The sequence below is a fragment of the Methylomonas sp. 2BW1-5-20 genome (genome assembly GCF_052474515.1).
The window spans coordinates 1,267,189-1,382,531 of record NZ_CP184127.1 but is presented as its reverse complement, the minus strand read 5'-3'; the positions used below and the strand labels follow the sequence as shown (position 1 = coordinate 1,382,531).

At 51.5% G+C, this 115,343-nt stretch carries 104 protein-coding genes and 2 pseudogenes (2 of these 106 only partly in view); 55 read left to right on the top strand and 51 right to left on the bottom strand.

The window, feature by feature from the left end:
* Both ACH50O_RS06290 and ACH50O_RS06285 read left to right on the top strand, forming a co-directional pair.
* On the top strand, nucleotides 1–20 hold the end of the coding sequence (locus ACH50O_RS06290) for a DUF4435 domain-containing protein (protein ID WP_446811172.1). The gene continues 832 nt to the left of window position 1, outside the view; only the last 20 of its 852 coding nucleotides appear in the window; its start codon lies beyond the left edge, outside the window; its stop codon occupies nucleotides 18–20.
* A 1,633-nt stretch (nucleotides 21–1,653) separates the two neighbouring features.
* Nucleotides 1,654–2,814, top strand: coding sequence for a nucleotidyltransferase domain-containing protein (locus ACH50O_RS06285; RefSeq protein ID WP_446811171.1), 1,161 nt, complete (start codon nucleotides 1,654–1,656; stop codon nucleotides 2,812–2,814).
* Between the two features lie 161 nt (nucleotides 2,815–2,975).
* Here ACH50O_RS06285 and ACH50O_RS06280 read toward each other — a convergent pair whose 3' ends face one another.
* The 4 genes from ACH50O_RS06280 to ACH50O_RS06265 all read right to left on the bottom strand — a co-directional run bounded on the left by ACH50O_RS06280 (nucleotide 2,976) and on the right by ACH50O_RS06265 (nucleotide 6,942).
* The gene (locus tag ACH50O_RS06280) at nucleotides 2,976–3,758 is read right to left on the bottom strand and encodes a WecB/TagA/CpsF family glycosyltransferase (protein WP_446811170.1); all 783 of its coding nucleotides are present in this window, start codon (nucleotides 3,756–3,758) and stop codon (nucleotides 2,976–2,978) included.
* Between the two features lie 10 nt (nucleotides 3,759–3,768).
* Nucleotides 3,769–4,839: a glycosyltransferase family 4 protein gene (locus tag ACH50O_RS06275; protein ID WP_446811169.1), complete on the bottom strand. Its 1,071-nt coding sequence runs from the start codon at nucleotides 4,837–4,839 to the stop codon at nucleotides 3,769–3,771.
* A 200-nt stretch (nucleotides 4,840–5,039) separates the two neighbouring features.
* Nucleotides 5,040–6,377: an O-antigen ligase family protein gene (locus ACH50O_RS06270; protein ID WP_446811168.1), complete on the bottom strand. Its 1,338-nt coding sequence runs from the start codon at nucleotides 6,375–6,377 to the stop codon at nucleotides 5,040–5,042.
* A gap of 79 nt (nucleotides 6,378–6,456) precedes the next feature.
* Complete coding sequence (locus ACH50O_RS06265) at nucleotides 6,457–6,942, bottom strand: lasso peptide biosynthesis B2 protein (RefSeq protein WP_446811167.1); 486 nt, start codon at nucleotides 6,940–6,942, stop codon at nucleotides 6,457–6,459.
* Between the two features lie 557 nt (nucleotides 6,943–7,499).
* Between ACH50O_RS06265 and ACH50O_RS06260 the strand changes: the two genes are divergently transcribed.
* From ACH50O_RS06260 to ACH50O_RS06245, 4 genes are all read left to right on the top strand, one after another.
* Nucleotides 7,500–8,141: a 2OG-Fe(II) oxygenase gene (locus ACH50O_RS06260; RefSeq protein ID WP_446811166.1), complete on the top strand. Its 642-nt coding sequence runs from the start codon at nucleotides 7,500–7,502 to the stop codon at nucleotides 8,139–8,141.
* Nucleotides 8,141–8,977, top strand: a complete 837-nt coding sequence (locus tag ACH50O_RS06255) for a hypothetical protein (RefSeq protein WP_446811165.1) — start codon at nucleotides 8,141–8,143, stop codon at nucleotides 8,975–8,977. The genes ACH50O_RS06260 and ACH50O_RS06255 overlap by 1 nt, the downstream gene beginning before the upstream one ends.
* A 146-nt stretch (nucleotides 8,978–9,123) precedes the next feature.
* On the top strand, nucleotides 9,124–10,281 hold the full coding sequence (locus ACH50O_RS06250) for a sugar-transfer associated ATP-grasp domain-containing protein (protein ID WP_446811164.1): 1,158 nt from the start codon (nucleotides 9,124–9,126) through the stop codon (nucleotides 10,279–10,281).
* Complete coding sequence (locus tag ACH50O_RS06245) at nucleotides 10,272–12,158, top strand: asparagine synthase-related protein (RefSeq protein ID WP_446811163.1); 1,887 nt, start codon at nucleotides 10,272–10,274, stop codon at nucleotides 12,156–12,158. The genes ACH50O_RS06250 and ACH50O_RS06245 overlap by 10 nt, the downstream gene beginning before the upstream one ends.
* 2 nt (nucleotides 12,159–12,160) lie before the next feature.
* On the opposite strand, the gene ACH50O_RS06240 is transcribed toward ACH50O_RS06245, so the two are convergent.
* From ACH50O_RS06240 to ACH50O_RS06220, 5 genes are all read right to left on the bottom strand, one after another.
* Complete coding sequence (locus ACH50O_RS06240) at nucleotides 12,161–12,445, bottom strand: PqqD family peptide modification chaperone (protein ID WP_446811162.1); 285 nt, start codon at nucleotides 12,443–12,445, stop codon at nucleotides 12,161–12,163.
* Nucleotides 12,446–12,519: 74 nt separating this feature from the next.
* Nucleotides 12,520–13,368: a sulfotransferase domain-containing protein gene (locus ACH50O_RS06235; protein ID WP_446811161.1), complete on the bottom strand. Its 849-nt coding sequence runs from the start codon at nucleotides 13,366–13,368 to the stop codon at nucleotides 12,520–12,522.
* Complete coding sequence (locus tag ACH50O_RS06230; protein WP_446811160.1) at nucleotides 13,368–14,309, bottom strand: hypothetical protein; 942 nt, start codon at nucleotides 14,307–14,309, stop codon at nucleotides 13,368–13,370. Before ACH50O_RS06230 ends, ACH50O_RS06235 begins: the two co-directional genes overlap by 1 nt.
* 32 nt (nucleotides 14,310–14,341) lie before the next feature.
* On the bottom strand, nucleotides 14,342–14,503 hold the full coding sequence (locus tag ACH50O_RS06225) for a hypothetical protein (protein ID WP_446811159.1): 162 nt from the start codon (nucleotides 14,501–14,503) through the stop codon (nucleotides 14,342–14,344).
* A gap of 455 nt (nucleotides 14,504–14,958) precedes the next feature.
* Nucleotides 14,959–15,120: a hypothetical protein gene (locus tag ACH50O_RS06220; protein WP_446811158.1), complete on the bottom strand. Its 162-nt coding sequence runs from the start codon at nucleotides 15,118–15,120 to the stop codon at nucleotides 14,959–14,961.
* 386 nt (nucleotides 15,121–15,506) lie between these two features.
* On the opposite strand from ACH50O_RS06220, the gene ACH50O_RS06215 reads away from it, so the two are divergent.
* The 14 genes from ACH50O_RS06215 to ACH50O_RS06150 all read left to right on the top strand — a co-directional run bounded on the left by ACH50O_RS06215 (nucleotide 15,507) and on the right by ACH50O_RS06150 (nucleotide 32,710).
* On the top strand, nucleotides 15,507–17,261 hold the full coding sequence (locus tag ACH50O_RS06215) for an ATP-binding cassette domain-containing protein (RefSeq protein ID WP_446811157.1): 1,755 nt from the start codon (nucleotides 15,507–15,509) through the stop codon (nucleotides 17,259–17,261).
* Nucleotides 17,262–17,265: 4 nt separating this feature from the next.
* Entirely contained in the window at nucleotides 17,266–18,495 is a 1,230-nt protein-coding gene (locus ACH50O_RS06210) for an oligosaccharide flippase family protein (protein WP_446811156.1), read from the top strand.
* Nucleotides 18,496–18,531: 36 nt separating this feature from the next.
* The gene (locus tag ACH50O_RS06205; RefSeq protein WP_446811155.1) at nucleotides 18,532–19,719 is read left to right on the top strand and encodes a hypothetical protein; all 1,188 of its coding nucleotides are present in this window, start codon (nucleotides 18,532–18,534) and stop codon (nucleotides 19,717–19,719) included.
* Nucleotides 19,720–19,747: 28 nt separating this feature from the next.
* Complete coding sequence (locus ACH50O_RS06200; RefSeq protein WP_446811154.1) at nucleotides 19,748–20,890, top strand: glycosyltransferase family 4 protein; 1,143 nt, start codon at nucleotides 19,748–19,750, stop codon at nucleotides 20,888–20,890.
* Between the two features lie 14 nt (nucleotides 20,891–20,904).
* Nucleotides 20,905–22,026, top strand: a complete 1,122-nt coding sequence (locus tag ACH50O_RS06195) for a glycosyltransferase family 4 protein (protein WP_446811153.1) — start codon at nucleotides 20,905–20,907, stop codon at nucleotides 22,024–22,026.
* 86 nt (nucleotides 22,027–22,112) lie between these two features.
* Nucleotides 22,113–22,919, top strand: coding sequence for a UDP-N-acetyl glucosamine 2-epimerase (locus tag ACH50O_RS06190; protein ID WP_446811152.1), 807 nt, complete (start codon nucleotides 22,113–22,115; stop codon nucleotides 22,917–22,919).
* 3 nt (nucleotides 22,920–22,922) lie between these two features.
* Complete coding sequence (locus ACH50O_RS06185; RefSeq protein WP_446811151.1) at nucleotides 22,923–24,221, top strand: O-antigen ligase family protein; 1,299 nt, start codon at nucleotides 22,923–22,925, stop codon at nucleotides 24,219–24,221.
* Between the two features lie 37 nt (nucleotides 24,222–24,258).
* On the top strand, nucleotides 24,259–25,191 hold the full coding sequence (locus ACH50O_RS06180; RefSeq protein WP_446811150.1) for an NAD-dependent epimerase/dehydratase family protein: 933 nt from the start codon (nucleotides 24,259–24,261) through the stop codon (nucleotides 25,189–25,191).
* Between the two features lie 12 nt (nucleotides 25,192–25,203).
* Nucleotides 25,204–26,010 (top strand): class I SAM-dependent methyltransferase, encoded by an 807-nt coding sequence (locus tag ACH50O_RS06175; protein ID WP_446811149.1) that lies wholly within the window; start codon nucleotides 25,204–25,206, stop codon nucleotides 26,008–26,010.
* Between the two features lie 156 nt (nucleotides 26,011–26,166).
* Nucleotides 26,167–27,021: a class I SAM-dependent methyltransferase gene (locus tag ACH50O_RS06170; protein WP_446811148.1), complete on the top strand. Its 855-nt coding sequence runs from the start codon at nucleotides 26,167–26,169 to the stop codon at nucleotides 27,019–27,021.
* The gene (locus ACH50O_RS06165) at nucleotides 26,973–28,520 is read left to right on the top strand and encodes a hypothetical protein (protein WP_446811147.1); all 1,548 of its coding nucleotides are present in this window, start codon (nucleotides 26,973–26,975) and stop codon (nucleotides 28,518–28,520) included. The genes ACH50O_RS06170 and ACH50O_RS06165 overlap by 49 nt, the downstream gene beginning before the upstream one ends.
* Nucleotides 28,508–30,403 (top strand): asparagine synthase (glutamine-hydrolyzing), encoded by a 1,896-nt coding sequence (gene asnB / locus ACH50O_RS06160; RefSeq protein WP_446811146.1) that lies wholly within the window; start codon nucleotides 28,508–28,510, stop codon nucleotides 30,401–30,403. The genes ACH50O_RS06165 and asnB overlap by 13 nt, the downstream gene beginning before the upstream one ends.
* Nucleotides 30,393–31,385, top strand: a complete 993-nt coding sequence (locus ACH50O_RS06155) for a class I SAM-dependent methyltransferase (protein WP_446811145.1) — start codon at nucleotides 30,393–30,395, stop codon at nucleotides 31,383–31,385. The genes asnB and ACH50O_RS06155 overlap by 11 nt, the downstream gene beginning before the upstream one ends.
* Nucleotides 31,385–32,710: a hypothetical protein gene (locus ACH50O_RS06150; RefSeq protein WP_446811144.1), complete on the top strand. Its 1,326-nt coding sequence runs from the start codon at nucleotides 31,385–31,387 to the stop codon at nucleotides 32,708–32,710. Before ACH50O_RS06155 ends, ACH50O_RS06150 begins: the two co-directional genes overlap by 1 nt.
* A gap of 137 nt (nucleotides 32,711–32,847) precedes the next feature.
* Here the strand turns inward: ACH50O_RS06150 and ada are convergent, their stop codons facing one another.
* From ada to ACH50O_RS06130, 4 genes are all read right to left on the bottom strand, one after another.
* Nucleotides 32,848–33,921, bottom strand: coding sequence for a bifunctional DNA-binding transcriptional regulator/O6-methylguanine-DNA methyltransferase Ada (ada, locus tag ACH50O_RS06145; RefSeq protein ID WP_446811143.1), 1,074 nt, complete (start codon nucleotides 33,919–33,921; stop codon nucleotides 32,848–32,850).
* 651 nt (nucleotides 33,922–34,572) lie between these two features.
* Nucleotides 34,573–35,442, bottom strand: coding sequence for an AraC family transcriptional regulator (locus ACH50O_RS06140; protein ID WP_446811142.1), 870 nt, complete (start codon nucleotides 35,440–35,442; stop codon nucleotides 34,573–34,575).
* Nucleotides 35,443–35,499: 57 nt separating this feature from the next.
* Nucleotides 35,500–36,549: an alpha/beta fold hydrolase gene (locus tag ACH50O_RS06135; protein ID WP_446812120.1), complete on the bottom strand. Its 1,050-nt coding sequence runs from the start codon at nucleotides 36,547–36,549 to the stop codon at nucleotides 35,500–35,502.
* 151 nt (nucleotides 36,550–36,700) lie between these two features.
* Nucleotides 36,701–37,291 (bottom strand): FMN-binding negative transcriptional regulator, encoded by a 591-nt coding sequence (locus tag ACH50O_RS06130; RefSeq protein ID WP_446811141.1) that lies wholly within the window; start codon nucleotides 37,289–37,291, stop codon nucleotides 36,701–36,703.
* 171 nt (nucleotides 37,292–37,462) lie between these two features.
* Between ACH50O_RS06130 and ACH50O_RS06125 the strand changes: the two genes are divergently transcribed.
* Nucleotides 37,463–37,606: a hypothetical protein gene (locus tag ACH50O_RS06125; protein ID WP_446811140.1), complete on the top strand. Its 144-nt coding sequence runs from the start codon at nucleotides 37,463–37,465 to the stop codon at nucleotides 37,604–37,606.
* Between the two features lie 100 nt (nucleotides 37,607–37,706).
* On the opposite strand, the gene ACH50O_RS06120 is transcribed toward ACH50O_RS06125, so the two are convergent.
* The 7 genes from ACH50O_RS06120 to ACH50O_RS06090 all read right to left on the bottom strand — a co-directional run bounded on the left by ACH50O_RS06120 (nucleotide 37,707) and on the right by ACH50O_RS06090 (nucleotide 40,702).
* On the bottom strand, nucleotides 37,707–38,390 hold the full coding sequence (locus tag ACH50O_RS06120) for an HAD family hydrolase (RefSeq protein WP_446811139.1): 684 nt from the start codon (nucleotides 38,388–38,390) through the stop codon (nucleotides 37,707–37,709).
* A gap of 117 nt (nucleotides 38,391–38,507) precedes the next feature.
* On the bottom strand, nucleotides 38,508–38,774 hold the full coding sequence (locus tag ACH50O_RS06115) for a hypothetical protein (protein ID WP_446811138.1): 267 nt from the start codon (nucleotides 38,772–38,774) through the stop codon (nucleotides 38,508–38,510).
* 36 nt (nucleotides 38,775–38,810) lie between these two features.
* Nucleotides 38,811–39,068 (bottom strand): hypothetical protein, encoded by a 258-nt coding sequence (locus tag ACH50O_RS06110; RefSeq protein WP_446811137.1) that lies wholly within the window; start codon nucleotides 39,066–39,068, stop codon nucleotides 38,811–38,813.
* A gap of 126 nt (nucleotides 39,069–39,194) precedes the next feature.
* The gene (locus ACH50O_RS06105; RefSeq protein ID WP_446811136.1) at nucleotides 39,195–39,335 is read right to left on the bottom strand and encodes a hypothetical protein; all 141 of its coding nucleotides are present in this window, start codon (nucleotides 39,333–39,335) and stop codon (nucleotides 39,195–39,197) included.
* A 332-nt stretch (nucleotides 39,336–39,667) separates the two neighbouring features.
* A complete protein-coding gene (locus ACH50O_RS06100) occupies nucleotides 39,668–40,102 on the bottom strand; it encodes a GNAT family N-acetyltransferase (protein WP_446811135.1) in 435 nt (144 codons plus the stop codon).
* A gap of 92 nt (nucleotides 40,103–40,194) precedes the next feature.
* Nucleotides 40,195–40,350: a hypothetical protein gene (locus ACH50O_RS06095; protein WP_446811134.1), complete on the bottom strand. Its 156-nt coding sequence runs from the start codon at nucleotides 40,348–40,350 to the stop codon at nucleotides 40,195–40,197.
* Nucleotides 40,351–40,417: 67 nt separating this feature from the next.
* A complete protein-coding gene (locus ACH50O_RS06090; RefSeq protein WP_446811133.1) occupies nucleotides 40,418–40,702 on the bottom strand; it encodes an NADPH-dependent FMN reductase in 285 nt (94 codons plus the stop codon).
* A gap of 217 nt (nucleotides 40,703–40,919) precedes the next feature.
* Here ACH50O_RS06090 and ACH50O_RS06085 point away from each other — a divergent pair, with 217 nt between their 5' ends.
* The 6 genes and pseudogenes from ACH50O_RS06085 to ACH50O_RS06060 all read left to right on the top strand — a co-directional run bounded on the left by ACH50O_RS06085 (nucleotide 40,920) and on the right by ACH50O_RS06060 (nucleotide 47,998).
* A complete protein-coding gene (locus ACH50O_RS06085) occupies nucleotides 40,920–41,072 on the top strand; it encodes a hypothetical protein (protein WP_446811132.1) in 153 nt (50 codons plus the stop codon).
* Between the two features lie 172 nt (nucleotides 41,073–41,244).
* The gene (locus tag ACH50O_RS06080; protein ID WP_446811131.1) at nucleotides 41,245–41,661 is read left to right on the top strand and encodes a winged helix-turn-helix transcriptional regulator; all 417 of its coding nucleotides are present in this window, start codon (nucleotides 41,245–41,247) and stop codon (nucleotides 41,659–41,661) included.
* A gap of 172 nt (nucleotides 41,662–41,833) precedes the next feature.
* Nucleotides 41,834–44,378: pseudogene (gene mutS, locus ACH50O_RS06075) on the top strand (DNA mismatch repair protein MutS).
* A gap of 165 nt (nucleotides 44,379–44,543) precedes the next feature.
* The gene (locus tag ACH50O_RS06070) at nucleotides 44,544–46,820 is read left to right on the top strand and encodes a CHASE2 domain-containing protein (protein ID WP_446811130.1); all 2,277 of its coding nucleotides are present in this window, start codon (nucleotides 44,544–44,546) and stop codon (nucleotides 46,818–46,820) included.
* A 123-nt stretch (nucleotides 46,821–46,943) separates the two neighbouring features.
* Nucleotides 46,944–47,393: a FecR family protein gene (locus ACH50O_RS06065; RefSeq protein ID WP_446811129.1), complete on the top strand. Its 450-nt coding sequence runs from the start codon at nucleotides 46,944–46,946 to the stop codon at nucleotides 47,391–47,393.
* A 14-nt stretch (nucleotides 47,394–47,407) separates the two neighbouring features.
* A complete protein-coding gene (locus ACH50O_RS06060; protein WP_446811128.1) occupies nucleotides 47,408–47,998 on the top strand; it encodes an OmpA family protein in 591 nt (196 codons plus the stop codon).
* A gap of 48 nt (nucleotides 47,999–48,046) precedes the next feature.
* Here the strand turns inward: ACH50O_RS06060 and ACH50O_RS06055 are convergent, their stop codons facing one another.
* From ACH50O_RS06055 to rpsB, 9 genes are all read right to left on the bottom strand, one after another.
* Nucleotides 48,047–48,757 (bottom strand): DsbC family protein, encoded by a 711-nt coding sequence (locus tag ACH50O_RS06055; RefSeq protein ID WP_446811127.1) that lies wholly within the window; start codon nucleotides 48,755–48,757, stop codon nucleotides 48,047–48,049.
* 63 nt (nucleotides 48,758–48,820) lie between these two features.
* Nucleotides 48,821–50,185, bottom strand: a complete 1,365-nt coding sequence (gene rseP, locus ACH50O_RS06050; RefSeq protein ID WP_446811126.1) for an RIP metalloprotease RseP — start codon at nucleotides 50,183–50,185, stop codon at nucleotides 48,821–48,823.
* Between the two features lie 3 nt (nucleotides 50,186–50,188).
* A complete protein-coding gene (ispC, locus tag ACH50O_RS06045; RefSeq protein WP_446811125.1) occupies nucleotides 50,189–51,373 on the bottom strand; it encodes a 1-deoxy-D-xylulose-5-phosphate reductoisomerase in 1,185 nt (394 codons plus the stop codon).
* On the bottom strand, nucleotides 51,370–52,293 hold the full coding sequence (locus ACH50O_RS06040; RefSeq protein WP_446811124.1) for a phosphatidate cytidylyltransferase: 924 nt from the start codon (nucleotides 52,291–52,293) through the stop codon (nucleotides 51,370–51,372). The genes ispC and ACH50O_RS06040 overlap by 4 nt, the downstream gene beginning before the upstream one ends.
* 38 nt (nucleotides 52,294–52,331) lie before the next feature.
* On the bottom strand, nucleotides 52,332–53,096 hold the full coding sequence (locus tag ACH50O_RS06035; RefSeq protein ID WP_446811123.1) for an isoprenyl transferase: 765 nt from the start codon (nucleotides 53,094–53,096) through the stop codon (nucleotides 52,332–52,334).
* A gap of 12 nt (nucleotides 53,097–53,108) precedes the next feature.
* A complete protein-coding gene (gene frr / locus ACH50O_RS06030; protein WP_446811122.1) occupies nucleotides 53,109–53,666 on the bottom strand; it encodes a ribosome recycling factor in 558 nt (185 codons plus the stop codon).
* A 4-nt stretch (nucleotides 53,667–53,670) separates the two neighbouring features.
* A complete protein-coding gene (pyrH, locus tag ACH50O_RS06025; protein WP_446811121.1) occupies nucleotides 53,671–54,390 on the bottom strand; it encodes a UMP kinase in 720 nt (239 codons plus the stop codon).
* An 85-nt stretch (nucleotides 54,391–54,475) separates the two neighbouring features.
* Nucleotides 54,476–55,354: a translation elongation factor Ts gene (tsf, locus tag ACH50O_RS06020; RefSeq protein ID WP_446811120.1), complete on the bottom strand. Its 879-nt coding sequence runs from the start codon at nucleotides 55,352–55,354 to the stop codon at nucleotides 54,476–54,478.
* A gap of 122 nt (nucleotides 55,355–55,476) precedes the next feature.
* A complete protein-coding gene (gene rpsB / locus ACH50O_RS06015; RefSeq protein WP_446811119.1) occupies nucleotides 55,477–56,220 on the bottom strand; it encodes a 30S ribosomal protein S2 in 744 nt (247 codons plus the stop codon).
* Between the two features lie 283 nt (nucleotides 56,221–56,503).
* On the opposite strand from rpsB, the gene map reads away from it, so the two are divergent.
* Entirely contained in the window at nucleotides 56,504–57,268 is a 765-nt protein-coding gene (gene map, locus ACH50O_RS06010; protein ID WP_446811118.1) for a type I methionyl aminopeptidase, read from the top strand.
* Entirely contained in the window at nucleotides 57,265–59,910 is a 2,646-nt protein-coding gene (gene glnD / locus ACH50O_RS06005) for a [protein-PII] uridylyltransferase (protein ID WP_446811117.1), read from the top strand. Before map ends, glnD begins: the two co-directional genes overlap by 4 nt.
* Nucleotides 59,911–59,924: 14 nt before the next feature.
* Here glnD and ACH50O_RS06000 read toward each other — a convergent pair whose 3' ends face one another.
* Nucleotides 59,925–61,145 carry an FAD-dependent monooxygenase gene (locus tag ACH50O_RS06000; protein ID WP_446811116.1) on the bottom strand — a complete coding sequence of 407 codons (1,221 nt, stop codon included), beginning with the start codon at nucleotides 61,143–61,145 and terminating at the stop codon, nucleotides 59,925–59,927.
* 252 nt (nucleotides 61,146–61,397) lie between these two features.
* Between ACH50O_RS06000 and ACH50O_RS05995 the strand changes: the two genes are divergently transcribed.
* Nucleotides 61,398–66,932 carry a glutamate synthase-related protein gene (locus tag ACH50O_RS05995; protein WP_446811115.1) on the top strand — a complete coding sequence of 1,845 codons (5,535 nt, stop codon included), beginning with the start codon at nucleotides 61,398–61,400 and terminating at the stop codon, nucleotides 66,930–66,932.
* Nucleotides 66,933–67,032: 100 nt separating this feature from the next.
* On the top strand, nucleotides 67,033–68,772 hold the full coding sequence (locus ACH50O_RS05990; protein ID WP_446811114.1) for a sulfite reductase subunit alpha: 1,740 nt from the start codon (nucleotides 67,033–67,035) through the stop codon (nucleotides 68,770–68,772).
* 74 nt (nucleotides 68,773–68,846) lie between these two features.
* Here the strand turns inward: ACH50O_RS05990 and ACH50O_RS05985 are convergent, their stop codons facing one another.
* From ACH50O_RS05985 to ACH50O_RS05965, 5 genes are all read right to left on the bottom strand, one after another.
* Nucleotides 68,847–69,275 carry an Hsp20/alpha crystallin family protein gene (locus ACH50O_RS05985; RefSeq protein WP_446811113.1) on the bottom strand — a complete coding sequence of 143 codons (429 nt, stop codon included), beginning with the start codon at nucleotides 69,273–69,275 and terminating at the stop codon, nucleotides 68,847–68,849.
* Between the two features lie 122 nt (nucleotides 69,276–69,397).
* On the bottom strand, nucleotides 69,398–69,898 hold the full coding sequence (locus ACH50O_RS05980; protein ID WP_446811112.1) for a TPM domain-containing protein: 501 nt from the start codon (nucleotides 69,896–69,898) through the stop codon (nucleotides 69,398–69,400).
* Between the two features lie 3 nt (nucleotides 69,899–69,901).
* Nucleotides 69,902–70,750 carry a TPM domain-containing protein gene (locus ACH50O_RS05975; RefSeq protein ID WP_446811111.1) on the bottom strand — a complete coding sequence of 283 codons (849 nt, stop codon included), beginning with the start codon at nucleotides 70,748–70,750 and terminating at the stop codon, nucleotides 69,902–69,904.
* Between the two features lies 1 nt (nucleotide 70,751).
* Nucleotides 70,752–71,342 (bottom strand): LemA family protein, encoded by a 591-nt coding sequence (locus ACH50O_RS05970; RefSeq protein WP_446811110.1) that lies wholly within the window; start codon nucleotides 71,340–71,342, stop codon nucleotides 70,752–70,754.
* An 88-nt stretch (nucleotides 71,343–71,430) separates the two neighbouring features.
* Nucleotides 71,431–72,033, bottom strand: a complete 603-nt coding sequence (locus ACH50O_RS05965; protein ID WP_446811109.1) for a DUF938 domain-containing protein — start codon at nucleotides 72,031–72,033, stop codon at nucleotides 71,431–71,433.
* Nucleotides 72,034–72,083: 50 nt separating this feature from the next.
* Between ACH50O_RS05965 and ACH50O_RS05960 the strand changes: the two genes are divergently transcribed.
* The gene (locus tag ACH50O_RS05960; protein WP_446811108.1) at nucleotides 72,084–73,220 is read left to right on the top strand and encodes a GNAT family N-acetyltransferase; all 1,137 of its coding nucleotides are present in this window, start codon (nucleotides 72,084–72,086) and stop codon (nucleotides 73,218–73,220) included.
* A gap of 13 nt (nucleotides 73,221–73,233) precedes the next feature.
* Here ACH50O_RS05960 and ACH50O_RS05955 read toward each other — a convergent pair whose 3' ends face one another.
* The 4 genes from ACH50O_RS05955 to ACH50O_RS05940 form a co-directional block, all read right to left on the bottom strand.
* Nucleotides 73,234–73,446: a TraR/DksA C4-type zinc finger protein gene (locus tag ACH50O_RS05955; RefSeq protein WP_036274010.1), complete on the bottom strand. Its 213-nt coding sequence runs from the start codon at nucleotides 73,444–73,446 to the stop codon at nucleotides 73,234–73,236.
* Nucleotides 73,447–73,473: 27 nt separating this feature from the next.
* Nucleotides 73,474–75,093 (bottom strand): putative bifunctional diguanylate cyclase/phosphodiesterase, encoded by a 1,620-nt coding sequence (locus ACH50O_RS05950; RefSeq protein WP_446811107.1) that lies wholly within the window; start codon nucleotides 75,091–75,093, stop codon nucleotides 73,474–73,476.
* Nucleotides 75,094–75,283: 190 nt separating this feature from the next.
* Nucleotides 75,284–77,380: an excinuclease ABC subunit UvrB gene (uvrB, locus tag ACH50O_RS05945; protein WP_446811106.1), complete on the bottom strand. Its 2,097-nt coding sequence runs from the start codon at nucleotides 77,378–77,380 to the stop codon at nucleotides 75,284–75,286.
* 32 nt (nucleotides 77,381–77,412) lie between these two features.
* Complete coding sequence (locus ACH50O_RS05940) at nucleotides 77,413–78,585, bottom strand: ABC transporter substrate-binding protein (RefSeq protein WP_446811105.1); 1,173 nt, start codon at nucleotides 78,583–78,585, stop codon at nucleotides 77,413–77,415.
* Nucleotides 78,586–78,777: 192 nt separating this feature from the next.
* Here ACH50O_RS05940 and ACH50O_RS05935 point away from each other — a divergent pair, with 192 nt between their 5' ends.
* The 6 genes and pseudogenes from ACH50O_RS05935 (at nucleotide 78,778) to ACH50O_RS05910 (ending at nucleotide 84,501) form a co-directional block, all read left to right on the top strand.
* Entirely contained in the window at nucleotides 78,778–79,167 is a 390-nt protein-coding gene (locus ACH50O_RS05935; protein ID WP_446811104.1) for a PilZ domain-containing protein, read from the top strand.
* Between the two features lie 12 nt (nucleotides 79,168–79,179).
* A complete protein-coding gene (locus ACH50O_RS05930) occupies nucleotides 79,180–80,007 on the top strand; it encodes an MOSC domain-containing protein (RefSeq protein WP_446811103.1) in 828 nt (275 codons plus the stop codon).
* A 161-nt stretch (nucleotides 80,008–80,168) separates the two neighbouring features.
* Nucleotides 80,169–80,722 (top strand): annotated as a pseudogene (locus tag ACH50O_RS05925) (REP-associated tyrosine transposase).
* Nucleotides 80,723–81,049: 327 nt separating this feature from the next.
* Entirely contained in the window at nucleotides 81,050–82,222 is a 1,173-nt protein-coding gene (locus tag ACH50O_RS05920; protein WP_446811102.1) for a hypothetical protein, read from the top strand.
* A gap of 491 nt (nucleotides 82,223–82,713) precedes the next feature.
* The gene (locus tag ACH50O_RS05915; RefSeq protein ID WP_446811101.1) at nucleotides 82,714–83,196 is read left to right on the top strand and encodes a hypothetical protein; all 483 of its coding nucleotides are present in this window, start codon (nucleotides 82,714–82,716) and stop codon (nucleotides 83,194–83,196) included.
* A gap of 414 nt (nucleotides 83,197–83,610) precedes the next feature.
* Nucleotides 83,611–84,501 (top strand): OmpA family protein, encoded by an 891-nt coding sequence (locus ACH50O_RS05910; RefSeq protein WP_446811100.1) that lies wholly within the window; start codon nucleotides 83,611–83,613, stop codon nucleotides 84,499–84,501.
* Nucleotides 84,502–84,613: 112 nt separating this feature from the next.
* On the opposite strand, the gene ACH50O_RS05905 is transcribed toward ACH50O_RS05910, so the two are convergent.
* The 4 genes from ACH50O_RS05905 to ACH50O_RS05890 all read right to left on the bottom strand — a co-directional run bounded on the left by ACH50O_RS05905 (nucleotide 84,614) and on the right by ACH50O_RS05890 (nucleotide 88,362).
* Complete coding sequence (locus tag ACH50O_RS05905; protein ID WP_446811099.1) at nucleotides 84,614–86,449, bottom strand: Hsp70 family protein; 1,836 nt, start codon at nucleotides 86,447–86,449, stop codon at nucleotides 84,614–84,616.
* A complete protein-coding gene (locus ACH50O_RS05900; RefSeq protein ID WP_446811098.1) occupies nucleotides 86,446–87,090 on the bottom strand; it encodes a DUF2760 domain-containing protein in 645 nt (214 codons plus the stop codon). Before ACH50O_RS05900 ends, ACH50O_RS05905 begins: the two co-directional genes overlap by 4 nt.
* A gap of 133 nt (nucleotides 87,091–87,223) precedes the next feature.
* The gene (locus ACH50O_RS05895) at nucleotides 87,224–87,610 is read right to left on the bottom strand and encodes a hypothetical protein (RefSeq protein ID WP_446811097.1); all 387 of its coding nucleotides are present in this window, start codon (nucleotides 87,608–87,610) and stop codon (nucleotides 87,224–87,226) included.
* A gap of 491 nt (nucleotides 87,611–88,101) precedes the next feature.
* Nucleotides 88,102–88,362, bottom strand: coding sequence for a hypothetical protein (locus ACH50O_RS05890; protein ID WP_446811096.1), 261 nt, complete (start codon nucleotides 88,360–88,362; stop codon nucleotides 88,102–88,104).
* 309 nt (nucleotides 88,363–88,671) lie between these two features.
* On the opposite strand from ACH50O_RS05890, the gene ACH50O_RS05885 reads away from it, so the two are divergent.
* The 17 genes from ACH50O_RS05885 to ACH50O_RS05805 all read left to right on the top strand — a co-directional run bounded on the left by ACH50O_RS05885 (nucleotide 88,672) and on the right by ACH50O_RS05805 (nucleotide 108,228).
* On the top strand, nucleotides 88,672–89,607 hold the full coding sequence (locus ACH50O_RS05885; RefSeq protein ID WP_446811095.1) for a hypothetical protein: 936 nt from the start codon (nucleotides 88,672–88,674) through the stop codon (nucleotides 89,605–89,607).
* Entirely contained in the window at nucleotides 89,604–90,695 is a 1,092-nt protein-coding gene (locus ACH50O_RS05880; protein WP_446811094.1) for a flavin monoamine oxidase family protein, read from the top strand. Before ACH50O_RS05885 ends, ACH50O_RS05880 begins: the two co-directional genes overlap by 4 nt.
* 14 nt (nucleotides 90,696–90,709) lie before the next feature.
* Complete coding sequence (locus ACH50O_RS05875; RefSeq protein WP_446811093.1) at nucleotides 90,710–91,171, top strand: amine oxidase; 462 nt, start codon at nucleotides 90,710–90,712, stop codon at nucleotides 91,169–91,171.
* Between the two features lie 27 nt (nucleotides 91,172–91,198).
* Entirely contained in the window at nucleotides 91,199–91,819 is a 621-nt protein-coding gene (locus tag ACH50O_RS05870; protein WP_446811092.1) for a glutathione S-transferase family protein, read from the top strand.
* 221 nt (nucleotides 91,820–92,040) lie between these two features.
* Nucleotides 92,041–92,844 carry a spermine synthase gene (locus tag ACH50O_RS05865; protein WP_446811091.1) on the top strand — a complete coding sequence of 268 codons (804 nt, stop codon included), beginning with the start codon at nucleotides 92,041–92,043 and terminating at the stop codon, nucleotides 92,842–92,844.
* Entirely contained in the window at nucleotides 92,841–94,952 is a 2,112-nt protein-coding gene (locus ACH50O_RS05860; RefSeq protein ID WP_446811090.1) for a YgiQ family radical SAM protein, read from the top strand. The genes ACH50O_RS05865 and ACH50O_RS05860 overlap by 4 nt, the downstream gene beginning before the upstream one ends.
* A gap of 196 nt (nucleotides 94,953–95,148) precedes the next feature.
* On the top strand, nucleotides 95,149–95,979 hold the full coding sequence (locus ACH50O_RS05855; RefSeq protein ID WP_446811089.1) for an ABC transporter permease: 831 nt from the start codon (nucleotides 95,149–95,151) through the stop codon (nucleotides 95,977–95,979).
* A 19-nt stretch (nucleotides 95,980–95,998) separates the two neighbouring features.
* Entirely contained in the window at nucleotides 95,999–97,336 is a 1,338-nt protein-coding gene (locus ACH50O_RS05850; RefSeq protein WP_446811088.1) for an ABC transporter ATP-binding protein, read from the top strand.
* A complete protein-coding gene (locus ACH50O_RS05845) occupies nucleotides 97,296–98,042 on the top strand; it encodes a class I SAM-dependent methyltransferase (RefSeq protein ID WP_446811087.1) in 747 nt (248 codons plus the stop codon). The genes ACH50O_RS05850 and ACH50O_RS05845 overlap by 41 nt, the downstream gene beginning before the upstream one ends.
* 9 nt (nucleotides 98,043–98,051) lie before the next feature.
* The gene (locus tag ACH50O_RS05840) at nucleotides 98,052–99,920 is read left to right on the top strand and encodes a glycosyltransferase family protein (protein ID WP_446811086.1); all 1,869 of its coding nucleotides are present in this window, start codon (nucleotides 98,052–98,054) and stop codon (nucleotides 99,918–99,920) included.
* Nucleotides 99,921–99,938: 18 nt separating this feature from the next.
* Nucleotides 99,939–100,676 (top strand): class I SAM-dependent methyltransferase, encoded by a 738-nt coding sequence (locus ACH50O_RS05835; protein ID WP_446811085.1) that lies wholly within the window; start codon nucleotides 99,939–99,941, stop codon nucleotides 100,674–100,676.
* A gap of 86 nt (nucleotides 100,677–100,762) precedes the next feature.
* Nucleotides 100,763–102,292, top strand: coding sequence for a glycosyltransferase (locus ACH50O_RS05830; protein ID WP_446811084.1), 1,530 nt, complete (start codon nucleotides 100,763–100,765; stop codon nucleotides 102,290–102,292).
* Between the two features lie 3 nt (nucleotides 102,293–102,295).
* Nucleotides 102,296–103,459, top strand: coding sequence for a glycosyltransferase (locus ACH50O_RS05825; protein WP_446811083.1), 1,164 nt, complete (start codon nucleotides 102,296–102,298; stop codon nucleotides 103,457–103,459).
* A gap of 30 nt (nucleotides 103,460–103,489) precedes the next feature.
* Complete coding sequence (locus ACH50O_RS05820) at nucleotides 103,490–104,767, top strand: glycosyltransferase (protein ID WP_446811082.1); 1,278 nt, start codon at nucleotides 103,490–103,492, stop codon at nucleotides 104,765–104,767.
* Nucleotides 104,754–106,010, top strand: a complete 1,257-nt coding sequence (locus tag ACH50O_RS05815) for a glycosyltransferase family 2 protein (RefSeq protein ID WP_446811081.1) — start codon at nucleotides 104,754–104,756, stop codon at nucleotides 106,008–106,010. The genes ACH50O_RS05820 and ACH50O_RS05815 overlap by 14 nt, the downstream gene beginning before the upstream one ends.
* A gap of 29 nt (nucleotides 106,011–106,039) precedes the next feature.
* Nucleotides 106,040–107,107 (top strand): glycosyltransferase, encoded by a 1,068-nt coding sequence (locus tag ACH50O_RS05810; protein WP_446811080.1) that lies wholly within the window; start codon nucleotides 106,040–106,042, stop codon nucleotides 107,105–107,107.
* Complete coding sequence (locus ACH50O_RS05805) at nucleotides 107,104–108,228, top strand: UDP-galactopyranose/dTDP-fucopyranose mutase family protein (protein ID WP_446811079.1); 1,125 nt, start codon at nucleotides 107,104–107,106, stop codon at nucleotides 108,226–108,228. The genes ACH50O_RS05810 and ACH50O_RS05805 overlap by 4 nt, the downstream gene beginning before the upstream one ends.
* A gap of 7 nt (nucleotides 108,229–108,235) precedes the next feature.
* Here ACH50O_RS05805 and ACH50O_RS05800 read toward each other — a convergent pair whose 3' ends face one another.
* From ACH50O_RS05800 to pgaC, 8 genes are all read right to left on the bottom strand, one after another.
* Nucleotides 108,236–109,477 carry a glycosyltransferase family 4 protein gene (locus ACH50O_RS05800; protein WP_446811078.1) on the bottom strand — a complete coding sequence of 414 codons (1,242 nt, stop codon included), beginning with the start codon at nucleotides 109,475–109,477 and terminating at the stop codon, nucleotides 108,236–108,238.
* Between the two features lie 25 nt (nucleotides 109,478–109,502).
* The gene (locus ACH50O_RS05795; protein ID WP_446811077.1) at nucleotides 109,503–110,630 is read right to left on the bottom strand and encodes a sodium ion-translocating decarboxylase subunit beta; all 1,128 of its coding nucleotides are present in this window, start codon (nucleotides 110,628–110,630) and stop codon (nucleotides 109,503–109,505) included.
* Nucleotides 110,631–110,728: 98 nt separating this feature from the next.
* On the bottom strand, nucleotides 110,729–112,537 hold the full coding sequence (gene oadA / locus ACH50O_RS05790) for a sodium-extruding oxaloacetate decarboxylase subunit alpha (RefSeq protein ID WP_446811076.1): 1,809 nt from the start codon (nucleotides 112,535–112,537) through the stop codon (nucleotides 110,729–110,731).
* Between the two features lie 53 nt (nucleotides 112,538–112,590).
* Nucleotides 112,591–112,830 (bottom strand): OadG family protein, encoded by a 240-nt coding sequence (locus tag ACH50O_RS05785; RefSeq protein WP_446811075.1) that lies wholly within the window; start codon nucleotides 112,828–112,830, stop codon nucleotides 112,591–112,593.
* 206 nt (nucleotides 112,831–113,036) lie between these two features.
* On the bottom strand, nucleotides 113,037–113,507 hold the full coding sequence (locus tag ACH50O_RS05780) for a peroxiredoxin (protein ID WP_446811074.1): 471 nt from the start codon (nucleotides 113,505–113,507) through the stop codon (nucleotides 113,037–113,039).
* Nucleotides 113,508–113,511: 4 nt separating this feature from the next.
* Nucleotides 113,512–114,036 carry a glycine cleavage system protein R gene (locus ACH50O_RS05775; RefSeq protein WP_446811073.1) on the bottom strand — a complete coding sequence of 175 codons (525 nt, stop codon included), beginning with the start codon at nucleotides 114,034–114,036 and terminating at the stop codon, nucleotides 113,512–113,514.
* Nucleotides 114,037–114,117: 81 nt separating this feature from the next.
* Nucleotides 114,118–114,552, bottom strand: a complete 435-nt coding sequence (pgaD, locus tag ACH50O_RS05770; protein ID WP_446811072.1) for a poly-beta-1,6-N-acetyl-D-glucosamine biosynthesis protein PgaD — start codon at nucleotides 114,550–114,552, stop codon at nucleotides 114,118–114,120.
* A protein-coding gene (gene pgaC / locus ACH50O_RS05765) for a poly-beta-1,6-N-acetyl-D-glucosamine synthase (RefSeq protein WP_446811071.1) crosses the window boundary here: on the bottom strand, nucleotides 114,549–115,343 show its 3' portion. Its footprint extends 552 nt past the window's final position; 795 of the gene's 1,347 nt are visible here — the last part of the coding sequence; its start codon lies beyond the right edge, outside the window — the gene reads right to left on this strand; it ends in the stop codon at nucleotides 114,549–114,551. Before pgaC ends, pgaD begins: the two co-directional genes overlap by 4 nt.

The window sequence follows — 115,343 nt, the reverse complement described above, 5'->3', positions numbered from 1 at the left end:
AAAAATTCGTAGCCGCGTAGGACCGTAGGCTGGGTTAAGCAAAGCAATACCCGGTGCAAACACCGCCAAAGCTGGGTTTCATTGTATTCAACCCAGCCTACATTTGGTTTGGAAACAATATCTAACACCAAGCATCCCGTAGCGTGCGGTGAGGCAACGAACCGCACGGAACGCGCAATAGCCAATTCACGACCAGCGATATGTGATAATCCACCCCAAACCGCTCGACAAGTTTCGCCAATCGCTTGTCCAGTGTCCATAGCTTTGCGCCGGATGTGATTAAAACCGAGGCCAGCAACTGCAAATCAATTAACCCACAACCCAAGCCATATAGCGCCTCACGTAGTTCAGCACAACCTAAAGGGTGCAAGCATGTTCTCTTATCTGCTCAGATAAATGGCCTATTGGTGGGCTAACCTTCCAGTCTTACCAATCTGAGATTTTTCTCCTTCCCACGCACCACGAGGGAATGCAGCTCCGGCCGCGCGGCGACTTACCGCAACGCGTCGCCCGAGGATTACCAAACCATCAGGAATTATCGCAACGGTCACCACGCCAAATGCCTCAAGCAGCGTATATAGTGTTAACCCTAAGCCTTATTGCCGCCAGCTTGCTGCTTTGAAACCGCCAAGTCTCAAGAATAACTAGGCTCACAATGCCAATAGCCAAGACGGTAACCCGCAGAGGTAAACTCGCAAAGCTATTTACTAAACCGTTAAAGCAAAAAGCCTGACCCATAAGGCAAATAGCCCTGCATGCAAGCCTCACCATCCAGGCGATTAAGCCAAAATGGCTCGCGGTTCCGGCAAAAAGGCTTGCGGCTGAAGCAAAAGCCTCAGGCGTAAAAGCTCCATCACCTTGCGTTTAAGGCAAAAAGCCTTGTGATTAAAGCAAAATGACTCGCGCGCAAGTAAAAAAGCCAAAGCAGAATAGCTGCAAGCCATAAAGTTGAGGCAAATTGCCTTGCGAGACAGGCTTAGAGTCTAGTAAATGCCTCCAAGACTGAGGCGCCGCCAGAGTTGGTAATCGCGATCCAGTTTACGCGCCGCTTTGGCAAAGTGCAGACATTGCAGCAGACGTTCGGTATTTTGTTGCAGCAACTAATCGATGATTCGGCTGGCGGTAAAGGCTTTGAAGTCGGCAACGTATAACCCGTTACGCCGCCTAGTCGATAAAGTGCAGGTGTTTTCCGGCGTCACTGAGCCATAGACTTTTAACCCGGCGTGTTGACCTTAGTATTACCAATTCTCGAGGACGATTGTGCGGTTTCCGGACTCGAAGCGCATAACATAGAGTGGAGATTACTGTCTGAGCCAACACAAAAACGGATGTTCGAATTATCGAATCTATCGACGCAGGCCGCCCGGCTCTATTGCGAATGTGGGACAAACGCCAACATGCTATTATCGCCGCAGGAGATTTCCATCATACCGCTAAATATCACCCGCCCTTGCCCTGGGAAAGCCATGTTGGAGACCGTAACGCAAATCAGCTCCCATACATAGTAAAGCCCCGCCCATGCCGCTAAACGACAGCCCTCTCGCCAGAGAGCTTATTCTCGAAATTTTGCATATTTCTCCGAAGCCGATGGATTCTTCCCATCTGCTGCGATTAAACGAGTGCGATTGGGATTACCTAATCCGCATCGTTAGAATGCACAGGCTAGGCCCGGCTCTTCATGACGGCATCGTTCGTAAAAACTTACTGCCGGCCATTCCTCCCCAAGTCGTCAACGCAATACGGCAAGCAAAATACCGCCACACCCTACGCAATTTGGCCGTGTGCCGGGAGCTGATTACCGTTACCCGCTTACTTGATGCGGCTGCAATACCTTCGCTGGCGCTAAAAGGGGCCTACCTGGCAAACTTCACTTACGCGGAACCGGGACTCAGGCCAATGAGGGATGTCGATCTGTTAGTTTCCAAAACGCACGCCATTAGGGCATTCGACCTGTTAAAAGCCAACGGCTACCGGCCTAGCTACGAGGGTCTGCCGGAAGCCTATCTTGAAGGCAACAAAATTCATCTGCCGCCGTTAGTGCGGCCCAACGGTATCCCCGTCGAACTCCATCACCGCCTGACTTTCCCCCACCCTAACGGCGAGACGGCGGAATACGAATCGGCTCTCTGGGCCCGAAGCGTGTCGAAACCGCTAGGCAATACCGCCATAGGCTTCCCCTGCGCGGAAGATCTGTTGCTTCATCTTTGCTACCACGCCACGGAAGGCCACCAATTTTCCATCGGTCCTCTCGCTTTACTGGATTTGGCATTACTGATTCAACGCGATCCACTCGACTGGGACGAGATTCTGCAGATGGCTGTTAAGGGTTGGCGGCACTACCTTCTCGCCCCTTTGTACCTGGCAAAACTGCATTTGGGTGCAAATATACCGGAATGGTTCATGGATAAACTGGACCCGGAAAGCGACAAGGGACTGTGGCTGGAGAGTGCGGAATATTTATTGTTTTCGGAACTTGGCGACCACATGCTGTTAAATTCCGACATGCAGAAAATCTTGTGTTCGAAAAATCCGCTTGAACGCATTTCCGCCTTCAATAAAATCGTTTTCCCGACACGCGCCACAATTGCAACCCATTTCCCTATCCGTGCCGACTCCCCTATAGCCTTTCTATACTATCCGCGGCACTGGCAACGACTTGTGAAAAAGAAACTACCGTCCTTACTGGCTAGCCTGATGGAACAACCCCGCGAAATCGAGAAACTGGCCAGCCATAAACAGACATTCAGCCGCTGGCTTGGAGCCGACACCGGCACCGGCACCGGCACCGGCACCGGCAATAATACAGCTCAATAAGCGCCCTCCCCGGCTATTCCACCCAAAACCATCTTCCAAACGATTTTTATATTCAGGCTTAGCAAGCAATTCCGGACGCGATGAATATCGACATCCGCCCGCCGAAAGTCTAGGGATCTAAATCCGCGGAAGATAGTTAAGATGAAAATAAGGGCGGGCCATTACTTATCGCTATTGCCGAAATCTGTCGACAATCCTTTGTTTGCACCCAGCCGCGCGCGAATCAGCAAGCATAAAAAACAGAAATTGGTGCGCGCATAACATTCAAATAACCGCGTGGGTTCCTGGATTAACCGAAACAGCCATTCGAAGCCATAACGCTGCATCCAACCCGGCGCACGCCGCAAGGCACCGGAAACGACGTCGAACGAACCGCCTACCCCCATCCCAACGGACACGTCCAAAGGTCCCCAATATTCTTGCAAAAAACGTTCTTTTTTCGGCGAACTAATGCCTATAAACAGAATTCCGGCTCCCGATTGCCGGATACCGCGCACAACATCCGCCTCTTGCGCTTCGGTGAAATAGCCGTCACGAACCCCGGCGATTTTCAAGCCGGGTACTCGGTCAACCAAGCGCTGAGCAGCAGCCCGCACTATTTCGGGCTTGGCCCCCAACAGATACACACTGCTGTTCATTGCGGCCGCCAAACCACACAAATCGACCATTAAATCGATACCCGCCCGCCTTTGTGGCGGAACCGCGCCCAAAGCCTTAAAACCAAGGCTGATGCCGGCGCCGTCCAAATGCACCAGTTCGGCTTCGCGCAAGGCCGCCATCAGTAACGGATCGCCGCGCGCCTCCACCAGCTTGGCAACGTTTAAGCCTTCGATACGCAAGCGCGTCTCGCCGCCCAAAGCCTTGGCCGCAAGTGCTAAAATTTCGCCGGAGTCGATCAAATCCAGAGGACAATCCAAAAAAGTCGCACGCTCCCACCCCATCATAGCGTGCCTTTCATTGAACGGGTTCCCGATACAGGGCGGCAACTCGATGGGCGGTACACTCCCAAGTGAAATTATCCCGGACAGTGCGTTCGACTGTTTCGGATAGCGGCGTGGCAACTGCCTGTTTTATCCGCTCGGCCATGCGAAGCACATCTCCCAACGGAAACAACACGTCCAAACCCAGTAAATCGAGAACGGCGCGATTACCCGGAATATCGCTGGCAACCACCGGCAAGCCCATCAGCGTCATCTCGATCAACACTGTCGGCATGCCTTCGGCTGCGGAAGGCATGACAAAAACATCGGCGGCGGCGGCCAACCTCGCTACTTCCGCATCCTCGGCAAAACCGTAAAATTGCACACGCTCGCCAACATTAAGCTCATCGGCCAATGCGGCCAGCCGTTCCTGATCCGGACCGCGCCCGACAACGTGCAACACCGCTTCGGCAAGCGTGGTGCAGGTCAGGGCTCTGATGGCATCGTCAATACGCTTGACCGGGTCCAGACGTCCCACGGATAACAACGCCGGGGTTCCGCGCAGTTGGCCGCTGCGAGGGCGGCGGCGACCATCGACCTCGCTGCCGAGCACGCAATTGGGAATTATCGCCGGATGCGCCACGGACAACCGCCGCGCCGTTAAATATTGCAGCCAGTATTCCGATAGCAGAATCACGGCATCGCTGTACCGCAACAGCCAGCGTTCGCCGGTGGTATCCCACAAGCGCTTGCCCAGTGCCTTGAGCACCCCATCATCCTCATCGTAATAGCAATGCGGCGTGTAGATCAGCCGCCGCCCAAGTAAGACCGCCAGTAATGCCGCCAATACGGCATAGGGTTTACGCGCTCCGTGGACGTGGACGATATCGGCCCAGAGGACATGACGCCAAAACTCGCGCCATCCCGCCCGTTCGACCTGATAGGCTCCGCCGCCCGCACGGCAATCGACCACCTTAGCCGCCACCCGCACACTAATCCCGCGCGTTGCCAGTATTTCCGCCAATCCGGCGATATGCCTTGCCACGCCGCCGCCGCCTTTATCCGGCTCGAAATCGTTATACACGTGAAGAACATTACCAACCAATGACAATTCCCTTATTGTAGTTTTTTTGCAAATCGCTCATAGCGGCTCTGGATAAGTTTATCATTGCCCGCTCGCTACGAACGACAGGCTGCTCGAGTATTAGAAATCCACCTTCGCCTGGTTCGCTGCTCAGGCAACGCTGAGCACAACCGCTGCAGGAGTTTCTGAGTCAAGACCACTGCAAGAGTATAACCATAAGATTATCGGTGGCTATCCGCGACAGGCGTTTGCGCATAGTCCGCCGAAAGCGGCCCGGGCACACGGCCGGCAAGGCGCGCGGCGCGCACCAAGCCTCCGGCCATTATCCATGGCGCCGCCATGCCGGATAACGTCAGAATATGCTCGGAAGTTACAAATGTGGTGGCAAAACCCAACAGTAAGCTGACCAATGCCCGCGACAAGCCTTGCCCGACACGGCCTGCCGCCGCGAGCAAGCGAATACAATTAATATAAAACCACAGAAATACCAGTGCGCCCGGCAGCCCCAGCTGGAATGCAATCGAAAATATCGCGCCCTCTCCGCCACCGATTGCCGCTGCCTGACTTTGCGCGGCAATCGCCCCCTGCCGCCCGACGCCATCGCCAAACAGCCACACGCGGGAGAATTCCTTGAGATTTTTCAGCAAGGCATCCCGATGACCGACGGTCGAACTGTCGGCAACGATTAAACTGTCAGAGATCGTCCGATAAGACAACCATAAAGCGGCAACGCCCAGCAAGACCGCCACTGCCCAGCGAATCGCGGGCCGAGTCCGCAGCAAACCACTGTTTGCAGCCAGCACGCCGATTACGCCGATACTCTCCACGATAAAGGCACCGCGCGTACCGGACTGCCAAACACCGAAACTCATCGCTCCCGCCAATAACACCGCTGCAAATCGCCGGCGGCGGACGAGCGCGGCCAGCGTCATTACCGCCACGGTAGCCAGAAACGTTCCCTGCGCTAAGGGTGCGGCCAATATCCCCGCAGCCCGCCGCTCCTTGTCCACGCCCTTGAAAAAATTCCAGGGCAACTTGGTTTCCGGGTCCAGACCAAGCTCGACGCCCTTCACTTCAGACATATATTCCGGCAACCGCATGGTGTCGATCCAAAAATCGGTATGCTCGATATCCCACATACCGAAAACGGTACTAGCTAAACCCAGCAATATCCACATCGCCAGCACGCTGCGTAATTCCTTGCCGAAGCGTAAACAATAATACCCGACCAGAAATAAAAGCATCGGCAACACCAAGGTGCCTGCCGACGATATTGCAATCCGCATTGGAACGGACTTGAGCAAGCCCTCAATGAGGTAAATCGCGACAAAGGCGAAGTAAATGCATATGGGGCGCCGCAAGGACCTGGGGATGCGTACGGTCCAAAGACACAGCAGCGCTACGGCGATAATGGAAACATCCCGTAACACGCGCAGCATCCCGGCCAGCGGCAAACCGTCGCTGTACAGCCAAGCTATCAGCATGTCCAGTACTGGAAACACCGAGGCCAAAACCAGCACGTAACAAAATCTTAGGGAAGTATGCGGTTGTGCAATCACTGTCCATACCCAATTTCACGAAATCCGCTTTTCAGAACAAAAACTCCATAGCGATGAATATCACCAAATACACAGGCCATTAACCAAAAAAATCAATCCGATGGGAAGCGAAGCACGCCAGCACGGTAAATTGGCCGAAACTACCACCTCCGGAGACGCGGACTCGCCCGGCGGTTACCCAGGCGTGGGCATTCAACTCGGCTCCCGAGGCATCATGGCTAACACCGAAAAACAAGGTATAAGGCACGCCGTAAAGGCCGAGCAACACTCTCGCCGCGATAGCCTGCGGAAAACAGTTGGATTTCCATGGCGTATTTCTGGCCGCGGACTGGATTATCCTTGAAATAGCGTGTGCCATAACCTCTTCCCTGGCGTCGAGCACCGGCACCCACGCCACGGTTCCGTAAGGTGCTCCTAGATGCGTCGAAATTAGCCGAAAAGGAATAAGCAGGACCAGTAGCCGACATAATCCCAGCAAAAACCAAGCGGGCAACAGCCAAGCTTTCTCGAATGGCCTCAGCCGCGAAAAACTATTTATTTTACGGGTGATTAAGGATAAAAACATAGAAAATAGGAGGCGCGCGAAAACTCAATATTCCGTCGGTCACTTCATGTGTATCGGTTGCATCGTCACTCTCATCGACGGTTAACTCGGTAATAGATAAACCACTGGGTAAGCTGTTGATACTATCAAAGCTCCGTCTAAAGATTCAGTTTTAAATTCATGCAATAAAGATTACCCGTAGAATCAGCTAATCGCCGTCAATCCTCTACAAGTTGCGTTGGGTTTTTGAGACATCCTTGTTACCTTCGCCGATACATTTCCTGCCCGCGGCACAAAATCATCCCAAACAACATATCCCGAGCGCACGGGAGATTGGAGAAGGAGCAGTAAGTCCCATATAATTATGACAGCGGCGAATTTTGGTGTAAGCGGTGCTTGCGCCAAAATCTGGTTATTAAAAATCGCAGCCTAATCTATTCTTAACCTGTTAAATTTATTTAACTTTCATAGCCAATATCGAAAATATCCAATTATTCAAAGAATGCTTATCTCCCGGCTAACTCACCTATATCGAATATCGTGACGGCTATGACAATAACCGTTAATCCGGACACTAAATGACCGCCTTTCAGCCATCATCTACCTTCGAGAAGCCGGGTCCCTACCGACGCTTTGACAGTTTTATGGGAGAGGCCATGGTGGCCCGTCTGCTGGACTACGCCGCCGCGCGCGAGGGGGATTTCCAGCAAACCGGGGTCGGAAATGGGCAAGTATGCAAGATCAACTCCGAAATTCGTATTTCTCGCGTGCTGCGAGACTTGAGCGATCTAAAGAATGAATTAGAGACCCGCTTCACCGCCATCTTCGATTTTGCAGTCAAAGAATTGGGCATCTCTCGCATCGACTTGGCGCGCCTGGAATTGGAACTGGTCGCTCATGGCAACGGCGCTTTCTACCGTGAGCACATCGATACCATGACCCAAAGGCCCGATGCCAAATCCGATCGCGCTTTAACCGGGGTCTATTACTTCCACCGCCAGCCCAAGGGCTTCGGCGGCGGCGAACTACGCATGCATGCGATCACCAGACCGGAAGCAGGAGGACGCTTCATCGATATTGTCCCGGACAACGACACATTGCTGCTGTTTCCTTCCTGGGTTCCGCACGAGGTAAGACCGGTAACCTGCCCTTCGGGGAATTTCCTCGATAGCCGCTTCGCCATCAATTGTTGGTACCGCAACCGCCGGAAAATTGCGTAATGCCGGTTGCCTCGTCATTTCCCTTTGTCCGCAACAAATTCGTCGATACGGTGATCCGAGAACACGGCCAACGGCTCGAGGTTTCCTCTCACTCGCTTACCCGAGGATTCATCAAAACATCGCTCGTTCAAGACGAGGATACCGGCTTCGAAGCGGCAACCGCCCTGCTAGCCGGCAACGAAAGCATCCTGCCGCAATTGTCGCCCGACGAAGCGATGGCGCTGTGGAGAGCCGGACTCATCGTGCTGCCGAACGAACATACCCCGACTTTCGTGCCCGAGAGCGTTTCCACGCCGCGAGAATTCTACGCCACCAATGGCTACACGCTGATCGACGACTGCATCTCGCCGGCTATGACAGCTGCCCTGGTCGGTCATTATCGCGCCAAACTGGAAGCGGGGGCATTTATGCGCGGCGATACGCAAGCCGACCGCTATAAGGCCCACAACGACCCTGCGGGACGCGTGGTTCAACAGGCGCTATGTTCGGCGGTGGCATACATCGTCGGCTCTCCGATCAAAGCCAGTTACACCTACACATCCTTGTATTGCGGCGGCGCGGATTTGCCGATCCACACCGACCGCTCCCAATGCCAATACACGGTGTCCCTACTGATCGACTATCAACCGATACCAATCGATGGAATATCGCCGTGGCCGATTCAGCTATACCCCGACGCGAATGGTGCGACGGATTGTCATCAGCGCCTTGGCGGCGGGATATTATTTCGCGGCTGCGAAATTCGCCACGGCCGGCCGCGTCTTCCGGCGAACGATACTTGCTGGGTAGTACTATTGCATTACGTCGATGCCGATTTCGGCGGATCGCTCGATTGACTAGTCCCGCCGCTCCGCCCGCTTCGGGACGAAACAGGCCGGAGCCGGGGGCATGGCTCGCCCGGCGTTGGCCATGGGCCGGCAAAATATACCGTCTAAGTACCATGGGCTTTGCATTTATCCCCGGACCACCCACCGGCGAGACAATGGACCGGGTACGGCGCGCGGCGCGGCGCGCCATGTTCGCGGAAAAACCCGCCTGGCAACGCTGGAGCTTGCGCGTATTGATGACATTAGCCTGGCCGGTCGGGGCAGTAACGGAGACGCTGTACTATCTGTCGGTGCTGCCGCCGGACGAAATACCAAGGCGTGCATTGGCTTGGGCGGACCGAGGTGGCGATATGTTAGCCTTAGCTTTTTCCCGTAACGTGCCGCCGCGAGAATACTACACCTATCGCCTGCACCAGCCAGACCGACGAGCCTGGATTACCGCCTGCCTTTACGCGCCTGAAAGTTATCCATTACTGTCGTGGCTCAACCGTCGCAATGGTGCCGACAATAATACCGTCCAGGACAAATCCCGCTTCGCCGACTTATGCCGCCGTCATGAGCTACCCTGCATTGCCACGCTGGCGGTATTCAGGGATGGCTCTCAGCTTTGGCCGGCAACCCCATTCATTCCAGCACTACCGCTGCTGTGGGTGAAGGACTTGAGCGGAAGCCGAGGCGCCGGTGCCGCGCGTTGGCGCTTGGATGCCGGGCATTACCATAACGGCGACAAACAAATGACTTTTTCGCCCGAGGCCTTAGCGAGGCAATGGCTGCCGCGGGATTGCCTGGTTCAACCTTGCCTGGACAACCACCCCGCGCTAGCTGCGCTGTCGGACGGAACATTGGTGGATTTTCGCGTGGTGACCGGTATCCACCGCGACGGCTGGGTGGAAGTAGTCGCCACCCTGGGCCATCTACCATGTGGCGGACCGTCGGGACGCCGTTATATCGTCGGCGCAATTGACCGGAACAACCATTGCTTAATATCGCCGACGCTGAGCGGCTTTCAAATTATCAAAAATCATCCCGATACCGGGGCCGAGATCACCGCACAGCCTGTTCCATTCTGGCCGGCCGCATTAGAGCTGGTTGTTAACGCGCACAAGAAGGTGCCGGAGTTTTCCCGCTTCGTGTTCCTGGGTTGGGATGTGGCGATTACACCCGAGGGACCGCTGCTGATTGAAACCAATTCCGGATGGGGAGCCTTCAATCATCAACGCGGCATCGGCGCGCCGCTGGGGTGGACATGTTTTCCCGATATTGTGGCGGAATATCTGGATTTCTCGGAGCATGGAGATGCCGCATGCGATTGATCTGCGGTTTCCTGAAATTGGACGAAAGTCCCGCTGAAGAACGGCGCCTGGACGCCATGGCGACGGCAATGATCCAACCCGGTTTGCGTCCGCGCATCGCCAAATGCGTGGACGGCCCCATCGCGCTGGCTAGATTGGATTTCACGGCAAACCCCGACCAGTGCAAACCTGCAACCGGCCTGCCGCAAGGTCCAAGCGGCTTGATACTGGCTGCCGATATTCGGCTGGATGCCCCGGACCATTGCGCTGACGATTTCGGCCTGCTTGCCTTGCTGGAACGGGGGAAAAGCGACAGCCTTGAGCGGCTGGACGGCGATTTCGCCTTTGCCGCCTGGGACCCAACGCATCGCACCTTGCTGCTAGCCCGTGACGGCATGGGCGTGCGGCCACTGTTCTTGGCCCACCAGTCCGGCAGCGCATTCGTCTTTGCCTCCCTGCCGCGTGGCCTGCATGCGTCCGGTCTGATTTCCAAGAAATTGGAACAGTCGTTCTTCGTCAACGAATTATTGTTGCGATCGAACCAGCCGCAACACTCGCTGTTCTCCGGCGTGGAACGACTGATACCTGGCGATTGGTTACGGGTCGCCCAAGACGGGAAAAGCGAACAGGGGCAACATTGGCGACTCAATCCGGCGCCTGCGGGGCGGGCTAGGATAAGCGCGGAGGATGCGGCAACAGAGCTGTCCGCGCTGATGTCGGCAGCCGTAAGGCGGCGCCTGCCTGCGACAGGACCCGTAGCCTCCCATCTCAGCGGAGGCATGGATTCCTGTGCCTTAGCCATTCTGGCGGCGCGGGCGCTGCGCCCGCTTGGACGTGATCTGCTGGCCTATTCCTTGCTCCCAACGCCTTTTAACGAACACGTATTTGGCGGCGCGGGCCAATTCATCGCCCCGGTACTGCAGCAAGAGCCGGATATGATGTGGTTTCCGATACAAGCCGAGGATCCCCTGGCCTGCGTTCTGCCGCGGATGGATGAAGACCAACTTTTCCCCGCCGACCCAGGCTTTCCCGAAGTGCGGATTATGGCCGATGCCGCTACGCTCGGCGCGCAAACCTTGATTTCGGGCTGGGGCGGCGACGAAGGAGCCAGCTACAATCACCATGGCGTATTGGCCGAGGCGCTGCTGGCGGGGCACTGGGGCTATTTGACAAGGGAGTTGCGAGCAATGGCAGCTCAGCGGCAAAAGTCGGTGGCGCGGACGGCATGGAGCGAGATAGTACCCTATCTATGGTCGGGACGGCTCCATGCGCGGGTCGGACGGTTAGCGGGACGGGAAGCGTTGCCATCGTTTTCAAAGTTGGCGGTCGGCATGCTGCAACCGCATATAGTGTTCGGACACAACCTGTCCGTTCCCGCCCTACCGCCCGATGCCCGCCGTATCCGCTTCAATCTATTGACCCGCCCCGGCTTGCTTCGAAGAATAGAGCAATGGTCACTACTTAGCGCACGTTACGGGATGAGTACCGCCTTTCCCTTGCTGGATCGCCGGGTGGTGGAGTTTGCGTTGTCGCTACCCAGCGAACTTTTCCTGCGCGATGGCTGGTCGCGGCGGTTGTTCCGCGATGCCATGTCCGGCGTGTTACCCGATGAATTGCGCTGGAAACAGTCCAAGCTCGATCTGATTGGGGTAATGCCGCTTTATGTGGCAAGCCAACGACCGTTATTGTTGCAGCGTTTGGCGGCGTGGCGCAGTTCTCGCCAGATCGGCGAATTTTTCGATCTTGATGAGGTTGAAGCGAGATTACGCTCGCTGCCGCCGGCGGCCGATTTGGCAAGGCTACTGGATGTCGGTATTGGTAAATACGCTGATTTCAGTCAGGCCCATACCCTACTACGCACCTTGCAATTCATCGCTTTCCTGGAACAACACGGATAATGCTAGTTGTCGAGCAGGTCGCGTTCGCGCAAGGCAACCAAGAAGCTTTCCACTTCCCGCCGAGCGGTATCGGCATCCACTTCGTACTCGGCAGTCAACGCCGCCACCAGGCTATCGAGAGTAATCGGCTCGGCCAGCAGTTCCCAAATGCGCGTACCGACATCGTTCAGGTTGAAGTATGTACCTTTTTGCACGCTCATCATCAGTAGCTCGTCACCCACTTTTGCGGATAACGCCTCGTCGCTACGGCGCAAAGTAGTATTCGGTAGGGGATAGGCTTCTGTCATGGTTCGTCCTTCTATTGTTTTGTTTTATACAGTCCCACCATGGTCATTTTTTACATAGGGGAGGAAGAGAGAATTCACAAATAGCCAAATTCCGCCATCACCTCGCCGTGAGCGGCGGCGATAGCGGCTGCTTGTTCGGCTGTCAGCGCATCGGCCCATTCGCCGACGCGGCCGGAGCGGAAAAACGGCGCCGTCGATATAGCTTGCCGTTCGCAGAAACCCTTTTCCGCCTCCTGTTGCTGCAATTCGGTGAAATCGGCAAAGCCCACCGCTTTTTCCACGGCCTCTTGCGATGCCTCTATCTGCAAAAAGTCCAGAATACGGCTGAAAACCGTCGCGGTGTCGGCCCGCAAATCCTCGTAGCGGCAGACGTGAACCGGCACGTCGTACTGGCGGGTCCAGCTCCGCACATGACTGCTCCAATCAAGCAGCGGTTGCGGCAATTGCGCGCGTTCCGTGCCCAACTTGCCGCCCATTCGCGTGTCGGCGGAAAGCAACCTTTCTATTGCAGTATCGATTGAAAAACCGCAGTGAAAAGACAAGGATACCGCGACGTCGCGTGGATCGCGCACAAAATACAGCGCGCGGGCCGCAGCCTTACCCGTTAAGGGGGTGCCGTCATGCAATCGACGGTAAGCGTCATGCAGTTTGACGAATACGTCATTGTTTTCCGCCGCCGCTTGCTCGGCAATAAAGTCAGCCAGCAAAGGGCGCAGTGGATACGTTTCCTCTTTGCTTAAAAGATTCGTATCGATTAGCGTCAGTTCTTCGACATGAAGGCGGTTAACGATATTGCGAGCATTCACCGCAATCCGGTTAATATCCACTGCTTGGTTTTTGCCGGATAGCAGATTGGCCAGCAACAGGCGTACCCAGGTATTGCCCGACTTGGGATAAGAGGCCAACCAGACCACTCCCGCCATCAGGCCGGCGTCTCCATCAGTTTGGTCACCGCGGCCACGGTAGCGGGAAGCTGTTCGAGCCCTAGCGTCCGCTCCAGCAGAAACACCCGCGTTCCTCCCAACAAGGCGGCAATCTGACCGAACAGTTCGGCATCACGCGCCATCCGCTGGGCTAGAACTCCTCTGAAAACCTCTCCTCGCAACAGCGGCGCGGCATCCGTCAAATCCAACCGGGTTATTTTCGGCGGAGCCGGCGGCTCTATCGGCTCTCGCGTGCGCAGCAACAACACTACCGCCAAAGGCATCGGCTGAGGCTCGCCACCCGCTTCATACCCGGATGGCGTGACGTGGAATTTTTGCAATCGCTCCCGGACCGGAGCACCTTGCAGTGGTCCTAGGCCGAGGTGATCGACGGCGTCGGCCCACAGCCGGTGCTGGCGGCCATCGGGCACAACCATCGGCACACCTGCTTCGTCAAACCTGACCGCCGCGATGTCGTCGCCGACGAAGGAGCCGCCGCTCCGGCACAGTGCTGCCGCCAAGGTGGATTTACCGGTCCCGGTCGGGCCGCACAAGCCGATGGCGCGTCCTTCCCATGCAACCGTGGCGGCGTGTAATGCCAGAACGCCGCGCTGGTGCAGGATGGCGGCAAAGCCGGTTGACAGGATGAAGGGTACAACATCTGACTCCGTAACGCCCGGCGCCGGCTGCACCGCTATTTCGCGTCCATCGGCGACTAACATCCTGGCTATCCCTGGGAGATTCAGTAAAAAACGCTGTCCGGCTACCGTCCAGGTCGGGCCGACATAATCGGCTCCGTCAAGAGACTCCGGCACAGTAGCGCGGCATATCTTAATGTCGGGTGAGGAAGTAGCGGGAATAAAGCGCAACATTCCGGGCAACGGCAGAGCAGTCGCCACGGATAAGCCGCAGACTAGATAACTCGGTAATTCCTGTGTCATCGGGAGGAGGCCTTGGCGGCATTTGACGTCACTCAGGATGGCCCTGTGGTTGGATTAGTTTCGCTAGGATTCCCGGCCTTTCCTCCTTCGGTCTGACTCCTGATGCTCTGATCGCGGATTTCCGGCGTAGTCCAGGCTTTCTTGGTGGCGACGGTTTCGGTAGCATGCTGTAGGCTGTTGCTGGAGGTATCCATGGATTTTTCCCGGTAATTGACAGGCCCAGCATGCACTGGTCGGCGAATTTTAACATCGCCCCCCTGGGCTTACAATAAACAGTCAAAACGCCCCGCCCTAGCAGCTGCTAACTTAACGTCAAACCCGCGCCTTACGCTAATTACATCGCCCGGCCTTTCATGCCCGGCCTACCGCCTCGAAAGCGGGCTAAAGTGCGTAACATCTTGGTTACCCTGGCGGATGTTTAGTAAAAAACGCTGTCCGGCTACCGTCCAGGTCGGGCCGACATAATCGGCTCCGTCAAGAGACTCCGGCACAGTGGCGCGGCATATGCTGACGTCTGGCGAGGATGTAGCGGAAAAAGCGCGTAACATTCCGGGCAACGGCAGAGCGGTCGCCACGGATAAGCCGCAGACTAGATAACCCGGTAATTCCTGTATCATCGGGAGGAAGCTTTGGCGGCAGTTCACATCACTCAGGACCCTGGGCCTGTGAATGGAGAAGCTTCGGTAGGATTTAAACTCTTTCCTTCCGTCAAACTCCTGATGCTCTGGTCGCGGATTTCCGGCGTGGTCCAGGCTTTCTTGGTGGTGACGGTTTCGGTAACGTGCTCTAGGCTATTGTTAGAGGTGTCCATGGATTTATCCCGGTAATTGACAGGCCCAGCATGCACTGGCCGGCGAATATTAACATCGCCTCCCTGGGCTTACAATAAACAGCCGAAGCGCGCCACCCTGGCATCTGCCAACCCTACTTCAAACCCGCGCCTTACACGGATTACATCGTCCGATCTTTCATCCCCCGTTTACAGCCTCGCACACTGGCTAAAGTGCGGATACAAATCAGAACTGGGAAAATGTCGGCGATGCCGATTCGCAAGATAGAACTCCGAACATTGCGAACCCGTTATTGTTTGCATGATCGCCATGCGCAGACGACTGAAATCTGCGTATCCCTGTTTAGTTGCGGATCCGGCCCTGGCGCTAACGAACCGACGGATTCCTTCGTGATATTATCCTGCCCATGAATTCGGATCAATCTGACAGCAGCACTGGAGACCAAGGGCTTTTTCGGGCTTATCTACTGGAGTTTTTACTTTTTGACCCGCCGGCAATCCGGCGAGCCGCACTACTCAGCATGGTCACAGCGGCGACGGAAGGTGTCGGATTGCTACTGCTGTTACCGCTGTTAACCTTGGCAGGCGTGTTTGACACGGAAGGCAGCAACAACTTCACAGTGCTTAGCAGTCTTCTCGCCAACCTGCGGCTGAACTGGAATTTCGAGAGCGTGCTGATGATTTTTGTCGCGCTCATTTCCTTGCAGGCGTGGCTCGTTCTGCTCCGGGACCGGGAAACCCGCTCGCTACAATTGCGCTTCACCGACCATTTAAGACAAAGACTTTATGCCGCGATAGCGCAGTCTCGCTGGACTTTTCTGATCGGCCGGCACAGCGGCGAGATTCTCAACGTTCTAAGCTCGGAGATGCAGCGTATTGGCGTGGGTACCTTTTTCCTGCTGCGTTTATTTATCACCTCCTTGCTCGCGCTCGCCTACCTGTTCGTCGCTTTCCGAATGTCGCCGCCTCTTGCCCTACTTGCATTGGGCACAGGTTTGCTGTTGTGGCTGGTGCTGAGGAGTACGGACAGGGCGAGCCGCGAAAGCGGAGTACTTTTAGGACAGGCAAACCACAACCTGTTTACCCGAACTCAAGAATTCCTCTCCGCCTTAAAACTTATCAAAATGCACGGCGAGGAAGCGGGCCACATTCGCCAGTTCAACGACGCGGTCAGCGATGTTAGCCGGCGATTTATCCATTTCCAAAAAAGCTGGACTCGCGGGCAGATGGCATACCGTATCGGCGGCGCTTGCGCGCTTGCCTTGTTTAGTTACGCGGCACTCACCCGGCTGCAACTGCCCCCTGCCCGCTTGTTGGTAATGATTGCCATATTTGCCAAAATGTTGCCTCACCTTTCCGAAATCGCCGGCGGCCGACAACAATTGCTACACATGCTGCCGGCATTCTCGGCCTGGCAAAACCTGTTGGCGGAAAGCAAGGCAAACCGAGATTTTCCGCCGCCCGACAATCAGCCGGCGCCCTTGCGGCGGCAAATTGTCCTCGAGCGCGTGGCTTTCAGCCATCCCCAATCTCACCTTGCGTTGTCGGTGGAGTATTTAGCCATCCCCGCCAACAAAACCACGGCTATCAGCGGCGTTTCCGGTTCCGGCAAAACCACCCTGCTGGATTTGCTGAGCGGATTGATCGCCCCCGACAGCGGCGGCATTTGGATTGACGGCGTCGCGTTAAATCGGCTTAGCGGTTGGCGCAAGAGTATCGCCTATATTCCGCAGGAAACCCTGCTCCAGGACGGCAGCCTCCGCGACAATCTACTCTGGGGAAGCGCCACCCCGACCGATAAGGAAATTGAACTTGCCCTTGAGCGCTCCGCCTTGTCCGGGCTGGTTGCAAAGTTGGCGCTCGGCCTGGATACGCCGATAGGCGAACGCGGCGTTAAGCTTTCCGGCGGCGAAAAACAACGTTTGGCCCTAGCCCGCGCGCTGCTTCGCAAGCCGCAGTTGCTGATTCTGGACGAAGCCACCAGCGCGCTGGACGGCGATAACCATCGCCAAGTGCTGGATACGATCCGCAGCCTACACGGCAATATGACAATATTGATAGTCAGCCACCGCCACCAAGAACTGGCCGGATTGATCGACGGCATGGTGCATGTGACGGCGGGCGAGGTTGGCCCCTGGCGCCCGGTTTCGGGGCCCAACTAAACGCATGATGCTTCGGGCGCATCTCCGACCGGCCTCGGCACAATGGCTTGCCACGCTTTATGCGGCCTTGGTATCGCTGGGCATATCGGTTTTATTGGCGCGCCGCATGGGGCCGGAGGCCTTCGGCACCTATTTCTATATTCTGGGGACAGTCACGCTGTTGGCTACATTGCAAAACGCGGGATTTTCTACCCTGCTTCTGCGGGAAAGAATTTCGGCCACCCCAGCCCTGGCAGCATTGGCGCCGGTCCTGCCCGGACTGGCGCTGGGCCATTTACTGGCCGTTACGTTGGCAATGATGCTAGGCACATGGCTGTTGCTGCCGTTTCCCGAAGCAGTGAGACTTACCTGCGGTATCTTTTGCTTCGGCACAATCAGCTTGTCCTTACAGGTATCGGCTCGCCTTAAGAGTGCCGGCGATTTTTACGGGGAAGCCCGCTGGCAAATTTACGGCAGAACTTTCAGCGCCTTGTCGATCGCCGCCGTCGCAACCTTAACCGTTCCAACCTCAAGTGCCGTGCTGGCGTGCTGGGGCGGCGCATTACTATTGGCATATCTGCTGTGGCCATTCCGGGACAGCAAGGTGCGTCCGCTTTTTCATTTGGAGCCCGCGGTCTACAGGGCATCCCTGGGCTTTCTATGGATCGATCTGACCACCAATATCTACCATAGGATCGACATCGTGATTCTGCATCATTTCCTCGGAGATACGCCGGCGGTCGGTCATTACGCCGTCGCCTACCGTCTGTTTGATGGCATAGTGCTATTGATCGCCCCGATTGCCTCGATCTGCTTTCGGGAGCTACGGTTGGTATGGTTGAAGCCGGCCGCGCTGCGGCAGCTAAGCGGCAAGCTGCTGTTAGCGGCGCTGGGCTGCGGCCTTCTGCTCGCCGGTGGCGGTTATTTTGCGGCTCCAGCGGCAGTGAAACTGTTTTTCGGCGCTTCCTACAGTGGAGCATCCGCCGAACCGGCCGGCTGGCTGTTTCTCGGTTTGGCCTTCATCGTACCGAACGCCGTTCTCACCCAGCTTGCAATCGCGACAAATCGAGAAAGGTGCTATGCTTGGGCAGCTTGTTTTTCGGCGCTCCTGAATATTTTGCTCAATTTCTCCCTAATTCCCGCGCACGGCATAATAGGAGCCGCCTGGGCGACGATCATAACGGAAGCCGGCTTGGGGTTGACGCTTTACCTTGCTATGATCCGGCAACAAAGTTTTGCCGCCCCGCCGGCCTGACTTAAGCAACAAATTATTTGTTCGATTCAATTATTCATGCATACGAATTCTTCCGCTCCTTCCGCAACGCATTACTCGGATGAAATATCCCTGCACGAAGCCGCCTTGAAACTCTGGGCATTCTATCGCGGCTTTTTGGGCGCGCTGTTACCCGTCGCAGTATTCTCGGCCCTAGCGGCCGCAGCCTGGGTTTCGTTTCGGCCCGTTTACGCCATCACGGCCATTCTGGATACGCCACAATTAAGCTTGAACGAATGGCGCACTTTCTCGCCACTGCTGGTAGACAAGGCCGCGGTTGAAGCCTCGCTGTCCGCCCAGGAAGGCCTGAACGACCAGGAACGAGAATCCTTGATGAAAAGCTTTCTGATGCCGACATTTTGGGAATCACGCATTCAGTACAAAACCGCCCTCCGCCGCGACGATATCAAGGAAAATCCCAACGCCGATCCGAAGAAAACGGACACACTGGGCCTGGAAATCTCTATAACGGCAAACGACGAAAAAGCCGCCGCGCAACGTTTCGAGGCCATGGCCGAACACATCCGCCAAACCATGATCCGGCACAGACTGACAAACTATTTGCAAGAGCAAAGGCAAATCGTGGCGCACAAGCACGATGAAACGGCCATCGAACTGATTCAGCAGCAGTTCGCCATCGACCAGAGCAACCAGCGTATCGCCGACATGCAAAAATTGCTCGAGGCTTACCCCGAATTACGCCGCATGGATACGACTACCGTAGTCTCCGTCGAAAGCGGAGGCGGCAAATATCTTTCGCCACTGGCGCAAATCGTGGCGCTTAAGGCAACCATCTCCGAGGCCGAGGCCAGCATGCGCGCCATACGTCGCCAACAGGAAGAAATGGCATTGCGCGGCCGCTTCCTAAGCGAAGTCGGTAGCCCGCCGCCTGTTACGGGCAGCGACTTGGCCGCCTGGCTCTACGAACGAAAAACACATCTGTTTGCGTCAACCGACTCTCAATCCCAGATAGCGCAAGAAGTCTCTCACGACTTGGACTTGCATCTGCAGGACCCGGTGTTGTACGCCGACCTTTGGCGATATAAAACGCTGCCGGCCAGTTTTCATGCTCCCATATTGCTCCGGCGTCCCATGCCGGTGGGCATCATCACATTTCTGGCGGTCTGGTTGTCGCTACCGCCCGTCATGTTAATATTCCGCGCAATCCGCCGGCGAGTCGCCTTGAATTTACCTGCTGCGCTGTAAGATTCCAATCCATCCTAACTAAACTTAAGTGGATATTATTTTATCGACCGATGCCATCAGGCAGCCGCTGACAGGCATAGGGCGTTACACCAGCCAACTGGCTCGGCAACTGGTACAGCACCGGGAAATCGACGAGATTTGGTTTTCGCACGGCGGAACTCTGCTGCGCCGGATCCCCGAAGCGCGGCAGCGGCCTGCCGCCGTCAATTGGTTGCGCGACGGCTTCTCAAAGTACAGCCCGTTGCTCAATGCTTACCGCAAAATCCATTCTTTCGGCAAAGCCGGTTCCATCCGCCACCTTAAAAACGCCCTTTACCACGGAACCAATTACTATCTGCCGAAATTCGCCGGCCGGAGCATCGTTACTATTCACGACATATCGGTGTTCACCCTGCCGGATTGTCACCGGGAGGACAGGGTAAATTTTCTGCGAAAGGAAATGGCCTTGGCGCTTGAGCGCGCCACCGGCGTGATCACGGTTTCGGAGTTTTCCAAGCGAGAAATCATCGCCCAATTCAACTGGCCGGCCGAGCGGATTTACGTGACCCCGTTGGCCGGCGCCGGGATTTTTCATCCGCAACCCGACACGGAACTTACGCCTTTACTCAGGTCAAGCCAACTGCTTCCCGGCAGTTACTGCCTATCCGTGGGTACCATAGAGCCGCGGAAAAACCTCGGTGCCTTACTGGATGCCTACGCATGTTTGCCACTACGCTTACGCCGATTATTCCCGCTGGTGTTATCGGGACACTCGGGCTGGAACAGCCGTGCGCTACTCGACAGAATTCAGCGCGCGGCTCGGGAAGGCTGGCTGCGTTACCTGGGCTTCGTTCCCGACTCGCACTTGCCGGCCTTATTCGCCGGCGCGCGGCTCTTCGTTTTTCCGTCGTTTTATGAAGGTTTTGGTTTGCCGGTGCTGGAAGCCATGTCCTCGGGCGTTCCCGTTATTTGCGCCAATGCCGCGTCGCTCCCCGAAGTGGCCGGTAACGCGGCAGCCATGTTTGCGCCGCATGACACGAACCAACTTGCCTCGTTGATCGCGATGGGTTTGGAAAACGAGGAATGGCGCTCGGCAGCAACGGCAAACGGCCTGCGGCAAGCGGCGCAGTTCAGCTGGGAAAAATGCACGGAACAGACCTTGCTGGCTTATGCCGCCGCCTTGAGTGCCTGAGATTAAGGCCGGCGATGCGTATCCTTCATTTCTTTAAAACGGCGTTCCCGGAAACCATGGGCGGGATCGAACAAGTCATCGATCAGCTTGCCAGAGGCTCCAACAGACTGGGAATCGAAACCGAAGTACTGACCTTGACAGAGGGAACGGATACGCGGCCGATCGACATTCACGGCTATCGCATCCACCGTGTCCGCTGCGATTTCCAGCTCGCATCCACCGGATTTTCCGCCTCGGCATACGGGCGCTTTAGCCAGCTGGCGCGGCAGGCCGATATTATCCACTATCACTTCCCTTGGCCCTTCATGGACCTGTTACATTTTGCCGGCCGCATACAGAAACCCTGCCTGGTCACCTACCACTCCGACATCATCCGTCAAAGATTACTGCTAAGCGTCTATCGCCCGCTGATGAATCGATTTATGCGCGACGTCGACCAAATAGTCGCTACCTCACCCAATTACCTGGCGACCAGTTCGGTGCTGCAGAAATATGCCGCTAAGGTCAGCGTCGTACCAATAGGCCTGGACAAAACCACCTACCCGGCTCCAAACCCGGCGCGTTTGCGTTATTGGCAAGAAAAACTGGGGGAGCGTTTCTTTCTGTTCGTTGGCGTATTGCGCTATTACAAGGGCCTGCACATCCTGCTCGAAGCCGCCAAGGATACCAATATCGCCATCGCCATCGTCGGTGCCGGACCGACGGAAAACGAATTGAAACGCAAAGCCGCTCAGCTCAAGCTGCATCACATCCATTTTTTCGGATATCTGCCGGAAGAAGACAAGGCGGCTCTTTTGGAACTTTGCTACGGCGTGATATTTCCGTCGCATTTGCGTTCGGAAGCCTTCGGCATTTCATTACTGGAAGGTGCGATGTACGGCAAACCCATGATTTCTTGCGAAATCGGCACGGGAACCACCTATATCAACATCGGCGAGGAAACCGGGCTGGTCGTTCCTCCCAGCGATCCCACATCGTTGCGCGACGCGATGCTCTACCTGCTGCGGAATCCGGCCAAGGCCGCCGAAATGGGACGCCGAGCGGAAAACCGGTATCAGCAGTATTTTACGGCGGATAAGATGGTGCATAAATATGCTGCTTTGTACCGCGATTTGTACGCTAAGACATTACACTGATAGACCATGCACAACACTTACGTCTTGGGTACACGCCCCGAATTCATCAAACTTGCGTCGCTGATTCAGGCAGCGTCCGCGAAAGCTTGCCGTTTTCCGTTATCTATGCCAATCAGCACTACGCCGAACGGATGAACCGGGTGTTTTTCAACGAATTGGAACTGCCGAAGCCTGACCACCACCTGGGTATCGGCTCGCTTTCGCGCGGCGAACAAATCGGGCGCATGCTGACCGGCATAGAATGGATATTGCTAATGCGGCGCCCCTCCGCTATTGTCGTGCCGGGAGACACTAACAGCGCGCTGGTGGGCGACTTAACGGCCGATAAACTCTGCATTCCCGCCGTGCGTGTCGAAGCCCGCTTGCGCAGCTACGACCGCATTCACATCGCAGGCAACACCATCGCCGATGCCAGCCAAGGATATGCGGAGCACGCGCAGCAACATTCCGGCATCTTCTATAAAATTGGCTTAAGCAAGGGAGAATACAGCCTACTGACCTATCATCGCCCGTCGAACACCGATGACCTTACCCACTTTGCAGCCTTGATGGACGCGGTCGCCGACATTGAGGAAGTTTCCGGCTTTCCGTTGGTGCTTCCCATACATCCCCGCCTGGGCGAAAACCAACGGCACGCGGCCGCGCGTCACCGCCACATTACCTTGACCGGTCCGGTCGGCTATCTGGATATGCTGGCCTTGCTGCCGAACGCCACCCTGATTCTGACCGACAGCGGCGGCGTCTTGCCTGCCGGCCTGGAAGCGTCCGAACTGCGCTCGGCGGCGCAGGCATTGCTCCGGCGTCCGGTGGCCTGGACCAACCCTTTCGGCGACGGCTTCGCTTACCGGCGCATTCTGGACGGATTGACAGCCACCGCCGACCGCCTGCATTGACGCATGGATTTACGCAGATACTTCATACCGGTCGGCGCACTCATGCCAAATGGCATTGCCGTACTGCTATGCCTGGCTGCATACCTGCTGTTCGGCCTGCAACAAGTTGTCATATCCGACTGGCTGGGCAGCGGCGTATCCCTGGGCGCGACCGCCATTCGCGGCTTTGTAGGCGCCGCATCGGTCTGGCTGTGGCGGCGGCAAGGCATACCGCCGGTACTCCGCCTGCCGTTTCTGGCCATTCTGGCCTGCATCACCGCACTGGCGGCCTCGGTACTGATGTCGGAACATCCCGCTATCGCCGTGAAATTCGCGATAAAATACGGCACCGCGTTACTGCTGCTTTGGGCTTTTCTTAATCTCGCACTGGCTTTTCCCGCTTTCCCCTTGGCCGCTACCCGGGCGGCGTTGCTGGCCCTATGGGGCAACTTGCTGCTGGGCATCGGCGTGCGTGTGGACAATCCGGCCCTAAAGGCATTTTCTCTAGCCTTTCATCCGGAAGCGACCTTTAAATATCTGCCAAGGATCTCGGGGATTTACGAACATCCGGCCATTTTCGGCGCAACAGCGATCATGCTGGCACTATTGACCTTGCAGCTGTATGCTCAAGACCGGTTAACCAAACCGGCATTGTCGTGGACCGTCATCGGTGCCTGTCTGACCTTGTTGCTAACGGAATCCCGCAATGCCTTGGTTCCGCTATTGGCGTTTGCCGGCGGCATGGCGTGGCTGCGGCGGCGGGAACTCCTAGCAGCCGGCGCTTGGCAAATCGCCGGCAGTATCGGTTTGCTTGCCGCCTTTCTGAGCTTCATACTCTGGCGGCGTCATGCCGAATTGACCAGCGCCATTCACGAAAGTCCGCTGACGGCGTTCTCCCTGGGGCGCACCTACATCTGGGCCGGCGCTTTCGAGGCCTGGCGCACTCATCCCTGGTACGGATTGGGCGCCGGAGTCTTCCAGTTTTTGACCCCGGATTACACCGGCGGACGCTTCGACCGCGGCGAATTGCACGCCCATAATCTGCTACTGGCCATCTTGTCCGAAACCGGGTTGACCGGCTTGTCGGCCTACGCCTTGCTGATATACTCGCTATGGATGCCGCTGTATAAAGGCGGCATCGGCAGTAGCGGACGGGATTGGGTTTTACTTTGGCTACTCGCCTTACCCAGCTTCGGGCTTTTCGACTTTTACCTGCCGTTCTACGGCTTTTCGATGCATCTGGCCCTGATCCTAGCCAACCAATATGCCTTGGCCTATCCTAGCCATGAGCACCGAGCGAGCGAAAGGAACAAATCCGAATGAGTCCAACTTTGCTAATACCGCGAAAGGCCGGCTGTTCATGAGCGCATTTTCCCGGGTTTTAGTGACCGGCGGCGCTGGCATGATAGGCCGGCGGGTGCTGACGCAATTGCGCGAACTAGGCGTGGAAGCCGCCGTATTGGATAATCTGTCCGGCGGCCTGCCCATGCCGGAAACCGCCGCATTGGCGGTATGCGGCGACATTCGCGACAGCAGCGCGCTCGATAAGCTTATCCGCAACTTCCGCCCCGTAGCTATTTTACATTTGGCTGCCGTGCACCACATTCCCACCTGCGAAGCTCAACGTGCCTACTGCCTGGATGTCAACGTCACCGGCACCGAAAACGTACTGTGCGCCGCGGAAAACAACGGTATCGGACGGGTTGCCGTCGCCTCCAGCGGCGCAGTCTATGCATGGGAAAACAACGAACTGAGTGAGGACCATAGCCCGCTTTGGCCTTGCGACAATTACGCCCTCGCCAAAACCTGCAACGAATCGCAATTACGTTTCTGGACCCAGCGTACCGGCGGCATCGGCCGAGCGGCGCGTATTTTTAATACTATCGCCCACGACGACCCTAACGCTCATCTGATCCCGGATATCGCCGCCCAACTGCGAAACGACACCGGCGCCGCTATCCTACGTTTGGGCAATCTGACCTCCAAACGCGATTACCTGCACGCTGACGACACCGCCTCGGGCCTGATTGCCCTTTTACGCGACAACCGCCAAACAATCGCTTACGATAGCTTCAATATCTGCTCGGGCATCGAACGCTCGGTCGAAGAATTGGTGCGCGGAATTGCAGCGCTCTTGGGCCGGGAGATTCGCATCGAGAGCGACCCAAGCCGCCAGCGCAAAATCGACCGCCCCAGCCAGCTGGGCAACCCTGAAAAGGCTCGGCGGCAGCTCGGCTGGACGGCTCGCATGGCTTTCGACGAAGCCTTGTCCGCAACCATTTTGCAAAAATAGCGGCCACGGACAATGACAAAACAGACAGCAAAATCAGAACGCTTTCCGCGACACGCCGAGCCTGAGCTGCCATCCCGTCGGGGAATGGCCGACTTGCTTGAACAAACATCAAAGTTCCGCTTTCACACCCTATTGGACATCGGCATGGGAGACGGTTTAGCCTCAAGATATTTCGCCGCTCAAGGCAAACAAGTCACGGCAACCGGATTCGACATAGAGGCCTATCTGTCGTCGCCCATGCCGGACACTGTCAAGCTGGTGCCAAACGCCGACATATGCGACATGTCTTGTTTTGCGGATGGCTCGTTCGACGCCGTATGGTGTTCGCACGTATTGGAACATGTGCAGAATCCCGGATTGGCGCTCGCCGAAATCAGACGCGTGTTAAAACCGCACGGCATGCTCTTTCTCATTGTCCCCGAATACGCGCCAGTCCTGGTCGGAGGCCACGTCAACACCGGTTGGAACTTGGGAACGCTGATGTATAACCTGGTACTATCCGGCTTCAACGTCCGCGAAGGCGAATTCGTCAATCATTGCTGGAATATATGTGGATTTGTCGCGCGCGGCGAGCTACCTGCCGTTAGATTGCGCCGCGACAAGGGTGACCTTGAAATCTTGGCGGGTCATTTTCCGGAAGAAGCGCGAGTGCGCCAACATATGCGCGTAACCATGCTACAAATACGCTGGCGCTGGCATGAATCCATTCGCGCTCGCGCCGAAACAACTTTCCGAAAAGTCTATCTGCACCGGCTTATGCTCAGTTGGACCCCGCCCGCGCTTATAGACGCACTGCGCCGTTTGCGGCCGCGGAACTGATCCGCAGGGCGGCGCGCATGTCTTTCGGCGATAACCTACTCCTTACCTTGCAGCTCAAGCTTCCCAGTGTTTGAACGAATTCGCGCATCGCTGTCCATACGCCGTTATCCGTGGCAGGAACTGTCGTGCGCCGCATGCGGCGATACCCAAGGCGAAGTGCTGCTGGCACGCGACCGGTATTTGTTGCGGGTGAATGTAAAAGTATGCGCGGGTTGCGGGCTGATCTACACCGGCCGCAACCTCAACCGCGCAGCGCTTGATTCCTTTTATCGCGATGAATACAGAAGGTTCTACGAAGATATCGAGGGCATTTCTCCGGCCTATATCCACGACAATCGCGACAAGCTCAAAGCCTGCTATCGCCTGGCGCGCATCCGCGAGCGTGTCGGCACGATAACGGGTGTGGTCGAAATCGGCAGCGGTTTAGGATTTTTCATTCGCGAATGCCGGCAAAGCGGCATCGATAATGTTCTCGGCTTCGAACCCTGCAAACTCTCCGCCGATTACGCGGCCGGCCAATCCGGGCTAGCAGGCAAAATTATCGACACCGATTACCAAAGATATGACGGCAAGCTACCTCAAGCCAACGTATACGCGCTGTTCCATGTGCTGGAACACCTGCCCGATCCGGGCGAATTGCTGAGGTGGATTGGCGGCCGCATCGAAAACGGCTGGCTCGTCATCGAAGTGCCGGATATTGCGCATGGCTGGGAGCGGCTCGGCCTAATCAATTTCCATTTTGGACATCGCCACTATTTTTCTATCGGCTCTCTAGCGCAGCTCTTACAGCGCCATGGCTTCGGCGTTCTTGCGTTCGATGCCGATATTGACGATGGTATTTACCCTGGAAATCTGCGGGTGTTCGCCCGGCGTCTAGACCTGACGGATATAAAATTCGCGGCGCTGCCCGCCGAGGATAACCGGGAAATTTGCCGAAAAGTACGCGGTGTGGCGAAGGCCCCATGGCGCAATGGTTTACCGCGTTGCGCTGCGCGCTTGCTACGTCCATGAAGGATACCGGAATGCTTGCCGCCGACAGCCTCGTTCCCGGCAATATTCCGCCCAAACCGCCCCATGGCGGTCTTGGCGGCCCCGCCCTAGTGGGCGCCATGATCTATATTACCGGCCAGATCTGCAATCTCCTGTTCCAACTGTTGCTGCTCCGCGCATTGGGTTCGCAAACCTATGGCCATGTCGGCCTTGCCCACATCAGTCTTACCGCCCTATTGTTCGTCGGCGACCTCGGCTATAGCCTGTATTTCCTGCGAGAAAAACCGAACACCGCGCATTGGCGCAAGGCCTGGCGCTCGGCGCTCGGCCACCGTCTGCTGGCAACCCTGCTGAGTTTTTCCGCGCTGGCGGTATTCTGGGCAATACGTTACGGCAATACGGACGCAGGATTGCTTTACCTGGCCGCCGCCGCGCCGGCCGCACTACTGGCGTTGCTCAACTTTTCCGCGCCATTGCTGGCTGCCGGGCGTCATAACACCGGTTTTGTCATGCAGCAAATCGCCTGGCCGGCAGCCGCCGCTTGCTTCAGTCTCACTTGGCTGCTGCAAGAACAACCCTTGTCCCCGGTATTATTGGCCGGCAGCTGCGTCAGCATGGGTTATCTAATCCAGGCGGCATCCAATCTTGCGGTAATGCACCGTTTGAGCCGGAAAACGGAAAACGGCGCCCGCTTGAGTACACTGCTGATCCCCAGTCTCAGCCTCGGCAGTTGGGGCATGTTAAAAGCTTCGCTAACGCTCTCCTTGCTGGGTTTTCTCGGCTTGGCCAACGACCGGCTTACGGCCTTCCTGATAGAAGGTACAGCTATAAGCTTTCTGCCGACTTATCTATTGCTGGGACAAATGCTCGGCGGCGCAGCCGGTATTCTTAGCCAGTTCAACCGCTTACTGGTAGCGCACGAAGCCAATGGTCAAGATGCGGTATCTCCAGTGCGCGCGACGGCTCCCCTGGTACTCGCTCCCATGGCCTTGCTAGTCCTTGCCGTCGCGTTAAGCTGCGACAACGGCTGCGGGGAAGTGCCGGCCGCATGGGTACAACTCGGCTTACCGGTTTTGCTGGATTGGACGCTATCCGCTTTGGGTGGCTGCATGGCCGCAGTGCTGATTGGCCGCCGGCAGGAAAAAAAATTGGCGCGGGCCATTATTTTCGGGGTCGCACTCAGCATATTGGCGCAACTTGCCGGCGCCTGGCAGGAATCCGCGGATGCCGTGCTGTGGGCCCGGGTTACCGGGGCAACGTTGAGCTTATCGATCTCAGCACGGCTTGCCGGCATGGCCGTTCCCGTGACATTGCCCTTGTTCGGTCTGACCGTTGCCATGAGTTCAATTTCTCAAGCACATCTACTGCCCTGGCCGGTGCCGGCGGCGGCCAGCCTAATCGTACTGGCGACCGTCATGAGCCGGGATGCCGCATCATTCCGCCGGGTATTCGGCGCGATAGGCGCAGCTGTGCAATCCAAAAGCGGCAAGCCGCAGACAAACAACCGATGTGCGGACTAATCGCCCTGCGCGCCCATACCGCAACTCCCGATCTGTCCCGGCTCGGTCGCGCGGCCCTCGATACTTTGGCGCACAGGGGACCGGACGATGCGGACTGCACCCTCGCGGGCGATAATTCGTCCTGCCCGCCTACCTTCCTTGGCCACCGGCGTCTGTCCATCCTCGACCCGAGCCCGGCCGGACGCCAGCCCATGACCTGCCCCGTCACCGGCAATATCCTGATTTTCAACGGCGAAATCTATAACTTCATCGAATTGCGGCAGGAATTGGAAACGCAAGGCTGCGTTTTCCGCACCGATACGGACACGGAGGTTGTTTTGCATGCTTGGTGCGTCTGGGGTGAAGCCGCCTTCGAACGTTTCAACGGCATGTGGGCGCTCGTCCTGTTGGAGCGTACCAGCGGCAGCCTGATCTGCTGCCGGGACCGCTTGGGGGTTAAGCCCTTGTACTACGCCAGAGATAATAAGGGCGACGGGCAATTGACCATTTTGGCCAGCGAAATTCGCGCGATTGCCGAGGTGATGGGCGCTTACCCACCGCCAGAGCGCAAAGCTGTGTTCGATTTCCTGATGACCGGCGTGTCCGACCACAGTTGCCGCACTTTCTACACCGGCATCTCCGCCGTGCCGCCCGGCTGGATCATGCGTCTGGACCGCAACGGCGATCTGCACTGGCGGCGCTATCACCAATGGCCGGAATGCGACCCGGATAAGCACCTAGACCCGGTGGAACTGCGCGACCTGATCGCCGATGCCGTGCGCTTGCGGCTACGCTCGGACACATCCAGCGTTACGCTACTGTCGGGTGGCCTGGACAGCAGCATCATTACCGCGATGGCCGCCCGGGCCAGCCGGACGGAAACCCGCGCCTGTCATGCCGGCGCCTATACCTACGGCTATCGGGACGGTCAGATGGCCGAACACGATGAAACGCTACAAGCAAAGGCCTTTATCGCCGAATACATGCCGGGCACCCCCCATTTTATCCATCTCGCCGATGCGCAGCTCAGCGAGGCCGAATTGATGGAGCTGGCACACACCCACGACGAACCCGTAGCCACACCATCAATCCTCGCCGGTCATCGCCTATTCCGCGCGATCCGCGACGACGGTTTCAAAGTAGTATTGAGCGGCGAAGGCGCGGACGAGCTTTTCGGCGGCTACACCTCCCGCTACATGAGCCAACTGACACGCGAGCGCCTGCTCGGCGGCGAGATACGGCCCGCGTTGCGTATGCTGCGTAACGGCTCGGCCAAACCGCGGCAGGTCGCCAACCGGTTACTCTGGGATTTACCCGCCCGGGCCGTGCGAGATCTTCTGCGCCACACACGTCCAAGCGCACGCACCATGAGCGCTGGCTTGTGGAATGAAATGGCTCCCGAGTTCGCCGCCATTTATAAGGACCGACACGTCAGCCTGGAACAGCGTCTGCGCCGCGACGTAACCGCCACCAACCTACCAACGATCCTGCGCTTGGCTGATCGCAACAGTATGCGCTTCGGCATCGAGCTGCGTTCACCTTATTTGGACTGGCGCGTGGTTTCCGCCGCGCTGGCAGTACCGGCGATCGAGCGCATGGGAGATCGGCAGGGCAAGGCCGCACTGCGGAGGGCGTTTTCGGGCGAACTGCCCGACGAGGTAATATGGCGCCGCAAAACTCACGGCTTCGGCAATGCCGAACAATTTCAGGTAAACCATATCCGCTTTGACGCGCTATGGGACAGACTACCCGCCTGGACGGGTGACTTGCTTTCGCTGCCGGATCTGCGCCGCGAACTGACGCGCCCCGCTAGCCATACCACCTTATGGTGGGCCGTATCCCTCGCGCTTTGGCTGGCCACGGCCTATGGCGAACAATACGTAACAGCGGACCATGCAGCTTGAATTCGTCCCCGACATCGGCGGTTGCCGCCTGTGCAACGCCACCACCCGGCAACGGGAGTTCTGGCCTGAAACATACCTGGGAGCCGGCCAATCCTTACGCCGCTGCGGACATTGCGCCTTTCTCTACCTGGCCCCGGATTTCACGCCCGCCTCGTTGGAAGATTTTTATGCCCATCATTACCGTAAACTGTTTCTAACCGAGATCATCGGCAAAGACCCGGAATTGTTTTTCAAACAGCGTTTCGAGAACCGTATCGCCGAGCAACGTTTGCGCATCGTAGCGCCGCTGCTGCCGCTAACGGGACGGCTATTTGAAGTCGGCTGCGGTTTCGGCAGTTTTCTGCATACAGTGTCTCAAACCCGCCCCGATGTCACCCTATACGCTTCAGAGTACGATACCGCCCATCGCGGCATCCGCTGCGAGGGAGTGGATGTGCAATGGATACCCCATTTCCAGGCATTTCCCTCGGCCGGTTATTTCGATGTCGTGGCCGCTTTCCATGTATTGGAACATTTACCCCGGCCCGCCGCTTTCGCTCATTGGGCCGTTAACACACTCAAACCCGGCGGCCATCTGATCGTCGAGGTGCCGGACGCCGCTAGCGGCTGGCATACGCGCAAATTCGTGCATTCGGCCCATTTAAGCTATTTCACCGCCCATACCCTGCGGCGAACGTTGCAGAGTGCCGGCCTCGAAATCCTCGATTGCGGCGCGCACCCCTTGGAGGCAGCCTTTGCCGGCAGCTTGCTGGCCGTTGCCCGGTTGCCGCCGACCGGCGCGGTACCGCATCCTATCCCGCCAGCGAGTCCGCAAGAAATCGCCGCCATCGACCGGCACGTCGGCGCCGTGCGTTGGACACCGGCCGATACCTTGAAAGCACGCGCCAAACTCAGCATGGCGAAAGTCGTGGGGCCGGCGAACACCGGTGCATTTCAGCGCTGGCTCGAATATCGCCGCCTGAAAAAACTTTGGGACGCTTGATGGACTTCAGCCGCTTCGAACAAAGCCTGCGTCGGGCCTGGGGTGACGACGCCGCACTGGCCCGCCATGAGATTTATTTCATTTCCCGCCGCAAGCGCGGTTGGCTGCAAATTGCCCACGCAACGGCGGCGCTGTTGCGCGATGCGTGGCTTTGCGCGCGCCTGCCGCGCCACTCCGAATCCCTCTCCGCCACGGTATGCGCGGTCAGTCTGGCGGGTGCCAACGGCTGGGGCAGTATATCCCCGCTACTACCCAGCTTGCAGGCAACGGGCCAAGCCGTTTCGGTTTTGATACACCCGAAATTGCAAGGCACAATTCCCGGTTCGCTACCCGCCGCCCCGGATCGGATGGGATGGCAACTGGCTATCCTGGCCCTATTTAAACAAAGTCGGGCGACTATCCCCGAGGTGTCGCCCTGGACGGTGCGCTGTTGCTTGGCCCGCCGCCAACTCTGGCGGAGCGCCTTGCACAGCACCCTGACCGGCGCCGGCAGCGAGGTCAGGGCGATTTTACTGCACAACGACTTCGATCTGTTTTCCGCAGCCGCAGTGGAAAGCGCCCGGGAAATACCGCCGATTCGCAGCCTGTGCATCCAGCACGGCCTGCCAACGGACGAATTCTTTCCGACACGGGCTGACGTCCAGTTGGTTTGGGGAAATTCCAGCCGCGACGCCTACTTGTCCCACAACACCCCTCTCGATACCCTCGCTATTGGCACTTACCGCGCGAAACCACCGAGAAGCCTTCCCAAGCTCATCCCGGCACCACGGCGTATCCTGTTGATTTCGCAAACACATACGCCGGTTTACGGATGCAGCCTCGAACACGGCTTCCTGCGGCTGGCAATTCAACTTGATGCCTATCTGGATGACCAATCTTTCCGCATCCTATTACATCCGGAAGAAACTCGTCTCGGCCATCCCTATGGAATAGGCAATATGGCTTCCCGATGTCGCGACGCGCCGCATGCTGAGCTAGCTTTCCAAGGGGCACCGCTGTCGCAGCCGGCATTGGTACTTGGCTTTTGCTCGACCGCATTGGCGGAAGCTGCTCAGGCCAGGAACTTCGTCCTGGGCGTTAACTGGGAAGTGCCCGCTAGCAAGGCGGCATTGGCCGTAGGCTCGCCGCCTTTCAAGATTAACGATGCCGAGGCAGCGGTGGAATTGTTCAAACGACTCAGCCAAGACCATGAATTTCGCTCGGAATGGATGCAAAGACAAACACAGTGGATTAACGACATGTTTAAACCATTGCACGGGAACTGGCTACAGGAATGCCTAATGTCCGGCCACAGCATTCAGCCCGGCGAAGAGCAAGGGCCGTGACGGCAGCAGAGACAAATAGGCCGTTTATGCAACCGGTTGGCTTCCACTGATTCTGAAACAGCCAAGATGTCGCGGACGTGAGCCGATAGAATATCCTGCAACCTGAAGTTCGCAGGTAGTGGCATAATTGCCGGTGCTCATGTTTGACGCTCCCATCGCAACAGCTCGGCTTTGCGCTCCACGCCCCAACGATAACCGGACAAACCGCCATCAGAGCGAACTACTCTGTGGCAGGGAATCGCCACCGCCAAGGTATTGGCGGCACAGGCGCCGGCCACCGCGCGCACCGCCTTCGGTGCGCCTATGCGTTGGGCAATATCGGCATAACTCACTTTCTCGCCCACTGGGATTTGCAGTAACGCTTGCCAAACCCGTTGTTGAAATGCTGTACCTCGCATGTCCAGCGGCAAATCCAGGCCAATGGCGGGGGCTTCAACAAAACCGACCACTTTGGCAACCCATTGTTCGAACTCACTATCGCCGCCGATCAGTTCAGCCCGAGGGAAACGGTCTTGTAACTCCCGGGCTAAGCGGTCCGGATCGTCGCCTAACGCAATGGCGCAAATTCCGATGTCGCTGGCCGCCACCAGAATAGCACCCAGTGAGCATTCACCCAGGGCAAAACGAATTCGGCTATTGGTGCCACCGGCACGATAGTCGGATGGCGTCATACCTAACAGCTGCGGCGATTTTTCATAAAACCGGCTATTGGAGTTATAACCGGCATCATAAATGGCGGCGGTTACCGACTGACTTTTTGCCAGTTGAGTCCGAACCCGGTTACTGCGCTGGGCTGCCGCATAGGCTTTAGGTGTCAAGCCAGTGATCGCCTTAAAAAGCCGGTGAAAATGAAAGGTACTTAGTCCGGCAATAGTCGCCAACTCGGTAAGGCTAGGCTCGGTTTCCGCGGCTTCCAGCAAGCGGCAGATTTCGGCAACTTTATCGGCATGCTGTTCGCGCAAGTCAGGTTGATCCGGTTTACAGCGCCGGCAGGGGCGGAATCCAGCCGCTTCAGCTTCGTCTCGACTAAGATGGAACTGCACATTTTCCGGTTTGGCGGTACGAGCCGGACAAGACGGCCGGCAATAGACACCGGTAGTTTTCACTGAATAGAAAAAGCGACCGTCGGCTGCTGGATCGCGGGCAAGCACGGCTTGCCAACGAGGATCGTTCTCCGTGGGCAAAGCGTCAGTTTCAGTCGGGTTCGGCATGTCGGCTCCGGATTTCGTTCACGCCGCTACTTTACCCAATCCTCAGTTCTTGAACACTCCGAGTCTTGCTTTCAAATTCAAATTAGCTTTTGATCGGACTGTCTAGGGCGTTAAGGGAATTTGGAAATAGATATCGACAAATTGCCATCAACGATCCCTAGTGTAAACAGGTACAGCTGGGGACGGTTTACGGCTTCACGACCGTTAAACACTAGTGCAACTTCTCTCCGGCCGGTTCAATATGTCGTTATTAGGTTGCTGCCAAAACACGTTGCCATTCGGCGAACCAATAGGCCCTACTCTGTATTTTTCCCATGGTTACATACCAAGCGCCAGATAAACCGCAAGGCTTCCCCACAGGTTAATCGGGCTGACGAAGCAGTTATATGCATTCCGACTTGCAATAGGCCTTTTACGCTTATCGACCAAGACCTTTATACTGAGCCAGCTCATCGGACATTACGTCCCGCAGAAATAGCCATCCGCACACTCAAGCGTTTCGGGTTATCAATCGGCGTCGAAGTTTTGCCAATTTTAGGGCGAAGGGACGTCCAAATTTCTCCAAGCACCCTAGTCTTCAACCTTTGCCTACGCACTTGTATCATGCGAACGCCAAGTTTTATCGTAGCTCAACTATTCGGGCGCTTTCGTTTATACCAAAGGCAGATAAACATCGGTAACCTGTTCATGTTCTGGCGTTTCAGGCACCCGTTTGATGTAATGGAAAAATAGCGGAAACTCCCGCAATTCCTCACCGCTTTCCGGCAGCCAGTCCCGGTAAAGATAATAAACGCTGTCACTAATGCGGTCAGTCGAACCGATATGACGCACCACGGCGTAACGTCCTCCCGGAATCTGTTTGGTAATAACCCCCTGCGGGTTTTCCGGCACCGGTTGCTTGACCTCGCCGCAAACATCGAATCTGAATGATTCGGCGGGCGTGACCGCCGGGTCGTCATAGGCAATGCCAAATGTCCGGCTACTGGCTACCGGCGACAAACCACTTTGCTTGCGCCAGTCTATGAATTTTCTAACCGTTTCCATGAGCAAGCTGGGCGATCCGCGGTGCTCCAGAGCTGCGACTAGGGTTTCTGAAAAATCGACGGTGGTGACATTCATCTTGTGACTCCTGATGCGTTTGGGTAATTGCATGCGCTCATTCCAAGGCTGCCATGCTGGGTGCTTTCGAAATTGAGAGGGCGTTTGTCCGAAACATTTTTTGAACGCACGGGAGAACGATTCCGCATTGCCGAAACCGGCTTCCAAGCCAATATCGGTAATGCTTAGCAACTCCTGAAACACCAGTTGGTAAGACGCCTTACGTAAACGCAATAACTGAATGTAGCGCGTCGTACTCAGTCCGGTGTAAGCGGAGAACTGCCGTTGAAAGTGAAACCTGGAAAAATTTGCCTGTTTGCTCAGTTCATTGACCGACAGCGGCTCGAAAAGATGTTTGTCTATGTAATCGAAAACCCGATCGATGCGCATCGCATAGGCCGCACTTGCCATTTTTTTGTCCACTTTTAACCCTCCTCAATCGAGCGCTACTGTAACAAGCGTCGAACCATCTCGCCTGACTCAGCGTGCTAAATTGACAAGAGGAATACGTAAAACAAATTCGCTGACGACGCCGACAAATTCGTCGGCTTGGTCCTGCATGATGAAATGTCCGCTGTTCCTGACAATGATATGCCGTGAATTGCTGGACAGACGGGCCAGATCGTCCTGTTCGGCCTGTTGAATTTGGGCAAGCGCCTTTTCAGCTTCGACATCTTTGCCCGATCTCTCCGCTTCGAGCGCGACTATATCGAGGGTTACCAAATTGCCGGCGGTTAGCACCAATAACGGCAGATCGCCTAAATTGCCTGGAGGCGGCGTAGCTGGATCGAGTCCTTCACGCATCACGGCAATTTCATTGACCACCGCATGAGCGGTATCCGTACGGTTCTGTAACGCCGTCATCGCGGCCAGGATTTCCGCCGGCAGCGGAGACGGCCGGCGATCGGCATCGGCAATCCCCAGCAGCCTGACGAGACCAATTCGCGATAACGGCTCGGCCACTGCAATCTGCATGGCTTGTTTGCGGTAGTCCCACGCGGCATAGGGATACTGGTGCATCGGGCTTTGCTCATGCGTCGAATCGACAAGAACGATACCCTGCGTCTGTTCTGGAAACTGGTGATAAAAAGCACGCACGTAGATTCCGCCGCGCGAATGACCGACCAACACAAACGGCGGCGAAATGCCCGCATTGTTCAGTAGCGTATACAGGTTTTTAGCCACGTCTTCCGGCTGGATCGCAGTATATATAGGATCGCTCCAGCCCAGTCCAGGGCGGTCATAAGCGCAAACCCGCATGTTCCGTGCAAGTTTGGCTTTGACCGGATACCAGCTCAACACATTTTCGCCAAGGCCCGCTTCGAGAAGCAGCGTTGGTGAACCTGAGCCCATACAATCAAGATGGAGATTCACGCCATTCACTGAAATCATGCGCCCAGGTGGTGGGAATGCGGCAAGGTCGGCCGCGGTTGTTTCGGCTTGATAAACGGATCCCGACAGCGCTGCAACGCATGCGATTGCCAACCCGAACAGCAAATAGCGCACACGCCGCAAAAATACGAATGTCATGTTAGTCAAACGATTTCGCCGCATGCGGATCGCTGGGTTTACCGTAAAACCGGAGGTAACTGTCGAATAATGGAGTGAGTGCCTCCAGGTCGGACAGTGTTGCCTGGCAAACGTAACATGAGTTTATGACGACTTCTCTCAATGGTTGGACTCAGGATTTGGTTGCATCTGCGACCAAATTTGCCATGGCCGTCTGGGCGGATTCTCGCAAAGCATTGATCACGCTGCTTTGATTTTCCGGCGGCTGGTTTTGGCTGACTTTCCACTTGCCTTGCAGCCGCGACACGCTGATTTCTATGCCGATAATCTGTGTGATCAAGCGTTCGGTAAAATCAGCCGGGGCGTCCGCTACGGACCATGGCTCGGGGAAACCGGCTTCGAATGCCTGCGTCATAGCCTCCAATTGCCGGCGAATCCAAACTGGATCATCAATCACCCGTAGCCTGCCGTAAGCATGCACAGCGGCATAATTCCAGGTGGGCACCACCTTGTCGGTTTGGGGTTTGGTCGCATACCAGGATGGCGAAATATAGGCATTTTCTGCTTGAAACACCGCCAGCACTTCGGTTTGCGGATCGAAGTCCGCCAACAGCGGATTCGAGCGGGCGATATGGCCACGCAAGCTGCCGTAAGGCGAACCGCCCTCCTCTACCCAATGCAACGGAATATGATTAGCGTTCAGACCATTGGCAGATAAGGTGACCAGAGTCGCCAGTGGATAATCGCGTATCAATGTCTGCATGACATCAATTCTGGGTTCGTCGAAATGCTTAGGGATATACATGAGTGATTAATGGATACTTACCATTTAAGTGTTAGACATTGATTTTGTAGTTCAAGCTCACTTCGTCGCCGTGTATGCCCCGGAATCCCCAATTGCAGGCAGGGCGTTCATAAATGCAGGGATGTCCTGATGAGCAATGCCGATCCGCTCCTAGATAGTGTTGAACAGCGGATGGATGAGTTGTTTCTTGATAGCCGTTTCCCGGCCCGTGATCATGCTGATTTGGATAATTGCGTAAGCATCGGTACTACCGCCGGGCGGTTTTCCGATTAGTAAAACTACAAGGCATCGCGAAACGGCGCAATGCGGGTGTTCGCTGAAGGGTTCCGGTCTTTTGGTCTGTATTTGCATTGAACCGTTCACGGTTATCAGGTTATGCATTGACTAACAACTCGCGCGGAAATTGCTCAAAACTATCGATCACCGTCGAGACGCCCTGGCAGGCGAGAAGTTTGTTATGCGTGTCAAGCGGACCAAGACCGACAATATGGCCGATATTGGCGGCATGGGCTGATTGGAAACCGGAAATGGCATCTTCGACAACGACGCATTCGTGCGGTAGTAAACCAATATTGCCCGCCGCCTTAGCATACATATCCGGCGCTGGCTTACCGGGAAGAACACCGTCATCGTAAACAATCCGTTGCAGATCGAACCACTTATCCAAACGCAGGTGCTGGATGAAAAAATCCAGATTGGTTTTTTCGGAAGCTGTCGCGATGGTACGCGGTATATCCTTGCTAAAAACCAAGTCGAGCAGTGCTTCGGCGCCGGGTGACAAGACAAACATTTCTGGATTTTTTAAGCATAAATCTCGGTACATAGACTCTTTGATTTGGATCAGCTCAAGCAGCTCTTGCCCTTGAGGAGTTCGGCCGCTGAGATAGCTCAATATATGGCTATTGGTACGGCCATGCACATGGATTGCAAATTCGTCGTCGCTTAAGGGTGAGCCTCTGAGCCGTAGCGCCGTCGCTTGCCAGGCCTGAACGTGAAGCGGTGCATCCCAAAGCAAAACGCCATTGAAGTCGAAAATAATTCCTTTATATTTCATCATGATAGTGAGTATCGATATAGTTTGAGAGCCTGAGAGACCGGGCTAAATGACTGACTAAGACTTATCGTACCAAGCCAATTTTTAGTAGTGGATATTGCCCTAATTGACGCCATTTTTTTAAAGTGCCCCACCCAGCGATTCCTCGAGCACGATATCGGCATTGAGCCCGTACCAGCCATTGAACCGCTGACGATAGGATTCAAATGGTTCGCGCAGTGCTACACGCGAATCGTTACTCAGAGCGTAGGCCATGCCTTCGATCAGCCACTGCTCTCCGATTAATAACGTCAGGCTACCGAACTGATCGGCCTGCCAATAGTGAATAAGTTCGTGCGCCACGTAGTATGGCTGCCAGCCCCGCGGCGCGATGGCGAAACTGCCCAAGGTGAAGCCAGCCTTGTTAGCCAGCCCGAATGTAGACTAACATTTCGCCTTTTTACAAAAGATTATCTTCGGCTCGCCGATAGACAAGCTCCATTGTCTGGCAAGATAACTTTTCGAGTCCTTAAATAGAGATTCTGCCGCAGCAAGCCGAGATAAATCGTCTACGCATAGGTTTTGTTTGTTGCAATAGACGCCGAATGCTTCCAGAATCAGCACCCGAACCGGTTTGAAAAAAGCCAACGCAGAAATCGGCAACAGCAGCAGAATCACGACAGACCATTTAGTGTATTTCATCAACCTTCCTCCATGGTATCTAATGCAAAGTACCCGTTTGCTTAGCCAACTGTCGTTAAATACTGCCTCATTTTCCGACCGTCCACAGCCGCGAGACCGACCCCGCTGTTGCCCATAAGATCTAACCTAATCAATCAACAGAGCGCCGACACCCAAACTGCGAAACTCAGGAATAACGTAAAATGCTTGAATGACGCCTATATTGCCGCCGGCATATAAGGCATCCCTTTCTGTGATGGTCGAAACAGCCACTGGCATATTAGCCATCTATTAATATCGCTGACGCAACTTGCGCTCGCTGTTTCGCGAAAATCCCATCGTCGATAGATACCGCAACAGTAAACTCCATGCGCTAACCGACGACGCCAACGAACCCGTTTTGAAATGCGAAGCGGCAACATCCCAAAACACCGGGTAGCTCAGCAAAATATGGCTAAACCCCAGCGCCTTGGCCGACTCCAAAGAAGAGTAAGATCACTACAAACTGTAACATGGCATGCCGACGTAAGGTGCTGGCTGTTTTCCGGTGGCTCATCCGCTTACACCGGATAAATCATAACGCTTGATCTCGCCAACGTCTCACACTTTGGTTTTGCCTTTTAGCTCGAAGTATTGCGGTATAGCATGTATCGCTCCGCGACAGTCAACTGCATCGGGACAAACGCCACGCCATTATCTACGATGCCAGGCCCTTGCGGCTGAAAGCCTAGCCGCTTATAAAACGGCACGGCGGGCAGAGAGGAGTTGACAGTGAAGGTTTCCAGCGGACTAGCAGCCAGCGATAATTCGATAGCTCGCAACGCCAATGCTGTGCCGATGCCTTGGTATTGGAAAGCGGTCGCCACAAACAGATGAAAAACATGCTGCCCATCGCGGATGGCAACGACGCCGGCAAGCTTATCGTCAAACAATCCCAGCAGATAAAGGAAATTGGCATTGGAGATGTAACCGCCAATCGCCTGGGCGGAAGTGCTCGAAAAAAAACAACTCGGCGCCTTCGCCGGTTGGGTTAACCGTACAAAAACCGGCAACACTGCGAATCAGCCGGCTGATGTCGTCGGCATCTGTCGGCGCGGCGTGGCGAATGGTCAGCTGCGAATGCATGAATAAGCGGTCGTTTCGAGGTTCATTGGTTTGTAGCGGTAAAGTCCGGCAAGTTGTCGTAAACCTGCTCGACGGTTCGGTGTTCGGTTAGGGCTTTTACCACAGCCAGCAAGGGTTCGGCGCGAATGCCGGGCAAATCTTGTTCCAGAGAATGTTTCTCTAAGTGCCGCGTCAGCATGATGGGCGCGTGAGTTGGCGTTCAATACTGCGACCGGTTTGTAAGCAAAGCCCTCGAATGCCACCAGCTAATCCAGCGCGTTTTTGATGGTGCCGGTGGCACCGTGGGCATATTTCGGGCTGGCGACCAACAAGGCATCCGCCGAAGCCACTTCGTTGTGTAATTGCGCCGCGATGGCCGGAGGCGAGTTTTCCAAACCCGGATTGTATAAAGGCAAGTCGCCAAGTTCGGTAAACAGATAAACTTCAGTCGAGGCCGGTGCCAAACGCTTTACAGTGCCCAGCCCGCTGAACACCGGAAAACAAGCCTGAATGTCGGCGTCGATATCGGCAATGAAAATATCGAGGGTCATGGCATGCTTAGCAATCAAAAAGGTGTCTTTTGGCTTAAAACAAAATATGGGGCAGTTGAAACGCCTACCAACTTTGTTAGATTAGAGGCTGTTTACAATCTTCTAACAACTGTCAATGGTGACAGTGTATAACGCCATTCCGCTTTGCTGGTAAATCAGAATGTCGGCATATTTCCGTTTAGGATAAGCTTTCTAACAGTTTAACGTTGGTAAACCCATGAAAGGCTGGCAAGAAATTCAACTCCAAGCACTGCAAGCCAGTGATAGTGAACATCAGCTTTTACAAATCATTGTTTCGTTGGCTGCGGAATCGGGTTTTGATTACTGCGCCTACGGACTTCGATTGGCACTGCCGCTGATCCGACTATGATACCAGGGGCTGTGTAAATCCGAAGCAAAGACATATTGGTGGCAGTAGAATATGTGGGCGACATATACGATCCCCTGATTGACATTGGTTGCGGAATAAGCCTTGATTGATATACTTGCATTATGCAACCAATTATCCTGCTTCAATTGCAAAACGCAAGTAAATAAGCCAGATGTCCGAATCCAAGCTCGAACATAGATGTCCAATCGATTATGCCCTTGAAGTATTCGGAGACCGATGGACCTTGCTCGTACTCCGCGATCTGATGCTAAGCGGCAAACGGCACTACCGGGAGCTGATGACTTCGAAAGAAGGAATCGCAACTAACATTCTGGCTTCGCGACTGAAGAAAATGGAAGCGGACGGACTCGTTATTCGCAAACATAAGCCCGCAGACAAGCGCCAAGTGTTTTATGAACTAACGGACAAAGCGCTTGATTTGGTGCCTGTACTACTCGAGATTAGTCGCTGGAGTGTAATTTACGACAAACATACGGCAGCCCCACCGGATCTGATGCGTCGCTATCAAGATGAACCGCAGCAACTGATAGCAGATTTGCAGGAAGCGGCACGAGTTCGGCAAACATGATCGTTTTGGCAACAAAAACGAAAATTTGGATGCGGCTATCTACTCCTTTTGCCGAATCAAATTTGATATTGCTATATCCAACAAAAAATATTATTGATGCATCAACTGCTTACAAATGAATAACCCGAATATACAAGGCGCCAAGCAAGACGATAAAACCCAACACACTCCAATGATGCAGCAATTTCTGCGCATCAAGGCGCAACATCCGGATATTTTGCTTTTTTACCGTATGGGGGACTTTTATGAGTTGTTTTTCGACGATGCCAAGAAAGCGGCGCAATTACTCGATATTACGCTGACTGCGCGCGGCCATTCCGGCGGCCAACCCATTCCGATGGCCGGCATTCCTTATCATGCCGCCGAAAACTATATCGCTCGACTGTTGAAACAAGGCGAGTCTATCGCTATATGCGAGCAAATCGGCGACCCTGCCAAGTCCAAGGGGCCAGTGGAGCGCAAGGTGGTGCGTATTGTGACGCCAGGCACCGTCACCGACGAGGCCTTATTGGAAGACCGCAAGGACAATCTGTTAGTGGCATTGGCGGTATTCGACAAATTTTTCGGTTTGGCATCCCTGGACATCGGTAGCGGCAAATTCCTGCTGCAACAACTGGAAACCGAAACACAATTGCTCAGCGAAGTCGAACGTCTGAGTCCAGCCGAACTATTGTATAGCGAAGACCAAGCGCTGCCGGGCGCAATCAAGGAACGTCGAGGACTGTGCAAACGCCCGCCCTGGCATTTCGATTTGGATAGTTGCCGACAATTAATTCTAAAACAATTCAATAGCCACGATTTGCAAGGTTTCGGCTGCGAGCATTTACCGGCGGCGATTTGTGCCGCCGGGTGCCTGCTACAATATGTCCGCGATACCCAGCAAAGCGCCCTCCCGCATATTCAAGGCATTGTCGTCGAACATACAAACGACAGCATCAGCTTGGACGCGGCCAGCCGCCGCAATCTGGAATTGGATAGCCATCCCAGCGGTCAGTTGCAATACACGCTGCTTGGCGTACTGGATAAAACCGCGACCGCCATGGGCAGCCGTTGCCTGCGCCGCTGGCTGCACAGACCGTTACGCGACCAAGCTGCGGTCAACGGCCGTTATGCCTGTATTGCCAGCCTGCTGGAAAACGAACTTTACCAAGTATTACAGACCAGCTTGCGCCGAATTGGCGATATCGAGCGCATCAGCTCGCGGATCGCGCTGAAATCGGCCCGACCACGCGACCTGCTGACGCTGCGCCTCACGCTATCGGTACTGCCGGAGCTCCAATCGCAACTGACCGGCAGCAATAATACGCATTTGGAAACCTTGCGCGGACAGTTGCGCGAACATCCGGAGTTAGTTGATTTGCTGCAACGAGCGATAATTGACAATCCGCCGATGCTGATCCGCGACGGCGGCGTCATCGCGCCGGGCTATCATCCGGAACTCGACGAACTACGCAATCTCAGCCAGAACGCCGACCAGTTTCTACTGGACATGGAACAGCGCGAACGGCAAAGTACCGGCATAGCCACTCTGAAAGTCAATTACAACCGGGTGCATGGCTATTACATCGAAATATCGAATGCTCAAGCCGATAAAGTCCCGTTACATTACACCCGCAAACAAACATTGAAAGGTGCCGAGCGTTACATCACGCCGGAGTTAAAAAGTTTCGAAGATAAAGTACTTAGCGCAAGAGAAAAATCGTTAGCCTTCGAAAAGGCCTTATACGACGAATTATTAATCACGCTAGGCAATGCTTTAGTCGATCTACAAAGCTGCGCTACCGCATTGGCTGAACTGGATGTATTGGTCAATTTCGCGGAAAGGGCTGAAACTTTGAACCTGACGCAACCGTTTTTGACGCAGGAACCCGGTATTCAAATCGTCGGCGGCCGGCATCCGGTAGTCGAACAACTTTCAAGCCGGCCCTTCGTCGCCAACGACTTGGACTTTTCCGGCGATCGGCACATGCTGGTGATTACCGGCCCGAATATGGGCGGTAAATCGACTTATATGCGCCAAGCCGCTCTAATCGTCCTGCTGGCGCATATCGGCTGTTACGTGCCGGCACAATCGTTGCGCTGCGGACCGATAGACAAGATCTTCACTCGCATCGGTGCTTCCGACGATCTCAGCCGGCGGCCGCTCCACCTTCATGGTGGAAATGTCGGAAACGGCCAACATACTGCACAACGCCACCGCCAACAGCCTGATTTTGATGGATGAAATCGGCCGCGGTACCAGCACCTTCGACGGCCTGTCGCTGGCCTGGGCCTGTGCGGATTATCTGGCCCGTCAAACCCAGGCGTTTACGCTTTTTGCCACCCATTATTTCGAACTGACCACGCTTGCCGAAGAACAAAGTAATATCTACAACATCCACCTGGATGCGATGGAGCATGGCGACAAGATCGTATTTTTACACGCGGTTAAGGATGGTCCGGCCAGCCAGAGCTATGGTTTGCAGGTAGCCGCATTGGCGGGCGTGCCGCAATCGGTGATTGCCAACGCCAAGCATAAGCTGACGCAACTCGAAAATACTGCGTATATCGAACAGCAAAACCATAGCGAAGTAAATCAATTCGATTTATTTACCAGTCAGGAATGTCATCCCGCAGTGGTTTTATTGGAGGAACTCGACCCCGACCATATAAGTCCCCGGCAAGCCTTGGATACACTGTACCGGTTAAAGGCTTTGCTAAAGGTAAATAAGCGCTAAAGGTTTGCATATTGGGTAAAGGTTCCTAGGCGCCTTACCTGATCCGTTATTCCTGTTACCCAAAGAACAACGATTTCCCACAGCCGTTCAAAATATTTCTTTATTAATGAATTACCAGGCAAACTACTATACTTTGGACCCACTCCAATTAATCAATAGACGGCCATGGCGAAGCGCCAACTTGAAAAGTCCCTTATCGTATTGCTATTGGCGCTATTGACCGTCGGCCTAAGCTATACGGATGCGCTATGGCGCTTTGATCGCTGGATTTACGACGCCCAACTTAAATTACTGGCGAGTCCGGCGTCGCAAGACATTGTCATTATCGAAGTCGATCAAAAAAGTCTACAGCATCTGGGCCGCTGGCCCTGGTCTCGAGATATCCACGCCCGATTACTCGAAACCCTGCAACCGGCCCACCCCAAAGTTATCGCCCTGGACTTTATCTTCTCCGAACCGGATTTGCAGCACCCGGAGGCGGACGCGCGACTGGCCCGCGCGCTGACATCGGCTACGCCGGTAGTACTCCCCGTCGTTATCGAGCATAACGGTGCTACGGCGGTGGCGACGCTTCCCTTACCGGAGTATGCCAAAAACGCGGTGTTGGGACATGCCAACGTCGATCTGGATCAGGACGGCATCAGCAGAAGCATTTTGTTGCAAGTTGGCTTGAACCACTCGCGCTGGCCGGCGATGCCTTTGGCTATTTATTCTCTGTTACACCCGGAAATACTCACCGATTTGCCGGGTTTGCGCACAAACGAGTCTCAAGGCGAGTTACTTGGCGATTATCGGGTTTGGCTACCGTTTTTCGATACTAACGCGGATTTTGCCAGGGTTTCCTATGCCGATGTATTGAGCGGGGCGATTACCAAACATTTTTTTGCCGATAAATACGTGTTGGTTGGCTTAACGGCCAGCGGGATAGAGCGCGATTTACCGGCACCTTTGGCAATAGGCAACCGGCCGATGACGGGTGTGGATTTCGTCGCGGCAGGTTTGGACGGCTTTCTCAAACAACGTCTTTGGCAACCGCTACCGGGGCTTTGGCAGTTTTTATTTAGCTTAACAATTGCCGGTCTGGCAATTCAGATCAGCACCAGGTTTTCCCCGCGCTGGTTAGCACTTGTCGTATCGATCCTCTCTATCGCATTGTTACTGTTCAGTTTGGTTTTACTGCACACCAGTCACTATTGGTTCGCGCCATCGACAGCGATAGCGGTATTGTTTTGCAGCTATCCCCTACGTAGCTGGCGGCATTTCGAAAAATTAATCCAGTCGTTATTCGCGGAACGAAAACGGGCTTACATTACATTAAACGCGATAGTGGACGGCGTCATTGCCACTAACAACCACGGCGATATCGAGTATATGAATGCCGCGGCGCTCGATATTGTCGGCAGTAAATTACCGAAGACGAGCAGTCGCAATGTCGACGATATTTTTCGGGTCGAATTTGACGGCAAGCCTCATAGAATCGGCGAGCTAATTAAGGAAAGCGTTAATAAACACGGCCTACTAAAATTCAACAGCTGCCAGCTATCAATATTCGACCATCACACGATGAATGCCAATCTGACTATCTCGCCTATTTTTGGCAGTAAAGGCATGTTAATGGGCACGGTGCTGACGATCAACGATATTGGCGAACGGATGATTATGGCAAAAATGCTGTTGCAAAAGTCCGAGGAACAAAGCGTGATGCGGCAACTGATAAATCGTACCGAACAAGTTAGCTTGGCCAAAAGTCAGTTCTTATCGCAGATGAGCCACGAATTGCGTACGCCTCTGAATGCGATCATCGGCTTCGCGCAACTCATGCAAATGGACGATCCCGAGCATCCGCTGGCAGACTCCCATCTCGATTCGGTAAACGAGATACTCAAAGCAGGCCTGCACTTGCTGGGCCTTATCAACGAGTTACTGGATCTGGCAAAAATCGAGTCCGGTAAAATTAGTCTGAATATCGGCCGCATTGCTTTAACGGATCTGCTGAACGATTGCCATACGCTGATTAAGCCATTGGTGCACAACAAAGGGCTGCATTTAGTTATCGACAATCAACTTGCTAATGACATAATGCTGAAAGTGGATCCGAAGCGGGCAAAACAAATTTTATTAAACTTTCTATCCAACGCGGTCAAATACAATCGCCCCAACGGCACAATTAGCTTGAGCTGCATTGAGGCCGGAACCGGCAGAATACGGATCTCGGTCACCGACACCGGAGAAGGCTTAGCGGAACAAGAACAACAATTGCTGTTTCAATCTTTTCAACGCTTGGGGGCGGAACACACCGATATCGAAGGTACCGGTATCGGTCTGGCTATTACCAAGCAATTGGCCGAACTTATGCAGGGTAGCGTTGGGGTAAGCAGTATTCAAGGGGAAGGCAGCACTTTTTGGGTAGAGTTAGCGGTCAACGAACCCAAAGACCATTAACACCGCAAACCGAAGTCCGCGCTTTCCGCCCAACCCTGTCTATACTTATCAGCTAAATTTCAATCCTCTGCGTTGGATTGCGAATTTTGATCTCCCCAAAAACCACCGTTTGTCGAGGCCATCATGAAACATCTTCTCCCGTATTTGGGCGTCGGTTTAGCCGCCCTATGCATATCAAACCCGGTAACAGCCGACGATGCCGTAATCGGTTATATCAAAACCATTAACGAGCAGACGACGATTTCAGAAAGTGCTGGCCCGATTAAAGCCAGCTTGGGATCGCCGATACACGTCGGTAATGTCATAAAAACCGACGAAAACGGCTCTGCCGGTCTAACGCTGAAAGACAATACGATTTTGTCGATAGGTCCAAACACCGAACTAAAGATAGAAGGCTATCAATTCGAACCGCAACAGGACAAACTACAATTAAACGCCAACTTATTGAAAGGGACCCTGCACTATATATCCGGCGTCATCGCAAAACTCAAACCCGAGGCCGTCACTGTCAAAACTCCCACGGGTGTGATTGCGGTAAGAGGCACACGCTTTTTAGTCAAGATTGAAGAATAAGCCGAGTATTCGCCATGAAAACAATTTCTCTACCCAAAACCCTAACATTCGCGATTGCGCTAACTTTATCCGGCTGTGCCAAGTCTTATTTGGTGTTGCTGGAAGACCACGACGGATCCACCGGCAAAGTCACTTTCAACGGCGCAGGCGGTGAAACGCTGGTAGAACAGGCTGGTTACGGTGCGGCCCTGGACAATTCCAAAACGGTCTTCAAGGTCGAACAACAACAGATCAATAAGGACTTTGGTAAAGCCCTGGCCTCCGAGCCCGTATTACCCGAAATATTTTTATTATATTTTGAAACCGGCGGCACCAAGCTGACAGCAGAATCGGCGGCACTAATCCCCAAAATTATCGAAGCCGCCGGCAAACATCCAGCTGCTGATATTTCTGTAATCGGTCATACCGATACGGTAGGCGACGCGGAGAAAAATGAAAAACTGGCTGACGAGCGGGCGTTGCAGGTCAGCAAACTGTTCGACCCCAGCAAGCTGGATGTAAAGGAAGTCTCGGTGACATCTCACGGCGAGAAGAATTTACTGATTAAAACCGCCGATGATGTTTCAGAACCGAGAAATCGTCGGGTTGAGGTGACAATAAGATAAAACGCTTTCGATAGGCCGCCGGTTACGGCACCGGCGGCTTTGTAGGCGTTATTCGTTAGCCAAAACTTTAGCCAGCTGCGGTGCGGGCACGTATCCGGGCAGGATATTGCCTTTTTGGGTGACTATCATCGGCGTACCATTCATACCGAACGCTTCGCCCAAGGCCATATGCTCGTCCACCGGATTTTCGCAGGTTTTTGCATCCAGGTTTTCACCCTTTTTCGCAGCGGTCAAAGCTTTATTCTTATCCGCCGCGCACCATACCGATACGGCCTTCTTGTAGGAATCCGAACCCTTGCCGGCTCTAGGGAAAAACATGTAGCGTATGGTAATACCCTGCGCCATGTATTGATCGATTTCCGAGTGCAGCTTGCGGCAATATCCGCAATCGATGTCGGTAAATATAGACACGACATGCTTGCTGGTTTCGGGTTTGAAGATAATCATTTTCTGCTCGCCGATTTTATCCAGCGAGGCTTTACGCACACTAGCCAATTTGGCTTCGGTAACGTTTTTCTTCGCTTCCACATCGAACAATTGGCCTTGTAACAAATATTTACCATCTTCGGATGCATAAAAAATATTGCCGCCCATCGTCACTTCATATAAGCCTCGGACTTCGGAGGATTTAACGGAATCGACCTGCCCCCCCGGCATAAATTCGCTTAAAGCTTTTTTAATGGCCGCTTCATCGGCAAACGTAACCGGACTAATTAAAGTCGCCGCCGCCAACGCTACAATATATTTAATTTTTTTCATGGTGTTACCAGGGAAGATTTGAAAGGAATGCGGTTGACAATAATGCAGCACTTTTGTTCAGCGTTATTGAAATAATCTGCCTATATCGAGAAACATCGCCAAACCCATCAGCAGCATTAGTAGCAGCATACCGGCCTGCTGAAAATATAATTGTACTTTTTCGGACACAGGACTGCCTTTGATTGCCTCAACCGCGAAAAATAGCAAATGACCGCCGTCCAGAACCGGCACCGGCAACAAATTCAAGACACCTAAACTGACGCTGACCAAACCTAAAAACTTTAAAAAAGCTGTCAGTCCCATATCTGCCGACTGGCCGGCATATTGAGCAATACTGATGGGGCCGCTCAAATTTTCGACGGAGGCCGAGCCGACCAGCATTTTCCCCATCATTTTTAACGTCGTGACCGCATAAAACCAAACCCTTTGTCCCGCCACCGGCAGGGCCTCCCAAGGCGATAGCGAATGTTTGACCAACATCGACTCCAGCAGCTCTTTAGGTGCATCGACCCCGGCACCGATCTTACCGACCGCCTTGCCATCGCTCTGTTGTTCCTTGCGCGGCGTAATGTTTAATGGCAGTTGGGCGCCATTACGTTCCAAAAGTAATTTGATTTCCACATCGGGCCTTGCCTGCACATAATCGACCCAATGTTGCCAATCGACGATCGGACTGCCGTCGGCAGTAAGAATTAAATCCCCACTTTGCAAACCGGCTTGTTTCGCGACGCCATCGTCCATCAGTTTGCCGATGACGGGCTTAATGCTAGGCGCCCAAGGTTTCAAACCTAAGCGTTTATGCAGGGTTTCCGGAGTTTGAGTGTCTTGTTCCGACAAGTGCAGTAAACGAACTTGCTGACTATCGTCAATAGCTTTGGTCAGAACTGCTATTTCCGTTTTGCCGTCAATCGCCAAGGTCAAAAGCCGATCCAAAGCTTCTATCCAGGTAGGCGTCGCCGCATCGTCAATACGCAAAATTTCGTCGCCTTTGACAAAACCAGCCTGTTCGGCCAGAGAGCCGGCTTCAACACCGCCAACCACCGGTTTGACACCAAGTTCACCAATTACCAACACCAGCCAGAATAGAGCGACTGCCAATAATAAATTGAATACCGGTCCGGCCGCCACCACGGCAGTACGGGCGAGCAACGGCTGACGATTAAATGCGTAAGGCAAATCTTCGGGCTTGACCGCTTCTTCACGCTCGTCAACCATTTTCACATAACCGCCCAAAGGAATGGCGGCAATGACAAATTCGGTATCGTTAACGGATTTTCGCCAAGTGGCTAGCGGCTTACCAAAGCCGATGGAAAAACGAATGACTTTGACACCCACCTTGCGTGCCACCCAAAAATGGCCGAATTCATGAAACGCCACCAGCACTGCGATGGCAACAATGAAATAAAACAGGGTATGCAAAGTTTCCATTGCTTAGTGTGCGAGCTGCGCGATCACAGCATGAGCGACTTCCCGGGCTTGGCGGTCGGCTTCCAGGATGTGTTCCAGTGTATCGGCAGTATCCGCGGTGAATTGCGCCATGCTGCGTTCGATGATGCGCGCAATATCGGTAAAGCGTACCCGTTCATTTAAAAATGCTTCCACGGCAATTTCATTGGCCGCGTTCAATACGGTAGGCATGATACCGCCGGCTTTAATAGCCTCGTATGCCAATCTTAAACACGGAAAACGCTGTAGATCCGGTTGTTCGAAATCCATATGTCCCACTTCGAATACATTCAACGGTGTAACACCGGAATCGAAACGTTCCGGCCAGGCCATGGCATAGGCGATCGGCGTGCGCATATCGGGATTGCCCATTTGTGCCAGTACCGAACCATCCACGTAATCGACCATGGAATGGATGATGCTTTGCGGATGAATTACTACTTGAATCGCATCGGGATCCATATTGAACAGCAGACAAGCCTCGATCAACTCCAAGCCTTTATTCATCATGGTTGCCGAATCCACAGAGATTTTTCTGCCCATGTCCCACTTCGGATGAGCGACTGCCTGTTCAGGGGTCACAGTATCCAAATCGGCAAGCGGCGTTTGCCGGAACGGACCGCCAGATGCCGTCAACAGGATACGCCGGGCTTGTTTCGCGGAGTGTCCGGTCGTGTAGCCGCCGGGCATACATTGGAATATTGCGTTATGTTCGCTATCGATAGGCAACAGCGTGGCGCCGTTGTCGGCAACGGCTTGCATGAAGATTTGCCCGGACATCACCAACGCTTCCTTATTGGCCAGCAACACGGTTTTACCGGCTTTTGCCGCCGCCAAGGTCGGCAATAAACCTGCTGCACCGACGATGGCCGCCATGACCGCGTCCACGCTATCCAAGGTTGCTACTTGCGTCAAGGCTTCGACGCCGGCTAATACCTTTAGGTCGGCTATGGGTGATCCCGCGAGTTTAGCTTTGAAGGCTGGAACATTATCCGCGTTAGCCACTACCGCATATTCAGGGCGATGAAGCAAACATTGTTCATACAACGCGTCAATATTACCGTTGGCGGTTAAAGCCACGACCTTGTATTGATCCGGATGGCGGGCAACGACATCGAGAGTGCTGACACCTATCGAACCGGTCGCGCCGAGTATGCAAATACCTTTCATGCGTAAAAAACCCTACCAATCAGTAAAATGCCAGCATAAAAAAACGGGGCCGCAGCGATAATACTATCGACTCTATCTAAGATACCCCCGTGCCCCGGCAACAAGTTACCGCTATCCTTGACGCCTTTTTTGCGTTTTATCAGACTGAAAAACAGATCGCCGTAGATAGAAATTAGTACAGTCATCACCGACAATATCAGCATATCGGTCCAAACCAGCCCGTTCAGAAATCTCAACATACCGGATTGCGCTTCTTCAGATTCCGCGGCCGTCATCCAGCCATAGACTGTAAAACCTATACCGCAAACTGCCGCCGCCGCTAAAGCCCCATACATCCCCTGCACCGTTTTACCTGGGCTGATTTCCGGAGCCAATTTGTCTTTACCCCATGTTTTGCCGGCAAAAAACGCAGAAATATCGGCTGCCCATATCAGCAGCAAGAAATACAGCACCATGCCCGGACCGTAATAAGCTCGCAATTTACTGAGGAACATCCATGCCGCAAGCAAAACTAACCAACCGCTTAATGCTTTAAAACCGGGTTTAAATTCCATATTAAGTAATTGCGGCCCGGCTTTTCGAATTAAAACCATAATCAATACCCAAAAAAACACGGGCGCGATCACAAACCATTCCAAAGCATCGGAATAATCCTTAATTTCAGGCCATTCCATCGCCTCGCTTAATAACTCCAGTAATACGGTCCAATAGGTGACGCCTAGCATCGGCACAATCAATGCCAATACAAAAAATATTTTTCTGGTAAGCGTGCTTACATCAGTCAAAGCCATCCATTCGTAAGCGGCTATTAGCGTAATTACTGCAATGAAAAGAGAGAAATAAAGACTTGGCAGTTGCAACACCGCCGTGATGACCACGGTGGCCAACACCAGCGCGGTTAAGATACGTTTTAGTAACATGTTTTTGATTTTTAATTATTATGGTTATAGAAAAATCCCTAGAGAACTCTGTTATCTATCACTTGTTCGCCGGTATGTCCGAAGCGTCGTTGCCGGCCTTTAAAACTATTGATGGCCTTGTCCAGCGCATCCTGATCGAAATCCGGCCACAGCGCATCGGTAAAATAAAATTCCGTATAAGCCAATTGCCATAACAGAAAGTTACTAATACGTTCCTCGCCCCCCGAACGAATAAATAAATCAGGTTCCGGCAACTCCGCAGTTACCAAATACTGGCTTATTAATTGTTCGGAAATCGCTTGTTCCTCAATACTGCCACTGCGAATATCCGCGACTATTTTCCGTAAGGCTTGGGTAATATCCCAACGCCCGCCGTAATTAGCCGCAATTAGCAAAGTTAAACCGGTATTGTGCTCGGTTTGCGTTTCGGCCGTCGCGATTTTCCCCTGAAGTTTTTCCGGAAACGCACTTTTATCGCCGATGATTTTTAGCCGGATATTATTTTTATCAAGCTTATCGACTTCGGATTGCAATGTGTTCATGAATAGTTCCATCAACAAACTGACTTCATCCTGCGGCCGCCGCCAATTTTCGCTGCTGAATGCAAATAGCGATAAAACTTCGATATTTTGCTTGGCGCAATATTCGACAATTTTTCTGACCGCCTTAACGCCGGCATAATGTCCCATAATCCTCGGCATCAGGCGTTTTTGCGCCCAGCGGCCGTTACCATCCATGATGATGGCAATATGCCGGGGATTGCCGTTATTTATTGCCGGTTTATCGTTATCAGCAGCAGTCATCTCGCCTCTCGATTACATGGAAAGTAAATCGGCTTCTTTTTCTTCAAGATGCTTTTCCACTTCTTTAATGTATTGATCGGTGAGTTTTTGGATCTTCTCTTCACCCTGACGGGCGTCGTCCTCGGAAATCAATTTCTCTTTTAATGCATCCTTGATGGCGGCGTTGGCATCACGGCGAATATTACGAATCGCCACCCGGCCTTGTTCCGCTTCGTTTTTGACGATTTTAACCAGATCACGACGGCGCTCTTCGGTCAATGCCGGCAAAGGCAGCCTGATCACGGTACCTTGCGTGGCCGGATTCAAGCCCAAACCGGAAGACATAATGGCTTTTTCGATGGCCTGGATCATGCTTTTTTCCCAAGGCACTACTTTCAATGTGCGTGCGTCCTCAACGGACACGTTAGCAACCTGCGACAAAGGCGATTCGTTGCCGTAATAAGTCACGCTGATTTGATCCAGCAGGCTGGGATGGGCCCGCCCCGTTCGAATTTTGGTAAACGCTTTTTGCAACGCTTCTATACTTTTCACCATTCGCGTCGCGGCATCTTGTTGAATATCGCTGATCATTCTGTTAGTTCCTCTCGATTAGGGAGCCTATATCTTCGCCGCGCATCAAGCGCATAACCGCTCCCGGCTCAAACACATTCATTACCCGCATGGGCAGGTTATTATCCCGGCACAATACCAGGGCGGTGGTATCCATAACATTTAAGCGTTGATCGATGGCTTCGTCATACGTCAATCGCGGATAAAACTCCGCATCGGCAACTTTATTAGGGTCAGCCGAATAAACGCCCTTAACTTTTGTCGCTTTGATCATTAGGTCGGCGTCGATTTCAATAGCACGCAAGCTGGCGGCGGTGTCGGTGGTAAAAAACGGGTTACCGGTGCCGGCGGCAAAAATCGCCACCCGGCCTTTCTCCAAATGTCTGACCGCGCGCCGACGGATATAGTCTTCGCACACTTGATTAATTTTCAGGGCCGTCATTACCCTAACCGGCTGGCCCAGATATTCCAGTGCATCCTGCATGGCCAACGCGTTAATGACGGTGGCCAGCATGCCCATTTGATCGCCTGTGACTCGGTTCAGTCCTTCCGAAGCCTTCTCGCCGCCGCGTAAAATATTGCCGCCGCCGATCACCAAGCCAACCTGGATACCTGCATCGCATAAGTCTTTCACTTCCTGAGCCAAGCGTTGAACAATCTCGGGATCGATACTGCCGCCCCGCTCGCTTGCCAGTGCTTCGCCGCTCAATTTAAGTAAAATTCTCTGACAAATCAATTGACTCATATTCAAATATCCACCGTAAACATGGGTTTAAAGCAACGAAATTACTATAAATAAACCCGGCGAACCGGGTTTATTCGAAGGGCTTTTAGCCTCTGACCTGCGCCATTACTTCGGCGGCAAAATCTTCTTCTTTTTTCTCGATGCCTTCACCGACTTCGAAACGGGCGAAACGCACCACGGCATTGCCTTTGGAAGTCAACAATTTACCAACCGTAACGCTGTCGTCCTTAATAAAAGGCTGACCCAATAAAGTGACTTCCGCCAGGAATTTATTGATGCGTCCGCCTATCATTTTTTCAACGATCTCGGCAGGCTTACCACTTTCCAGCGCTTGCGCGGCAAAAATTTCTTTTTCCTTGGCAATGACATCGGCGGATACTTGGTCGTCCGATACATATTCAGGTTTGGCGGCGGCCACATGCATAGCCACGTCTTTACCTAACGCCGGATCATTTTTAGCCAATTCGACGATAACACCAATTTTACTACCGTGCAGGTAAGCTGCTTGGCCGCCATCGGTAGTGGTGAATTTAACAAAACGGCGCACGGTAATGTTTTCGCCAATTTTAGCAATCAATGCACGACGGGTATCGTCTACGCTGATACCGGTGCTCAATGTCATTGCTTGTAAGTCTTCGTCGCTATTGACATTAGCGCTCAACAAACTGTTGACAACATCATTGGCAAAACCAATAAAATCATCACCTTTGGCCACGAAATCGGTTTCACAGTTAACGTCAACCATCACTACGGTTTTAGCGTCATCGGAAACTTTAACGCCGATTACGCCTTCAGCAGCAATCCTGCCGGATTTTTTATCGGCTTTTGCCAGACCGGATTTACGCATGTTTTCAATGGCCAGTTCCATGTCGCCATTAGCTTCGACCAGGGCTTTCTTGCACTCCATCATGCCTGAGCCGGTACGCTCACGCAATTCCTTGACCATCGCCGCACTAATACTCATCGTTTTTTCCTCAAATTTTATTAACTAAAAAAACGCCTCACAAAGGAGGCGTTTAAAAGACAGTCTGTTCTGCATACCAGATTCAGCAGCGCTCAACCACATTGGTCGAGCGCGTTTAAAACTTACGCTTCCGCTACGACTTCTTCTACAAAATCGTCGGCTTTGGCTGAAGCATCCATGCGCAATGCTTTGGCTTCCAGCACGGCGGCTGAAGCGCTTTGGCAATACAAAGTCACTGCACGGATAGAATCGTCGTTACCTGGAATGACGTAATCTATTTTTTCGGGCGAATTGTTCGAGTCAACCACGCCGACCACAGGAATACCCAATTTCTTGGCTTCCATAATGGCATTTTTTTCATAACCAACGTCCAGCACAAAAATAGCGTCGGGTGTGCCGCGCATATCTTTGATACCGCCCAGGCTGCGCTCCAATTTTTCAAGCTCGCGCTCCATGCCCAAGGCTTCTTTCTTGCTGAAACGTTGGTACAAAGTGCCATCGGCTTTCATCGCTTCCAGTTCTTTCAAACGGTTGATGGATTTTTTGATGGTTTTGAAGTTGGTCAACATGCCGCCCAACCAACGATGGTTGACGTAGGGCATGCCACAACGTTTTGCTTCTTCGGCTACTACTTTACGCGCCGCTTTTTTGGTACCGACAAACAAAATGGTACCTTTGTTGGCGGTCATTTGGCCGAGATAGTTCATCGCATCGTTAAACAATGGAAGAGTTTGTTCCAAGTCGATGATATGAATTTTGTTACGGGCTCCAAACAAGTATGAAGCCATTTTCGGGTTCCAGTAACGGGTTTGATGTCCAAAGTGAACACCCGCTTCCAGCATTTGACGCATTGACACTGCTGCCATTTACTTCTCCTAAAATTGCCGAATAATTCGGCGTTGGGTTACGCCTCCACTCGCCCCGACCAGTGACCGAAAACCTAAAACAGACTTTCAGCACCCCACCGACCGTGTCGACAAGTGTGAGTATTGGTTACATAGTGAACTTGCCTTTATACCATGATTAGAATTTCACAACAACTTCAAGTCTGATAGACTCCTGCTGAAAGGCTGCTTGAACGCGCGCACCAATTCAACGCAAAAAAACAGACTTCCACCCGCTCGAACCCCAACTATTAGCCACTCTCTGATGACAATTACTATTAAAACCGCTGAAGAAATCGAGAAGATGCGCGTTGCCGGAAAATTGGCCGCCGAAGTATTGGAAATGATTGCCCCGCACGTTACTGCAGGCATCACGACCGAAAACCTTGATCAAATTTGCCACGATTATATTGTCGATGTACAGCATGCCATCCCGGCTCCGTTAAATTATCGTGGATTCCCCAAATCAATCTGCACATCGATCAATCATCAGATTTGCCACGGCATCCCAAGCGATAAAAAGCTAAAGAACGGGGATATCGTCAATATCGATATCACAGTCATCAAAGACGGTTATCACGGCGATACCAGCCAAATGTTTTGCATCGGCGAAGTCAGTCCGCACGCCAAGCGTCTGGTCGAAATCACGCGGCAATGTTTGTTCTTGGGCATCGAAGAAGTTAAGCCCGGCGCGCGATTCGGCGATATCGGCTACGCCATCCAGAAACATGCGGAAGCTAACCGCTACTCAATCGTCAGAGAGTTCTGTGGTCACGGTATCGGCAAAAAATTTCATGAAGAGCCGCATGTCATGCATTTCGGCAAACGCGGCGACGGTGCAATGCTTGAGCCCGGCATGATCTTTACCATTGAACCAATGTTAAATCTGGGCAAACGCCACATGAAAATCCTGCCGGACGGTTGGACGGCCGTCACCAAGGATCGCAGTCTGTCCGCGCAATGGGAACACACCATTTTAGTGACCGACACCGGCTACGAGATATTGACCCTGAGACAGGATGAAAAGTGAGTCACCGGCTATTCACTGAAAGCGATTTTCTAGGCTGTTTCGAAACAGACAATCCGGTTGCCGCATTCAAAAACGCGATAATCGAGGAAAACTGCCATCTTAAAATGCGTTTCAATCCAGATCAGGCCACGGTCGGACTACTGACGGAGAAAGCGCATTTTATTGATAATTTGCTGAGTGCAGGCTGGATACATTTTCTTGAGAGCGCCGCCATCCAACACAGCTTGATAGCAACCGGCGGCTACGGCAGAAGCGAGCTATTCCCGCATTCCGACATCGATATTTTAATATTGCTCAGCACGGCAAATTCTATCGATTACCAACAGCAGTTATCCGGTTTCTGTAATTTTCTGTGGGACATCGGCCTTAAACCCGGCCTAAGCACTCGCAGCATCCCGGATTGCATGCTGTCAGCCCGAGACGACCAGACCGTGTTCACCAGCTTACTGGAAATGCGCCTGATTACCGGCAACACCGAACTGTTCAGCGAATTAAAACAGCAAGTCAATTCTGATGATCTTTGGCCTTCCGAACAGTTTTTTCCGGCCAAAATGGCCGAACAGCAAAAGCGTTACGGCAAGTTTCACGACACGGCTTACAACCTGGAGCCCAATATCAAGGAAGGTCCGGGCGGACTCAGAGACTTGCAAGTAATTAGCTGGGTATTCAAGCGCCACTATAATGCATCGTCTCTCAGAGAACTGATCAAATACGGTTTTCTGCCAAAATCGGAATACGACAACCTGATTACCGCCCGCGACATTCTCTGGCGCCTGCGCTTTGCGTTGCATGATCTCACCAACCGCTGCGAAGATCGCCTGATATTCGATTATCAGCGTGAATTAGCCAGTCAATTCGGCTATGTAGATCGTAACGACCAGCCCGATGTCGAGCAATTCATGCAGTTTTATTTCAAAACAGTCGTAGATATCGAACGCCTGAACGAAATGCTGCTGCAATTGCTTAATGAAAGACTGATCAGCAATAAGGAAAGCTTGACACCCATCCCGATTACCGCAAATTTCTCTTCGATAGACGGTTATTTGGAAGTCAGCAACAAGGACGTATTTCAAAAACAACCGTTGGCTTTGCTGGAAATATTTTTAATCCTGCAACAATCGCCCTCTTTGAAAGGAATTCGCGCCAGCACCATCCGTCTGATTCGTAAGAATCTGTCGTTGATTGATGCCGAATTTCGCACCAACAAACAGGCCAATCGACTGTTTATCGATATTTTACGCCAGCCGCGCGGCATCACTAGCCAGCTTAAACGCATGAATCGCTACGGCATATTGGCCGCTTATTTGCCCGATTTTGCGAATATAGTCGCCAGGATGCAGTACGACTTATTTCATATATATACTGTCGATGAACACACCCTGTTTGTAATCCGCAATTTACGACGCTTCTCACTGGCTAAGCACAATAAGGAATTGCCTTTTTGCAATAATATTTTCCTGCTAATTTCCAAGCCGGACATTTTGTATATCGCCGCACTATTCCACGATATAGCGAAAGGCCGCGGCGGAGACCATTCGACGCTAGGCGAAACCATTGCCTATAACTTTTGCCAACAACACGATCTGCCCAACCACGACACCAAAATCATTACCTGGCTGGTACGACATCATTTGCTAATGTCGATGACCGCACAACGCAAGGACATCAGCGATCCGGACATCATCCATACGTTTGCGCTACAAGTCGGCAGTATCGAACGTTTGAATTATCTGTACCTATTGACGGTAGCGGATATCCGCGCAACAAATCCAAGTTTGTGGAATGCCTGGAAAGACGTGTTACTCAAGGATCTGTACATATCGACTCATCAAGCCCTGCATCGCGGCTTGCAAAACCCGGTGGTTCGTTCAGAACGCATACAGGAAAATAAAAAGGAAGCGGGCGACGAATTGCTGAAATTGGGCGTATCCAATACGGCAATCAAACAATCCTGGCAACATCTCAGCGATGACTATTTTCTACGCTATTCGGCAGACGAGATCGCTTGGCATACCATAGCCATCGCGGCTTGCCAGGAAAGCGAATTGCCGCTGGTGTTGTTGCGTCCACAAACCCAACGCGGCAGTGCGGAAATTTTTGTTTACACTCGTAACGAAGCGCAGATTTTTTCGATTTGTACCGCAACACTCGATCAGTTGGGACTGACCATTCTCGACGCGCGAATCATCACCACGGCCGATCAATACGTGTTGAACAGCTTTCAAGTATTGGAGCAATCCGGAGAGGCGATCAACGATCTTTACCGAGAGGTACACATTTGCACATCCCTAAGGCACGGGTTGATTGCTAAAAAGGTTAAAGCCTCGAAAAACATCCACAAGCAGTCCCGACAGGCTCGGCATTTTCCGATAGAAACCAGCATCACCTTCCTTGATGACCCGTCGCATAAACATACCATAGTGGAACTGGTCACCACCGACCGTGCCGGGCTGCTATCGACCATAGGCCGCGCCTTCACCGAATTAAACATCCAGTTACACGACGCCAAAATCACCACCATCGGCAGCCGCGCCGAAGATATGTTCTATATCACCGACCAAAAATCACTGCCGATTAACGATGAAAACCAAAAGGCCCAATTACACGCGACGATGCTTAGATATTTGAATCTAAAGAGCTAACCGTCAGAGCGGTGTTATCTCGCAGCCAGACGTTCGCCGCGCGCTAATTTAGGCAGCCGTCCCTCCAAGCCCATGGCTGCCTTCATCGCTTTATTGCGCGCCGGCGTAATTCGCTGGGCCAAACCTAAGCCCAAATTTCTTAGCAATTTCAGCGGCAAAATGTCGTTGCTGAACGAACGGTAAAACACATCCATCAAGGTCATCATTTTAAGATTCTCGTTACGCCGCATCGCTTCATAACGCTGTAAAACCGTTAAATCGGCGATGTCCTTGCCCCGCTTACGCGCATCCACCAATATTTCCGCGAGCGCTGCCGCGTCTAGCAGGCCGATATTGACACCTTGACCGGCCAAGGGATTGATCATGTGTGCCGCATCCCCCACCAAGGCAACCCCGTGCTTAACATAACGTTGAGCATGCTGACGCTTGAGCGGAAAACTTGCGACTCCCAAAATTTGTTTCACCTCGCCCAGACAATCAGGAAAAGCGGCTACCAGCTCGGCTTGCAATTGTTCGAAAGGCAAGGCTTGCAAACGCCTCACTTCATCCGGAGACTGATACCAAACGATGGAACCGTAATTACCTGTTAACGGCAAAAATGCTTGCGGACCGCTGGAAACAAAACGCTGCCATGTAATGTCCTGCTGCGGATATGCGGTTTCTATATAGATCACCAAGGCATGCTGATTGTAATCCCAGCTGGTGACCCCTAAGCCAACCGCCTGCCTAACCCGCGACTGACCACCGTCCGCCGCAACGAGCACTTTAGCCTGCAACACCCGGCCGTTAATCAACAGCACTTCAGAGCTATGCCCGTCATAGTTGATTTTAGCGATGGTTTCCGGCATCAACAGCTCCACATTATCGAAGCTCGGCAATGTATCCAGCAAAGCCAACTGCGTCACCCGGTTTTCGACGATATAACCCAATTCAGCATACCGAATATCTTCGCTATTGAAGGTAGTATCTCCTGCGGTTTCCCAAACCCGCATACGCTTAAACGGGCAGCAACGCCGGGACGTAACGCCACTCCAGGCGCCAACCGCTTCCAAAATGTTTTTTGAGGCGATGCTCAACGCGGAAACCCTTAGATCATGGGGCTGTTCGGTGGAAAATGGCTCAGGCAATTGCGCTTCTATCACCGCAACTTTTAACTCACTGCCACCCAGACAGCTTGCCACCGTGGCACCAACCATGCCGCCACCGACTATCACCACATCAAATTCTTCTTTCATATTTCTTCACAAAGATTTAAAACTAAAGGCCGGACGAGAGAACAGCGCCGCCATTGGCTTTACGGAATGACAGAGACAGCGCCACATGGTATGATTACAAAGTTTCGCCAACTGAAATTCCGAAGTTATTTAGGGGTTCTCGCCGCATGGGACGACTCTAACACGCAGCAGGCAGAAAAACCATAAACGGCACTATCGGTAAGGAAAATACCGGGTAGCGCATTTAATCAGTAAGAGAGGATCTGGATAGCAATGATTAAAAACGCCCAGAAAATTAACGCAGTACACATGCTTTACGACGCCGATTTATCCCAGGACAGCTGCGGTGTTGGTTTTATCACCCGCAAGGACAGCAAACAAACCCACGACCTGTTGGTAAAGTCGCATGAAGCCTTGTGTACCATCCCGCATCGCGGCGGCATGAGCGCCGAAGGGATAGGCGACGGCGCGGGCGTTAATATCGATTTGTCTCTGAAGTTTTTCCGCAAGGTCACCGGGAACGCGGATCTGGAACTGGGGCAATTCGGCGTTGCCAACTTCTTCTTCCCGGAAGATCACGCCCATTACGATTCGGAGGCGCAAAAACTGGTCGAAGAACAATTTCTGGAGTTCGATCTGCCGATTATTAAATGGCGGGAAGTGCCGGTTGACAGTTCTGTATTAAATGCGGCGGCGTTGAGAGCACAATTACCGATCAAACAGGTGATTTTTGGTCGTCCAAAAGCCCTGAAAGATGCCAGCCACGACGCTTTTGAAAGACATATTCAGTCTGCGCTGTTAACGATAGAAGCCAATGGCTTTACCCGCCCGGAACTGAAAGGCTTTTATCCGTTGTCGATGAGCTCCCGCACGCAAGTATACAAAGGCCGCCTGAACTCGTTCGAAGTCATCCCTTACTTTGTCGACTTGTACGACGCCGACCACGATATCAGCACGCTATTTTTCCATACCCGTTTTTCCACCAACACCGCACCGGCGACGATGATGGCCCAGCCGTTCCGGTATATGGCACATAACGGCGAGTTAAACACCGACAAGAAAAACCGTCTCAGCGAAAACGCCATTGCCCGGCAAAACAACAAACACGTAGTATTTCCCTGCGGCCAATCTGATTCCGGCCGCCTGGATCAAACCCTGACCCGCCGGATCAACGAAGATCAGCTGGATATCGTCACCGCGATTTTAGCGATGATGCCGCCTGCCTGGGAAAACGATACCACCCTGTCGGAAGACGTACGCGCCATGCTGGAGTATTTCAGCCTATACGAAGAGAAAAACGACGGCCCTGCCGCGTTAATCTTCAATGACGGTATTCGCGTCGGCGCCCGTTTGGACCGCTTGGGCTTACGGCCATTACGCTCGGTGGAAACCGCTGAGTATTTAGCAGTGATGTCCGAAGCCGGCCAGATCGATTTTCCACCGGAAAAAGTGCTGAGACGCGGCCGCATTGAAGCCGGCGGCATGCTGTATTTCGACCATAACACCGGTGAGTCGTACAACAGCCACCAAGTGATGGAGCGTTTGGCCAAGGAAAGAGACTATAAAGCGCTGCTGAAACAAAGCTGCATTCATCTTAGCGAATTACCCAAAGTGGAGCTTGCGGAACTCAGCAACGAGCATGAACTGAATATCGATCAGCGGCATACTGCCTATTCGTTGAACCAGGAAAGCTTTAAATTTTTGCTGGACCCTATCCTGCAGACCGGCTTGGAAAAAGTCTCGGCGATGGGTTACGGCCTGACCCCGAATGCCTTGAGTGCCGCTGAAGGCGGCATGTCACGTTATTTCAGTCAACGCTTTGCGCAGGTTACCAATCCGCCGTTAGACTCCCTGCGCGAAAGCGACGGCATGACCTTGCGCGTAGCGCTGGGCGCCAAACCGACGTTTGCACCGCAGAACAGTAAACAATTGATGATCGGATCGCCAATTCTGCAACGCACCCAGTTGGAACAGATTCGCAGACAAAGTCAGGTAAAAACCGCGACCATCTCAGCGCTATACACTCCGAACTTTGAAAACGCCGCACAAAACGAACTGGCTTTGGAACAAGCCTTGCTGTCTGTCTGCTCGCAAGTTGAACAAGCCGCGCGCAGCAATACCGGCATCATCATTTTGAGCGACGCCAATATCAGCAAAGCCCAAGCTGCTATCCCGGCGCTGCTGACTATTGCCGCAACCAACCAACATCTGGTTAAACATGGCTTGCGCTTTAACAGTTCCCTGATCATGGAAACCGGCCAGGCTGCCAGCCCGCACGACGTCGCCACCATTCTGGGTTTCGGCGCCTCCGCGATCTGCCCGCTCAGCGTGCATAACCGCGTGATCACCGAATACGCAGATCCGGCCGCACAGCAAAAAGCGCTGTACAGTTTTCAAAAAGGCGTCGAAAAATCGCTGATGAAAACCATGGGTAAATTCGGCCTGTGTACAGCGGAAAGCTATATCGGTGGCGAGTTTTTCGAATCCAACTACCTGGATACCGACGAACCGAAACTAAAACCGTATTTCCCGAACATCAATGCCTCGGTGGGCGGGGTGCGCTACAGCGACATCGCCGCCAGCGCAACCGAATGGCACCATAAGGCTTTATCCGTAACCAGCGAAAGCGACATTCCATTTCTTGGATTATTTAAAGAGCGGAATGAAGGCGCCGGTCACACCTTCGGCAATACGGCGGTGCGCGAATACATCAACATGACCGATGAAGCGATTCTCTACATACCGACCTCCACGGACGGAGGAAGTGCGGCAAATGGTCTGGAACCATTGCCGCCTCAGCAGCAAGCTGCCGAGGCCAGCGATACCGCTTATCTGGATTTCGGCTACGAGAAACGCACACCGGCACAAATTGACGCTTTCGGCATCACCCCGGCTTATCGCAGTTTTACCCACAATCTGGCTCAAGAACGCGCCAACCGGCCTGCCGCACTGCGCGATGTAATGGAGTTTCCGGCCGATGTCAGCAACGCTAACAGCAAAACCGATTTTGATCGTTTATTATGCAGCCAGGATTTGTACGGTAACAATAACTACCTGATCCGCGGCCTGCATGTCGAGAAAACCAATGGTGTGGTTTTCAATATTCGGTTTACCGAGAATTCAAGTAAAGCGCGTCTGGAACAACTAGCCGAACATCTGAGAGCTCGGTTTGCCGGTAACGATTTCGGCTTGACGGTCGAAGCCGACAGCTTGAATCTACGGACGAACGACAGCGACAGCCTGATATACAGCTATCTGAGTAACGTACGTCCTGCCCGCTCACGGATAGCGCTCGACAAAGTTCAGCCCGCCCACGAAATTACCCCGACCTTTGCTTCAGGTGCGATGAGTCATGGTGCATTGCTGGCAGAAGCTCACGAAGCCGTAGCGCAAGGCACTAACATTGCCGGAGGCATGAGTAACTCCGGCGAAGGCGGCGAACACTCCAGCCGTTTCGGCACGATCCGTTCCAGCAAAATCAAACAGTTCGCGTCCGGCCGCTTCGGCGTCTGGGCCGGCTATTTGGCCGATCCGAATCTGGAAGAAATCGAAATTAAAATCGGCCAAGGCGCGAAGCCCGGCGAAGGCGGCCAATTACCGGCACCCAAAGTGTCTGTTGAAATCGCCGCGTTGCGTGGCGGCACACCAAAAGTAGAATTGGTCAGTCCGCCGCCGCATCACGATACTTATTCCATCGAAGACTTGGGGCAATTGATTCATGACGCCAAGGCCGCCCGCGTGCGGGTGGTAGTCAAGCTAGTCTCGTCCGAAGGCATAGGCACCATCGCGGTTGGCGTTGCCAAAGCCGGTGCCGATGTGATCAACGTCGCCGGCAACACCGGTGGTACCGGTGCAGCAGCGGTCACCAGTCTGAAAAACACCGGCCGTTCGCCAGAAATCGGCATCGCTGAAGTGCATCAAGCGCTGGCGGCTAACGGTTTACGCGATAAAGTCATTTTACGTTGTAGCGCGGCTCATCAGAACGGTGCCGACGTGGTTAAATCTGCAATTTTGGGTGGCGACTCGTTCGAATTCGGCACGACCGCGTTGATGATGCTGCGCTGCGTGATGGCGAAAAACTGCAACATCCGCTGCCCGGCCGGCCTGACCACTGCCCACGAAGAATTTAAAGGCGACCCACGCGTATTGGCGCAGTTCTTTATGAACCTGGCCCACGAAGTGCGGGAAATTCTGGCTGACCTGGGTTACACCAGCTTGCAGGAAATTCGCGGTAAAACCGAGTTGCTGCATCTGATCGACCACCCCAGCATGGTTGGCCAAATTCACCTGCAAAAACTACTGGCGGAAGTACCGGTCATTAAAATCGAGAAACCGATTTATCTGGAAAAAGATTTCGCGATCGACGATTTGATCTTCGCCCGCGTCAAATCAGCCTTGTTCGAAGAAGGCCAAAAACAGGTGGTCGTCGAAGGCAACGAGTTCAAACTGAACAACCGTAACAAATCGGTCGGCGGACAAACCGCAGTCGATCTGGAGCGCTTGCTTGCTTATGAATTAAGTGAGGAACAAGTCGCTGCGTCGCACATCATCTATACCAACCAGCATGGCCGCCGTTATTTGGCCGACGATTCCATTATCGTCCGCACCCATGGCTCCGCCGGTCAAAGTTATGCCGCGTTCAATAACGACGGCATGCGTATGGAACATACCGGCACCTGCAACGACGGCGTCGGCAAAACCGCTTGCGGCGGCACCATAGTCATCAAATCACCCGGTGGCGGCTCCAAGTTGCCAGGCGAGAACGTGTTGATCGGTAACTTTGCTCTATTCGGTGCGTCCGGCGGCAAAACCTTTATCAATGGCGAAGCCGGCGACCGTTTTGCGGTACGTAACTCCGGCGCGATGGCGGTTGTAGAAGGCGTCGGCGACTTTGCCTGCGAATACATGATTAACGGCGCTGTATTGAATCTGGGCGGTTTTGGTAAAGGCTTCTGCACCGGTATGTCCGGCGGCAATGCCTACCAATACGACCCTGATAATCGCTTACACGATTTGTATGACGACACCTCGGTATCCATACACAGTTTGGCCGATGACAACGACGTAGCAAGCAGCCATGAGCAATTCATTTTGTACATGCTTGAGCAACATGTTGAACATACCGATTCGGAAAAAGCCAAGGCTATTCTCGCTAATTGGCCCAACGAGCGCCAGCACTTCAAATTTGCCTTGCCGCTCTGGCTGAACCGCACACAAACCGCGGAATACCTGAGCAAAGCCTTGGATCGCAAAGCCATGATTGAAGAGCTGTCCGTGGCATTTGCGCAAAAACAAATCGAGCAAATCAAGCAGGCTTACAAAAACAACACACCATTGTTCGACGGTGCTATCCCCGGCTACGGTGAAACCGACACCGATCTGACATTGAAACTGATCAACAGCTATGCGGTGATCGATAAAGCGCAACAAATAGCCCGCGATCAATTGAATAAAGCCGGCCAACCGGCTACCGAAGCCTTAGTCGATAAACATGCCTACAAATTAGTCATGGAACGGCCGCGCAAACTGCAAGACGCGCTGATTAAAAATATCCGCGAAGCTTACAGCCAATACGATGACGGCCAACTGGCGGCGTTGATGGCGGAAAAACGCCTAAACGACTACAAAACCACGCTGATGCTGCGCGACGTGCAAAGCATTTACTCGATAGGCTCCACGGCTTGGATCATCGAACAAGATAGATTCAATCGTGTGGCTTTGGCCGGCCTGCCGTCCATCGATAAAAATCTGGCGAGCTTGGAAAGCCTGTCTATCGTTAAAGACATGCTGGAAAGCGCGTCCGCCTAAGCCAATGGAGGGTGCATGCCACGCACCCTCCTCGCCGCAATTGGCAAGAACCAAATACAGTGACTGGACAGCCTGACACCTGTCCACAGATGGTAATGAAATGAAAGCACCTTTTATCCCTCAAAACGCTCCTTACAGTGACACCCAACGCGCCTGGCTAGGCGGATTTTTCGCCGGCATGCACAGCCACATGCTGCATAGCGCCGGTAGTGTCAATCAAGCCGACGCCCGCACCTTGCATATCCTCTATGGTACCCAGACCGGTAACTCCGAGTCGCTGGCCAACGACGCAGCCAACGCGGCTAAAAAGCATGGTTTGCAACCTGTGGTTAAAAGCATGGATGAAGTTGAGATCGGCCAATTGCCGCAAATGCAGTACTTACTCATCATTACCAGCACATACGGCGAAGGCGCGATGCCGGATAACGCCGAAATGCTCTGGGAAGCAGCCAATAGCGATGCGGCCCCGCGCCTGGACAACGTCAACTATTCGGTATTGGCCTTGGGCGACACCAGCTACGACCTGTTCTGCCAAGCCGGCATAGACTGGGATAACAAATTGGCGGCTTTGGGCGCGAAACGTCTGTTCGACCGTGTCGATTGCGACGTGGACTTCGAAGCGCCGGCGGAAAAATGGTTGAGCGAAGTAATTCCGTTGATGGCGGAAGGCGCCAGCACTGTTGCGGTAGTCGATACCGAAACTCCAACCGCCAAATCGGCCTACAACCGTAAAAACCCCTTCCCGGCTAAATTGCGCGTCAACCGCATCGTCACCGCCCTGGATTCGTCAAAAGAAACCCGGCATTACGAAATTTCGATTACTGGCTCAGGTCTCAGTTACGAAGCCGGCGATGCCTTGTGCGTGATCCCGACCAACTGCCCGGACCTGGTTGCGCAAATCGTTAAAGCCATCGGCTGCACCGGCGAGGAAGACGAGCCGGTCAATGGCGAACTGATGAAGCTATCGGATGCGTTGCGTACGCATTTCGAGATCAAATTACCCGGCAAAGAACTGATTGAAGAAATCGCCAGCCGTTCCGGCGATCAGGAGCTGAATGCCTTACTGCTATCCGGCGACAAGGAAAAACTGTCCGATTATTTGTGGGGCCGCGACATACTCGATCTGTTGTTGCAATTCCCCGGCGTGGAATTTTCCGCAGCCGAATTTCTGCGGCTATTAAAACCGCTACAACATCGCGCGTACTCCATTTCGTCCAGCGGTAAGAAGCACCCGGATAGCGTGCATCTGACAGTTGCCAGCGTGCGTTACGACGCGCACGGTCGCCAACACAAAGGCGTCTGCTCCACCTATCTGGCCGACTTGGTTAATGAAGAAAGCGACGTGCGGATATTTTTTACCCCCAATAACAACTTCCGCGTGCCGGCAGATGACAATCTGCCGATGATCATGGTAGGCCCCGGCACCGGTATCGCACCGTTTCGCGCTTTTCTGCAAGAACGCGAATTCCGTAAAGCCCCGGGCAAAAATTGGCTGTTTTTCGGCGACCGCAACGCTTCCACCGATTTCATCTATCGCGAAGAAATCGAAGCCATGCAAGCTAACGGCCTGCTAACCAAGCTGGATTTGGCTTTCTCGCGCGATCAGGCCGAAAAAATCTACGTGCAAGACCGTATGAAAGAAAACGGCGCCGAACTCTATGCTTGGCTGGAACAAGGCGGCTACTTCTTCGTCTGCGGCGACGCTTACCGAATGGCGAAAGACGTCGATCAAGCCCTGCATGAAGTGATCCGCGAACACGGCAAGAAAACCCTGATAGAGGCGGTCGAGTACATCAACCAACTGAAAAAAGATAAGCGCTACGTTAGGGACGTTTATTGATCTTAAATGCTCACGGGTACACGCTATTGGTGTACCCGTGAAAACGTCTAGAAATACGCGACGCTAAACAGCGTTTAATCGATAGTCATCCGTTGCCCGCTCTTTTTCAGCTTCTTCGCCAAATTTAACGTTAATACACCGTTCTCGTAGCGGGCCTTGCTGGCTTCTTCATCGATATCGGCGGATAGCTGAAAGCTGCGCGATACTTCCCCGAAATAGCGTTCGCTACGCAGCAATTTATCGTCTTTGTTTTCCGAATCCAGCTGGCTAATTTGCGCGCGGATGCTCACCACGTTGCCATCGATATCCACATGGATATTTTCTTTACCGGCACCCGGAATTTCGGCTTGGACGATAAATTCGCCGGGGTTTTCTTTCACATCAACCTTAATCTGCGCCGGCAAACCTTCGCCATGCAGCGGCTTGATGTAATAACCAGGATTAACATCGCGAAACAGTTCGTCAAACAGACCGCGACTAACAAATGGGCTTAAGTTACTCATGTCGATTCTCCTCTTTGTTGCATGTAAAAACCTCATTGGTCCTATAACAATATGGTGTCTTACCGCAAAAATTCAAGAGAACAAAACTTTAAAATTCAGCGCTATCGGATGAAAAATTTAAGTCAGAGGATAATCGGCGCGTTCAATATTTCGTTTGGATTCTCTACTCCCGACACAGGAAAATACTGCTGCAGTTGAACGGTTATTTGTTGAATTCCATCAATCACGCCTGGTTCAAATCGCCCCGCCCTAAATTGCAGTTCCATGTTTTGGCAAATTCGAGCCCAAACCGCTTCGCCGACCCGAGCATGTATACCGCGATCGGCGACGATTTCCACATCGCGGTCAGCCAGCAACAGATATATCAACACGCCGGTGTTGTGTTCAGTATCCCAAACCCGGCATTGCGAAAAAACTTCGAGCGCGCGCTGTCTGGGCGTAACGCCGTGCAGTAACTCGCCGACCTCCAATGCGCTTTCCACGACAAAACGTATTTCACCTAAATGTGATGTTTCGCTACTTCCAATCGCGGCTTCAATAGCTTGCAAGCTAAGCTTCGGGAACGCCAAGCGCACAAGCCAGGGGCCGCTGAAAATATGCTTCAGGCATCTAAACACTTGCATGGTCTACCATCTCCCCGACGCACCGCCGCCGCCAAACCCACCGCCGCCACCGGAAAACCCACCGCCACCGAATCCACCTCCACCAAAGCCGCCGCCACTACCGCCACGAAAACCGCGACCATTGCTTTGAGTCATAAGAAAGGCCACGAACGCCAGCAGCAATGCGAACAGCAATCCACCGCCCAATAACCACACCAGGGCACCCACCAGACCGCCATTAATCAACCCGCCGAGAAATCTGCCCAGCACCGCGCGCAAAATGCCGCCGCCAGCAATCGCCAGCAAAAATAGAAAGGGAAAGTATTGATTTAACCGGCCATCCAAAGCACGTGGAGCGGCAGGTGCCGGCAAAGGTTCGCCTTGAATCAAGCCGATCAGGCTATCTACCCCGGCATTAATGCCTCCCACATAGTCGCCCTGCCGAAAATACGGAATCATGATGTCGTCAATAATACGCTTGGCCAGCACGTCCGGCACTACGCCTTCCAAACCGTAACCCACCTCGATGCGCGTGGCGCGGTCATCCTTGGCCAGCAACATCAGTATGCCATCATCAACACCCTTGCGGCCCAGGTGCCATTGTTCGACCACGCGAATGGAATATTGGGCAATGTCTTCCGGCTGAGTGCTGGCTACGATTAATACCGCGATCTGAGTGCCTTTTTGTTGCTCAAAAGCCTGTAAGCGCTGTTCCAGCGCCGCTTGTTGCTGAACGGTTAAAGTTGCTGTCAGGTCGGTCACTCGACGCTCAAGATTGGGCACCGCTTGTTCGGCAATAACAGCCTTCGCAAACAGGCAAGCGACCAGCAAAACGGCGACTAGCAACCGTGGAAACCCGGCAGCCTCCCCCATTTTATTTACCAAAATCGACCACCGGCGCCGTGGATATGGCTTTTTCGTTTTCCACCGTAAACGATGGCTTGGTCTTATACCCAAACAGCATCGCGGTCAGATTGCTGGGAAAGGAACGCACGGTGATGTTGTATTCCTTGATCGCTGCGATGTAACGATTGCGCGCCACGGTGATACGGTTCTCGGTACCTTCGAGTTGCGCTTGCAGATCGCGAAAATTGGCATCGGCCTTCAGTTGCGGGTAATTCTCCGACACCACCATCAAGCGCGACAGGGCGGAGCTCAATTCGCCCTGTGCCGCCTGAAACTTGGCAAAGGCCTGTTCGTCGTTCACCAATTCCGGCGTGGCTTGAATACTGCCCACTTTAGCGCGGGAAGCCGTCACCGCTTCCAATACTTCCTTCTCATGACCGGCGTAGCCTTTTACCGTGTTCACCAGGTTCGGCACCAAATCCGCGCGGCGTTGATATTGATTCAGCACTTCCGCCCAACCGGCATTAATTTGTTCGTCTTGCGTTTGAAAGGTGTTGTAACCGCAGCCGGGCAGCATCAAGGTCACGATTAAAAGAAAAACCGTTACTATTTTTTGCATCGTCCACTCCGTGAATAGGGAAATGTAGTTAATGACAGGAGCATAACACGTAGCTGCTTACGCAACGTAAAGCGTCAGACAAAGGTCCTTATGCACTCTTCCGCAAAACCAATAGCCGGTTATTGGCGGGCATGGCGTTGTCTACCTGTAACTCCAGACCACTGTTTGCGGCCAAACTCATGATCTCCTCAAAATCCTTGATCCCGCTCACAGCATTCCGTTCTTTCAGCCACAGGTCGAAACGCGCATTGCTTTCGCTGGTATACGCGCCGGCGTAATTGAATGGACCGTAGATACACATCGTCGCCTCGGCACTCAAATAAACCGCCAGTCGCTCGAATAACAGCTTTACTTCGTCGCTACTCATGATATGCAGGGTATTCGCGGTAAACACTGCATCGATTCGTTCGCAAGGCCATAGCGTATCCGCTACATCCAAGCTTAGCGGCGGCAGTAGATTAGCCAGTTGCGCCTCGTCCCGCCATAAATGGATCCCCGCCAGATTCTCCGGCCTATCGGTAGGCTGCCATGACAAATGCGGAAGATTCTCGGCAAAATGGCAGGCATGCTGGCCAGTACCGCTGCCGATTTCCCAAACCGTGGTCGGTTGGTTAAAGACCATTTTGATGATCTGTAAAATCGGCTCCTTGTTGTTCTCGCAAGCCTGGGAAAATGGCTTCTGTATCGTCATGAGCGATGGTTTGATGGTATTTTGATGCTTTAACTCTACTGTGATTAAAAATGGAAGTAAAACAAATCCACAGCATGGCGCATATCGATGCCGCCGATTGGAATCGGCTGTGCGGACCCGACTATCCTTTTTTACGATATGAGTTTTTATCCGCCCTGGAACAAAGCGCAGCGGTTAGCCCGCCGACCGGCTGGGAAGCCGTGCATTTACTGGTCATGGACAATCAAAAATTGCTGGCGGCATTGCCGCTGTATTTAAAAACCCATTCCTGGGGCGAATACGTGTTCGATCAGCAATGGGCCCAAGCTTACCAACAGCATGGACTGGCCTATTACCCGAAATTAGTCAGCGCCATCCCGTTTACCCCCTGCCAGGGACAGCGACTGCTATTCGCACCAGAAACCGATCAAGCGGCGGTCAGCACCTTATTATTCAGCTTTATCCAACAACTTGCCGAGCGAACTAACATTTCCTCCTGGCATTGTTTATTTCCCGAGCATTCCCAGCTTGAGCTGCTGCAACCATTAGGTTTAAGCATCCGCGAGGGTGTGCAGTTTCAGTGGTTTAATCGTAACTACCCGACATTTTCGGATTTTTTACAAACGCTAAGCGCCGACAAACGCAAGATGATCAAGCGCGAACGACGCCGAGTGGATGAACAAGGTATTGAAATGCACCGTATTCCCGGGACTGATGTTACCGATGCCCAATGGCAGGTTTTTTTCCGGTTTTACGCACTGACCTATCTAAAACGCAGTTCTGAACCTTACTTGAATCTAGCGTTTTTTAAGCAAATCGCGCGCACCATGCCCGAGCAGTTGTTGCTGGTTCTGGCGGTTAAAGACGATGCGTACGTCGGCGCAGCCTTGAGCTTTATCGGTGCGGATACTCTATATGGCCGATATTGGGGATGCCAAGCAGAATACAACGCACTACATTTCGAAGCCTGTTATTACCAGGGCTTAGACTATTGCATAGAACACGGCTTGGCCCGTTTCGATTCCGGCGCGCAAGGCGAGCATAAAATCTCCCGTGGCTTCGAGCCGGTGACTACCTATTCCGCACATTGGCTAAAGGATGCCGGCTTTGCCAAGGCCGTTGCGCAATTCGTAGACCGGGAAAAACAGGCGATTCAGCATTACAAGCGAGATGCGGCGAACTATCTGCCGTTTAAGCGCATTCAGTAGCAGTAGAACTGGATCAGCCTTTTTCCAGCTCGGTTTGACACGACAAACAATATTTACAGGCAATCGCCTGACGCCGCGCTTCCGGTATCGGTTCGCCGCATTCCTCGCAATGGGTGGCGGATTCGCCGGTATAGATGGCTTTACGCGTCTCGGCAACGAAAAGCTCGGTCATCTTGTCCATTCTTTCCAAAATGGCGTCGGTACCGCCAGCCCAAGCCGTGGACATTATTGCTGCTCCTGAATATTCATATCTTTAACGATTGGCTTCCAGCCACAGACCAAAATCGTCGAACGAGATCGGCTTGCTAAACAAATAGCCTTGCGCCAGATCGCATTGGTAACTGGCGAGTTTGTCCATGACTTCTTGAGTTTCAACGCCTTCGGCCGTGACCTGTAAACCCAGGTTGTGCGCCAGGTTGATGGTGGCTTTGACGATCACCGCATCGTTCTCGCTTTTTAACAAATCCACGACAAACGATTTGTCGATTTTTAGTTCGGTCAACGGCATGCGTTTTAAGTATGCCAGTGACGAATAGCCGGTGCCAAAGTCGTCGATAGACAATTTATACCCCATTTCGTGCAGACGCTGAATCACTTCCATCGCCCGCTCCGGATCGGTCATGATAGAGCTTTCGGTAATTTCCAGCATCATCCAGCCGGGCTTGATATTCGCTGCCGCGGCGACACCGGCCATCACATCCGGCAGTTCCGGATCGTGTAAATCCTTGGCGGATAGATTTACCGAGATAATCAATTCCCAGCCGCGCTGGCGCCATTCCGCGCACTGCTTGAAAGCTTGTTTCAACACCCAGGATGTCAGATGCTTGATCACCCTGGTTCTTTCCGCCATCGGAACAAATTCGTCCGGTGCGATGAAACCGTGCTTGGGATGCTGCCAACGTACCAAGGCCTCCGCGCCGTAAACCTGTCCGGTTAATACCGACACTTTGGGTTGGTAGTAAATATGTAATTGCTCTTTTTCGATGGCCTGGCGCAATTCGCTCATCAGCGTCAAACGGCGCGGACTGTGATCGTCGTAAGACGGCGCATAAGTGGTGTAGCCTTCGTGCGACTGGCCGGCGACGAATAATGCCACGCCGGCTTTTTGCACCAAAGTATCGACATCGTCGCCATGCTCGGGAAAATTGACGATACCGATGTTACTGTGGATCACCAGACTCAGACGCTCGACTTTAAACGCCGGATCCAGAGCCGCCTGAATGTTCTTCGCCAAGGTCACGCCGGCCGTTTCGTTATCGACCGCGGACAACAACACGCTGAAAATATTGCCGTCGATGCGGGCGACGCTATCGGTGCCCAACACCACGCTTTGCAGGCGCGTGGCTATCTGTTTCAAGATCAGGTCGCTGCTGTTGCGGCCCAGCGTGTCGTAAACTTCCTTAAAATTGGCCACTTCCACCAACAATATCGACAGCATTTTATTCTGATTGCCGGCTGCTAAAATCGCCTGCTCCACCCTATCGTAAAACAACACCCGATTCGGTAAGTCCGTCACCGCATCGTGAGTGGTGGAATAACTGACTTGCTTCTCCAGCGATTCGGCACGGGAACGCAATTCCTGAGTTTGATCGAATATCATCGCCCCGGCTTGATAGGCGATCACCGAGCTGGAATATTGGCCCCAAAATCCGAAAATGAACGGAAGCGCCTCAAGCATCCACAAGCCATAGTTATCGGTTTGCGCTTGGATAACGCCATTCAACGATATTTCGCCGACGTAGTAATAGCTTAATGCCAGCAGCGCACTGACAATACTCGCCAGCGCAATCGCCACACCTTGATAAGTGGTTTTGGAAACTTCGCTTTTCAACACCCGAACGTTATCGTTCAGGATACTCTTGGCGGCAATCATTTTATTTCCCGCGTCCACAACATAATTTCACCGTCGCACCGACCAAAGTTCGTAGATTTGGTTACGGTCTATTCGGCTGACGTTTACCTTGAATCGAGCAGTGTCTGCCAACCTGTGTTTTAAAACCGTTTGTCTCGATAAATCTTGTCAACTATAGCTAGCGGAACGAGTTATTACAAACCCGTTCCAATCAAACCACCATCTCGGCCTGCAACAACTTTATCTGATCCCTAATCCGGGCCGCGTCTTCAAATTCCAGATTTCTGGCATGCTGATACATTTTTTCTTCAAGCTGCTTAAGCGCTTTGGCGGCCTGTTTCGGCGTCATCGCTTTATAGTTGCCGGCCGGTTCCGCGACTTTGGCGCGGGCATTGGAAATGGAACCGCCGGAACCGGGAATGGCCAGTTCCAGAATATCCGTCACCGATTTGAAAATAGTCTTCGGTTGAATATTGTGCTCTTTGTTAAAGGCTATCTGCTTATTGCGGCGGCGTTCGGTTTCGTCCATGGCAAGCTGCATCGAACGAGTGATTTTGTCGCCGTAAAGAATCGCTTTGCCATTAGCATTACGGGCCGCGCGGCCTATGGTTTGCACCAGCGATACCAGCGAACGTAGAAAGCCTTCCTTATCGGCATCCAGAATCGCCACCAACGACACCTCGGGAATGTCCAAACCTTCTCTTAACAAGTTGATGCCGACCAGCACATCGAACACGCCCAGCCGCAAGTCGCGGATAATCTCCACCCGTTCCACCGTTTCGATGTCCGAATGCAAATAACGCACTTTAACGCCATGCTCCATCAAATAATCGGTCAAATCTTCCGACATGCGCTTGGTTAAGGTAGTGACCAGCACCCGCTCCTGGACCGCAGTGCGTTTGGTAATCTCCGATAGCAGATCGTCCACCTGACTCGTCGCCGGCCGCACCTCGACGATGGGATCGACCAAGCCGGTGGGGCGTACCACCTGTTCGACTACCGCGCCGGAATGTTCTTTCTCATACGGGCCGGGGGTGGCGGAGACGTAGATACGCTGACCGCAGATTTGTTCGAACTCTTCGAAACGCAATGGCCTGTTATCCAAGGCGGAAGGCAATCTAAAGCCGTATTCCACCAGGGTTTCCTTACGCGAGCGGTCGCCTTTGTACATGGCGCCGATCTGCGGCACGGTGACATGGCTTTCGTCTATGATCACCAGCGCATCGTTGGGTAGATAATCAAACATGGTCGGCGGCGATTCACCATCCGCACGATTGGACAGATGCCGGGAGTAATTTTCGATGCCCGAGCAATAACCCACCTCCATGATCATTTCGATGTCGAATAGCGTGCGCTGCTCCAAACGTTGCGCTTCCACCAATTTATGATTGTCGCGCAATTGTTCCAGGCGTTCGGCCAATTCGATTTTGATTTTTTCCACCGCGCTGAGTAATTGATCGCGCGGCGTGACGTAGTGGCTTTTCGGATAAAGCGTGAAACGCGCCAAGCGTTGCGTTACTTCACCGGTCAGCGGGTCGAACATCGACAGCCGCTCGATTTCGTCGTCGAACAATTCGATGCGTAAGGCTTGTTCTTCCGATTCGGCCGGAAACACATCGATCACCTCGCCGCGCACCCGGTAGGTAGCCCGGCGCAGTTCGGTATCGTTGCGGGTGTATTGCATTTCCGCCAAGCGGCGCAGGATGTCGCGCTGCTTGATCATATCGCCGCGCACCAGATGCAACACCATCTGGAAGTAAGACTCCGGTTCACCCAAGCCGTAAATCGCCGACACGGTAGCCACCACAATGGTATCTCGCCGCTCCAGCAAGGCTTTGGTGGCCGACAGCCGCATTTGCTCGATATGCTCGTTTAACGACGCATCTTTGTCGATAAAGGTATCTGAGGCTGGAATATAGGCCTCGGGCTGATAGTAGTCGTAATAGGACACAAAATACTCGACGCTGTTGTCCGGAAAGAACTCCTTCATTTCGCCGTACAGCTGTGCCGCCAGCGTCTTGTTGGGCGCCATGATCATCGCCGGCCGCTGAGTTTGCTGGATCACGTTGGCGACGGTAAAAGTCTTACCCGAACCGGTCACGCCCAGCAAGGTTTGATGTAACTCGCCATCATTAATGCCTTCCACCAATTCGGCGATGGCGGTGGGTTGATCGCCGGCCGGTTGATAACGGCTTTGAATCTTGAACGGTTTATGCGCAGGGCCTTTTTTTAGCGGCTTCGCCTCTTCCACGCCAAGAACACCGCTGATCGCTGACTGGCTGATCTCCATACGCCGTTTATCGCTCATTCCTGTCCTCCGTGGTTTTAGACGACACCGGCTTATTTACACGCCGTTTCCGGCTGGTCGTAGCCTAAAGTATCCAATTCGGTTTTGGGATGTAAAAAGCCCTCTACCGGCGCGACAGCAACCAGCGAGCGCGGGGCGGCCAACAATACCGGTTGCCGTAATTGACCGTCCCAGGGACGGAACGATAAGGGCATGCCTTTGTAACCTTGCAATGCAAAAGCCTCGGAGAGCATATAATCCTTGATCGCTTGGGTCTGGTTCGATTTGGTGCGGACACTGGCCTCGCCTATGGCCCGCACGGCCAGATAGGCGGCGTAATCTTCTTCTTCCATCCAGCGGCCCACGGTATCCTTAAATCGGTTTTGCAGTTGCACCGCTCCCCATTGCTCATGGGTTCTATGCCAGGCGGTGGCAATCAAACCTTGGGTGCCGATTACCGGGCGCGGTTTCCAGGTTCTGTAGTCCAAATATTCGCCGAACAAGCCCTGCTCGTCCGCCACCACCAATACATCGTAATCCTCGACTTGCGTAAAAACCGCCACATCGGATTGCGCGGTGCGGCGCGCGTCATAATCGTTGGTCCAGGCTTTTTCCGCCACCAGTTTGATGCCGAAGCGCTTAACCGCGCGTTTGATGGCGGCGGCGTAAAGTTTGTCGGCCGGCGCGGGACCCACCACCAAGAACCAGTTTTGCCAGCGCTTTTTCAACATATATTGCGCCAGCGCATCGGCCCTCATGGCCCGGCTGGGCAATATATGCAAAACCTGATGCCGGCAATCGCCATTGCGCAATTCGTCGTCGCTGGTGGCGGCGTCGAATAACAATTTGTTTTTCGCGGCGGGCAAATCGGCGATTTTATTCAATTGGTCGGCTTGTACGTTCAAAACCACCAAACCAATATCGTCGCCAAGTTGGTTGAATGCCTGCTGCAAATCGCCGCCGACAGGCACTACCACCTTCTTCAATTCGAAATGCTGGCCGGTAAATTGGCCGGTGGTATTGTTATCGGCAACCGCCAGTTCCGCACCGACCTGGCCTTTATTCGGAATAAACGGGTCGAGATTGGAAAGCGCCGGCGGTGCAGGCAACTCTTGGCTGAAATAGCCGATTTTGACCAGCTGTTTTGCCGGTTCGGCCGGTTTAGCGGTCTGAACCGGTTTTGCGGGTGCTGCTTTCTTGGCCGGCGCAGCAATTATGTCGCTCATCGGCAGCGCGGCGATCCAACAAAAGCAAAACGAAATAAACGTACTTTTTTTCATAATTTGGAGCGGCAAGAAACAAAAGCGCCATTTTAACGGATTCAGTTATGGCGGGCTCGGTCAATAATCGTCAAGCTCTATTGAATTTTAGCGGTTTAACATCAATACTTAGCCACCTTTACATTCGCCGCGTTTGCCATGTCAGAGCCAGACTTCTCTTTAGATTTTCTCGATCAAGAGGTTACGATTGATAGCTCATGGTCTAACAAGCGCAGTGCGGTTCGCTATCTGCGCAACGACATCCGCGCCGCCATCAAGATCCATAGCCTATGGTTTCCGCGTTTATTTCCGGTAGCGTTGCGCGACATCAGCAGTCGCGGCGCAGCGGTGTTCAGCGAAAAAAAACTCGGCAAAAATAAGCGCATTTGCCTGTATCTGCTGTTCAACGACAGCGCCCGTTTCGATATTCAAGCCGTCGTGGTGCATTGCGATCACGCAAACGGCCGTTACGGCATCAAGTTCGATAATATCGAACAGTCTTTAGCCGAGCATTTACTGCACACTCAAACCGATCTGTTATTCAGCTAAGCACAAAATAACATGCCAGTACTCAGTCAAATTTATATATATCCGGTTAAATCTCTTGCCGGAATTCGGGTGGATCAGTGGCCGGTAGACAGCAAAGGCTTGCTGTACGATAGAAAATGGATGCTGATCGACAGCGACAGGCAATTCCTCAGCCAGCGCCGCTTACCGAAAATGGCGCTGATCAAAACCCGCATCGAAGGCGAGCGCCTGATCTTGTCCGCCCCCGATCAGCCGGATTTATCCCTGCCCTTGCAAGCGCAAGACGGCGACGAACTCGAAGTCGTAGTCTGGCACGATCATTGTCGGGCCAAAACCTGCGGCGATGCCGCGGACGCCTGGCTAAGCGGTTTTTTGCAAACCGATTGCCGGTTGGTGTATCAAACCGATGACGATGTTCGTAAAGTTGATCCTAACTATGCGTTGGATAGCGATCAAACCGCGTTTTCCGATGGTTTTCCGTTTCTGATCGTGTCGGAAAATTCCCTGAACGCCCTCAACCAAGCGATGCAGCTGGAATTTGACATGGTTCGCTTCCGGCCGAATTTAGTCGTCGCCGACTGCGACAGCTATGCGGAGGACGCTTGGCGGCGGATTACCATCAACGATATCGGCTTTAGATTACCCAAGCCCTGCTCCCGCTGCTCGGTACCCACGATAGATCCATTAACAGCGGAAACCGGCAAGGAACCGTTGACGACATTGAATCGTATGCGTAAATGGCAAAACAAAGTGTATTTCGGGCAAAACGCCTTGCATGACAAACCGGGCTTCTTGTCGGTCGGTCAGCCGGTGAGTATTGAGGAAATCGGCGAGCCGCGGCCACCGGTATCCGCAACTTAAAAATTCCGCCAATCCCACTGCTGGTTTCAAACTCACGGGACGGGGATGACGCTCCGCTTCTCCGCCCTGCGGTCCTATTCCGAGTAGTCTGTTCAAAATTTCAAACTGGCTGTAGGGCGGATAAGCGTAGCGTCATCCGCCAAATTGGCTAAACTTGGGTGATGCCAAACTATCGACGCAATCGCATTCCCGGCGGCACCTATTTTTTCACCGTTAACTTGCTCGAACGGAAATCGTCGCTACTGATCGAGCATATTGCAGCGTTACGAGAAGCGGTGCGAGTGGTCCGGGACAAGCAGCCATTTTATATCGATGCATGGGTGGTTTTACCTGATCATATGCATGCGATTTGGACATTACCACCAGGTGATGATCAATATTCCAACCGATGGCAAGCGATAAAAAAAGCCTTCTCGAAAGCGATACCTAAAACCGAATATCGCTCAGCAATCAGAATGAAACGCCACGAGCGAGGCATATACCCAAAGGGCACAAGTGGCAACGTCGATTTTGGGAACATACCATTACCAATGACGCCGACTACGCGGTACATATGGATTATATTCATTACAATCCGGTCAAGCATGGTTTGGCAGTCACAGCTAAGGAATGGCCTTATTCAAGTTTTCATCGTCTGGTTAATATGGGGATTTACCCATCAAATTGGGCAGGATTAGATTTGGCACCATTCGACGCGGTTGAACCGCATAATTGACTGTTTTAACGGCGGATGACGCTTTGCTTATCCGCCCTACGGCCCTGAAATTATACGGCTTATGAAATTGCTGAATTGGTATTATCGACCCGTTGCGGTCTGTCGTACGAAGTGATTCAATGGCTGAGAATTGGCAATTAGCAGCCATTAATTTTAATATATTGGTGACTCAGAATGACCACTTGCCAAAACAAATTGAAAGGTTGTTTCGGTAAAGTGCAAAAATGACAAGAGTTAAATTATGTCGATTCGCGCCGATTACAACTCGCTCAACACGAATAGGCAAAAGCAGTCTAGTTAAATCGTTAGTCAAATAAAGAAAAACCTATGCCTCAAGGATTAACCGAGTCTGAAAAATTTGTGAACTCTATTAGTGAAAGAGCTTTTCTTTCACTCTGGACTCATCCAAATCCAATAGGCAAAAAAGATAAGGAACTATGCGATTGTTTAATTGTTTGTGGAAATCATATCGTTATTATTTCTGTCAAGGATATCCAGTATAAAGATACAGGGGATCGGGCAGGATGGGATAGGTGGGTTAAAGCTGCAATTGATAAATCTGCTTCGCAGATATGGGGGGCAGAAAGATGGCTAAACTCCGCACAAAGCTTCACTAGACATGATGGCCGTCAAGTAGATTTGCCATCAAAAGAAGAACGCAAAATACACCGAATATCCGTTTCACTTGGAGCAAAACGGCAACTTGCTACAAAGTCTGGTGATCTTGGTAATGGGATAGTACATGTCTGCGATGAATTTAGTTTAGGGGCGATTTTTGGCTTACTCGACACTATCACGGATTTTGTAGGATTCTTAACTGAAACAGAGTATTTAATTTCTAGAGCGAATGTTATTTTTTCTGGTGGTGGTCTTGAAGACCTTTTAGCAATCTACTTAAACAACAATTATTCATTTCCTTTTGAAGAAGCTGATTTACTAATAATTGATGACACCATATTCAAAGGATTTATAGATTCTGATAGTTATAAGGCTCAACAACGCTCATTGAAGCCTTCATATTTTTGGGACAATTTAATTGAGCACTATACTAAAGATTTACTAACGGATGGTATGTTTGATTATTCAACTAAGGAAGTCACTGATAACCAATTGGTTCTAATCCAAATGGCATTACAGCCCAGAGAACATAGAGCGAAGCTTGCAGAATATTTTATTGAATTTTTAGAAAAGCCCGGATTGGAAGTGGCTTCTAGGGTAATCTTGGCATATCAAAATACTGCTTTCGTTTTTTTAGTTGGCGATAGTAGGGAAAGAGAATCCAGACTGAAAGAGCTGAGTATGAGGTGTCTAGTTGTTCGTGGTAGGCTTCCAAGCGTAGGCGTTGTGGTTGGAATTGCTACGGATAGACCTAGTGAGTCTAAAGGGCATTCGTCTGATCTGGTTTATATTGATATTCCAGAATGGTCAGACGAACTAGAAGCTCAAGTTCAACTCATTCAGAAAGAATTAGGTTATTTTAAAAATGTAGCTTGGAATTGAGTTCCAGCAAAATCCTAACAATGCACCAATTAGGATACAAGTTATACAGCGCTTCGTTTGCGCCGCACAGCTTTAACGCGAACGATGAATGTCAGGTAATTGAATCTCTGCGGACATAGAGCGCAAAGCTTCGAATGTCAGGAAGTGGCCGAACTCGAGCATTTGAACTGGATAACCGCACACGAACCAAATAACCATCAGAGATTCCCACCCAATTTAAACCGGCTATAAAAATAGCAACCCCGTGTAGCGTTCAGGTTCGGATGGGTTTGAATCCCTATCGTTTTTCAACTAGACTCAGTCCGCAACCCAATGGCGACTCATTTTGGCCGTTTACGCAAAATGCGTTGTTTGCCGGTTGTCGAAAGCGGCAGTTTAAGCGTGCTGCAACTGCCGAGCCACTCCCCTCTCTTTAAAATGCCAGGATTCAAGCCGTTCGATGCTTGCATCTGCATGAATCGCGGTATTAATTTTTTTAACCAGGAGCGATTATGAACAACGATTTAGTCAAGGGCGAACTCTCCGCCGACCAACAAAACGCCGTCATGGGTTTGATCGGCCAAATTCAGAACCTGTTGCCGTTTTTGACCGATTTAAACGCCGACGAACGCCGGGCCTTGCCCAAGCTTGGAGACAAGAGCCGGGCGTTTGTGGACCAGGGCTTGGTGTTGGCCGTGCAAAATCCCGGCATATTGCCGCGCAGTTTCGATCTGGACGAATATCAGCGCGACGTGACCTTAGTCCGGCAGTTGGAGCCGCTGGTTTTGGCCTTGGGCCAATTGCAAGGCCGGCTGGAGGATACGTTTTTGGCGGCGGGCAGCGACGCTTACAGCCAGACCTTGCTGGTCCATCAAGCGGCGAAACTGGCCGGCAAGAACGGCGCTCTGGAACAACACCTGGACGGCTTAAGCCGCCGCTTCGCCAGAAAATCGACCAGCTCTTCCTCACAGGCCGCGACACCATCCGCCCACTAAGCCGATAGCGCTAATTGACTTATTTTCTTGGCCGTTGTCCAAATTTTCTCCGACGGCCAAGCTTTTTTCTCGAGCATTGGACAAAATTACTCCAACGTTTTAGCTCGGAGCTCGAGCGATGCAGCGCTGAGGGAGAACGATCGAGAAAATAGCTCGGACGTTCTAATTCAGAGCTCGGTCGATCGAGAAGTTTTCTCGGCCAATTGAGCTCGGAGCTCGATCGTTCAAGAAAATTTCTCGGTCGTAGCGGTTCCGAGCTTGATTGATGGAGAAAATAACTCGAACGCTGATGATTTGATTGCAGCGCTTTAAGCCATGATTAAGCAAGCTTGGTTTTAATTCGCGCACACTTGTGGGGATTGTCGTATCGGCGGACAATTCTCGAGTTTTTAGGCACTCACGTTGGAAAAAACTATGACAAAAAAAATACTTATATCGGGCATCATCGCGGCATTAACCACGGCTTGCGCTAACAATCCCTACACCGGCCAATCGGGTATGAGCAATCTGGGTAAAGGCGCCGGTATCGGCGCGGCGGTCGGTGCCGGCGCGGGCACTTTATTTGGTGGTAACGACTGGAAAAACGCCGGCCTGGGCGCATTGGCCGGGGCCGCGGTCGGCGCGGGCGTCGGTTATTACATGGATAAACAACAGGAGGAAATGCAGCAATCGCTGCAAGGCACCGGGATTGAGGTGCAACGGACCGCCGAAAACCAGTTAACCCTGAGCATGCCCAGTACCAGCAACGTCACTTTCGCCTTCGGCAAGGCCGATTTGACCCCCGAGGCCCAAAACGCGCTGGATCCGGTGGCTAGAGTTTTAACCAGCTACCCTGAATCGACTATTTCGGTAACCGGCCATACCGACGACGTCGGTTCCGATGCGGACAATCAACGCTTATCCGAAGCCAGGGCGACCAGTGTGGCCAACTTTTTGGGACAACGCGGCGTAAACCGCCTGCGCATCTCCCAACAAGGCTTGGGCGAAAGCTCGCCTAAAGTACCTAACACCAGCGATGCCAACCGCGCGATCAATCGCCGGGTAGAGTTGGCGATTAACGCCAATCAAAATGCCGGTGCCGCGCAACAACCGCAGCAACAGCAACAAACCCAGCCTTATCAACAACAAGGTTATCCGCAGCAAAATCAACCGTATCAGCAGGGCTACCCGCAACAACAAAGTTACCCTCAGCAGAATCAGCAATACCAGGGTTACCCGCAGCAACAGGGATATCCGCAACAGAACCAGCAATATCAACAATATCCGCAGCAGCAGTACCAACAGCCTTATTATCAACAGCAATAAGGCTTTAGATATAGCTAGCCATCATAAAAAACCCGCTTCTTTCTTTGAAAAGAAGCGGGTTTTGTTTTTACAGAGGCCAAAGCGGCGGCTCAGCCTCTATCTATAGTTAATTTCAAGATTCGCCAGCCCTGACATCAAACTCGATTTTCCAGCGCTGTTGATCGCGTTTGGAAACGGCTTTTAACTCCAAAGTCCCCACTTCGGTGACTGCCGCCGACAAATGCACCGGGACGATGTCCCCGGCATGGCGGCCTTCTTCCGGCAAGGTAATCTCAATCTCGTCCAACTCTTCCAACTCGTCGTCTTGCCAATAATCCAGGCGTACACCCACGGCATCGTCGCGGCGGGTTTTTGACCCAAAAAAGCGGAAGCGCACCGGTTCGCCGATCACCAAGCCGAATTCGTCATTGGGCAATTCCTGTTCGCTGCCCTCTTCCATGCCGAACGGCGCGATGCATAAGGCTTCGATTTCCGCAGGTAAACCAGGCACTGCCGGCATGGAACTCTCGATCCCCACGTAATAAGCCGCCGCCGTGCCGCCCTTGATCCTGACGCCTTTGCCTTTGCGGACAAATCCGTAATAAGCCGCGCCGCGCGCCACCGCCAGATCCAGATCGGCGCCTTGTAATAGCCGGGCCGGCGCGGCTTGTTCGGCCTGCAACCAGTTATTTAGAATCTGCATCAAGCGCTCGGCCATCAAACCGGCTTTTAACACCCCACCGTTGAACAACACCGCAGTCGGATGCAGGAAACTGGCGTGTTGCGGTAACACATGATCGGATAACTCGCCGGTCGCTTCTTTTTGCCGCGATAAAAATGCGGCCAGATGGCGGGTGATGCCGGCATCCTGCGCATACGGCAAACCGGCGGTACGCAAACCGCTGCGCGGCCTGACCACCGGTCTTTCTTCAATGGGCACCCACGGTAAAAAGCCCTCGACCAAGATGCGGTTCAGCTCGTCCCGAGTCAATTCGGTGCGCAAAGTGCCGCCGATCAAGGACGAACCGCGACTCGCTACCACCAAAGGCATGCTGCCCAGCTCGGGTTGATTGAAGAGTTTTTCTTTCGCTTCCCGGCAGGCATGGGTCAAGGCTTGCAATTGCCAGGACTCCAGACGCTTACCGCTTTCTTGTTCCAATTTGGCTTTCACGGTATAGGCCAGGGCCAAGTCCATATTATCGCCACCCAACAGGATATGATCGCCGACCGCCACCCGGGTCAGTTGCAGATTCCCGTCCTGTTCGGTGACCGCAATCAGCGACAAATCGGTGGTGCCGCCGCCGATGTCAGCCACCAAAATCACATCGCCGATTTGCACGTGATTGCGCCAATCGCCTTCGCTGTTTTCAATCCAGCTATACAAGGCTGCTTGCGGTTCTTCCAGCAATACCGCTTGACCTAATCCCACGGCGCGCGCCGCTTCGACGGTCAATTCGCGCGCCGCCGGGTCAAACGAGGCCGGCACGGTGATGGTGACATCCTGATCTTGTAAATGCTGTTCCGGGAAACGATGATTCCAGGCATCGCGCAAATGTTGCAGATAGGCTTTGGTAGCCGCAAACGGCGAAATCCGTTCCACATCTTCAGGTGCTTCCACCGGCAAAATCGCTTGCTTGCAATCGACGCCGGCATGGCACAGCCAGCTTTTGGCGCTGGACACCAGCCTGATAGGGGTTTTGCTGCCCAGATTGCGGGCGATTTCGCCAACCAAGTATTCGGGTTTGCCGATCCACGGTAAAGCGGTTGAGCCTTCGGCGATCTCGGCCGAATGCGCCAGATAGGTGAATGAGGGTAATTGCGCCTTGTCTTCTATCGTGCCGGGACCGGTTAGTTGCGGAATCGCCAACACATCCAGCACTACTTGATCGTCGTCGGCTTCCAGATCGACATAAGACAAGACGCAATGCGTGGTGCCTAAATCGATACCGACCGAATAACGCGCGGTCATAATTCCACCTCGGCCGGCGCGACGATTTTGGCGTTATGGCCTTCGGTTAGTTTTGGTAAACGCAGATCGGTGATTTGCCAGCCTTTATGCACCAAAGTACCGGTAAACGGCGCCTCGCCGACGATATTGCCTGTCAAACGAAACGACGCTGCATCGAAGCCTTTGTTTAAAGTCACCCGGTTGCCTTCGGGATCGTTACTGACCGGCGCCAAGGTGAAATGCTCGCTGACGGCTTTGCTGCAGCCTTGATGCACCACCCGCGCCGCCGCGCCGATTTCGGCATCGGAAAAGGCGCTGACGTCTTCCTTGATAAAGTCGATAAAGCGGGCTTCTTTTTGCAACAAGCTCAATAATTGCAAAGCTGCGTCGGGAGTAGCCTCTTTCAAAACTACCGGTTCCGGTACCGGCGCCTGGACGATTTTTTCCACTTCGACAATCTTCTCAACAATTTTGACTTCCGGTTGCGGCGCCATGGGAGCGACTGTCGGTACGGCCGATTTACAACGGCGCATGCCCAATAGTACCGAGACTAAAACCACAATCAAGATCAAAGCCAACAGGGCGGCGGTACCGGCCAGACACACATGCCACAAATCGAAGGTGGTGGGACGCAGGGATAAATCGATAGTGTAGGTATTCATGAAAAACGGGTGATGATTAGTGATTGAAACAATGGCTTAACCGTCTCTTGTTCAAACTTGACGCAAACAGTTAAAACCGGTGCGGTATTAAACTTCTGCGAAATTTCACTTGGAGACCATATCAAGCGGAAGATCAGTTGCCCGGCATACCGGCTTTCTTCGCGGCTTCCGCATACATCAATTCCTGCAGCAAGTTGCGTGTTACTTGGATACGCATTTTTTTTAAATGCCGATCGGCTATCTCGCCCGGCACTTCGGCATCGGTATACACTTTACGTATTTCCGCCAGTGTCGGCTCGCAAGATTTAATGATTACATCGGTGGCATTGCGGCTTTCCAACTTGGCAAATTCAGGCTTTCGCATCGTATCCACCACACATTTTTTATAGGTGTACTGCGCCTGCTGAATTTTCTGGATCGTTTCGTCTTTTAAGGTGGTTTCGTTCCACTCTTCCTTGGCTTCTTCCGCACAGGCGACACCTGCGACCATCATCAAAGCGACAATTAAACGGTATTTCATGATTTGCTCTCCAATGGGGGCGTAATATTGGCTGGCGATTTTACGCGATGCCGGCTGAAATGAACAATCAGTCGGAACCGACAGCCCATCGGAAAATCTCTAGCCTAGTCTGCAAATACGCTGCGGCGTGTTGTTGATGTAGCCAAGCACCGGGCAAGTTCGCGCTTCAACGCCAGAACAGTAAGCTACCGGGTAGCGAGCAAAAAGCGACGGCAGGTGGCAAAACTCACCATTGATGAACTAATTATCAAATTCCTGATGGCGTTGCCAGACTGACGCTGCCATGGAGATATTAAGATGGGCCTGTTTTCATTTTCGGCACATCAGCTAGCGCCAAGGAAAACAAGAGAATGAACTGGAATACTGCAGAGCTTCGGATAGGTTATCCGAAAGGGGGAAAGCAACGTCGATTTTTTGCGGACAGCCATAGCAAAAAACGCATCGCCTCCCCCATTTACATCTACTAATTAATCACAACAATTGAAATACGCTTAAGCTGCCGCGTCGCAAACTTCTTTAAACTCCGGGATACCGGCGGTTATGCGAATGCGTAAGAAATTTAACTGTCTTTGCAATTCATCCTCGGCATCGCCGACGCTTTTAAACACCTGCACCATTTTTTGATCGTTCAACAATTCCGAATAATTGGCATCGATGAATTCAAGCACTTCCGAATCCATTTCAGTGATGCTACTCAGAGCAGCTTCCATTTTACCTAATACTGCCTTTAACTCTACCAGATCAACAGCCATACTAACCCCCATGTCAAAAATTCGATTATATCAGCGCCGGCGCGGGTTTGACGCAAATAACCGTAAAATTTTACCGAGAAAAAACTAACCAAAATGGTGCACTAATACCAAGCCCCACCGGCGTTCCAACATATGGTACGACTCTCCTTACAAAAACACCGCTTTTGTCGCATCCACGACATCGTTTGCCGGGTCCGGTTGGGGCAGTAACGCCCTTGAAGCCATGCCTTTCACGCCCATTCGGCGTCATAACAGTCAATTGGCCTCATTCTTGAATGCCTGAGGGCATTCGCCATCAACAACCCAATCATGGAAAACATTTTCCCTCTGCCCCGCCCGACGCCTCCCTCACTCAAACCGAACAAGCCGGTCATACAAGCGGGCCATCGCTACCGCATTGATACACAAAATCCGGCTGATAGCCTACTCGGCGACTTGGAGCACGATCTACAAAACGGTTTGCTCGGCGCCTACCAACTGAGCACAGATAAGGCAATCGCGACAGCAGTCGATATTAAGCAATCGCCCATACAAGCATTTGTTTGGAACAGCGAATTGCTTAACCCGTTACTCAAAACATGCTTGTCTATCGCTGCCGACCATCCGCAACAGCCGGGTCAAAACCGTTTAACCGTGTTAGGCACAAGCTTGGCGGGGCCTGAAGTAAGCTTAGTGAACAATACCCCCGTACTAAGCATTACGCCGCGTTTTGAACTGGAATGGGCTACGGCCGCATATGGCAGCCAACTCGGTGTATTGCAGTTGGTCGAATCGACCCGGACGGCGCATTTAGCCAACGGCGAAAACATCGTGTTACTCGACACCGAAGCAGCGCATGCCGGCCCGGTGTTATATCTACCGGGTACTTCAAGCAATTTGCCGATCACGGCGTTGGGTACGATGCAACAGCAAGGCCTATTGGACACCCTGCTACTCGAGCATGCAATCACGCAAACCATTCCGCCGCAAATCGCCGGCAGCAGTGTCGCTTCAGTCAGTGTTTTGGAAAAATATACGGTGTACTTCATGCAAAACGCCGGACCTGAGCAACCGAAGCGCTATATTTGGGTGCCGGTACATTTACCTATAGTTTGGGGTTGGAGCATTCGGGTACAGCAACGCTATGACGGTGTATGGGATGTTTTCCGTAAAAAGCTGATCATGCCGAGCGCATCCACCGAAGCACCGCAGTTGCCCATATGGCGCAGCAATTCCCTGTTGTGCGGGACCACGCAGGCGCTATGAGCCCTATGTTGGACGTGGCAATCGTTGGTGCCGGTTTATCCGGCTTATCCTTGGCGGAAAAACTGCAGCCTTACAAATCCAATATCGCCGTGTTTGAAGCAAGAGACCGTTGCGGCGGCAGAATCTTGTCCGAACTGATACCCGAGCAAGATTTTGCCGTAGACCTGGGCCCGACTTGGCTATGGCCGGCCGATCAACCGCGAATCTCGGCGCTTGCGGAACGACTGGGATTGACGCTTTTCCCGCAATGGGATCGCGGCAACAGCCTCTATCAAGTTAGCGCCGACGCCGCACCCGTTACGTTTGTCGACACTCAAACTCACGCGGAGGCTAGACGCGTCGAAGGCGGTTGCCGGCGGTTTATCGCCGGGCTATTGCAACGCATACAATTGGATATATTGCATCTTGGACACCGCTTGCAAAATCTGATCGATCAAGGCAGTCATGTCGATCTGGTCTTTTTAACCGAAGGGACGCGTCTTACTTACCACGCACGTCAAGTCGTATTGGCCGTTCCCCCAAGACTGGTGGCGGAAAACATTAGCTTCGAACCGGCACTCGCGCCCGAATTACTCAGCCTTATGCGGAACACGCCCACCTGGATGGCCGGGCATGCGAAGGCGGCCCTAGTGTATCCAAAGGCGTTTTGGCGCCAGCAAGGCTATTCCGGCAACGCTAGCGCGCCATACCCAAGCGCAATACTGGGCGAAGTCTACGATGCCTGCCCCGCAACTTATGGCGCCGGGAGCTTATTCGGCTTCTGCGGCCTTCCAGCCGAACTTCGAGAACGATATCGCGATAGTTTGCCGGCACTTATCGTTCGCCAATTGGTTGGCTTATTCGGCGAAGCGGCGGCAACCCCGCAAAATTTGCGCATTCACGATTGGAGCCAAGAACCATTTACGAGCACCGCACTGGATCGCGCCCCCATATTCGAGCATCCCGTGTACGGTCATCGAGCCCTACAGCTCGATCACTGGCAAGACAAACTGCATTTCTGCGGAACCGAAACAGCCGGCAAATCCGGCGGCTACATGGAAGGCGCCTTGGAAGCCAGCGATAGGGTTTTTACCGCATTAACACTTTAATTTAGGACTTTGATATGAACGATCCAGCGCTCAACGCGGCCAGCATCGGCGAATTTAGCCGATTTATCTCCGAACAAAAAGCCGGTATGAAGAAACAGTACGATCACTTGTTGGCCCACGATCTGTCTCATCAGCAATGGGATGGTTGTTTTCAACGCAATGTGCTGATCGTTTTGGAAAAAACCTATCAGGACGCATTGACTCATTTGAAGACCCTGCCTTTCGATCATAGTGCCAGTGCCGTCAATCAGGGTTTAAGCGATTTAGCCAAAGCAGTATTGGCTAAATTCGACGGTTTCATCGACGAATTCCTGTTGCTAGTGGTGGATAAACATCGCACATCCTGCGCACTTTCCAACTTTCCCGACGAGCATAAACCGGATCAGGTTTACCTCAGTGCCGTGCGCAGCGATATCGCCCTGTTATGGCGGAATTTTGCGCTGGATGTTAACGCTTATTTTCTGGAATGCCGTTAAGGCCCACTTTTATCGTCAGGAAAATTTATGAAATTTTATTTAACGCCCGGCTCCTGCTCCACCGGCATTCACATTCTGCTGGAAGAGCTGGATCTGGTTTTCGAAGCCTATATGGTGAATTTGCTGGCTGGCGATCAGCATCAAGCCGATTATCTGGACATCAATCCCAAAGCCAGCATTCCCACCTTGGTCCGCAACGACGGTACCGCCTTGACAGAATTTCAAGCCATTGCCTACTGGCTGGCCCGCAGCTATCCCAAAGCCAAATTATTACCCGGCGATCCGGACGGCGATGCCAAAGCTATCGAGTTAATGGACTATGCGGTCGGCACTCTGCACGGCCAAGGCTTTGCCCGAATTTTTACCACGGAGAAATTCACGCCTAACCCTGCCGATTATGAGGCGGTTAAGACGCAAGGACTGGATATAATCAATAAAGCCTTTGCGATTTTAAACCAGCAGTTACCTGCCGAAGGCTATGCATTGGGCGCATTCAGTATCGCCGATGCCGCTTTGTTTTACGTTGAGTTTTGGGCTGATAAAACCGGCGTTACGCTGCCGGAAAACTGCTTGAAGCACTATCGTTTGATGTTATCGCGTCCGGTCGTTAAACGTGTGCTGATGGAGGAAGGTTATCGAGTGGACTGATTTTTTATCTCCGCGCCATCTGCTCGATAAGCAAAACCGTCTTCTCCATACCTTCGATTTACGGTGCGAAACAATTCGCACCCATACCCGTAAAACAAGCGCCACTGGCTCAATATCCCTTGTTTTTACAAGGTGACTAAATTGTCATCAACGCACGATTTACAAGACAAGCGCCGGATTTTCAAGGAAAATAGCTTTATCTTTACCGTTCGCTACACCGCATGTACAAATATGAAGGCTTGGTGGTACACCAAAGCCACGACGACGAAGGCGTCATAGAAATCGTTGACAAGGAAGGCGTCAGAGCCTTGCACTTCGGTTCGCATGCCCGGCAAAGCAGTATGCTGCTGGCCGAACCCGACCGACTCCATTCGCTGTATGCACGGGCCATGATGGCTGGCTTGATGTTTCACGACACGCCCCGCGAAGTATTGATGATAGGTTTAGGCGGCGGCACCATCGCCAAATTCATGCTGCACCAATTTGCCGACTGCCGACTCAAGGTGGTTGAATTTCGCGGCAGCGTATTAAAAGTGGCACGTAGTCATTTCGGGTTGCCGTTCGATCCGCGTTTGAAAATCAAGATTGGCTGCGGCGCGCAACATGTACGTCAGGCCAGTCAGGTGCAAAGCGAACAACACGACTTGATCGTGATAGATGCTTACGACCACGACGGCATGGCACCGGAAGTCAGTAGCGAAACTTTTTTCGATAATTGCCGAACCTTGCTAACCAAGGACGGTCTGCTGGTGATCAATCTATGGGGTACCGACAAAGACATGTTCCAACAAGTGGCCTGGAACCTGGGCCGCATATTCGACCGGCGCATGTTGTTTTTGCCGGTCCGCAGCCGCGGTAATGTGATCGGTTTTGCCTTTGGCGAAGCCATGGCAAAGCCCGGTATCAAGCAACTGATCGATAAAGCCAGGCATCTGGAGCAGATCTATCAGCTGGAATTTCCCACTTATCTGCTGGATCTAAAACGCCACAACCCCAACATCTTCAACCGGATCATAAAATCGTGATACACAACGCTCCCAACATCTTCGGCTACAAAAAATACTGGGCGCACCGCTTCGGGCCGGCGCCGGAATTGCCGATGACGCTGGCTGAAATGCAGCAATTGGGCTGGGATGCCTGCGATGTTATTCTGGTTACCGGCGATGCCTACGTGGATCACCCCAGCTTTGGCATGGCAGTGATTGGGCGGGTTTTAGAAGCGCAAGGTTTCCGGGTCGGGATTATCTCGCAACCCGATTGGCATAGTGCCGAGGATTTCAGACGGCTGGGCCAACCCAAGCTATTTTTCGGCGTGACCGGCGGCAATATGGATTCGATGGTGAACCGGTATACCTCGGATAAGAAAATCCGCTCCAACGACGCTTATACCGCCGACGGCGCAGCCGGTAAACGCCCGGACCGCGCTGTCAATGTCTATGCCCACCGCTGCCGGGAAGCCTATAAGAACGTGCCTATCGTCATCGGCGGCATAGAAGCCAGCCTACGCCGGATTGCCCATTACGATTATTGGTCTGACAAAGTGCGCAAGTCCATCTTGCTGGATTCCAAGGCCGATTTACTGGTGTACGGCAACGCCGAGCGACAAGTGGTGGAAATCGCCCAGCGTCTGGCAAAAGGTGAAACCATCGCCGATTTGAAAGGCATTCGCGGCACCGTGCATTTTGTGAAGCAGGTACCGCAGGGCTGGATGGAAAAAGATTCCACCGATATCGATAAGCCAGGCGCGGTTATTTCTCATGTGAATCCCTATCAGGAAATGCCGGCATGTGACGATAAGCCTGAACTTGCGGCAGATGAAAAGGTTATCCAATTCAAACCCATCGCCAACAAGCAGCGCACGCAAACCGTGATCCGCTTGCCGGATTACGAAGCAGTAAAAGACGATCCGATTCTGTACGCGCACGCCTCGCGCGTGATGCACGGCGAAACCAACCCCGGCAACGCCCGCGCATTAATTCAACGCCACGGCAACCGCGAAGTGTGGATCAACCCACCGCCATTACCTTTGACTACACCGGAAATGGACGGTGTGTTCGACCTGCCCTATTCCCGGCTACCGCACACGCAATATGGCAAGGCCAATATCCCGGCCTTTGAAATGATCCAGCATTCCGTGTTGATCATGCGCGGCTGCTTTGGTGGCTGCAGCTTTTGCTCGATCACCGAACACGAAGGCCGCATCATTCAGAACCGCTCGGAAGATTCCATCATTCGCGAGATTGAAGCCATCCGCGACACTTCGCCGAATTTCACCGGCCATATCTCCGACCTGGGAGGACCGACTGCCAATATGTGGCGATTGGCCTGCAAGGATCCGAAAATCGAAGAATCCTGCCGCAAACCGTCCTGCGTGTATCCGGGCATTTGCCACAACTTGAATACCGATCAGACGCCGCTGGTCAAACTGTACCGGCGCGCCCGAAAATTGCCCGGCATCAAAAAAATCTTTATCGCCTCCGGCCTGCGTTACGACATTGCCGTGGAAACCCCGGAATACGTCAAAGAACTGGTGACTCATCATGTCGGCGGTTACCTAAAAATCGCCCCGGAACATACCGAGCAAGGACCGCTGTCGAAAATGATGAAGCCCGGCATGGGCACTTACGACCGCTTCAAGCAGATGTTCGATAAATATTCGAAGGAAGCCGGCAAGGAGCAATACCTGATCCCCTACTTCATCGCCGCCCACCCCGGCACCGAAGATAAGGACATGCTGAACTTGGCGTTATGGCTAAAACGCAACGGCTTCCGTGCCGATCAAGTGCAGGCGTTTTTGCCGTCGCCAATGTCTATCGCCACCGCCATGTATCATTCCGGCAAAGACACCTTGCACAAAGTGGCTCGCAATAGCGCTGATATAGCGATTCCAAAGAGCATTAAACAGCGACGCTTACATAAGGCTTTTCTGCGCTATCACGACCCGAAAAACTGGCCAATGCTGCGGGATGCCTTGAAAGACATGGGGCGCGCGGATTTAATTGGCAATGGCAAGCAGCATTTGGTGCCGAGTTTTCAGCCGAAAAGCGATGACCAAACAGTCAAAACACGATCTAAAACCACACCGTTCAAAACCAAATACACCGGACTCCCCAAAAAACGATCGGTGCGCTAGCCTTGTGGTGGCCAATCGAAAGACCTCGTAACAGTTAGGCATTGGCATTGAAGGTATTCGCTTCCGCAAAAAAACTTCAGTTCCTTACAGCATTTCTACTACACTTGGTCGGTCATCAAACTCTAAATCCCGGCCCGAACTTGACCTGAGCCCATATCAAACTTCACGTAAGCTATTAGCCAAATTGCATAATCAAATGAGTACCCGGCAACAAATCGTTATTACCCCCAATAAAACACTGGGCGACTCGGGGCGTGAATTATGGGAATACCGGGACTTGTTTTATTTTCTGGCATGGCGGGACTTCAAAGTCCGCTACAAGCAAACCGCCATAGGCGCGGCTTGGGCAGTCATCAGACCATTGCTGACGATGTTGGTGTTCACTGTGATTTTCGGCAGAATCGCCAAACTACCTACGGAAGGCGAAGCACCTTATGCCATCATGGTGTTTACCGCTATGCTACCCTGGTATTTTTTCTCAAATACGCTGAGCGAAAGCGCCAACGCCGTAGTGAATAATTCGGCGATGATTAGCAAAGTCTATTTCCCCAGGATTATCGCCCCCACGGCGCCATTGTTGGTAAATATCGTTGACTTCCTGATATCCTTCGTACTACTACTGGCATTGATGGCTTGGTATCGCTTCCAGCCTTCGATATACATTCTGTTGATGCCATTGTTCCTATTGTTGGCCGCAATCACTGCCTTGGGCTTGGGTTATCTAATCTCGGCACTCAACGTAAAATACCGAGATTTTCGTTATGTTATTCCTTTTATCGTACAGATAGGTCTGTATATATCCCCAGTCGGCTTTAGCAGCCAAGTCGTACCGGAACAATGGCGTTTATGGTATTCGCTCAATCCTATGGTTGGTGTAATTGATGGTTTTCGTTGGATGATCATTGGCGATAGCGCCAATATATATTTGGATGGATTTTTGCTATCCAATGCAATATCTCTAACATTACTATTAATTGGTTATCGATATTTTATACACACAGAACGGCAGTTTGCAGATAGCCTTTGATAAACACGATTAAATTTTAATGAGTTGCGCAATTAAAGTCGAAAATCTCGGCAAAAAATATATTATCCAGCATCAACAGCAAAGCCGTTATCAATATAACAGCCTAGGAGAATCGCTCAGTCGCGGCATTAAATCTCTTGGCAATAATTTATTACATCCACTTCAAAGCAATGCTAAAGCCGAAAGAACCGAAGAATTCTGGGCGCTTAAAGACATTAACTTCGAAATCAAACAGGGAGATCGAGTAGGAATCATTGGTCGAAACGGTGCAGGTAAATCTACTTTATTAAAAATATTAAGCCGCATAACCCATCCGACAACAGGGAAAGCAACCATAAATGGGCGGGTATCCAGCTTATTAGAGGTTGGAACGGGATTCCATCCAGAACTTACTGGCAGAGAAAATATATTTTTGAATGGCGCAATATTAGGCATGCAAAAGCAAGAAATTCAAACGAAATTTAACGAAATAGTTGATTTTGCTGAAGTAGAAAAATTCTTGGATACCCCAGTTAAACATTATTCATCCGGAATGTACGTACGACTGGCATTTGCTGTAGCCGCCCACCTTGAGCCAGAAGTTTTGATCGTTGATGAAGTATTAGCCGTTGGTGATGCACTATTTCAACGCAAATGTTTAGGCAAAATAGACGAAATTGGTGCGCAAGGGCGCACGGTATTATTCGTTAGTCATAATATGCAGGCGGTTCAACAGTTATGTAATAGAAGTATTATTATTAGCAATGGCGAAAAAATATTTGATGGCGACACATCAATAGCAATAGAACGCTATCTAAGCGATGATCACAACAAGCTTTTTGCTCTAGAACAAATGCAAAAATACATTCAAAACCTCCCATTAGATCCTGCATTCAGGATGCACGGTATAGTACTATCTCAAGGGGGAGATGTCGTTTTCTCTAACATTGAAAATGGCAAGCCTTTAGAAATTAAGATTGACTACCAAGTATTCGTCAAAACGACAGGATTACGCGTATTTTTTGATCTATATGATAATCAAGAAATTTTGCTAATTCGAAGCTTTAATGACGAAGACCACGAAGGAATTCCCACAACAGAACCCGGACGATATACTTCACAAGTTACTATTCCAGCCAACTTACTTGCTCCTACTTCCTATACCTTAAGAGTTCAGGCGACTATTTTTAATATTCGCAATATTTACCCGAATGGAATAGACATTTCACTAGACGTGGAGCGAACTGGCTTAACCAATCGCGCATACTTATGCGAACCTATCAGAAGCAAGCTCGCACCGTTTCTACACTGGAAAACCGTTAAACTTTACGCCTTAGATGACGACACTAACGACACTAAAACACAAGCTTTCCAATAGATTGTTTGGTGGATTATTTAACAAACTTGATCGAAATTTGATTGAGTTAAACACCTATCGTGATTTACAAAATATCTTTAACTGGTCAGAAAACCCTATATTGGATCGACCTGATATTTATGATTTTGACTACGTTGAGGATGTCAATGATCGCCGGATACGTGATGCCGAAAGCTTGGCAACCGTAATAAGAAATATAAAGCCTAAAATTGCATTAGAAATTGGAACTGCAAATGGAATGGCAACGGTTTTGATGGCTGCAAACGCTCCAGAAGCGAAAATTTTCACGGTTAACATCCCGCCGGAAGATATTCATTCTGGCAAAGGCGGCGTACTGACCACGGTAGCAATGGAACGAGATCAAATAGGAATAGAGTTTCGCCGCAGAAACATTTCCAATATTACCCAGATTTATGCCAATACAGAAACATGGACTCCAGATATCGGAACTATAGATGTCGCATTTATCGATGGGTGTCATGACACTAAATTCGTTTATAACGATACCAATAAAATATTAAGCCATATGAAACCGGGTGGTTTTATCCTTTGGCATGACTTCAATCTAGACCTTGCAAAAAAATACGACTGGATAAACTCAGTATGCTTAGGCGTGGAATGTTTGTATCGTGATAAATTACTCAATGGCCGTATTTTTCACATTCGTGATTCTTGGGTGGGAATCTATCAAATGCCTGATAAGTAAGTCAACAACATGCAAGATTTAAAGATTTTGTATGGATATTCTTGGTTTGTTTCTTCCGCGTATGGAAATGTGCAAGCACTTAACCAAGCCTATATAAATAAATTGGCAAAAATTGGTTTCAATGTTGAAGGTTTTTGTTTGACCCTTAACCCTCCCGGTCCTTGCTTAAGTTTCTCTGAACTCGACGCTAGATGGCGTAGAGGAGACCGAGAGCTTTTGAATATGTACGAACGCCTAGAACGAGCTCTGGAAGGTAAGAATGTTTTGATCAACAGCTCTGGCATTAATCTGCATCCAGAGTTTGTTGCAAAACTGCCCGTTTTCACGGTATTCCAATGTTTTGATGATCCGGAAAGCTCTGCAGAACTCTCTAAGCCCACCGCATCTAGCTACGATTTGTGTCTAGTAGGCAATATCGCAGAAGTCGATACTTACCGTTCGTGGGGCGTCAAACATGCTGAATGGGTGCCGATGGGGTTACAACCAACAATTTACGATGCTTCGATAAGTTATGACGACGTACTCAATGGAAATAGGGAACTAGACTTATTCATGATGATCGATCGCACCGCCCCTGCTCGCAAACCTCGATTGGATAAGCTGGCGCTAGCTTTTCCAAATGCTAACTTTTATGGAAAAGGATGGCCAAGAGGATATTTGCCTAATAATAAAGAACTTGAATATTTGCGCAATGCCAAAATCGGTCCAAATTTACACAATTCATCCGGCCCTATTAACTATCGGACGTTTTATTTACCCGCTAATGGAGTTTTGCAAGTCTGTGACAATAAAAACTATCTCGGCAAGATTTACGAGTTGAATAAAGAGGTCATTGGATTTGATTCCATACGCGAATGTATCGACCTCTGCCGCTATTATTTGGCTCATGATGAGGAACGAAGAATTATAGCTGCAAACGGTTGGCAAAGAGCAACAAGCGATTACAATGAGTTCGCCGTGTTCGAACGTAATATTCAAATCATTAAGAATCTCATATCCCCAAAAATCTGCAACAAAAAAAACACCCAAATAGCCGTTAGTCACGCGAAGACCACTAATCTTCGGCGGCATCTTTACGATTTGTGGTCGTTTAAAGAGATAGGGCCACGAACAATAAAGCGGTTAGTGCCAAGCTATCGCTTATTAAAAACCACTTGGCATAACATCTATAACAACTTTATCTACCATAACCATAACCTTAATCTACCTCACGGCTTAATCGAAGAACTTGTTTCGAAATACTCGGCACAAAGTTGGTTTATTTATGCTGCCAAGGAACGCCATAGCCGCTGGCACATCCGCTGCCCGTCGGAGTGGATAGTTCGACACATACCAAAACATTCACTGATATTCGAAACTGGTGCTGGCTGCGGATTAAATCTAGTCTGGTTAGCGCAACAGGGGTTTACTAATTTATATGGCAGTGATGTTTCCGCCCAATCTATCGAGGTCGGACGCGAACTAAGTGCCAGATTATCGCTAACGATAGATCTATGGCAGGATGACGGACTCAAGCCAACCACATTGCCTTCGAATGTGGATATACTGCTCGCGCTCAACTGGACATACCATATAGAAGATTTTTCGTTACTCGACTTTTTAAAGTTGTACCGCAATTATCTTGTTAGCGGCGGTTTCTTCATTATAGATATCGTCGACAAAAGCTATGATTTGATTAAAGACAATCAATACCTTACTTCGGACTGGAACAAGCCTGAAAACGAAAGAAGGCCAAGTGAGTATAAGACCAGATACTCTGAAAATGAAGTAAAGGATGCGTGTCTATCATCTGGCTACATTATTACCGCCATCATTGAAAAACCGTCAAAAATTCCCCGCGTTGTTTATATTTTAAATAGATTACAACTGCAAACCTAAATTACAGAATTAGTTGTTATGAATATTTCTAAAGTAACCGAGCAAGCCCAAGCAATAAATCATATAAAGCAAAAATATTATTCTCAACTGAAAACCTTAAACCCTGACATAGAAAGCATATACAGTTCAGCTCGGAACTACTATAACGCAGAAATACTTCCGTTACTACCACAAAACAAGAATGCAAATATACTTGACATAGGATGCGGATTTGGTCATTTATTGCGATTTTTAATTGAAAATCATTATAAAAGTGTAGGAGGCGTTGAATTGGACGAAAATGTGTTTCTAGAATGTAGAAACCACATTGGTGAACAAGCAACTTTTTTAGAAAACATCGATGCACAAATTTTCCTTAAAGGCAGTGCCAATAAATTTGAGACCGTAATTGCTACAGACGTTATCGAGCATTTCTCCATGCATGAACTAATAGAATTCTTAGGCCTTATTAGAACCAGCTTGAGCTCAGAGGGCATAATTATTCTTAGAACTCCTAATATGGCTAATATATTTGGCACTTACTCTCGATACATGGATTTAACTCACCAAACTGGGTTTACCGAACAAAGTCTATCTGAATTATTAAGCGTTGCCGGATTTACTAATCCCACACTACATTTGCCTAACTGGAAACATCACCCCAATGGCTTAAAGTTTAGATGCAGCTCACTAATTCAAAAATCCTTATTTTCTCTTCAAGATCGCAGCAAGCCGCGCTGCTTTGATAAAAATATCGTCATGTGGGCAACAAAATAAGTTAAGCACTTTTCATGCGAAATTTTAAACGATTTTTTTCTCCTTATTTCAGAAAATCAAATAAAAGGAATCCCAGAGTTTTATTATTGGTCGATAAACCTCGGTGGGCCTTTGATTATTGTGCAACTCAAATTGCTCTAGCTCTTAAAGAGGATTTCGATTTTGAGATAAAATATGTGATTAAAAAACCAAAAATAAAGGCCGAAAATTATGACTTATTATATGTTTTCTTTTGGGGCGAGGAATACTATAAGCAGTTTGATTTTAATCCCGAGAAAATTATTAAGGAAGTATCCAGCCATAGATGGCAAGACGACCCACGGTATGGTCCGAACACCGCCATGGAGTTCTCCCACAAATACCTTAGTGATGCAAGCATTGTCATCTGTACTTCACGCCGTTTGCACGGTCTTCTTAGCGCTTGTCGGCCAAACACCGTACACGCTGAAAATGGTTTCAATCCGGAGCAATTCCGCCCAATCCAAAAGCGGAATGGAGCACTCGTTATAGGCTGGGCTGGTAATATCAATGACCCAGTAAAACAGGTAAAAGAAATTCTTTTACCTGCGTGTTCTGAAAACTTCGTCCTAAAAATTGCTAATGGCGATCTCAAGCAGAAGGATATGAATCGCTTCTATAACGATATCGATGTATTTACCGTCACATCAAAACACGAAGGATCGCCACTCCCCTTGATTGAGGCAATGGCTGCGGGCTGCTTTCCGGTCTGTGTCGACGTCGGCATTGTCCCTGAACTAATTAGGAACGGTGAAAATGGCTTAATTGTGTCCCCCACTATAGAAGCCTTCGAAGCAGCTTTTCATTGGTGCGATTCAAATAAGGATTTTATCCGAAAGGCTGGCGAGAAAAACGCCGAAATAATTCGAAATGTTAGGCCTTGGTATAAAACCGCAGATACTTTCAAAGTAGCATTGTCTAACGCGCTACAAATTGCAAATAAGCCAAAATTCCGAAATGATGATGTTTGTTGGGATACGCCACTGGACCGATTCCGCTCATTTTGTGAAATATTCCAAAAAAATGGCCTAACCCAATTACATGCGGTGACGCTTCGCGGTCAGTTATCCTCACGATACACATTTAACGGTGAACCGGCTGAATACAAAAATGAGGTTAGTATGGGGAAAATGTCTAATGATACGATTAGAAAACTATCTCAAAATCTTGATTTCACTGTTCGTAAAGAATTAATTGATTACCTTAACTCCACGAATGATAATATTGCGCTCCACGGCCTGTATCACACCGATTATTCCATGATGAGCTATGACGAGCAAAAAGCCGATATTATCTTAGGCTTGGAGTTACTGCGAAAAATATTTCCCAAAAAGCCCATTTGTTACTTCGTCGCCCCTTTTAATCGAACAAATACAGACACTTATAGAGCTTGCCGAGAACTAGGCCTGACAGTATTAGCAAAAGAAGGTATTCATCTTGAATCAACTCTCGAAGAACTCAATTTCACTCCAAAGACTTGGTATCGTTATCATCACCATCGCTTCTATCCTGAAAGTACTTTTAACTACTACGCCCTTTCGTTAGAAGCGCTTGACACCGCTCTTACACGCGGTATTCAACATTCCGAATTCGGTTAGCTCATGAGCGCGCAGTTCGATTCAATACCAAACCAATTAGCGCTAAAACTCTCTGGAAAAAACATCATCATAGTTCTACCTACGCTTGAAATCGGTGGCGCTGAACGACAAGCTCTGAATCTGGCTCAATATCTTCAATACGATCTCTGCGCAAATGTTCAAATATGGGGGCTCAGAGCGCCGGGCGCGTTGGCGGATCTTTGTGATCAATATGGAATAACATGGCGTCTAGAGCCATTCGAATTAACACGCCATCCATTTGCGTTTATCGCCAATTTGATTCGCTATGCTTACCGATTAAATCGCGCTAAAACCGACGTCATATTATCCTATACGACGTTTCCGAATGGCATATGCGCACTGGTTTGGCGAATGGCCAGAGCTAAATTGTGCATATGGAACCAACGTGACTCGGGTATTGAAAGATTTGGCAGACTGGAATGCTTAGTGGTTCGCAGCACCGTGCATTTTTTATCGAACTCTTATCAAGGCAAGAAGTTTTTAAATGAAACCCTAGGTGTCGCCAACCAGAAGATTCGGGTTATACCAAATGGGGTCCATTTAGCCTCTCCACGTTTCTTGCGTGGCGAATGGCGCACCCAACTCGAAGTACCCGAAGAATGTTTGATAGCTTGTATGGTTGCCAATCTGAGCCATTATAAAGATCACGCTACACTAGTTCGTGCATGGCAGCTCGTGATCCATAAATGGACTGATGGGAAACCACTACCAATATTGTTGCTTGCCGGTCGGTTCGACGATACCTATTCATCAGTTCGAGACCTAATTGACAACCTAAAACTGACCGAATCAGTGCGAATGCTCGGACCAGTGCACGACATCGCGGGGTTATTAGCTGCTTCGGATTTGGCACTATTCAGTTCTCGCTCGGAAGGAATGCCGAATGCGATATTGGAATATTTGGCCGCAGGCCTACCAATCGTATCAACCGACCTTCCCGCAATTAGGGAGATAGCAAGTAATCGAATGTGCGAATTTTTATCTCCGCCTAACGACGTTAATACAATGGCTAATAATATTTTACACATGCTTCTCTCTCCACAATTAAGGGGAGAAATAGGCAGCATTAATTTGAGAAACTCCAAGCTTTACTCTAGCGAGCTCATGTGCCAAAAAACCGCAGAATTAATCGCCGAATTAATCTGAATACCTAATACCCTTTAACCTCTTCAGACCATGCTCTCGCACTCAATCTCTTCCGGAAATAGCCCGAAAAAAATCGCTGTTATCGGTAAATCCGATGCCACAGGTGGAGGGGCCAGCAGATTAGCAGCCGGTTTAACAAAGATGTTAAACGAAACAATTGGGTATCAAGCACATCACTGGGTCGGCAGACCCGGAATTAACGCTGATTGGTACACATTCAAATTACATGGCGGTCAATGGCTTTCCCAAATTGAAGGTATGTTTTCCATAACATCTCGAGCCATTGGATTTCCAGATTTTTTTACTCCTGAGATATTGATTCACTTATCTCGGAAAGAAACTGATTACACACTCTACCATGTTCATGACATATCGTTTACGTTCTCGCCCATCGCGTTGAAATGGCTGGCCAAACGTAAGCCGGTTATATGGACATTCCACGATTGTTCACCTTTTACCGGGGGCTGTATTGCTCCAATGGGTTGCGAGGCATTGTATACGGGCTGTAAAAGCTGTCCTCAGTTAGCCAAACTGCCATTGGGGACAACCATTGACCGCACAGGGACCATGCAGCGATACAAAATCAATATGCTCTCTCAGGTCCCAATCACCGCAATCATGCCGTCTAATTGGCTATTACAAGAAGCAAAGAAACTCATCAACTTTAAAAACGATCCGGTGATAATTCCAAATTACGTAGACTTGGCTGTTTATAAACCACTAGACAAAACAGCTATCAGAAACATTCTGGGAATACCCCAAGATAGATTCGTCGTATTATTAACAGCAACTAGTCTTTCAGATTATCACAAAGGTAATCACTTAGCTATTGAGGCTCTGGAAGCGCTTGATCAAAATTTATACATTATTGCAATTGGAAAACTTGAGCAAGACAAAAAAAAGTTTTTTCGAAACCTGGATGTTCATGTTACTGGTTACATATATAACGACCAGTTACTAGCCCAATATTACGCAGCTTCAGATTTATTTCTTTTCCCAACATTAGCTGATAATTTACCCACGGTCGTCATTGAAACCATGGCTTGTGGCACACCGACCATCGCTTTTGCAACTGGCGGTGTTCCGGAAATTATCGAACATGGCAAAACCGGTTGGCTAGTTAAAACCGGCGATGTTCGAGGCTTGGTGGATGCTTTACATTATGTGATCGATCATCCCGATATATTGGAGGATTGGCGTATTGCGGGATTACAATGTGTAAAAGAGCGTTATACTAAAGAACAATTTCTGGCAGCGCATTTGAATATTTATCAGAAAGTTTTAAATAACGATTATGCAGACCTCTAAAGTTGCAATTGTCATCGTAACCTGGAATAAAAAAGCATTCGTTTTGGAGCTGCTCAATTCATTACAACATCTTAATTATCCAAATTACGATGTAATAGTAGTCGATAACTGCTCTACCGACCAAACAAGTGACGCGATCTTGGAATATTTTCCGGATACCATTATCATAAACAACCCTGAAAATACCGGAGGAGCCGGTGGTTTTAATATAGGCTTACAATTTGCACAAGATAATGAATACCCGTACTGCTGGCTGCTTGATAACGATGTAATCGTCGACAAAGATGCATTGATGTATCTGGTAGATACGTTAGATCATACTCCTGACGCCAGCATCTGCGGATCGCAAATATTAATAAACGGCAGTAAAATAGTACAAGAATGCGGCGGAAATATTAATTGGCGTAAGTCAAATGTAATTTTAAATAAACATGGTCAAACCAGAGTTATCGAGTCATCACCTGATACTATCCTAGAGGTTGATTACTGTGCCGCTTGTTCCATGCTGGTTAGAATGAGTGACGTTAACAGATACGGTAAGATTGATCCGGATATGTTTATCTTCTGGGATGACATTGAGTGGTCGACTCGAATTAAGTCTAATGGAAAACAGATACTCTGCAATCCAAATTCTGTTGTTTGGCATCATTTCAACGGTTACAAACCCTCAACCGCTTGGCGAGTGTATTACAGAATTAGAAATAAGTTTTATTTTTTCAATAAGTATTCAAAATCGAAAAACACTTTTCCGCTACTTTTATATATTTATGAAGAATTGTCAGTACTCTATAAACATCTACACATCTATGATTTTGCTTTTGCGGTAGATTCCGCTATTTTTGATTTTAAAAACAACATCCGCGGAAAATGGCAGATGCAAAACATTTCGCCGCAAGTATCTTTTATTTCGGAAATAGATACAATCCCACTTAATAATTATTTCGTGATTTATGACCATGCTTATGGAAGTTTAAACAGCAACTCCTTCCAAGAAAACACCACGCACAATGTCATTAGTAACCAATTAACACTGACCACTTTAGTACAAACCTTATTTCAATTGACATTTCAACCATCCATTGCTGTTGGCAATCAGTTAAATCTGTTCATGTTATTTTCTAACTTCGCGATTCTTCTTACTGAAGAAGGTACACGGATAATTCAAAATAATAAAGCTAAGAATTTACTGTTTATCTCATATCGTCTAGGCGTTTTTGTCTGGAAAAGACTTATCGCCAAATGAATGTTGTTTTCCTATGCAAACGCCACTATATGCAAAAGGACGTCATCGACGACCGTTATGCTCGGCTTTATGAATTACCGCACCAATTGGCTTTACGAGGGCACAATATCCGTGGAATTTGCCTTGGTTACCATCGCTGCAATACCGGTCATTTTAAACATCATCAAGATAAAATAGGTTTGTTGGAATGGTATGGTTTGGATGTGGGTGTTTTAATAATTCCAGGTCTACTGAAGTATTTTGTAAAAACATTTTCACTAATCAAACGCTTTAAGCCCGATATTTTATTGGGCAGCTCTGACTGTCTTCATGCAGTGATAACAGCGCTATTTTCTAAGTTATTTAATATCCCCTATTATCTCGATCTTTACGACAATTATGAGAGCTTCGGCTTAGCTAAATTACCGGGCTTATTACCTCTATATCGTATAGCTATAAAAAATGCTGTCGGAATCAGTTGCGTCAGTGAGCCTCTTGCCAATTATATTCGGCAACGTTACAACCATCGTAACGTCATCACGGTGGAAAGCACTATCAGTGGCGGCGATTTCTTTCCACAGGATAAAGATTTTTCCAGGCAGCAACTAGATTTACCAGCGCATGCAAAACTGATTGGCTTGGCCGGATCGTTAGACAAAAATCGTGGTGTCGATTTGCTCTACGCCAGTTTTTTGCAATTAGCCGATACGGACAGTTCGTTGAATTTGGTGTTAGCGGGGCCGACAGACGATAGCTGCCCTATTCCAAATCATCCGCGCGTTCACTATTTAGGTTTATTGCCACATACGCAAATTAATACCTTTTATAACGCTCTCGATTTGGCGATGATTTGTCTGCGCGATAGCAATTTTGGCCGGTACGCCTTTCCGCAAAAAACCTACGAAATACTGGCGTGTAATACGCCGGTTTTAGCCCCGCGACTCGGCGCGCTGGCGCAAACGCTTAAAGATTATCCGCAATGCTTGTACGAGCCGGACGATTCGACTGACATGCAACAAAAGATAATCAAGCTGTTATACCATCCTTGCGTTATCGACATTCCTATTCCTACCTGGGCTGATCAAGCAGCGCGTTTAGCTGTCTGGATGCAAATATGAAAAAACGCATTTTAGTGGTCGGCGCCGGCTTTGCCGGTGCAACCATAGCCCGTGAATTAGCAGACAACGGACACTATCAGGTGCTTGTAATTGACCGTCGCGATCATATTGCCGGAAATGCTTACGATCCGGTTGATGATAAGCTGCATCTGCGAATACACCGCTATGGCCCGCATATTTTCCATACCAATGACCAAGGGATTTTCGACTATCTATCGCGTTTTACGGATTGGCTTCCTTACACTCATCGAGTCGAGGCTTGGGTCGAAAATACCGGCTACGTGCCGTTACCAATTAACCGCCTAACGATCAACCTTATTTATCGACAACAATTAAGCGACGAAGCCACCGTAAAAGCGTTTCTGGATACGATACGCTGCCATCACGACAATCCAGCCAACGCGCTGCAAATCGCTGAATCATTGTACGGCCCGGAGCTAACGCAATTGTTTTTTGGTCGTTATACCCGAAAAATGTGGGGTATAGACTTGGCGGAATTACCTGCAGAGGTGTTAAAACGGCTACCGGTGCGTTACGACGATAATTGCAATTACTTCAATGACAAAATCCAAGCATTACCCAAGCATGGCTATTTGGGCTTGTTCAACAACTTGCTGGATCATCCGGACATTGAAGTCAAGCTAGGTTGCGCGTTCGATAAGAGCATGGAAGCCGATTTTTACCATATCTTTAATTCGATGCCCATTGATGTCTATTTTAATCAGCAATTTGGCGCACTACCCTACCGTTCAATAAAATTTGTCCACGAAACCGTCAACACTCACCAACAACCGGTGCCAACGATCAATTTTACCGACGATGGAGTTTATACCCGCCAAACCGACTGGAGACTGTATCCGGGGTGCGATTTGGGTGCCAAAACAGCATTATTAACTAAAGAAATACCGTGCAGTTACGAAGACAACAATTATGAGCGCTACTATCCCGTCAAGACCGTGGACGGCGCACCACAAAACCTGTACCGCCGCTATCGCGCTGACGCTGAAAAACTGTCAAATATCACGTTTATAGGTCGTTGCGGGCAATATATTTATTACGATATGCATCAGGTAGTAGCCAATAGTTTGAAAATTGCGCATACCTTCTTGGGCAAAGCCTAAATTCATCTTAAGCAGGCACATACAGCAATCTCTGGCCATATAAGTTCTCAAATTTTTCGCTTATCAGCTGCCAATCATACGTTTGCGCGGCCAACCGCCCTGTTTCAGCCAAACGCTGGCGCAGCCTTTCGTCCAACATTAATTCGGCAATCGAATCAGCAAGCTGTTGCGGATTATTCGGCTCGACTAAGTAGCCGTTTTTTTTATGCTCAATGATCTCTGCGATACCACCGGTGAAGGTACTGATCACCGCCGTTCCGCTGGCCATAGCTTCCAACAGAATTACACCCTGCCCTTCGGTATCACCTTTGTAATCGGTGATGGACGGTGCGATAAACAGATCGGCAGCCGCGTAGTAGTCCGGCAAGCTGCTATTGGGTAACTTGCCGTGAAAAATCACTTTATCGGCGATTTGCAATTCCTTCGCCAATATCTCCAGCCGATCACGCTCAGCACCATCGCCAATGATCCAACACTCCCCTTGATTGCGTAATTTTTCCGACAGTTTGGCGAAGGCCAGCAGCAAACTCGCAGTGCCTTTTTTTTCAACCAACCGCCCTACGAATAACAGAATGAATTTTCGTGGCTCGTTGGATCGGAACAGGTTTTTGGTATTTCCGGAGGCAAATTTTCGATAATCAATGCCCATGGGAATGATATGCGGCTTGGGCAAATCCGGGCCTACGGCATCGGCAGTCGCATTGGTGTTACTGGTCCAAGCTGCGCAATGCTTTATCGTCCAGCGCTTGATAGCCCCTAATATACTACCTCGTAACGCGAAGGCGTCACCGCCGTGGGCGGTAACCAATACCGTGGTTCGGAACAGTTTGCCTAGCAATACCGCCACCGTGCCTTGCGGAAAAATCCAGTGGGCGTGTATCAACGACGGACGCTGGGCAACCATAATCCAGGCTGCGGTAATAAACATGGACAGAATGAAAAAAGGTACTTGAAATAACAACCATGGCGCGGCCCGCAAGTTGGGCAAAATCCCCGAACCGTAGGCCAACATCTGCAGCTTACGCGACCAAAAATAGCGAAAATGGTGGCAGACTATATCGTCAGGCTGCGTAGTGGCTAAGATTTCCGGATGATCCGGTGAGAGGATATGAAGACTAACTTTCCGGTTTGCCAGCGCTTCCGCTAAATAGCGCAAGAAGACAGAAGCACTATCGTCCCTATTGCGAGGATAACTTGATGTCAGCCAAAGTACCTTGATAGGCTTATCCTTGACTGACTCAGCACACATAAAGAATTTTCGATGAGCTTAAGACCTAACGAACTAAGCTTAACAAAACCCCCGCCGCAACCGCAGAACCAATGACACCCGCCACGTTCGGCCCCATGGCGTGCATCAACAAGAAGTTATGCGGATTACTTTCCAAGCCAATCTTATTTGCCACCCGAGCGGCCATGGGCACTGCGGAAACACCGGCGGCGCCAATCAGCGGATTGATCGGCGTACTGCTAAAACGGTTCATCACTTTAGCCATCAGCACGCCACTGGCGGTGCCAATGGAAAACGCAACCGCGCCCAGGCCTAGAATACCCAGGGTTTCCATTTTTAAAAACGCCTCGGCACTGAGTTTGGAGCCGACCGATAGCCCCAGGAAAATGGTGACGATATTGATCAATTCGTTCTGCGCTGTTTTACTCAGCCTGTCAACCACGCCACTAGCATTCATCAGATTACCCAGACAAAACATGCCGACCAGTGGTGCAGCCGACGGCAGTAACATGGCGGTCAATACCAGCAGCATGAGCGGGAACACGATCTTTTCCGCCTTACCCACAATTCTGAGCTGCTGCATTTCTATCCGCCGCTCTTGTTCGCTGGTTAATGCACGCATGATGGGCGGTTGAATCAAAGGCACCAAGGCCATATAGGAATAAGCGGCCACTGCAATCGCGCCCAACAATTCCGGTGCAAGCTTGGAGGCAACATAGATCGCGGTCGGGCCGTCGGCACCGCCGATAATCGCAATCGCCGCCGCTTGCTTAAGCGTAAAATCCATCCCCGGAATGGCGTTCAATGCCAGAGCGCCGAATAAGGTCGCAAAAATACCGAATTGGGCGGCGGCACCCAAAAACAAAGTTTTGGGATTGGCAAGCATTGGCCCAAAATCGGTCATCGCACCGACACCCATGAAAATCAAGAGCGGAAATATACCGGCCTTGATGCCGCCGTACATGTAATACAGAATGCCGCCCTCGTCTATCATGCCGGCCACAGGAATATTACTCAACACCGCGCCAAAACCTATCGGCAATAGCAGCAGGGGTTCAAAGCCTTTCTTGATGGCAAGATACAGCAGCAAAAAGCCGACTGCCATCATAGTGATTTGCGGCCCGGTGACGTTATAAATACCCGTGCTTTCCCACAACAGTCTAAGATTTTCCATGAAGTATTTGTATTAAATCGGTTGATTGATCGGAATGGCCGAACCAAGACTAAAAGATATTGGCGCAATCGCTATCGAACTGAAAGCGACCGACTTAGCTAAAGCGTCACCAACACATCGCCTACCGCTACGGAATCACCTTGACGAACGTTCACCGCACTGACGATACCCGCGACTTTGGCGCGAATTTCGGTTTCCATCTTCATCGCTTCCATAATCAGCACGACATCGCCCTCGGAAAGATGAGAGCCTACATTGACATTCACTTTCAATACTACGCCGGCCAGCGGCGATTCGACAACGCCGCTGCCGCTGACGATAGGTGCCGTAGCCGCGAGCATTGGGCCGCTGTCCAAAACCGGTTGAACAACTACAGGCTTAACGACAATGTCCGCGCCACCGGGCGCAACCGCCACATGATAGTTTTTGCCATCGACGTTAACCGTGTAAGTCTCGGCTGAATTGCTGGACTGCGTAACCGCCGCGGGCGTCGGTGCCGGCGCAAGCTCCAATCCCGGCACCGGTTCGAAAGCCGCCGGATTTCCGCGATTTTGAATAAACTTCCAACCAATTTGCGCAAACAGACCATCGATTAACGCATCCTCTTCGACGTTATCCGCAAGCTTGACGCCCTCCGAGGCCGCTTTAGCCTTCACTTCGGCAATCAGTTTATCCATCTCGGCTTCGAGCAAATCCGCCGGTCGGCATGTGATCGGCTCGGCACCGTTAAGCACCCGGGCCTGTAATTCTTTATCTACAGGTGCCGGTGTCGCGCCATATTCACCTTTCAATACGCCGGCGGTTTCCTTGCTGATGGTTTTATAACGCTCGCCTGCCAGTACGTTCAGCACCGCCTGGGTGCCGACGATTTGCGAGGTTGGAGTGACCAGCGGGATATACCCCAGGTCTTTTCGTACCTGCGGAATTTCCTGCAACACCGCGTCGAAACGATCCGCCGCGCCCTGCTCCCTCAATTGACTTTCCATATTGGTCAGCATGCCGCCAGGCACTTGCGAAACCAGAATCCGGCCATCAACGCCTTTCAAGCTGCCTTCGAACTGAGCGTATTTTTTACGGACTTCGCGAAAATAAGCCGCGACTTTTTCCAACTTGATCAAATCCAAACCAGTATCGCGCTTCTGCCCGGCCATCGCCGCGACGATGGTTTCCGTGGGACTGTGACCATAGGTCATGCTTAGCGAAGAAATCGCGGTGTCGACGTTATCCACACCGGCTTCCACAGCCTTGATATACGTACCCACGCTTAAACCGGTGGTGGCGTGACATTGCATGTGAATTGGAATTGCCAAGGCTTTTTTCAGTTTGCTGATCAGCTCGTAGGCATCGTAGGGGGTCAGCAATCCGGCCATATCCTTAATACAGATGGAGTGCGCACCCATGTCCTCGATTTGCTTGCCCTGCTCTACCCACTTTTTAATGGTATGTACCGGGCTAGTGGTATAAGAGATGGTGCCTTGAGCATGGGCATCGGTATTCAGCACAGCTTTGATAGCCCGATCGATATTTCGCATATCGTTCATCGCATCGAAGATACGGAATACGTCAATACCGTTGACCACGCAACGTTCGACGAACTTATCCACCACATCGTCGGCATAGTGCCGATAACCCAAAATATTCTGCCCCCGGAACAGCATCTGTTGCGGCGTGTTGGGCATGGCTTTTTTCAACAAACGCAGTCGTTCCCAAGGATCTTCGCCTAAATAGCGAATACAGGCATCAAAGGTGGCGCCTCCCCAGGATTCAATCGACCAATAACCGATTTGGTCAAGCTGCTCGCAAATTGGCAGCATGTCTTCGATACGCAGCCGGGTCGCCAGAATTGACTGATGGGCATCACGTAATACCACCTCAGTAATTCCTAGGGGCTTATTTACCTTTTCCACTCTTTTCTCCTAAAGACTTTTTTGGGTCGAGTACTGCTACCTTGTGGGTATATCTATCCGTTGTTGTGTTTTTTGCGGTATTGATGGACTGCAGCGGTAATCGCAGCGATGACTGCTTTATCGTTTCCAGCGACGATGGGTTGTTCCGGATATTTGGCCGGTATTTCCGGAAAATAGCGACGAACCAGCTTGGACATCACATTGATTGCGACTATCAGCATGGCCAAAAACGCATACACCATACCCATGCCTAACAGCATTAGCTCAATCCCTGAGGACAGCATTTCGTTCATGTGTTTCGCCCAAATGATTAAAAACCGTGATCATTATCGCCAAAACCGCGGCATTAAACAATCCTGAGCGGGACGCAGGGTTTAATCGCTGACGCCCAACAAGATAAAAGGCGTTGCCGAAAAATTGCCTTTCCCGGCAGGCGCGCTACGGTAGATTACAAATCGATAGAGATGGACATGGCGCTAGGGCCCGCCCGGAGACATGCTCAACCGAGGTTTTGCAGATAACTCAACACGTCGGCGATATGGGTTTTGACCTGAACCTTACGCCATTCCTTGATCAACACACCGGATTCGTCGATAACGAAGGTACTGCGTTCTATGCCCCGGACTTGCTTGCCGTACATGTTTTTCATTTTGATGACATCGAACAATTGGCACAGGCTCTCTTCTTGATCCGACAATAAATCGAAAGGAAACTCCTGCTTACATTTAAAGCCTTCATGCATTTTTACGCTATCACGCGATACGCCAAGAATAACGGCATTCAATTGATTGAACTGTTCAATATTGTCCCTGAATCCTTGACCCTCTTGAGTGCAGCCTGGCGTGTTGTCCTTCGGATAAAAATACAATACGACTTTTTTGCCGCGATAGTCGCTAAGTTTGACAGTCTTTTCGCCGGTGGCGGGAATTTCGAAATCGGCAACGGCGTTACCGAGAGTAGCTAAGCTCATGAGGTTACCTTTTGATGGGTTCGAGAATGGCGTCGATATTCAAGTTATCGCAAAAATCCAAAAACTCCTCGCGTAGCGATAGAATTCTCACTTCGGGCGGCACCAGCAACACAAATTTGGTGGAAAACACGGGCGTATTAAAAAATGCGGCTTGATGGCGACTGGCTGTCACTTCTTCGATACAAATGCCCCGTTCCAATAAAAACGATGTCACGGCGAACAGTACATCGTGTTTATCCATGGAAATGGTTTCCAGCGTATAGGGCACGCCTTCCAGCACTGGCGAACTTTGCTCCGGCCGCAAAAAAGTCATCTGAATTTCAAAACGCACTTTTATCGCTTCCAGCATGCCTTCCAGCTTGGCAATGTGATTCCAATTACCGGCGATCAGAAAATAAGCCGCCGTAATTTGGGTCAGATTGGAAGTGCGCAACTCCAATACGTTACATTGACAAGCGCTCAGCGCCGCCAAGATCTCCGCGATAAACCCGTTGGACTTGTTGCCCAACACTGTAATAGCAAGTTGCATAATATAAGTCCTTGAATACGCCTTGCCCAGTGTAACACCAACCCCGCGAAAATCAGAACCGCGACATCTCCGTTGCTACTATCATGAATTTATCTCGGTAATAACCGCGTGATCGTCAAAGTGAACGGTTATTTTTTTGCTGGCTCGCGCCGTCGACAACTGTGCCGCATCGACTTTAAAGGTGGTTGTCAATTGTTGATCGGTAACCGGCGCGGTGCGTTTGGGCGCCACACTAGAGTGCAACCAGGACAGATATACGGTCCAAAACAGCCAAACGACAGCAATAATCGCCACAATCTCGCCGTACAGCTGTAATAATTCCAATAAGGTCTTATAGCCGCCGAACCAGCGAATTTCGTCGGACAGGCTTTTCAAACCCATTAGCCAGGCGCCGAGCGTAAACAAGGGCCATAAAAAATACAGCCACAATACCCAGCTTAATACCGACATAAATGCCGAACCGCATTTTTGCTGGAAACTTTGTAAATGCGGCTGGTTGATGATGATGTCTTTCATTTTTGTCGCAAGCCTCTATCCAAAGTCACCCACACCGCCCGTTGCCCGCGCTTTTTGCGTAAAGCCTTAATGCAGCCGTTAATCGTGGTGCCCACATTGATCAGCCAATAGATGATCGGATACCAGATCATCCAATAATAATGCTGGGCCGAACCGCCACTTTTGCGCTCGTAACTGGAATCGATAGTCAAACTGACCGCAAACTGAATCAAACAAGTCACACACAACAACATACTGGTCCAATGCGGCGACAGATCTTCCAAGGCTTCCTGCGGCTCGCTGCTAAACCACTCGAACGGTACCAGAGCCAGCATAGCCACCACCAAAAATGCCCAAGTCAAACTGATACAGCATTCCAGATACAGCGGCCACATACCGCGCGAACGCCAGCTGAACAGCGGCCGAAAATAGCGTAACAGCACTTCAACCCCGCCCTGAGCCCAGCGGCTGCGCTGCTTCCATAGCCCGTTCAGCGTCTCCGGCATCAATACCCAGCACAAGGCATTGGGTTCAAAACGGATCGCCCAACCGGCTAACTGCAGTTTCCAGCTAATATCGATGTCCTCGGTGACCATGTCCGGACTCCAGTAGCCAACATCGTGCAAAGCGGTTTTTCTGAAGCCGGCTATAACTCCGGAAATGGTGAACACATGACCATAAGAGCGTTGGGCGCGCTTGATCATGCCAACGATGGCGGAAAACTCCCCAACCTGGATTTTGCCCAACAAGGTGGAGCGATTGCGGATACGCGGATTACCGGTCACCGCACCAACGTGCGGATCCTCCAGAAA

Coding starts and splice junctions, on each gene's coding strand:
- asnB (WP_446811146.1), top strand. CDS start 28,508: ATGTGCGGACTAATCGCCCTGCGCGCCCATACCGCAACTCCCGATCTG.
- ACH50O_RS05940 (WP_446811105.1), bottom strand. CDS start 78,585: ATGAGCGACATAATTGCTGCGCCGGCCAAGAAAGCAGCACCCGCAAAA.
- ACH50O_RS06205 (WP_446811155.1), top strand. CDS start 18,532: ATGCATACGAATTCTTCCGCTCCTTCCGCAACGCATTACTCGGATGAA.
- ACH50O_RS05785 (WP_446811075.1), bottom strand. CDS start 112,830: ATGAACGAAATGCTGTCCTCAGGGATTGAGCTAATGCTGTTAGGCATG.
- ACH50O_RS05970 (WP_446811110.1), bottom strand. CDS start 71,342: ATGCAAAAAATAGTAACGGTTTTTCTTTTAATCGTGACCTTGATGCTG.
- ACH50O_RS05995 (WP_446811115.1), top strand. CDS start 61,398: ATGATTAAAAACGCCCAGAAAATTAACGCAGTACACATGCTTTACGAC.
- ACH50O_RS06070 (WP_446811130.1), top strand. CDS start 44,544: ATGGCGAAGCGCCAACTTGAAAAGTCCCTTATCGTATTGCTATTGGCG.
- ACH50O_RS05870 (WP_446811092.1), top strand. CDS start 91,199: ATGAAATTTTATTTAACGCCCGGCTCCTGCTCCACCGGCATTCACATT.
- ACH50O_RS05965 (WP_446811109.1), bottom strand. CDS start 72,033: ATGACGATACAGAAGCCATTTTCCCAGGCTTGCGAGAACAACAAGGAG.
- ACH50O_RS06245 (WP_446811163.1), top strand. CDS start 10,272: ATGCGATTGATCTGCGGTTTCCTGAAATTGGACGAAAGTCCCGCTGAA.
- ACH50O_RS05780 (WP_446811074.1), bottom strand. CDS start 113,507: ATGAGCTTAGCTACTCTCGGTAACGCCGTTGCCGATTTCGAAATTCCC.
- ACH50O_RS06000 (WP_446811116.1), bottom strand. CDS start 61,145: ATGAAAGAAGAATTTGATGTGGTGATAGTCGGTGGCGGCATGGTTGGT.
- ACH50O_RS06065 (WP_446811129.1), top strand. CDS start 46,944: ATGAAACATCTTCTCCCGTATTTGGGCGTCGGTTTAGCCGCCCTATGC.
- ACH50O_RS06165 (WP_446811147.1), top strand. CDS start 26,973: ATGGCGCAATGGTTTACCGCGTTGCGCTGCGCGCTTGCTACGTCCATG.
- pgaD (WP_446811072.1), bottom strand. CDS start 114,552: ATGAAAGACATCATCATCAACCAGCCGCATTTACAAAGTTTCCAGCAA.
- ACH50O_RS05825 (WP_446811083.1), top strand. CDS start 102,296: ATGAGCGCGCAGTTCGATTCAATACCAAACCAATTAGCGCTAAAACTC.
- pyrH (WP_446811121.1), bottom strand. CDS start 54,390: ATGAGTCAATTGATTTGTCAGAGAATTTTACTTAAATTGAGCGGCGAA.
- ACH50O_RS06120 (WP_446811139.1), bottom strand. CDS start 38,390: ATGATGAAATATAAAGGAATTATTTTCGACTTCAATGGCGTTTTGCTT.
- ACH50O_RS05985 (WP_446811113.1), bottom strand. CDS start 69,275: ATGAGTAACTTAAGCCCATTTGTTAGTCGCGGTCTGTTTGACGAACTG.
- ACH50O_RS05955 (WP_036274010.1), bottom strand. CDS start 73,446: ATGTCCACGGCTTGGGCTGGCGGTACCGACGCCATTTTGGAAAGAATG.
- ACH50O_RS05810 (WP_446811080.1), top strand. CDS start 106,040: ATGCAAAAGGACGTCATCGACGACCGTTATGCTCGGCTTTATGAATTA.
- ada (WP_446811143.1), bottom strand. CDS start 33,921: ATGCCGAACCCGACTGAAACTGACGCTTTGCCCACGGAGAACGATCCT.
- ACH50O_RS06095 (WP_446811134.1), bottom strand. CDS start 40,350: ATGCTGACGCGGCACTTAGAGAAACATTCTCTGGAACAAGATTTGCCC.
- ACH50O_RS05850 (WP_446811088.1), top strand. CDS start 95,999: ATGAGTTGCGCAATTAAAGTCGAAAATCTCGGCAAAAAATATATTATC.
- ACH50O_RS06150 (WP_446811144.1), top strand. CDS start 31,385: ATGGACTTCAGCCGCTTCGAACAAAGCCTGCGTCGGGCCTGGGGTGAC.
- ACH50O_RS05845 (WP_446811087.1), top strand. CDS start 97,296: ATGACGACACTAACGACACTAAAACACAAGCTTTCCAATAGATTGTTT.
- ACH50O_RS06240 (WP_446811162.1), bottom strand. CDS start 12,445: ATGACAGAAGCCTATCCCCTACCGAATACTACTTTGCGCCGTAGCGAC.
- ACH50O_RS06130 (WP_446811141.1), bottom strand. CDS start 37,291: ATGCAGACATTGATACGCGATTATCCACTGGCGACTCTGGTCACCTTA.
- ACH50O_RS06080 (WP_446811131.1), top strand. CDS start 41,245: ATGTCCGAATCCAAGCTCGAACATAGATGTCCAATCGATTATGCCCTT.
- ispC (WP_446811125.1), bottom strand. CDS start 51,373: ATGAAAGGTATTTGCATACTCGGCGCGACCGGTTCGATAGGTGTCAGC.
- ACH50O_RS05875 (WP_446811093.1), top strand. CDS start 90,710: ATGAACGATCCAGCGCTCAACGCGGCCAGCATCGGCGAATTTAGCCGA.
- ACH50O_RS06055 (WP_446811127.1), bottom strand. CDS start 48,757: ATGAAAAAAATTAAATATATTGTAGCGTTGGCGGCGGCGACTTTAATT.
- ACH50O_RS06220 (WP_446811158.1), bottom strand. CDS start 15,120: ATGGACACCTCTAACAATAGCCTAGAGCACGTTACCGAAACCGTCACC.
- ACH50O_RS05910 (WP_446811100.1), top strand. CDS start 83,611: ATGACAAAAAAAATACTTATATCGGGCATCATCGCGGCATTAACCACG.
- ACH50O_RS06250 (WP_446811164.1), top strand. CDS start 9,124: ATGGACCGGGTACGGCGCGCGGCGCGGCGCGCCATGTTCGCGGAAAAA.
- ACH50O_RS05840 (WP_446811086.1), top strand. CDS start 98,052: ATGCAAGATTTAAAGATTTTGTATGGATATTCTTGGTTTGTTTCTTCC.
- ACH50O_RS06135 (WP_446812120.1), bottom strand. CDS start 36,549: ATGACATTCGTATTTTTGCGGCGTGTGCGCTATTTGCTGTTCGGGTTG.
- ACH50O_RS06035 (WP_446811123.1), bottom strand. CDS start 53,096: ATGACTGCTGCTGATAACGATAAACCGGCAATAAATAACGGCAATCCC.
- ACH50O_RS06210 (WP_446811156.1), top strand. CDS start 17,266: ATGATGCTTCGGGCGCATCTCCGACCGGCCTCGGCACAATGGCTTGCC.
- ACH50O_RS06110 (WP_446811137.1), bottom strand. CDS start 39,068: ATGAAATACACTAAATGGTCTGTCGTGATTCTGCTGCTGTTGCCGATT.
- ACH50O_RS05805 (WP_446811079.1), top strand. CDS start 107,104: ATGAAAAAACGCATTTTAGTGGTCGGCGCCGGCTTTGCCGGTGCAACC.
- ACH50O_RS05880 (WP_446811094.1), top strand. CDS start 89,604: ATGAGCCCTATGTTGGACGTGGCAATCGTTGGTGCCGGTTTATCCGGC.
- ACH50O_RS06235 (WP_446811161.1), bottom strand. CDS start 13,368: ATGGCGGGAGTGGTCTGGTTGGCCTCTTATCCCAAGTCGGGCAATACC.
- ACH50O_RS05895 (WP_446811097.1), bottom strand. CDS start 87,610: ATGAAATACCGTTTAATTGTCGCTTTGATGATGGTCGCAGGTGTCGCC.
- uvrB (WP_446811106.1), bottom strand. CDS start 77,380: ATGAGCGATAAACGGCGTATGGAGATCAGCCAGTCAGCGATCAGCGGT.
- ACH50O_RS05975 (WP_446811111.1), bottom strand. CDS start 70,750: ATGGGGGAGGCTGCCGGGTTTCCACGGTTGCTAGTCGCCGTTTTGCTG.
- ACH50O_RS06155 (WP_446811145.1), top strand. CDS start 30,393: ATGCAGCTTGAATTCGTCCCCGACATCGGCGGTTGCCGCCTGTGCAAC.
- ACH50O_RS06280 (WP_446811170.1), bottom strand. CDS start 3,758: ATGATGGGGTGGGAGCGTGCGACTTTTTTGGATTGTCCTCTGGATTTG.
- ACH50O_RS05855 (WP_446811089.1), top strand. CDS start 95,149: ATGAGTACCCGGCAACAAATCGTTATTACCCCCAATAAAACACTGGGC.
- ACH50O_RS06260 (WP_446811166.1), top strand. CDS start 7,500: ATGACCGCCTTTCAGCCATCATCTACCTTCGAGAAGCCGGGTCCCTAC.
- ACH50O_RS05820 (WP_446811082.1), top strand. CDS start 103,490: ATGCTCTCGCACTCAATCTCTTCCGGAAATAGCCCGAAAAAAATCGCT.
- ACH50O_RS06125 (WP_446811140.1), top strand. CDS start 37,463: ATGAGCAATGCCGATCCGCTCCTAGATAGTGTTGAACAGCGGATGGAT.
- ACH50O_RS05980 (WP_446811112.1), bottom strand. CDS start 69,898: ATGCAAGTGTTTAGATGCCTGAAGCATATTTTCAGCGGCCCCTGGCTT.
- ACH50O_RS06105 (WP_446811136.1), bottom strand. CDS start 39,335: ATGGCTAATATGCCAGTGGCTGTTTCGACCATCACAGAAAGGGATGCC.
- ACH50O_RS06265 (WP_446811167.1), bottom strand. CDS start 6,942: ATGTTTTTATCCTTAATCACCCGTAAAATAAATAGTTTTTCGCGGCTG.
- ACH50O_RS05815 (WP_446811081.1), top strand. CDS start 104,754: ATGCAGACCTCTAAAGTTGCAATTGTCATCGTAACCTGGAATAAAAAA.
- ACH50O_RS06180 (WP_446811150.1), top strand. CDS start 24,259: ATGAGCGCATTTTCCCGGGTTTTAGTGACCGGCGGCGCTGGCATGATA.
- ACH50O_RS05930 (WP_446811103.1), top strand. CDS start 79,180: ATGCCAGTACTCAGTCAAATTTATATATATCCGGTTAAATCTCTTGCC.
- ACH50O_RS05795 (WP_446811077.1), bottom strand. CDS start 110,630: ATGGAAAATCTTAGACTGTTGTGGGAAAGCACGGGTATTTATAACGTC.
- ACH50O_RS05935 (WP_446811104.1), top strand. CDS start 78,778: ATGTCAGAGCCAGACTTCTCTTTAGATTTTCTCGATCAAGAGGTTACG.
- ACH50O_RS05835 (WP_446811085.1), top strand. CDS start 99,939: ATGAATATTTCTAAAGTAACCGAGCAAGCCCAAGCAATAAATCATATA.
- ACH50O_RS05865 (WP_446811091.1), top strand. CDS start 92,041: ATGTACAAATATGAAGGCTTGGTGGTACACCAAAGCCACGACGACGAA.
- ACH50O_RS06230 (WP_446811160.1), bottom strand. CDS start 14,309: ATGACACAGGAATTACCGAGTTATCTAGTCTGCGGCTTATCCGTGGCG.
- tsf (WP_446811120.1), bottom strand. CDS start 55,354: ATGAGTATTAGTGCGGCGATGGTCAAGGAATTGCGTGAGCGTACCGGC.
- ACH50O_RS05890 (WP_446811096.1), bottom strand. CDS start 88,362: ATGGCTGTTGATCTGGTAGAGTTAAAGGCAGTATTAGGTAAAATGGAA.
- ACH50O_RS06090 (WP_446811133.1), bottom strand. CDS start 40,702: ATGACCCTCGATATTTTCATTGCCGATATCGACGCCGACATTCAGGCT.
- ACH50O_RS05915 (WP_446811101.1), top strand. CDS start 82,714: ATGAACAACGATTTAGTCAAGGGCGAACTCTCCGCCGACCAACAAAAC.
- ACH50O_RS05900 (WP_446811098.1), bottom strand. CDS start 87,090: ATGAATACCTACACTATCGATTTATCCCTGCGTCCCACCACCTTCGAT.
- ACH50O_RS06040 (WP_446811124.1), bottom strand. CDS start 52,293: ATGTTACTAAAACGTATCTTAACCGCGCTGGTGTTGGCCACCGTGGTC.
- ACH50O_RS06225 (WP_446811159.1), bottom strand. CDS start 14,503: ATGGATACCTCCAGCAACAGCCTACAGCATGCTACCGAAACCGTCGCC.
- ACH50O_RS06060 (WP_446811128.1), top strand. CDS start 47,408: ATGAAAACAATTTCTCTACCCAAAACCCTAACATTCGCGATTGCGCTA.
- ACH50O_RS05885 (WP_446811095.1), top strand. CDS start 88,672: ATGGAAAACATTTTCCCTCTGCCCCGCCCGACGCCTCCCTCACTCAAA.
- ACH50O_RS06175 (WP_446811149.1), top strand. CDS start 25,204: ATGACAAAACAGACAGCAAAATCAGAACGCTTTCCGCGACACGCCGAG.
- rseP (WP_446811126.1), bottom strand. CDS start 50,185: ATGGAAACTTTGCATACCCTGTTTTATTTCATTGTTGCCATCGCAGTG.
- ACH50O_RS05775 (WP_446811073.1), bottom strand. CDS start 114,036: ATGCAACTTGCTATTACAGTGTTGGGCAACAAGTCCAACGGGTTTATC.
- rpsB (WP_446811119.1), bottom strand. CDS start 56,220: ATGGCAGCAGTGTCAATGCGTCAAATGCTGGAAGCGGGTGTTCACTTT.
- ACH50O_RS06195 (WP_446811153.1), top strand. CDS start 20,905: ATGCGTATCCTTCATTTCTTTAAAACGGCGTTCCCGGAAACCATGGGC.
- ACH50O_RS05960 (WP_446811108.1), top strand. CDS start 72,084: ATGGAAGTAAAACAAATCCACAGCATGGCGCATATCGATGCCGCCGAT.
- ACH50O_RS06185 (WP_446811151.1), top strand. CDS start 22,923: ATGGATTTACGCAGATACTTCATACCGGTCGGCGCACTCATGCCAAAT.
- ACH50O_RS05905 (WP_446811099.1), bottom strand. CDS start 86,449: ATGACCGCGCGTTATTCGGTCGGTATCGATTTAGGCACCACGCATTGC.
- ACH50O_RS06215 (WP_446811157.1), top strand. CDS start 15,507: ATGAATTCGGATCAATCTGACAGCAGCACTGGAGACCAAGGGCTTTTT.
- ACH50O_RS05990 (WP_446811114.1), top strand. CDS start 67,033: ATGAAAGCACCTTTTATCCCTCAAAACGCTCCTTACAGTGACACCCAA.
- map (WP_446811118.1), top strand. CDS start 56,504: ATGACAATTACTATTAAAACCGCTGAAGAAATCGAGAAGATGCGCGTT.
- ACH50O_RS05920 (WP_446811102.1), top strand. CDS start 81,050: ATGCCTCAAGGATTAACCGAGTCTGAAAAATTTGTGAACTCTATTAGT.
- ACH50O_RS06085 (WP_446811132.1), top strand. CDS start 40,920: ATGAAAGGCTGGCAAGAAATTCAACTCCAAGCACTGCAAGCCAGTGAT.
- ACH50O_RS06285 (WP_446811171.1), top strand. CDS start 1,654: ATGCACAGGCTAGGCCCGGCTCTTCATGACGGCATCGTTCGTAAAAAC.
- ACH50O_RS06255 (WP_446811165.1), top strand. CDS start 8,141: ATGCCGGTTGCCTCGTCATTTCCCTTTGTCCGCAACAAATTCGTCGAT.
- ACH50O_RS05950 (WP_446811107.1), bottom strand. CDS start 75,093: ATGATTGCCGCCAAGAGTATCCTGAACGATAACGTTCGGGTGTTGAAA.
- frr (WP_446811122.1), bottom strand. CDS start 53,666: ATGATCAGCGATATTCAACAAGATGCCGCGACGCGAATGGTGAAAAGT.
- ACH50O_RS05800 (WP_446811078.1), bottom strand. CDS start 109,477: ATGTGTGCTGAGTCAGTCAAGGATAAGCCTATCAAGGTACTTTGGCTG.